The organism is Ideonella alba (assembly GCF_018069875.1).
Lineage (GTDB): Bacteria > Pseudomonadota > Gammaproteobacteria > Burkholderiales > Burkholderiaceae_C > Ideonella > Ideonella alba.
In genome coordinates this window covers 56585-169513 of the sequence record NZ_JAGQDF010000008.1, presented here as the reverse complement: position 1 = coordinate 169513, position 112929 = coordinate 56585, and the positions used below count along the sequence as shown (strand labels likewise).

The following is a 112929-nucleotide window of genomic DNA, read 5'->3' as shown; positions in this document are numbered from 1 at the left end:
CCGCGCAGGCGCTGGTCGGCCGAGTCCAGCATCAGTGCATGCAGCACCGCCGCGCCGAACAGGCCATAAGAGGTCAGGCCCAGCACCCAGTGCAGCGGGGCCCAGCGCGAGTGGGCCACGGCGCGCACCTCGCCCGGAAACAGCCAGGCCAGCGCCACGGCGGCCACACCACCCCAGGCCAGCAGGCGACGCAACTGACCCACCGGCATCAGCCGGCTCTCGATGCCATGCACCAGCAGCACCAGCCACAGCGTGAACGACAGCACCGGCGCAAAGCCCAGCCGCAGGCCGCCATGGCTGCCCTGGAAGTCCGCCCCGGCCAGCAGCATCAGGCCGTGCAGCAGCCAGGCCGCCATCAGGGCCTGGGCCGGCCAGCGCTGGCCCTCGGCCGCGGGCAGGCTGGCGACCACGTAGGCCAGCACGGCGGGCAGCGCCAGCCAGGTCGCGGAGGCGGCAGATAAAATCATGGGCAGAGTGTACCGGCGCCCCCGCACGCCCGACGCACGGTCTGTCACCTTCGCGGAGCGCTTGCTGCCCATGGCTTCCACCCTCACCGATCGCCTGTCGCACCTGGTCAAGACCATGCGCGGCCAGGCCCGCATCACCGAATCCAACGTGCAGGACATGCTGCGCGAGGTGCGCATGGCCCTGCTCGAGGCCGACGTCGCGCTCCCGGTGGTGCGCGACTTCATCGCCCGCGTCAAGGACAAGGCCCTCGGCCAGGAGGTGGTGGGCTCGCTCAACCCCGGCCAGGTGCTGGTGTCCATCGTCCAGAAGGAACTCGCCGCGACGATGGGCGAGGGCATCTCGGACATCAACCTCGCCGCCCAGCCCCCCGCGGTGATCCTGATGGCCGGTCTGCAAGGCGCCGGCAAGACCACCACCACCGCCAAGCTGGCCAAGCACCTGATCGAGCGGCGCAAGAAGAAGGTGCTGACTGTCTCGGCCGACGTCTACCGCCCCGCCGCCATCGAGCAGCTCAAGACGGTGACCAAGCAGGCGGGCGCCGAGTGGTTCCCGTCCGCCCCCGATCAGAAGCCGCGTGACATCGCGCTGGCCGCGCTGGACCACGCCAAGCGCCACTACTTCGATGTGCTGCTGGTCGACACCGCCGGCCGGCTGGCGATCGACGAGGCGCTGATGGCCGAGATCCGCGAGCTGCACGCGACGATCCACCCGGTCGAGACACTGTTCGTGGTCGATGCGATGCAGGGCCAGGACGCGGTCAACACCGCCCGCGCCTTCAAGGAGGCGCTGCCGCTGACCGGCGTGGTGCTGACCAAGCTCGATGGCGATTCACGCGGCGGCGCGGCGCTGTCGGTGCGCCAGGTCACCGGCGCGCCGATCAAGTTCGCCGGCGTGTCCGAGAAGATCGACGGCCTGGAGGTCTTCGACGCCGAACGCCACGCCGGCCGCGTGCTGGGCATGGGCGACATCGTCGCGCTGGTCGAGGAGGTGACCAAGGGCGTCGACATCGCCGCCGCCCAGAAGCTGGCCGAGAAGGTCAAGTCCGGCAGTGGCTTCGACCTGAACGACTTCCTGGCCCAGATCAGCCAGATGAAGAAGATGGGCGGCCTGGGCAACCTGATGGACAAGCTGCCCACCCAGATGGCCGCCAAGGCCGGTCAGGCCGACCTGGACCGCGCCGAGCGCGACATGAAGCGCATGGAAGGCATCCTCAACGCGATGACCGCCAAGGAGCGCCGCCAGCCTGCGCTGCTGATGGACGGCAAGTCCAAGGCCAGCCGCAAGCGCCGGATCGCCGCCGGTGCCGGCGTGCAGATCCAGGAGGTCAACCGCCTGCTCAACCAGTTCGACCAGATGCAGGGGATGATGAAGAAGATGAAGGGCGGCGGCCTGATGAAGATGATGAAGAAGCTCGGAGGCATGAAGGGCATGATGCCGCCGGGGTTCCCGGGCGCCTGACGCGTTCTTGGAGGTCGGCTGAATGCCCTGACCGGCCGTTGGGTCCACTGCTGCGGTGCGGCGCGGCGGCCGAGGGGGAGTTCGCTTGTCCTCATGTCCCCCGGCCTGCGGCCTCCTCCTTGACTTCGGCCAAGCGAACTCCCCCTCACCCGCTGCCAACGTTTCCGCGCCGCTCGCGCGAGCAGTCCCAAAACGCTGCCTAGCGAGGTGGGGGAAAGGGGTCGAACGAAGTCAAGGAGGAGGCCGCAGGCCGGGGGACATGAGAGAGACCCCTTGCCCCCACCTCGCCCACGCCACCTCCGCGGGCAATGAATGCCGTGGGCAGTGAGAGGTCGGCAACGGGAGCGCGCTCAGCCCCGCTTCTTCAGCAGCAGGTGCAGCAGGATCGCCCCGAAGGTGGCGGTACCGATGCCACCCAGCGCGAAGCCGCCGAACTTCAGCGTGTAGTCGCCGGTGCCCAGCACCAGCGTGACGGCGGCGACGATCAGGTTGGCGTTGTCGGAGAAGTCGACCTTGTTGTCGACCCAGATCTTGGCGCCGGCCACGGCGATCAGGCCGAAGACGACGATCGACACGCCGCCCATCACCGCCAGCGGGATGGCCTGGATCAGCGCGCCGAACTTGGGGCTGAAGCCCAGCACGATGGCGATCAGCGCGGCCACCACGAACATCGCGGTGGAGTAGATCTTGGTGGCGGCCATCACGCCGATGTTCTCGGCATAGGTGGTCACGCCGGTGCCCCCGGCGCTGCCCGAGACCATGGTGGCGATGCCATCGCCCAGGAAGGCGCGGCCCATGTAGCGGTCCAGGTCCTGGCCGGTCATGGCGCTGACCGCCTTCACGTGGCCCAGGTTCTCGGCGACCAGGATGATCGCCACCGGGGCGATCAGCAGCATCGCACCGGCGTCGAAGACCGGCGCGGCAAAAGCCGGGGCGCCAAACCAGGCGGCGCTGGCGACGGCGCTGAAGTCCATCGGCTTGCCCAGGCCCAGGCCGTTGGTCAGGACCGCGTAGATCACGCTGGCGATGATCAGGCCCACCAGGATCAGCAGGCGCTGCAGCATGCCGCTGGTGCGCACCGCCACCAGGCCCACGCACAGGAAGGTGATGGCCTGCATCCACTTGTCGAAGTCGGTGGGCGCCATGTTCTTGATCGGCACGCCTGCCAGGTTCAGGCCGATCACCGCCACCACCGCACCGGTCACCACCGGCGGCATCAGTGACTCGATCCACCGGGTGCCGATCACCTGCACCAGCAGGCCAATCAATGCGTAGACCGCGCCGCAGGCGATGATGCCGCCCAGCGCCACGCCGATGTTGGCGTTGGCGCCCGAGCCGCCGTAGCCGCTGGCGGCAATCACCACGCCGATGAAGGCGAAGCTCGAGCCCAGGTAGCTGGGCACCCGGCCGCCCACCACGGCGAAGAAGATCAGCGTGCCGATGCCCGACATCAGGATCGCCACGTTCGGGTTGAAGCCCATCAGCAGCGGCGCCAGCACCGTGGCACCGAACATCGCGATCACGTGCTGCACGCCCATCGCGGCGGTGGCTGGCCAGGGCAGGCGTTCATCGGGGGCGACGACGCGACCGGCTTCGGCCGGCACTTCGCGCCAGGTGGGGATCAGGCTCATCGGGACTCCTCGGGTAGGGATGTTCTGTGGGCACCGTCCGCGCCAGGGGTGTGCGGCCGGACGGGCCGCCGCAGTGTAGTGCCGTGCGCGCACACCCCTGATTCGAGGCTGTGCGGATGCGCCACCGTGTGCGACCATCGCGGCCTCATGACCAAGCGCCCGCAGGATTCCGGGGCGACAGCGGCTCCGGTCAACACCACTGCGCTGTTCGAGCGTCTGTCGCGTCCGCAGACCGATCTGCTGGGCGTGCGGGTGCTGCGCAGCGTGCTGCTGACGATCGCGCTGGTGGTGGGCGTGGGCGTGCTGCTGACGCTGGTCCTGGGCAATCCCTTCGGCCTGGCGGTGCCGCGGCTGGCGATGTCGCTGGTCCTGCTGGCCTTCGTCGGCGTGTCCGAGTGGCTCAGCCGGCGCCAGCACCAGCGGGCGGCCGCCTGGGTGCTGGCCCTGGGCGCCACGCTGGCCCTGGAGGGCGCCGGCTTCGGCACCCGCCTGGGGCTGAATGCCGTGGCGGTGTCCGGCATGGCGCTGCTGATCACGCTGATCGGCGCCGTGCTGACGCTGCGCAGCGCGCTGGTGCTGGCGGGGATCCATCTGGTCTCGCTGGGCACCATGGCCTGGATGCACAGCCACGGCATCTGGCTGCTCGACCTGGGGCCGCGCGCGCCCTCGGACGTGCTGCTGTCGCACCTGCTGCTGACCGGCGCCAGCGTGGCCGGCGCCGCCATCGCGTCGAAGCTGGTGGCAGGCACACTGGGCCGTGCGCTCTCCGAGAACCGCCGCACCGCGGAGCTGCTGCGCATCAGCTCCGACTGGACCTATGTGCTCAATGCCAAGGGCCGGCTGGTCGACATCTCGCCCTCCTTCGAGTCGCACACCGGGCTGCGGGTGGATGACTTCCTGAATCTGGACGAGCCGGGCCGCCCGCGCCTGCGCGACGATGTCGGTGCCCGGCAGCTGCGCGAGGCGCTGCAGGCCCAGCGGGCGTTTCGCAACCAGCGCCTCATCTTCGACCTGCCGGGCGGCGGCTGGCTGGCGGTGCAGGGCAATGGCGAGCCGCTGTATGACGAAGACGGCCGCTTCCTGGGCTGGTGGGGCGCGTCGCGCAACGTGACCGCGCAGGTCGAGGTGGAACTCGCCCTGGCCGAGGCGCGCAGCCGCGCCGAAGCGGCCAACGAGGCCAAGAGCGCCTTCCTGGCGACGATGAGCCACGAGATCCGCACGCCGATCAACGGCGTGCTGGGCCTGGCCCGCCTGGTGCGCCGCCTGCCTGCCGACCAGACCGAGCGCCGCGAGGAACTGCTGGACCTGCTGTCGGGCGCCGCCACCGAGCTGTCCGACCTGGTCAACGACGTGCTGGACCTTTCACGGCTGGAAGCCGGCAAGCTCAGCCTGCGCCCGGCCACGATTGACCTGCACCGCCTGGCCGAGTCCTGCCTGCGCGCGCCGGCCACGCTGGGCCGCGAGCGCGGTCTGACGCTGACGCTGCAGATCGCACCCGACGTGCCCCGCCATGTGGTCACCGACCCGCTGCGCCTGCGCCAGATCCTGGACAACCTGCTGGGCAACGCGCTGAAGTTCACCGACCGCGGCGAGATCGTGCTGGCGCTGCGGCTGGCCGCGCCGGACCGCCTGGCGATGGAGGTGCGCGACAGCGGCATCGGCGTCGCCCCCGAGATGCGTGCCCGGCTGTTCCAGCCCTTCGAGCAGGCCGATGCCACCCGCCGCCGGCGCCACGGCGGCAGCGGCCTGGGCCTGTCGATCTGCGCCGAGATCGCACGGCTGATGGGCGGGCGCATCGAACACCAGGATGCCGACGGCGGCGGCAGCCGCTTCATCGTCGAGCTGCCGCTGGAGCTGCCGGCGCAGCTGCCCGCGGTGCCGGCCGAGCCCGCCCCGCACGAGCCTCTGCGCGGCCTGCGCGTGCTGCTGGTCGAGGACAACACCGTCAACATGATGGTCGCCTCGGCGCTGCTGGCCGAGCAGGGTGCCGAGGTGCTGGAGGCGGCCGACGGCGAACAGGCGCTGGCGCTGGCGCGCCAGCACGGCGCGGCGATTCATGCAGTGCTGATGGACCTGCACATGCCCGGCATGGACGGCTTCGAGACCACCGACGCGCTGCGAGCGCTGCCCGGCGCACCGGCCTGGCCGGTGCTGGCGCTGTCGGCCAGCGTGCTCAGCGCCGAGCGCGAGCGCGCCCGCGCGCACGGCATGGCCGACTTCCTGGTCAAGCCGATCGAGACCGAGGAATTGGTGCGCGCACTCAAGCGCTACGCCGTCTGAGCGCTCCAGCCCCGGGGCACCGCGCCGATCAGCCGGCGCGTGTAGTCCTCGCGCGGGGCGTGCAGGATCTGCTCCACGCGGTCGTGCTCGACCACGCGGCCGTCCTTCATCACCATCACCTCGTCGCTGATGAAGCGCACCACCGCCAGGTCGTGGCTGATGAAGACATAGGCCAGGCCCAGCTCGTCCTGCAGGTCGCGCAGCAGGTTCAGCACCTGGGCCTGCACCGACACATCCAGCGCGCTGACCGCCTCGTCGAGCACCAGCACCTCGGGATCGAGCGTCAGGCAGCGGGCGATCGCGATGCGCTGGCGCTGGCCGCCCGAAAACTCGTGCGGGTACTTGCCGAAGGCCTCGGCGCCCAGCCCCACCTTGGTCAGCAGCGCCAGCGCGCGGGCTTCGCGCTCGGTGGCGTCGGCGCCGATGCCGTGCAGGGCCATCGGTTCGACCAGCGCCTGACCCACGGTGAAGCGCGGGTTCAGTGACGCATACGGGTTCTGGAAGACGATCTGGATGCGCCGGCGCATCGCCAGGCGCTCGGCATCGCCCAGGGTCAGCAGGTTGCGGCCGTCGAAGATCACCTCGCCGGCGGTGGGCTCGTGCAGCCGCAGCAGGGTCAGGCCCATCGTCGTCTTGCCCGAGCCCGACTCGCCCACCACGCCCAGCGTGTGGCCGCGGCGCAGACGGAAGTTGACGTCCTGCACCGCCTTGAACTCGCGCTGGCCGAACAGGCCCTGGCGCAGGAAGAAGCTCTTGGCCAGCGCCTTGACCTCCAGCACCACCGGCGCTGTCGGGTCCTTGGGTGCGGCGCTCTGGCGCGGCAGCCGGCCGGCGATGTGGTCGTCGATCACCGGCAGGCGCGCGGCGTTGTCCTCCAGGCTGGGCCGGCAGGCCAGCAGGGCGCGGGTGTACGGGTCCCGGGGCTGGCCGAACAACTCGGCTGCCGAGCCGCGCTCGCGCACCGTGCCGTGGCGCATCACCACCACCTCGTCGGCAATCTCGCCGACCAGGCCCAGGTCGTGGCTGATGAACAGCATCGCCAGACCGTGCTGGGCTTTCAGCCGGGCCAGCAACTCGATGATCTGGCGCTGCACCGTCACGTCCAGCGCGGTGGTCGGCTCGTCGGCGATCAGCAGGCGCGGCTCGCAGGCCAGCGCCATGGCGATCATCACGCGCTGCTGCTGGCCGCCCGAGAGCTCATGCGGGTAGGCCGACAGGCGTCGCCGCGGCTCGGGGATGCCCACCTCGGCCAGCAGCTCCTCGGCGCGCGCCAGTGCCGCGCGGGCCGACAGGCCCAGGTGCAGGCGCAGCGGTTCGACCAGCTGGTCGCCGATCGTGAAGACCGGGTTCAGCGAGCTCATCGGGTCCTGGAAGACGCAGGCCACCTCGCGGCCGCGCAGCGCACGCAGGCGTGCCGGCGGCGCCTGCAGCAGGTCCTCGCCCTGCCACAGGATGCGGCCGCTGCACTCGGCGTTGTCGGGCAGCAGGCGCACGATGGACATGGCCGTGACGCTCTTGCCCGAGCCCGACTCGCCCACCAGCGCCACCGTGCGGTGGGCCGGCACGTCGAAGCTCACCGTCTGACCGTCGCGCCCCACGGCCTGGGCATGGCGCTGCACGCCAGCCTCGCGGCCCATGCGAAAGCGCACCGCCAGGTCCTGCACGCTCAGCAGCAGGTCACTCATTCCAGTCCCCTCAGCTTCGGATCCAGCGCGTCGCGCCAGGCGTCGGCCATCAGCGAGAAGGCGGTGACGAAGACCGCCATGAAGGCGGTGGCCGCCGCCAGTTGCCACCAGTAGCCCAGGATCAGCTCGCTCTGCGCATCGGCCAGCATCGTGCCCCAGCTGACCTGGTCCACCGGCACGCCCAGGCCCAGGTAGCTCAGGATCACCTCGCTCTTGATGAAGCCCACGACCAGCAGGCTCATGCGCACCAGCACCACATGGCTGACGTTGGGCAGGATGTGGCGGAACATGCGCACGCCGTGGCCGGCGCCGATGGCCTCGGCGGCGCGCACGTACTCGCGGCTGCGGTGCTTCATGAACTCGGCGCGCACCTGGCGGTACAGCCCGGTCCAGCCCACCAGGCCCAGGATCAGCACCACCGTGCCGATGCCGCGCCCGAACACCGCCGCGAAGGCGAAGATCAGCAGGATGTCGGGGATGGCGGTGAAGACGTTGTAGACCCACTCCAGGAAGTCGCCGATCTTGCCGCCGAAGTAGCCCGACAGCGCGCCCAGCAGCGTGCCGATCAGCGTGGCCAGCAGCGCCGCCAGCACCCCCACGAAGACCGAGATCTCGGTGCCCTTGATCGCCTTGGACAGCACGTCGCGGCCCAGGCGATCACCCCCCAGCGGCAGGGTCTCGGCGCGCGGCGTCTCGGTGCTGCGGTAGCGCTTGGCGGCCTCGGCCCATTCGGCGTAGCGCGGCGCCAGCGGGTCGATGTCGCTCAAGTCGACATTGGGTCCCTTGGGCTGCTCGACGGCCCCCGTGGCCTGCGCCGCACGTGGCCCCAGGAAGCCGGGCGGCGCATTGGGCACGCCCACCTCGGTCTGCCAGTCGGCGGCCACCAGGCGCAGCGCCGCCGCGGCGATCAGCGCCAGGAAGGCCAGCACCACCACCATCGAGACCAGGCCCACCCGGTCGGCCTTGAAACGCCGCCAGCCGGCCTGCCAGACGCCTTCGGAGTGCGCGCTCATTTCAGCACCACCCGCGGATCCACCGCCTTGTAGAGCAGGTCGGTGGCCAGGTTGATCAGCATCGTCAGCATCGCCAGGTAGACGGTGGCCGCCTGGATCACCGGGTAATCGCTGCGGTTGACGGCCAGCAGCACCTCGCGGCCCAGGCCGGGAATGGAGAAGAAGACCTCGATCAGGAAGGAGCCCACGAAGATGCCCGGCAGCGCCAGGCCCACGTTGGTGAGGATCGGGATCATCGCGTTGCGCAGCACATGCTTGAACAGCACGCGGCGCTCGCCCAGGCCCTTGGCGCGCGCGGTGCGCACATAGTCCTGGCCCAGCTCATCCAGGAAGAAGCTGCGGTACAGCCGGGTCTGCGGCGCCACACCCACCATCACCGCCAGCAGCACCGGCAGCGGCGCGTAGCGCAGCAGGTTGGTCAGCGTGGAGTCGCTCCAGCCCTGCACCGGGAACCAGCCCAGCTGGAAGGCGAAGACGTACTGGCCAACGATCACGTAGACCAGGAAGGAGATCGACAGCGCCACCGTGGTGATCACCATCAGCGCGCGGTCGGTCAGCGAGCCGCGCACATAGGCCACGCCCAGCGCGATCGGCACAGCCAGCAGGGTGTCGAGCAGCAGGATCGGGCCCATCACCGTCAGCGTGGCCGGCAGCCGCGTGGCGAACAGGTGCGCCACCGATTCCTGCGTGGCCCAGCTGCGCCCCCAGTCGAAGGTGGCGATCTGCTTCAGGAAGATGCCCAGCTGCACCCACCAGGGCTGGTTCAGGCCCAGCTGCTCGCGGATCGCCTCGACCTGCTCCGGCGTGGCGTTCAGGCCGCCCAGGATCTCGGCCGGGTCGCCGCCGAAGAACTTGAACAGCACGAAGACCAGGGTCACCACGCCCAGCAGCGTGGGCACCATCTGCCACAGTCGTCTCAACAGGTAGGCGGCCATGAACTCCTCTTGCGCCAGCCGGGGAATCGGCGCAGTGTAGTGGCGCCCAGGCCGTCGCCAAGGCCATGGCTAACCCGACCGGACGCGCCGCGCGGGCATCGGCACAATCGGGCCCGATGCTGCGCCTGCTCGCCCTCTTCCCGCTTGTGCTGCTGGCCGCGCTGGCCGGCCCGGCCCGGGCCGCCGAGCCGGCGCGCGTGCTGCACTACGCCTTCCCGATTGCCGAGACCGGCTTCGACCCGGCGCAGGTCTCCGACCTGTACTCGCGCACCGTGGTGGCCAACATCGTCGAGTCGCCGCTGACCTACGACTTCCTGGCCCGGCCAGCCCGGCTGAAGCCGCAGACCGCCGAGGCCCTGCCGGTGCCCAGCGACAACTTCCGCACCTGGACGCTGCGCATCCGCCCGGGCATCTACTTCGCCGACGACCCGGCGTTCAAGGGCCAGCGGCGCGAGCTGGTGGCCCAGGACTATGTCTACACCATCAAGCGGCTGTACGACCCGGCGCTGAAGAGCCCGGTGGTCTCGCAGCTCGAGAACGCCCGGCTGCTGGGCCTGTCCGAGCTGAAGCGCCAGGCGCTGAAGGACAAGACGCCCTTCCCCTACGACCAGGAGGTCGAGGGTGTGCGCGCGCTCGACCGCTACACGCTGCAGTTCCGCCTGGCCGCGCCGGCGCCGCGCTTTGCCTATGTGCTGGCCGACGGCGCGATGCTGGGCGCGGTGGCGCGCGAGGTGGTCGAGCACTACGGTGACCAGATCATGGCCCACCCGGTGGGCACCGGGCCCTTCCGCCTGGCCGCCTGGAAGCGCTCCTCGAAGATCGTGCTCGAGCGCAACCCCGGCTTTCGCGAGCAGCACTATGACGAACAGGCCAGCCCCGGCGACGCCGAGGGCGAGGCCATGGCCCGCCGCCTGGCCGGCCGGCGGCTGCCGATGCTCGACCGGGTGGAGATCTCGATCGTCGAGGAATCGCAGCCGCGGCTGCTGGGCTTCCTGAACGCCGAGCACGACTTCCTGGACCGTCTGCCGCCCGAGCTCTCGCCGATGGCCGCCCCCGGCGGACAGCTGGCGCCGCACCTGGCGAAGAAAGGCGTGCAGCTGCAGCGCATGCTGGGGGCCGACATCGGCTACAGCTACTTCGGCATGGAGAACCCGGTGGTGGGCGGCTATGCGCCGGCCCAGGTGGCGCTGCGCCGGGCGATCGCGCTGGCCTACGACACCCAGGCCGAGAACGTCCAGGTGCGCAAGGGCCAGGCGGTGGCCGCGCAGTCCATCGTGCCGCCGCACACCACCAGCTACGACCCCGCCTTCAAGAGCGAGATGAGCGACCAGGACCTGGCCCGCGCCCAGGCCCTGCTGGATCTGCACGGCTGGATCGACCGCAACGGCGATGGCTGGCGCGACCGCCCCGATGGCCAGCCGCTGACGATCGAGTACGCCACCCAGCCCGACCAGGCCTCGCGCGTGCTCACCGAGATCTGGCAGCGGGCCTTTGATGCACTGCGCATCCGCGTGCAGTTCAAGCCGGCCAAATGGCCCGAGAACTTGAAGGCCTCGCGCGCCGGCAAGCTGATGATGTGGGGCGTGGCCTGGAGCGCCACCACCCCCGACGCCAGCTACATGCTCGACCTGATGTACGGCCCCAGCAAGGGCCAGGCCAACCATGCGCGCTTCAACCTGCCCGAGGTCAACCAGCTGTTCGAACGCCAGGCGGTGCTGCCCGACGGGCCCGAGCGCCAGGCGCTGATCGACCGCATCAAGCGCCTGGGCGTGGCCTACATGCCCTACAAGATCAACCACCACCGGCTGCACACCGACCTGCTGCAGCCCTGGGTGGACGGCTACCGGCGCCACCCGTTCATGCGCGAGTTCTGGCGCTACCTGGATGTCGACCCGGCGCGCCAGGCGGCCCGTCACTGAGGAGAGCGGATGCGATCACGCCGTGAACTGCTGCAGGCCGGGGCCGCGCTGGGCCTGCTGCCCTCGGCCACCCGGGCCGCCACGGCCCCGACGGCGGAGCGGGTGCTGCGCTACGCGTTCCGGGTCGCCGAGACCGGCATGGACCCGGTGCGGGTCAACGACATCTACTCGCGCACCCTCACCGCCCACCTCTTCGAGGGCCTCTACGCCTACGACCACCTGGCCCGGCCGGCGAAGTTCCGCCCGCTGACCGCGGCGGCCATGCCCGAGGTGGCCGACGATTTCCGCCGCTGGACGGTGCGGCTGCGTCCGGGGATCCTGTTCGCCGACGATCCCGCCTTCGGCGGCCGTCCCCGCGAGCTGGTGGCCGAGGACTATGTCTACTCGATCAAGCGCTACGCCGATCCGCAGCTCAAGAGCCCCAACTGGGGCTATGTCGACAGCTACCAGCTGCTGGGCCTGGCCGCGCTGCGCCAGCGCGCCCAGGGCGGCCAGGCCTTCGACTACGACACCCCGATCGAGGGCCTGCGCGCGCTGGACCGCTACACGCTGCAGTTCCGCCTGGCCGAGCCGCGGCCGCGCTTCATCGAGTTCCTGGCCGTCAGCGACCTGATGGGGGCGCTGGCCCGCGAGGTGGTCGAGCGCTACGGCGAGCGCCTGCCCGAGCACCCGGTGGGCACCGGCCCCTTCGTGCTGCAGCAGTGGCGCCGCGCCTCGCGCGTGGTGCTGGTGCGCAACCCGCAGTACCGTGAGCGCGTCTACGACGCCGAGCCCGCCCCGGACGATGCCGAAGGCCAGGCCCTGCTGGCGCGCTTCAAGGGGCGCCGGTTGCCGATGATCGACCGGGTCGAGGTGTCGATCGTCGAGGAGTCGCAGCCGCGCTGGCTGGCCTTTCTCAATGGCCAGCACAACTTCATCGAGCAGGTGCCGGCGGACTTCGTCGAGCAGGCCCTGCCCGGCGGCCGGCTGGCGCCCTACCTGGCGCAGCAGGGCGTGAAGGCCTGGCGCAACCTGCGCGCCGACATGAGCATGGTCTTCTTCAACCTGGAGGACCCGGTGGTCGGCGGCTACACGCCCGAGCGGGTGGCCCTGCGGCGGGCCATCGGGCTGGGGCTGGATGTCGGGCGCGAGATCCGCGTCGTGCACCGCGGCCAGGCCCGGGTGGCGCACGCCCCGATCGCGCCGCACACCGGCGCCTTCGACCCGGCCCTCAGCACCGAGATGGGCCAGTACGACCCGGCGCGTGCGCGCGCGCTGCTGGACCTCTACGGCTGGACCGACCGCAATGGCGACGGCTGGCGCGAGCGGCCCGACGGCAGCCCGCTGACCCTGGTCTGGAGCATCGAGGACAACCAGCGCGCGCGCCAGCTCTCCGAGCTGTGGCTGCGTGACCTGAAGTCGCTGGGCCTGCGCGTGGAGTTCAAGATCGGCAAGTGGCCCGAGCTGCTGAAGGCGGCGCGTGCCGGCAGCTTCCAGATGTGGCATGTCGGCAGCATGTCGGCCGCGCCCGACAGCCAGGGCGCGCTGCAGCGCTACGACGGCAGCCAGGTCGGCGGCCAGAACATGGCGCGCTTCAAGCGCCCCGAGTTCGACGCGATCTACCAGCGCCTGTCGGCCCTGCCCGACGGCCCCGAGCGCGACGCGCTGTTCCGCGAAGCGGTGCGCCTGACCGTGGCCTGGATGCCCTACAAGGTGCGCTGGCATTCGTACATCACCGACCTGGCCCACGCACCGGTGCATGGCTACCGCCGGCCGCTGTTCTGGCAGGAGTGGTGGCACATGGTCGATGTCGACCCCACGCCCGCCGGCACCTGAGCTGGCGATGGGCGGCCCCCGCACCGACCGCCGACACTGGCTGCAGACCGCGGCCGGCCTGGCGCTGGCGCCGGCCTGGGCGGCGCGCGCCCAGGCCGCGCCAGGCGAGAAGGTGCTGCGCATCGCCTTCGCCAATGCCGAGACGGGCTTCGACCCCACGCAGGTCAACGACATCTACTCGCGCGGCGTCACCTCGCACATCTTCGAGGCGCTCTACGCCTTCGACCACCTGGCCCGGCCGGCGCGCATCAAGCCATTGACCGCGGCGGGCATGCCCGAGGTGTCCGACGACTTCCGCACCTGGACCTTCCGCGTGCGCCCGGGCATCTTCTTCGCCGACGACCCGGCCTTCGGCGGGCGGCGGCGAGAGCTGGTGGCCGAGGACTACGTCTTCGCGATCAAGCGCTACGCCGACCCGAAGCTGAAGAGCCCGCTGTGGGGCTACACCGACAGCTACGGCCTGCTGGGCCTGGCCGAGGCGCGCCAGCGCGCGATCGATGGCAAGCGGCCCTTTGACTACGACACGCCGATCGAGGGCCTGCGCGCGCTGGACCGCAGCACGCTGCAGATCCGCCTGCGCGAGCCGCGGCCGCGTTTCCTCGACTTCCTGGCGGCCTCCGACCTGTACGGCGCGGTGGCGCGCGAGGTGGTGGAGCACTACGGCGACACCGTCACCGAACACCCGGTGGGCACCGGCCCCTTCATGCTGGCACAGTGGCGCCGCGCCTCGCGCATCGTGCTGGTGCGCAACCCGCAGTACCGCGAGCGCGTCTACGACGCCGAGCCCGCCGCCGCCGATGCCGAAGGCCAGGCCCTGCTGGCGCGCTTCAAGGGCCGGCGGCTGCCGATGGTCGACCGCGTCGAGATCGACATCGTCGAGGAGGCGCAGCCGCGCTGGCTGGCCTTCCTGAACGGCGAGCACGACCTGATCGACCGCGTGCCGGCCGAGTTCATCAGCCAGGCGGTGGTGGGCAGCGAGCTGGCGCCGCATCTGCGCAAGCGCGGCCTGCAAGGCCGGCGCACCCTCAGCGCCGACTACTTCGCCACCTTCTTCAACATGGAGGATCCGCTGGTGGGCGGTTATTCGCCCGACAAGGTGGCACTGCGCCGGGCGATCGCGCTGGGCATGGACATCGAGCGCGAGATCCGCATCGTCCACCGCGGCCAGGGCCTGGCCTGCCAGTCGCCCTACTGCCCCCACAGCACCGCCTGGCGCCCCGACTACAAGAGCGAGATGGGTGACTTCGACCCCGCCCGCGCCCAGGCCCTGCTCGACCTGTACGGCTACGTCGACCGCGACGGCGACGGCTGGCGCGAGCAGCCCGACGGCAGCCCGCTGCGCATGGTCTGGTCGATCGAGTCCAACCAGCGCGCGCGGCAGATCTCGGAGCAGTACCTGCGCGACATGACGCGCCTGGGCCTGCGCCTGGAGTTCAAGGTGGGCAAGTGGCCCGAGCTGGTCAAGGCCGCCCGGGCCGGCCAGTTCCAGGTCTGGCACATCGGCAACCAGGCGGCCACGCCCGACAGCCTGGGCCAGCTCACCCGCTACGACAGCCGGCAGCTGGGCTCGCAGAATTTCGCCCGCTTCAAGCGCCCCGAGATGGACGCGCTGTTCGACCGCCTGGCGCGCCAGCCCGATGGCCCCGAGCGACTGGCCGGCTTTGCCGAAGCCGCCCGCATCGCCGCGGTGTGGATGCCCTACCGGGTGCGCTTCCACACCCTCCAGACCTGGCTGGCGCACGCGCCGGTGATCGGCTACCGCCCGCCACCCTTCTGGCAGGAGTGGTGGCACATGGTGGACGTGGTGCGCTGAACGCTCAGGGCGCCGCCGGGCCGGCCAGCCACTGGCGCAGGAACTGCACCGCCACCCGCACCTTGGCCGATTGCGCCGGCCGCTGCGGCGTCACCGCCCACACCGCCGCCGGCTGCTGCCAGGCGGGCAGCAGCGTCTGCAGGCGCCCGGCGCGCAGGTCCTCGGCCACGTCCCATTGCGAGCGCAGCACCACGCCGCGGCCCTCCAACGCCCACTGCAGCGCCACCTCGCCGTGGTTGGTCGACAGCGGACCGGTGACCTTGACGCTGGCGGTGGCGCCACCCGGTCCCTGCAGGCGCCAGACCCCGAAGGGATGGTCGCGCTCCTTGATCACCAGGCAGTCGTGCTGCGCCAGGTCCTGCGGCGTGCGCGGCTGGCCGGCGCGGGCCAGGTAGGCGGGCGCGGCACACAGCAGGCGGTGGTTGTCCTGCAGGCGGTGGGCCACCAGGTGCGGCGCGATCTCGTCGCCGATGCGCACATCCAGATCGAAACCCTCGGCGGCCGGGTCGACCAGGCGGTCCAGCACCTCGAAGCGCACCGATAGGCCGGGATGCTGCTGCACCAGTGCCGACAGCGCCGGCGCCACCACGCGCCGGCCAAAGCCCAGGCTCGAGCACACCCGCAACAGGCCGCGCGGCTCGCGCCGGCTGCTGCCGGCGGCCTGCACCAGCTGGTCCATCGCCTCCAGCACTTGCAGTGCGTGGCGGTAGACGTCCTCGCCCGCCTCGGTGACGGTCACGCGCCGCGTGGTGCGCGTCAGCAGCGGCGTGCCCAGCGCCTGCTCCAGCAACCGGATGCGCTTGCTGACATAGGCGGGCGAAACGCCCAGCTCGTGCGCGGCGGCGCTGAAACTGGCGCGGCGCGCGACCACGGTGAAGACGCGCAGGTCCTCGGTGGCTGGGGACGGAAGCGGCAGGTTCATGTGATTCGCACTATGCACGAATCATGAATTATCAATCCACAGTAAATCTATTGAAGTCCATTCGTGTATGACGACAATCACCTCCATCCCCACGCTCGGACCTGACCATGACCCGCACCCACCGCATCGCCGTGATCCCCGGAGACGGCATCGGCCAGGAAGTGATGCCCGAAGCGCTGCGCACGCTGCGCAGCGCCGCCCAGCGCTTCGGCTTTGCGCTTGATCTGCGGGAGATCCCCTGGGCCAGCTGCGACTGGTACCAGGCCCATGGCGAGATGATGCCCGCCGACTGGAAAGCGCAGTTGCAGGGGGTGGACGCGATCCTCTTCGGCGCCGTGGGCTGGCCGGCCACGGTGCCCGACCACATCTCGCTGTGGGGCTCGCTGCTCAAGTTCCGCCGCGAGTTCGACCAGTACATCAACCTGCGCCCGGCGCGCTTGTTCGAGGGCGTGCCCTGCCCGCTGGCCAACCGCCAGCCCGGCGACATCGACATGCTGATCGTGCGCGAGAACACCGAGGGCGAGTACACCAAGCTCGGCGGCATCATGTTCGAGGGCACCGAGCGCGAGATCGTGATCCAGGAATCGGTGTTCAGCCGCGTGGGCTCCGAGCGCGTGCTGCGCTATGCCTTCGAGCAGGCCATGCGCCGGCCCCGTCGCCACCTGACCGTGGCCACCAAGAGCAATGGCATCGCGATCAGCATGCCGTGGTGGGATGCGCTGGCCGAGCGCATTGGCGCCGAGTACCCGCAGGTCTCGGTGGACAAGCAGCACATCGACATCCTCAGCGCCCGCTTCGTGCTGCAACCGCAGCGCTTCGACGTGGTGGTGGCCACCAACCTGTTCGGCGACATCCTCTCCGACCTGGGCCCGGCCTGCACCGGCACGATCGGCCTGGCGCCGTCGGCCAACCTGAACCCCGAGCGGCGTTTTCCCAGCCTGTTCGAGCCGGTGCACGGATCGGCGCCGGACATCTTCGGCCGCAACATCGCCAACCCGATCGCGATGGTCTGGTCGGCGGCGCTGATGCTGGATTTCCTGGGCGAGCGCGCCGCCCATGACGCCATCGTGGCGGCGATCGAGGCGGTGCTGCGCAACGGGCCGCGCACACCCGACCTGGGCGGCGCGGCCAGCACCACGGCGCTGGGCGAGGCGATCGCCGCAGCGCTGTGAGACTTACTCCTGCGAGCCGCCGAAGCCGAACAGGCTCAGCAGGCTGGTGAACAGGTTGAACAGCGAGACGTACAGGCCCACCGTGGCCATCACGTAGTTGGTCTCGCCGCCATGCACGATGCGGCTGGTCTCGACCAGGATCAGGCCGGCCGACAGCAGCGCCACCATCGCCGACACCGCCAGGGCCAGCGCCGGGATCTGCAGGAAGAACGCCGCCAGACCGGCCAGCAGCGCGATCACCATGCCGGCGAACAGGAAGCCGCCCATCGCGCTGAAATCACGCTTGCTGCTCAGCGCCCAGGCCGACATCGCCAGGAAGGTGATGCCGGTCGCACCCAGCGCCAGCATCACGGTCTGGGCACCACCGGGCAGCGACAGCGAGCGCGCCAGCAAGGGGCCCAGCGTGTAGCCCATGAAGCCGGTCAGCGCGAACACCGCCGGCAGCGCCCAGCCGCTGTTGCGCAGCTTGTAGACCGCGAACAGCAGGCCGAAGTAGCCCGCCAGCGTCAGCAGCACGCCCGGAGCGGGCCACTGGAAGGCCACGCCCATCCCCGCCACCGCGGCGCTGAACAGCAGCGTCATCGACAACAGGGCATAGGTGTTGCGCAGCACGCGGCGACGCTCGGCAGGCAGGCCGGCGGCACCCGCACCGGCCATTGGCAGGCGGGAGGTGGTGGCGGAACTCATCGAGTCCATGGTGTCGGCTCCTTGGGGGGTGGGGTGGATCACAGGGAAGCTTCGGCGGCGGCGCGCGGCAGGCGGCGTGGTGCCGCACCGCGGTTGCGCAGCCGCAGCAGGAATCGGGCGGCGCGGGCCAGGGCCAGGTCCAGCGCGGTGCGCCAGTCCTGGGCGACCGAGGTCACCACCACCGGGCCCTGGCCGTCGGTGCGCAGCTCGATCTGGCAGCGCTTGTCGACGCCGCCGCGCGGGCCGTTGAGGTCGGACAGCTGCACGTCAGCGCGCGGCACCAGCCAGGACAGGCGGCGCAGCACGAAGCGGACCCGGCGCTCGGCCAGCTCGCGCAGCGCCTGGGCCTGGGGGTGACGGGTTCTGAACAGCACTTGCATGGCAGGTCTCCTTGAGGTGGACCCAGTCTGATGCCGGGTCATGGTCTGAAAAAGCAGCAGCAGCGTGAATGAAGCTTCGAGAAAACCGAAGCGGGAAGCCGCCTCAGTCCGGCGATCGGGGCGGGTCGTCGCCGTACTGGCGACGCAGGCGCGCCAGTCCCTGGCGGAAGGCCTCGGCGTCGCCGTGCTCGAAGAAGCGCGGGTAGCGCTCATGGGCCGCGCGGATGCGGCGGGCATGCTTGATCGGGCACCAGTACTGCTCGGTGCGCGCCGCCACCTCGCGGGTGTAGGCGGCCACGCCGTTGCCGTACGAGCAGTAGAAGCAGTTGAACTTCTCGATCGCGTTCAGGTAGGGCAGGTCCTCACGGTCGAAGACCAGGTAGTCCGAGCGGCGCACCTTGGGGATGCGGTAGACCGGAAAGCAGATCGCCTGGTAGACGGTGACGAACAGGTCCATCAGCAGGAAGGGGATCCAGCCCAGGTAGATCACCGGCGCGGTCAGGATGGCCAGCAGGCTGGAGCGGCGCAGGAAGCGCCACAGGCCCACCTTGTAGCGGCGCTGCTGGGACGCCCACTCGCCGGCCAGCTGGGCGCGCCGGGCCTGCCAGTCCTCGCGCTGCTGGCGGTATTCCTCCTCCACATCCTCCTGCAGCGCACGGATGCGGTCCAGCAGGTCGTCGAGGTGCTTGCTCATGTCGTCGGCTCCCGGTGGTGAACAGTCAGTGGCGGGGCAGATCAGTGCCGGCTGGCGGATTTCAAGCGCCGCCTCCGGGTCAGCCATGATTCGGTTTTCTCTGAATGAAAGTCTGCAAAACAATGCTTTGACCGATGGGTGTCACCCCCCACATTGCCCTTCATCGCGGTGAGCGCTCTGCGGCCCATCCCGGGCCGGACGCCCACCGCGACCCTTCTGGAGTGACACCATGCGCAGCTACCCCCGCAACAGCCCCGAAGCCGCCGCGCGTATCGTCGCGCTGGTCCTGATCGCCGACGGCCACGTCTGCCGCTCCGAGATCGACACCCTGCAGCGCCTGCAGATCGAGCCCACGCTGGGCCTGGCGCCGGGTCAGTTCGCGCAGGTGGTGCACACGATGTGCGAGGACCTGCTGGCCGGCGCCTACGCCGGTGGCTCGATGATGTGCAGCGTGGATGAGCCCACGCTGGCGTCGCTGCTGGCCGAGGTGGACGATCCGACACTGCAGTCCGCCACCTTGCACCTGGCCGCCGCAGCGGCCGAGGCCGACCAGCACCTGGCCGACGCCGAAGCCATGCTGGTGTCCGCCGCGCGGCGCCAGTGGCGGCTGTCGGAGCAGCCGGTGCCGCTGCTGATGGCGGCCTGAGCCGCCGCCGGCCTCAGCGCGCCCGCGCCGCCGCCAGGACCTTCTGCACCAGCGGATGGTGCTGGCCGCGGCGCGAGCGGATCGCGTGGATCTCTTCCTTCACGCCTTCGCTGCGCCCCAGCAGGCGCAGGCCGCGCATCAGGCCGATGTCATCGGCGCCCAGGCGGCTCACCGGGAACACGCCCAGGCCGCGCGCGGCGAACACCGCCAGCAGCGCGCTGTCCTCGAACTCGCCGACCACGGTGGGCCGCAGGCCCAGGGTGTCGAACCACAGCTCCAGGGTCAGGCGCAGCGCGGAGTGGCTGGTCGGCAGCAGCACCGGCAGATCGGCCAGGCACTGCGGGAAGTGCTCGCGCTGGCTGCGCCCCACCCACTGGGCCGGACCGTACCACTCCACCGGCGCGTCGACCAGCAGCTCGCTGCTGAGGCGCAGATTGGGGTTGCGCGGCGCGGCCTGGCCGGCCAGCACCAGGTCCAGGTGGTGCAGCGCGAGCTCGCCCAGCAGCTGTTCCACCTCGCCCTCATGGCAGACCAGGCGCAGGCGCGGCGTATCCAGCACGGGTTCAAGCAGCGCGTGCGCAGCCAGCTTGGACAGCCCGTCCGACAGCCCCACCGACAGCCGCGCGACCGGCCCGGCCACCGCCTCGCGCACCTCGTCGGGCAGCTGCTGGCCGAGCTGGAAGATCTCCTCCGCCCGCGCGAACGCCGCCTGGCCCGCCTCGGTCAGCGCAACGCCGCGGCCCGAGGGCTTGAGCAGCTGGTGCCCCAGGGATTTCTCCAGCTCGCGCACCTGGGCGCTGATGGTCTGCACCGCCATGTCCAGGCGCGCGGCCGCGCGCGCAAAGCCGCCCTCCTTGGCGACGACCCAGAAATAGTGGAGGTGGCGGTAGTTGAGCATGAGGGTCCCCCTTCGAGAAAACCGATGTTGCGGGCGGAATGACCACGGCCGCTTCGAAAGGTTCCTGGCGTCAGACGGTGGCAGACCGCCCGCCACCCCCAGGCAGGCACGCCCGACAGGCGGCGATCACCGCCCTTTTCGCCCTTGCGTTCGCCAGCCAGCGCGCTAGGCTGACGCCATGCCGAGCCACCGCCCTGGCCCCGCCCTGACCCGCCGCCACTGGCGGGCGCAGCTCGCCGCGTGGCTGCTCGCCAGTCTGGCCTGGACCCTGTCCGCCGGCGCGGCCCGCGCCCAGGAGGCACCCCCCCTGCAGGTGCTGGTGCTGCTGTCCTACCACGCCCAGCTGCCCTGGACGCGCGCCGTGCTGAACGGCCTGCTCGACGAGGCCGCCGGCCAGCCCGTGTCGCTGGATCTGCAACTGCTGGACCAGCAGCGCGCCGATTCGCCCGCACTGAACGCCGACCGTGCGCGCCTGATCCTGGCGCGCTACCAGGCGCGCCGGCCCGATGTCATCATCGCCGAGTCCCTGCCCGCGGTGCAGTTCCAGCAGCGCCACCTGGCCGCCGCCCTGGACGGCGTGCCGGTGGTGGCCATGCTCGAGGGCCAGGGCCGGCCGCTGGATACCCAGCTGGCGGCCGAGGTCACGGTCGAGACCCGGCTGGCCGAGACGATCGACCTGGCCCTGCGCCTGCACCAGCCGACACGGGTCTACCTGATCGGCGGCCCCGCGCCGGAATCGCAGTCCACGCTGGACGCCATGCAGGCGCTGCTGCACACGCGGCCCGGCCTGCAGGTCGAACGCCTGGACAGTCCGGGCCTGACCCCCATCGCTCACCGCCTGGCCGCGGTACCGGCGCAGGAGCGGGCCGTGGCCTTCTATGGCCTGGTGTTCAGCGATGACAAGGGCGAGCCGCTGCCGCCGGCCTTGGCGCTGTCCCGGATCGCCCAGACCAGTCAGGTGCCGATCTACTCGTTCTGGGACCCGATGATCGGACGCGGCGCCTTGGGCGGCTATGTCACCGTGCCGCAAGGGGTGGGCCGGCAATTGCTGCAGGAGGCGGTGCGTGCCGCCCGGCCACCGTCCTCGGTGGCCTCGGCTGCGCCGTCGCCTCGCCAGCAGACGGCTCAGGCCACGCTGGCCTTTGACGCGCGCCAGCTGGCCCGCTGGGGGCTGAGCGCTGAGCGCCTGCCAGCCGACGCCGACCTGCGCTTCCAGGCGTTCTCGGTGTGGCGCGAACACCGGCTCGAGATCATCGGCGCGCTGCTGCTGCTGGTCCTGCAGGCGGTGCTGATCGGCGGCCTGCTGGTGAACCGGCGTGGCCGCCTGCGAGCGATGCAGGCGCTGGCCCGCGAGCGCAGCAGCCTCGAGGACCGCGTGGTGGAGCGCACCCGCCAGCTGGCCGAGACCGAACTGCGGTACCGCACCGTGGCCGACCACAACGCCAACTGGGAGACCTGGAACGATCCGCAGGGCCGCTGGCTGTACTGCTCGCCGTCGTGCCAGCGCATCACCGGCCGCGATGCCCAGGACTTCATCCATGACGGCGGGCTGTTCACGCGCATCGTCCACCCCGAGGACCGGGCCCGCGTCGAGCAGCACATGGCCTCGACCGCGCGGGCCGACGGGGATTTCGCCGCCTTCGACTTTCGCATCCGCCATGCCGAGGGCCACGACCTGTGGCTCTCGCATGTCTGCCAGCCGGTGTTTGACGCCGAGGGGGGCTTCCTGGGTCACCGCGCGTCGAACATCGACATCACCGCCCGCAAGGTGGCCGAGTTGGCGCTGCGGGCCAGCGAGGCCCGGCTGCGGCAGGCCAACGAGGTGGCCGAGACGGCGGCACGCGCCAAGTCGCAGTTCCTCTCCAACATGAGCCATGAGCTGCGCACGCCGCTCAACGGGATCCTGGGCATGGGCGCCCTGGCCCGGATGAAGACCACCGAGCCCGAGGTGGCCCGCCTGCTGGGCATGCTCGAGGTCTCGTCGAAACGCCTGGCCGACCTGATCGCCAGCCTGCTGGACGCCACCGCGCTGCAGAACGACCAGCTGACCCTGGACCGGCGCCGCTTCCGCCTGGGCGAGGTGCTGTCCGACGTGCTGGAGCAGGCCGCGGCCGCCGCGGCCGACAAGCACCTGAGCTTTTCGGTCGACACCGACGCCGGCCTGCTCGACACCCCGGTGGTCGGCGACGGCCCTCGCCTGGCGCAGGTGCTGGGCAACCTGGCCGGCAACGCCGTCAAGTTCACCGACCAGGGGGGCGTCTCGGTGCGCCTGGGCCTGCGCGACGACGGCCCGGCGGCCCTGCAGTTGCGCTGCGACGTGGTCGATTCCGGCCCCGGCATCGACGAGGCCACCCAGCGCCGCCTGTTCGTCGCCTTCGTGCAGGCCGACGGCAGCTCGACCCGGCCGCACCAGGGCGCTGGCCTGGGCCTGGCTGTCAGCAAGCGCCTGGTCGAGGCGATGGGCGGCCGCATGGGGCTGGACAGCCGGCCGGGCCAGGGCTCGACCTTCTGGTTCACGGTGCGCCTGACGCGAGCCGGTTGAACGGCGGCGCCAGGCCGGTCGCCGAAAGCTTCCGGTTCAGTGCAGCGCGGACAGGAACTGCTTCAGCTCGGCGGTCTGCGGCTGGCCGAACAGCTGCTCGGGCGGGCCCATCTCGTGGATGCGGCCGGCGTGCATGAAGACCACGCGGTCGGCCACCTTGCGGGCGAAGTTCATCTCGTGCGTGACCATCAGCAGCGTCATGCCCTCGTCGGCGAGTGACTCCACCACGCGCAGCACCTCGCCCACCAGTTCGGGGTCGAGCGCCGAGGTGATCTCGTCGCACAGCATCACGCTGGGCGCCATCGCCAGCGCGCGGGCGATGGCCACGCGCTGCTGCTGGCCGCCCGAGAGCTGGTCGGGCCAGGCGTCGAACTTCTCGGCCAGGCCCACGCGGGCCAGCAGCGCGCGCGCCTGCTGGGCGGCGGCGGCGGCGTCGGTCTGCTTGACCAGGGTGGGCGCCAGCATCACGTTGCGGCCCACGCTGAGGTGCGGGAAGAGGTTGAAGTTCTGGAAGATCATGCCCACGTGCTGGCGCAAGGCGCGCATGGCCTGCGCATCGCCATGGCGCAGCGGCAGGCCGTCGACCAGCAGGCTGCCCTGCTGGAACACCTCCAGCCCGTTGATGCAACGCAGCAGGGTGCTCTTGCCCGAGCCACTCTTGCCGATGATGGCGATCACCTCGCCGGGCTGCACCTGCAGGTCGATGCCCTTGAGCACCTCGTGGCTGCCAAAGCTCTTGCGCAGCGCCTCGATGCGGACGATGGGCTCAGTGGGCATGCTTGAAACTCCTCTCCAGACGGCGGCTGGCGGCCGAGACTGGCCAGCACAGCGCGAAATACAGCAGCGCCACGCAGGCGTAGACGGTGAAGGGGCGGAAGGTGGCGTTGGTGATCATCGTGCCGGCCTTGGTCAGCTCGATGAAGCCGATCACCGAGGCCAGCGCCGTGCCCTTGATCACCTGCACCAGAAAGCCCACGGTGGGCGGCACCGCGATGCGCAGCGCCTGCGGGCCGATGACGTGGCGCATCTTCTCGCCGAAGCTCAGCGCCAGGCTGTCGGCCGCCTCCCACTGGCCCTTGGGCACGGCGTTGACGCAGCCGCGCCAGATCTCGGTCAGGAAGGCGCTGGTGTAGAGCGTCAGCGCCAGGCTGGCCGCCACCCAGGCCGACACGTTCAGCCCCACCAGCGCCAGCCCGAAGTAGGCCAGGAAGAGCTGCATCAGCAGCGGCGTGCCCTGGAACAGCTGCACGTACACGGCCACCGCGCGCGGCGCGCCCGGCCACTGCGCCAGCCGCGCCAGCAGCAGCGCCAGCGCCACCAGGCCGCCGCCGACGAAGGCCACCAGCGACAGCCCCACGGTCCAGCGGGCCGCCAGCAGCAGGTTGCGAAAGATGTCCCACAAGGAAAAGTCGATCATCGGGTGGCTCCTTCAGCGCGCAGCGCCATGCCCGGCGGGCAGGCGACCGAAGATCAGCCGCGGGCCCAGCCAGTTCAGCAGCTGCCGCACACCCACCGACAGGCCCAGGTAGATGGCGGTGGCGACGATGTAGGCCTCGAAGGCGCGGAAGTTGCGGCTCTGGATCAGGTTGGCGGTGTAGCTCAGCTCCTGCGCCGAGATCTGGCCGCACACCGCCGAGCCCAGCATCACGATGACGATCTGGCTGGTCAGCGCCGGCCACACCCGGCCCAGCGCTGGCGGCAGCACCACGCGGGTGAAGACCTGCCACTCGGTCAGCGCCAGGCTGCGTGCCGCCTCGATCTGGCCGCGCGGCGTGGTGTCGATGCCGGCACGCACGATCTCGGCCGCGTAGGCGCCCAGGTTGATCACCATCGCCAGGATGCTGGCCCATTCCGGGCTGAGCTTGACGCCCAGGCTGGGCAGGCCGAAGAAGATGAAGAACAGCTGCACGATGAAGGGCGTGTTGCGGATCAGCTCCACATAGGCCGACACCAGCAGCGCCCCGGCGCGCGGCCCCTGGCTGCGCACCCAGCCGCAGGCCACGCCCAGGGCCACGCCCAGCACCGCAGCCACCGCGCTCAGGCCCAGCGTGAAGGCGGCGCCGCGCAGCAGCGCCGGCCACTGCGACAGCACGGCCATGAAGTCGAGCTGGATCATCGCGTCCGCCCCGTTGCTCGCCGCCAGGCGCTCATTGCGGCAGCTCGCCGGCCGGGCGGCCCAGCCACTTGACGGCCATCTTGTCGAGCTCGCCGCTGGCCTTGGCGGCGGCGATGATCTCGTTGACCTTCAGGCGCAGCTTGTCCTCGCCCTTGGACACGCCGATGAAGTTCGGCGAGTCCTTCAGCACGAACTTGAACTCGGTGGCCAGCTCGGGGTGGCGGGCGATCAGCGCGCCAGCCACCGAGGCGCCGGTGGCAATCACCTGCACCTGACCCGAGACGAAGGCCGACACCGTGGTGTTGTTGTCCTCGAAGCGCTTGATGTCGGCGCTGGCCGGGGCGATCTTGGTCAGCTCCATGTCCTCGATCGCGCCGCGGGTGACGGCCACGGTCTTGCCGGCCAGGTCGGCCGCGCCCTTGATGCTGACGCTCTTGGCCGCGAACACCGCCTGGAAGAAGGGCGAGTAGGCGACCGTGAAGTCGATCACCGCGGCGCGCTCGGGGTTCTTGCCCAGCGTGCTGATCACCAGGTCGGCCTTGCGCGTCTGCAGGTAGGGAATGCGGTTGGCGCTGGTCACCGGCACCAGCTCCACCTTGACCCCCAGCCTGGCGCCGATCAGGTTGGCCATGTCGATGTCCAGGCCCTGCGGCTTCAGGTCGGTGCCGACCATGCCGTAGGGCGGGAAGTCGGTGGGCACGGCGATGTTGATCTGTTTGCGCGCGAGGATGTCGTCGAGCGTGTCGGCCTGTGCGCTCAGCGGCAGCGTAGTGGCCAGGGTGGAGGCCAGGGCGGTGGCCAGGGCGATCAGGGTGTGGCGGCGTTGCATGGTGTCAGGACTCCGGACGGGGTGGGACGGGGGGAACAAGATCGGTGAACAGGGCGCGGCGGCGGCGCGGGCGCGCAGGCGGCGGCGGTGTGTCAGGCTGCAGGGCCAGCGCGGTGCGCAGCGGCGCCAGCGGGTCGTCGGTGGCGGCGTCCTGCCCCAGGTGGCGGGCCACGCTGCCGATGTGGGCGCGCAGCAGCGCGATCGCGCCGGGCAGGTCGCCGGCCTCCAGCGCCGCCACGATCTGCGCATGCTCGGCGCAGCTCTCGCTGGCGGCGTGGGTGCTCTGGTAGAGCGTGGCAATCAGCGTGGTGCGGGCGGTCAGGTCCTTGACGATGTCGGCCAGCAGGCCATTGCCGGCACACTCGGCCAGGCAGACATGGAAGTCGCCCAGCAGCCAGCTGCGCTCGCCGGGGTCGCCGGCACGGATGGCCGCCCGCTCGCGCGCCACGTGGTCCTTCAGCTGGCGCAGCGCGGTCTTGGGCAGCGGACCCTCCAGGCCGTGCAGCAGGCCGGTCTCCAGCGCCAGGCGGGCACCGAAGGCCTCGCGCGCCTCGTCCAGGCTGGGCTGCACGACGAACCAGCCGCGCCGCGCATTGACCTCGACCATGCCGCGCGCCGACAGCCGCGCCATGGCCTCGCGCACCAGCGTGCGGCTGCAGCCGAACAGGTCAGCCAGCGCCTGCTCGCCCAAGCGCTGGCCCGGTGCCAGGCGGCCGGCCAGGATGGCGTCGACGATGCGGTCGGCGATGGCATCTGGGCGGCTGGCGTCCGGGCGGCTGGCCTCGGCGCTGGCAACCGGGGCCGCTGGCGCGGCGGCGCGTGCCGGTCGGCGCGCTTCAGCGCCCTGTCGCGGTGCCATGGTGGGGTTCCTGGTGCATGGTGGGGCGCTGGTGCGGGTGGAATGCCGGGTGTTGGTGCATGCGAGTGATGTTCACACTGCTTGTATGCAAGCATGGTGCCAAGCACCCGGCCTGACCATCCGGGATGACGCGCAGTCCGGGGCGCCAGGCACCCGGGGCCGATCACAGGGCCTTGGCCAGGAACCTCACCAGGCCGATGCGGCCCGGCCGGGCCGGCGCGCACTCGGTGTAGCCGGCCAGCGCGTAGGCCCGTCGCCCCGCGGCGTTGCCGTCGTCCACACTCAGCGCGACCTGGGCCACCTGCGGCCAGTGCTGGCGCAGCCAGTCGTCCACCGCCGCCAGCGCAGCGCGGCCCAGCCCCTGGCCCTGGCGGTGGCGATCGATGCGCATCGCCGACACCGCCGCCGCGCCCTCTGGCGCCCACTCCGGTTGCCGACTGGCGCGCTGCAGCACGACAAAGCCGACGACCGTGCCACCGTGCTCGATCACCAGCCCGACGATGTCCTCGGGCGGACCTTTGGCGCAGGAGGCCAGCGCGCGTTCCAGCGTGCCAGCGAACTCGACCTGGGCCGGGTCGATCTGCAGCGCGTGCAAGGCAGCCAGGCCGGCGTCGTCCAGAGCCTGCCAATCCCGCAGCGTCAGGCTCATCGATCGCTCCGCTGCGCCAGCGCCAGCGCCAGCAGCTTGCCCACCGTGGCCCAGTTGCGCGTGGTCACAGCCGCACCGGCGCGGCCCAGCAGCGCTTCGGCCGCGCGGCTTTGCAGCAGGCCGCCGGCACAGTGCAGGTAGGCGGCCTGCGCGCCGATGTGCCAGGCCTCGTCCGGCGCGACCAGCGGGTCGACCGCGTGCAGCGCGGCCAGGTCGGCCTGATCGGCCGTGAACACCACCACCAGGCGCGCGGGATCGGGCGGCTCGGGCCAGGGCATGCCGGCGGCGATGGCTTGGCCCTCGGCCAGCGTCTTCACCACCACGGGCACGTCGAAGCCGAAGCGCTGCCGCAGCGCCGCCGAGATCCGCGGCGCCAGCGTGCCCGGCCGGGCGCGGGGCCAGTCGGCCACCGCGTTGCCGCTGTTGAGCAGCGTGGCCACCCGCTCGCCGCCCAGTTCGCCCAGCAGCGTGCGCAGCTCGGCCATCGGCACCCGCTTGGCGGGGCCGACATTCACGCCGCGCAGCAGCACCAGGCAGGTGGTCATGGACCGAGTGTCGCACTGGCGACGCGTGCTCGCCCCAATGGCGGCTTGCTGGCCGCGGCCCTAGCCTGAGGGGATGACGAGCGCCCAACTCACCCGCTTCCAGCACTGGCTGCAAACCACGCGCGGCCTGGCGTTTCCCAGCTACGACGCGCTGTGGCAGTGGTCGGTCGACGACCTGCCCGGCTTCTGGCAGGCGATCTGGGCGTACTTCGACATCCAGTCGCCCACACCGCACACCGCGGTGCTGGCCGACGCCCGCATGCCCGGTGCGCGCTGGTTTCCGGGGGCGCAGGTCAACTACGCGCAGCAGGCGCTGCGCCGTGCCGATGCCGCCCACGCCGCCGGTCACCCGGCGATCGTCTGGACCGACGAAGCCGGGCTGGCGGCAGGCGCGGTGCACACGCTGTCCTGGCCCGAGCTGCGCCGCCAGGTGGGCACGGTGGCCGCGTCGCTGACGCGTCTGGGCGTGGGCCCGGGCGACCGGGTCGTGGCCTACCTGCCCAACCGGCCCGAGACCGCCATCGCCTTCCTGGCCTGCGCCAGCATCGGCGCGATCTGGTCGGTCTGCTCGCCCGACATGGGCCCGGTGGCGGTGCTCGACCGCTTCCGGCAGATCGAGCCGGCGGTGCTGATCGCCACCGACGGCTACACCTTCGGCGGCGTCACCCATGACCGCCGTGCGGTGGTGGCCGAGCTGGTGGCGGCGCTGCCCACGCTGCGCCAGGTGGTGCAGGTGCCGCTGCTGGGCCAGGCGCTGGCGATGCCCGACGGCAGCGCGGCCACGCTGCACGACTGGGCTGCGCTGACCAGCAGCACCGAGACCCTGGCGCCCGCCTGGCTGCCCTTCGACCACCCGCTGTGGGTGGTGTATTCCAGCGGCACCACCGGCCTGCCCAAGCCCATCGTGCACGGCCACGGCGGCATCGTGCTGGAGGCGCTGAAGCTGGGCGTGCTGCACAACGACATCGGCCCGAGCGCCGACACCGGTGACCGCTTCCACTGGTACAGCTCCACCGGCTGGATCATGTGGAACTGCCAGGTGGCCGGCCTGCTGGGCGGCACCACGATCTGCCTGTTCGATGGTTCGCCCGGCGGGCCGCAGGGCGCGCCCGACTGGTCCACGCTGTGGCGCTTCGCGGCACTGGCGCGCTGCAGCTTCTTCGGCGCCGGCGCGGCCTTCTACGCCAGCTGCGCCAAGGCCGGCGTGCAGCCGCAGCAGCAGGCCGACCTGTCGGCGCTGCGCGCGGTGGGCTCGACCGGCTCACCGCTGTCGGAAGACGGCTACCGCTGGATCTGGCAGGCGCTGCCGCAGGTGGACGGGCGCGACATCTGGATCGCCTGCATCAGCGGCGGCACCGATTTCGCCGGCGCCTTCATCGCCGGCGCGCCGACGCTGCCGGTCACCGCCGGCGAGATGCAGTGCCGCTGCCTGGGCGCCCGCGTGGAAGCCTGGAGCGAACCCGGCCCCGATGGCCGCGGCCGCGCGCTGGTCGACGAGGTGGGCGAGCTGGTCTGCACCGCGCCGATGCCCTCAATGCCGCTGCGGCTGTGGAACGACCCCGACGGCCAGCGCCTGCACGACAGCTACTTCGACATGTACCCCGGCGTCTGGCGCCACGGCGACTGGATCCGCCTGGTGCCGCATCCGCAGGCCGGGGCCACCGGCGCCATCATCTACGGCCGCAGCGACGCCACCATCAACCGCCACGGCGTGCGCATGGGCACGGCCGAGCTCTACCGCGCGGTGGAAGCCCTGCCCGAGGTGCTCGACAGCCTGGTGGTCGACCTGGAGTACCTGGGCCGCGAATCGTTCATGCCCCTCTTCGTGGTGCTGCGCGACGGCGCGGTGCTGGACGACGCGTTGCAGGCCCGCCTGAAGGCCACGATCCGCGAGGCGCTGTCGCCGCGCCACGTGCCCAATGTGGTGCTGCAGGTGCCGGCCATCCCGCGCACGCTGTCGGGCAAGAAGATGGAGCTGCCGGTCAAGAAGCTGCTGCTGGGCGCCGACCCGGCGAAGGTGATGAACCGCGACGCGATGGCCAATGCCGCCGCGGTGGACTGGTTCGTCGACTACGCCGCGCGCCGCAGCGCAGGCTGATCAGCCGCCCGCCACCACCCGCACCGACGCGGGCTCGGGGATGGGCTCCGAATCAAAGCGCTCGGCGCCGCAATAGCACAGGAAGTGCTTGTTGGCAGCGCGGCCGAACAGGGTCATGCCCAGGCGCGTGGCCAGCTCGTGACCCATGTGGGTGACGCCGTTGCGCGACACCACGATGGGCACGCCCATGTGCGCGGCCTTCATGACCATCTCGCTGGTCAGGCGGCCGGTGGTGTAGAACACCTTGTCGGCGCCGTCCACGCCATGCAGCCACATCCAGCCGGCGATGGTGTCGATCGCGTTGTGTCGGCCCACGTCCTCGACGAAGCACAGCAGTTCAGTGCCGCGGAACAGCGCACAGCCGTGCACCGAGCCCGCCTTGCGGTGGATGCTGTCCTGCTGGCGGATGACCTCCAGCAGGCCGGCCAGCGTGCCCTGGCGGATGCGGGCCAGCTCGGGCCCGGGCAGGCGCAGCGCGCCCACCTGGTCCATCAGGTCGCCGAAGACCGTGCCCTGGCCGCAGCCGGTGGTCACCACTCGGCGCGCGGTGCGCTGCTCAAGGTCGGCGATGCCCTCGCGGGTGCGCACGGCGGCGGCGCCCACGTCCCAATCCACGGTGATCGACTCCACCGCCGCCAGGTCGGGCACCAGGCGCTGGTTGCGCAGGTAGCCCAGCACCAGCATCTCGGGCGAAGCGCCCAGCGTCATCAGCGTGACCAGCTCGCGCTTGTCGACGAACACCGTCAGCGGCCGCTCGGCCGGGATGTGGATGCGCCGACGCGCGCCGTACTCGTCGAGGATCTCGATCTCGCGCAGCATCGGCGCGCGCGCATCGGTCATGCGCGGCGACAGGGCCGGGTCGGTGATCGGTCGGACGGACGGAGGCATGGCCGTCAATGGTAGCGAAGCGGCGATCAGCCCTTCTTCGCCGGGGCCGAAGCCGGGGCGGGCGCGGCCACCGCAGTGGACGCCGCCCCCGAGGCCGGGGCGGGCGGCGTGTAGACAAAGGGGCCGGGGTCGGCGCAGGCCGGCGTCTCGACCACGGTGCCGGCGTCCTTGCCGTTCTTCTTGGCCGCAGCGCGGTAGCCGGCGGCCACCTTGTCCTGCGACTTGCACAGCAGGTAGGCGTCGACCTTGCCGGTCCAGGCGGTCTTGGCGGCAGCCTCGGCGGCCTTGGCCTTGGCCTCGTCGCTGGGCGGCGGCAGCTTGGCGATCGCGGTGGTGGCCAGCAGCAGCGTGGCGGCCAGGGCAGTCAGGGTGTGGGTTCTCATGGGATCGGTCTCCTGCCGCTCAGGACTGGGTGCGCGGGGCGCCGGGAAGGGGTTGGGCCGAACGCTGCGCCGGGATCTTGCCGGCCTTGACGTCGTCGTACCAGAGCTCGTGGTGCTCCTTGGCCCAGCCTTCGTCCACGTAGCCGGTCTTCATCGCATCCAGCGCGCCCTTGACGCCCACCGTGCCCATGTAGATATGGCCGGCGATCAGCGCCATCATGCCGATCGCGGCGACGGCATGGATCATGTGCGCGATCTGCATCTGGCCGCGCACCTCGCCGAAGCCGGGCACCAGCTTATCGAGCACCAGGCCCGAGGCCACCACCACCAGGCCGGGGACGGTCACGCCCCACCAGAACATGCCCTTCTCGCCGGCGTTGAAGCGGTGCGAGGGCACTTCCTTGTCGCCCAGCATGCCGCCCAGGCGCGACAGCCAGACGAAGTCGGACGCGCTGGCAATGTTGTCCTTGATGAAGGTGACGATGACGATGACCAGCGACACCGCGAACAGCGGGCCGACGAAGTTGTGCAGCGTCTTGAGCAGCCAGGTCAGGTAGCCGAACAGCGCCGAGCCGATCACCGGCATCAGCACGAACTTGCCGAAGGCCATCGTCAGGCCGGAGATGGCCAGCACCACGAAGGCGCCGGCATTGGTCCAGTGCGCGGCGCGCTCCAGCGGCGTGAAGCGCTCGATCTTGCGGCCGGTGTCGGGCACATGGCCGCCCAGCGCGCCCTTGCGCCAGTAGAAGATGCCCAGCGCCAGCGCGACGATCAGCAGCAGCGAGCCGCCGTAGGGGATGATCCAGCGGTTGCGCACCTCGCGCCAGGCCTCGCCGGCGTTGCCCTGGGCGACGATGTAGTCGGCCTGGGGCTGGATCAGCACCCCCTTCTCGGCACCGGGCAGCGTGCTCAGGCCGCCCTGGTCCTTGACGGTGCGCCACATCGGCGCGTTGTTGCCGGGCTGCACCTGGGCGCGGCGGGCATTGCTGTCGTCGGGCTGCGGGGTGCCGGCCACGGCAGGCGCCGACGCCGCCGGGGCCTGCGCCTGCGCGGCACCGGCCGCCAGCAGCGCGCCCAGCAGCAGGGCTCTCAGCAGCGCGGTCATGGCGTCTTGGGCGCTGCCGGCGAGCGCGTGTACTCGTTCTGACCCTGCTGGGCGCGGGCGCGGAGCTGGTTGTTCCAGCCGGTCTCGTCGCCCTTGGTCCAGCCCGCGGCGGCGTAGCCGTTGTCGGTGCCGGTGGCGGCCTTGGTGTCGGCCTTCTTGCGCGGGCCTTCACCGGTCTGCGGGCGTTCGCCGCAGGCCGAGACCAGCAGGGCCAGCGCGCTCAGCGCGATCAGGCGGGTGGCGCGCATCTCAGGCTCCTTCCTTCTTGGCCGCCTGGCCGGGCTGGCCGTAGGCGGTGGTCCAGCCCCAGACCTCGGCGCCCTTGCCGCGCACCAGCACGCGCTGGCGGAAGATGTCGGCCACCACGTCGCCGTCGCCGGCGAGCAGGGCCTTGGTCGAGCACATCTCGGCGCAGGCCGGCAGCTTGCCTTCGGCCAGGCGGTTGCGGCCGTACTTCTCGAACTCGGCCTGGCTGCCGTTGTCCTCGGGACCGCCGGCGCAGAAGGTGCACTTGTCCATCTTGCCGCGCAGGCCGAAGGTGCCGTTGCTGGGGAACTGCGGCGCGCCGAAGGGGCAGGCGTAGCTGCAGTAGCCGCAGCCGATGCAGACGTCCTTGTCGTGCAGCACCACGCCCTCGTCGGTGCGGTAGAAGCAGTCGACCGGGCAGACGGCCATGCAGGGCGCGTCGGAGCAGTGCATGCAGGCGACCGAGATGGTCCGCTCGCCGGGCACGCCGTCATTGAGCGTGACCACGCGGCGGCGGTTCACGCCCCAGGGGATGTCGTGTTCCGCCTTGCAGGCGGTTGCGCACCCGTTGCACTCGATGCAACGCTCGGTGTCGCAGATGAACTTCATGCGGGCCATGGTGTGCCTTTCCGTGTGTTCTTAGGCGACGCGCTCGACCTGGCAGACCGTGGTCTTGGTCTCTTGCATCATCGTCACGCTGTCGTAACCGTAGGTGGTGGCGGTGTTGATGGCTTCGCCGCGGATCACCGGCATCGCGCCCTCGGGGTAGTACGGCGCCATGTCGACACCGCCCCAGCGGCCGGAGAAGTGGAAGGGCAGCCAGACGGTCTCGGCGTCCACCCGCTCGGTCACCAGCGCGCGCACCTTCAGGCCGGGGAAGTTGGCCACCGCAGCCATCGGCGGGGTCTTCAGCCAGACCAGGTCGCCGTTGCGGATGCCGCGGTCGTTGGCCGCCTTCGGGTTGATCTCGACGAACATCTCCTGCTGCAGTTCGGCCAGCCAGGGGTTGGAGCGGGTTTCCTCGCCGCCACCCTCGTACTCGACCAGGCGGCCGCTGGACATGATCAGCGGGAACTGCTTGCCGATGTCCTTGTTCTTCTCCTGCACCGTCTTGTAGAGCGTGGGCAGGCGCCAGAAGGCCTTCTTGTCGTCGTGCGTGGGGTACTTCGCAACCAGGTCGGGCCGGGTGCTGTAGAGCGGCTCGCGGTGCTTGGGCACCGGGTCGGGGAAGTTCCAGACCACGGCGCGGGCCTTGGCGTTGCCGAACGGGTGGCAGCCGTGGTTCTTCATGGCCACGCGGATGATGCCGCCCGACGAATCGGTCTTCCAGTTCTTGCCCTCGGCGGCCTTCTGCTCGGCCTCGGAGAGCTCGCCCCACCAGCCCAGCTTCTTCAGCAGCACGTGGTCGAACTCGGGGTAGCCGGTGGTCAGGTCGCAGCCCACGCTGTGCGAGCCGTCGGCGGCCAGCAGCGAGGTGCCGTCACGCTCGACACCGAAGTTCGCGCGGAAGTTGCCGCCGCCCTCCATCACGTGCTTGGAGGTGTCGTACAGGTTGGGCGAGCCCGGGTGCTTCAGCTCGGGCGTGCCGTAGCAGGGCCAGGGCAGACCGAAGTAGTCGCCGTCCAGGCTGTAGCCGCTTTCCTTGTCGACGCCACCCTTGGCCTTGAGCGTCTTGACGTCGAACACATGCATGTTGCGCATGTGGGCCTTCAGGCGCTCGGGCGACTGGCCGGTGTAGCCAATCGTCCAGACGCACTTGTTGATCTCGCGCAGGATGGACTCGGTCTCGGGCTCCTTGCCGCCCTTGCCGTCGACCATCTTGTAGTTCTTGACCAGCTCGGCACCGAAGCCCAGCTTCTCGGCCAGCTGGTACATGATCATGTGGTCGGTGCGCGATTCCCACAGCGGATCGATCACCTTCTCGCGCCACTGGATCGAGCGGTTTGACGCGGTGCAGGAGCCGCTGGTCTCGAACTGCGTGGTGGTGGGCAGCAGGTAGACCTCGCGCTTGGGGTTGAGGTCCTCGGCCGCGCCGGGCATGGCCGCCATCGCCGCGGTGGCGCTGGGGAAGGGATCGACCACGACCAGCAGGTCGAGCTTGTCCATCGCCTTCTTCATTTCCAGGCCGCGGGTCTGCGAGTTCGGCGCATGGCCCCAGAAGAACAGGCCGCGCAGGTTGCTGTCCTGGTCGATCAGCTCGTTCTTCTCGAGCACGCCGTCCACCCAGCGCGAGACCGTCATGCCCGACTTGGTCATCATCGCCGGCGAGGCGTACTGCTTCTTGATCCACTCGAAATCGACGCCCCAGGCCTTGGCGAAGTGCTTCCAGGAGCCTTCGGCCAGGCCGTAGTAGCCGGGCAGCGAGTCGGGGTTGGGGCCCACGTCGGTGGCGCCCTGCACGTTGTCGTGGCCGCGGAAGATGTTGGTGCCGCCGCCGCTCTTGCCCACATTGCCCAGCGCCAGCTGCAGCAGGCACGAGGCGCGCACGATCGCGTTGCCGATGGTGTGCTGGGTCTGGCCCATGCACCAGACGATGGTGCTGGGGCGGTTCTCGGCCATGGTCTTGGCCACCTGGTAGCAGGTGGCCTCATCGACACCGCAGGCCTCCTGGACCTTGTCCGGGGTCCAGACCTTCAGCGCCTCTTCCTTGACCTTGTCCATGCCCCAGACGCGGTCCTCGATGTACTTCTTGTCTTCCCAGCCGTTCTTGAAGATGTGGTGCATCACACCGAACAGGAAGGGGATGTCCGAACCCGAGCGGATGCGCACGAACTGGTCGGCGCGCGCCGCGGTGCGGGTGAAGCGCGGGTCGACGACGATGACCTTGCAGCCGTTCTCCTTGGCATGCAGCAGGTGCAGCATCGACACCGGGTGCGCCTCGGCGGCGTTGGAGCCGATGTAGAGCGCCGCCTTGGCGTTCTGCATGTCGTTGTAGGAGTTGGTCATCGCACCATACCCCCACGTGTTGGCCACGCCGGCCACGGTGGTGGAGTGGCAGATGCGGGCCTGGTGGTCACAGTTGTTGGTGCCCCAGAAGCTGACCCACTTGCGCAGCAGGTAGGCCTGCTCGTTGTTGTGCTTGGACGAACCCACGACGAAGATCGAGTCCGGGCCGCTGGCCTGGCGCAGCTCCTTCATCTTCTTGGCGATGCCGTCCAGCGCCTCGTCCCAGCTGATGCGCTTGTACTTGCCGTCGACCAGCTTCATCGGGTACTTGAGCCGGTACTCGCCGTGGCCGTGCTCGCGCAGCGCGGCGCCCTTGGCGCAGTGGGCGCCCAGGTTGATCGGCGAGTCGAACACCGGCTCCTGGCGCACCCAGACGCCGTTCTCGACCACCGCGTCCACCGCGCAGCCCACCGAGCAGTGGCCGCAGACGGTGCGCTTGACCTCGATCTTCTTGCCGCCCTCAGCGGCGGCGCCGCCGGCCGCTTCGGCGCGTTGCACCAGGGTCAGCTGGCTGGCCGCCAGGCCGGCGCCCACGCCCAGGCCCGAGCGGCGCAGGAAGCCTCGGCGGTCCATCGTGGGAATGGCGCGGGAAATACCGCGGGCCAGGCTGGACACCAGCGACGACGCGGAGGCGGTCGTGCCGGCGGATTCGGATCTGCGGGTGAGCAGCATGTCGTGTCCTCGAACGCGATGGAAGCCGCACGCCGCCGGCCGGGCCGGGGCGCGCAGGCGGGAGAGCTTCAGACCCGGGTGGTCTGGTAGTAGCGGCGCACGTGCTCGCTGAGGCGGTAACCTTCGCCCTCGGGCTCGGCCGGTTTGGCGGCCACCGGGGTGGCTTCAGGTCGGGCCAGCGGCAGCGCCGCGGCCGCGGCGGCCAGCGCACCGGCGGTGCCGGCGCCTGCAAACAGCGTCCGGCGCGACACCGCGGCCGGCTTGGTCTTGTCCTTGTCCATGATGGTCCCTTCGACGCTTGGCGCTATGCACAGAGTTGCATGGGTGTACCACATGAGAACTCAGTGCTAACCCTTTGAACATCCGCAGCAGCCCGGATGTGATCGGCCATTTTGGCGCGCCCCTTGCGACAACTTGTCGCAGCCGGCGCGCACAGGGTCTGCTTGTACCCCGGCACACGACCGGGTCCGGCGCCGGCTCCTAGAATCCGCCCGCCGTGATCGCTGCCACACCGACTCCTGCCGACGAACGTTGGCCGCTCGCCACCGTGCTGGTGGTCGACGACGAGCCTGGCATGCGCAGCTTCCTGCAGAAGACGCTGGCGCCGCGCGTCGGCCAGGTGCTGGTGGCCGCCAACGCCGACGAGGCCGACGAGCTCACCCGCCGCCACCGCATCGACCTGGTGGTGCTGGACATCGCCATGCCCGGGCGCGACGGCATCAGCTGGCTGCGCAGCCTGCGCGCCGAGGGCAACAGCTGCGAGGCGGTGCTGATCACCGCCTTCGCCGACCTGGACACCGCGATCGAGGCGCTGCGCGCCGGCGCCAGCGACTTCATCCTCAAGCCCTTCCGGGTCACCCAGATCCTCAACGCGCTGCGCCAGGGCCTGGAGCGGGCCGAGCTGCGGCGGCAGAACTTCGTGCTGCGTCGCAGCCTGTCGCAGCGCACGCCGGCCGCCGGCGGCCTGGTGGGCCAGTCGATCGCCATCCGCGGCCTGCAGGCCGCGATCCAGCGTGTGGCGGGGGTGGACAGCACGGTGCTGCTGACCGGCGAATCGGGCACCGGCAAGGAGCTGGCCGCGCTGGCGCTGCACCACCACAGCCCGCGCGCCACCGGCCCCTTCGTGCCGGTCAACTGCGCCACGCTGTCGCCCGAGCTGATCGAGAGCGAACTCTTCGGCCACGCCTGGCGCAGCAGCGACGGCACGCGCCAGCTGCACGACGGCCTGTTCGTCTACGCCCAGGGCGGCACGCTGTTCCTGGACGAGGTGGGCGAGCTGCCGACGGCGCTGCAGGCCACGCTGCTGCGCGCGCTGGAAGAGCGCCGCATCCGCCCCGTGGGCAGCGAGCAGGAGGTGCCGGTGGACGTGCGCATCATCGCCGCCACCCACCGGCCGCTGGCGCGCGAGGTCGAGGCCGGGCGCTTCCGCCCCGACCTGTACTACCGGCTGCAGGTGGTCGAGATCAACCTGCCGCCGCTGCGCAAGCACAAGGAGGACATCCCGGCGCTGGTCGAGCACTTCATCGGCACGCTGGCGCCGCAGCTGGGCCTGCCGCCGATCGAGGTCAGCCCCGACGAGCTGGCCTTCCTGGCGCAGTACGACTGGCCCGGCAACGTGCGCGAGCTGCGCAACCTGATCGAGCGCTCGCTGATCCTGGGCGCGCTCAATGTGTCGGCGCTGTACCAGGGCCTGGCGCGCAGCGAGGCCCGCACGCCGCCGCCGCCCGCGCCGGTGGCGCCGCTGACCACCGACCTGCAGACGCTGGAGAAGAACCACATCCTGGCGGTGCTGGCCTCGGTGGGCGGCGACAAGACCCGCGCCGCGCAGTCGCTGGGCATCTCGCGGCGCACGCTGGAGCGCCGCGTGGCCGAGTGGGGCGGATGAGGTGAGGACCGCGCTGCAGGCCTGGCCGGTGCGGCGCAAGCTGCTGGCGCTGGTGCTGCTGCCGCTGTGGGCGGTGCTGCCGCTGCTGGGGCTGGCGCTGCTGGTCTGGGGCAACGAGGCGCTGGACCGCCTGCTGGTGGCCAAGGTGCGCTCCGACCTGGCGGTGGCCGACGGCTACTTCGAGCGCATGCTGGCCGAGGTGGGCGCCAGCACCAACGCGCTGGCCGAGTCGCGCGTGCTGGCCGAGGGCCTGGCGCGGCGCGATGACACCGCGCTGGTGAAACTGCTTGGCCAGCTGCAGCGGCGCGAGCGCCTGGACCTGCTGGTCTGGCGCGACGCCAGCGGCCGCAGCCCGCAGCCCGGCGCCGACACCCTGCCGCGGCTGCCGCTGCCCGCCGCCGGCCGCCCGCGCGCCAGTGTCGAGCGCCTGGCGCCCGAGGCCCAGGCCGCCCTGCCCGCCGCGCTGCGCGAGCGCATCCCGGTGCCGCTGCTGCCCACCCAGAACGCCGCGCCCACCGACCGCCGCACCGAAGACCGCGCGCTGATGGCCATGGCCGTGGCCGAGGTGCGCGCCGCCGACGGCCGGCTGCTGGGCCAGCTGCAATCGGGGGTGCTGCTCAACCGCAACCTGGCCTTCATCGACCAGCTCAACGAGGTGGTCTACCCCGCCGGCTCGCTGCCCTGGGGCAGCCAGGGCACGGCCACGCTGTTCCTGGACGACGTGCGCATCAGCACCAATGTGCGGCTGTTTGGCGGCGAGGCGCACGAGCGGGCGATCGGCACCCGCGTGTCGGGCTCGGTGCGCGAGCGCGTGCTGGGCCAGGGCGAGACCTGGCTGGACCGCGCCTTCGTCGTCAGCGACTGGTATGTGTCGGGCTACCAGCCGCTGCGCGACCATGCCGGCCAGCGCGTGGGCATGCTCTACGTGGGCTTTCTGGAGCGGCCCTTCGGCTGGCTGAAGTACGCCGCGCTGGCGATGATCGGCTCGATCTGCTTTGGCGTGATGATCCCGGCCGGCCTGCTGGCCTGGCGCTGGGCGCGCGGCGTGGTGGCGCCGCTGGAACGCATGAGCGCCACCATGCAGCGCCAGGAGGGGGGCGACAGCGCCGCCCGCGTCGGCCCGGTGGACCGCGCCGACGAGATCGGCCAGCTCGCCGCCCACTTCGACCACCTGCTCGACACCCTGGCCGGCCAGACCCAGGCACTGCAGCGCTGGAACGCCGAGCTGGATGCCAAGGTGGCCGAGCGCGGCCGCGAGCTGGAAGCCGCCCAGGCCCAGCTGCTGCGCGCCGAGAAGCTGGCCGCGGTGGGCCAGCTCACCGCCAGCATCGCCCACGAGGTGAACAACCCGATCGCGGTGATCCAGGGCAACCTGGACCTGATGCGCGAGCTGCTGGGCCCGGCCGCCGCGCCGGTGCGCGAGGAGCTGGCGCTGATCGACAGCCAGATCGAGCGCATGCGCCTGATCGTCACCCAGCTGCTGCAGTTCGCCCGCCCGGGCGAGTACGCCGGCTACGTGGAGAAGCTCGATCCGCGGCGCGTGCTCGACGACTGCCTGGTGCTGGTGGCCCACCTGCTGGCGCGCCAGCACATCCGCATCGAGCGCGAGGACCGCGCCACCGGCCTGGCCGCGATCAACCGCCAGGAGCTGCAGCAGGTGCTGGTCAACCTGCTGGTCAACGCCGTGCAGGCCATGCCCGAAGGCGGCACGCTGACCCTGCGCACCGACGACTGGCCCGAGGGCCCCGGCGTGGTGATCAGCGTGGCCGACACCGGCGAGGGCCTGCCGCCCGACATGCTCACGCGCCTGTTCCAGCCCTTCGTCACCCGCAAGCCCGACGGCACCGGCCTGGGCCTGTGGATCAGCCGCAGCCTGGTGGAACGCTACGGCGGCGAGCTGCGCGCGGCCAACGTGCCCGGCCCCAGTGCCGAACTGAGCGGCGGCGCCGAGTTCAGCGTCTGGCTGCGCAGCGAACTCAAAGAGGCCTGAAGCGCGGCTGCGTCACGCCGTCCACCGTGATGTCCTCGAAGAACATCGCGTGCGGCCGCACCCACCAGCCGGTGGCGTTGTACAGCGGGCGGTAGACCACCAGCGGCTGCAGTGTCTCGGAGTGGCGGGCCACCCCGATCACCTCGTATTCGCCGCCCTTGTAGTGGCGGTAGCGGCCCAGCGGGGTGGCGGGCAGCGGGGGCAGGTCGTCGTCCATGGCGGGTGGGTCGCAAAGCCGCGCATCGTACGCGGACTCTGCGCCGGCGCAATATACCCACCGTGGTATTTGATAAGCTCAGGGTTATCGCTGAATCCTGAGGATCCCCCATGGCCGCCATGCCCGACTACACCCAGCTCACCGCCGCCGTGGCGTCGAACCTGCAGCCACTGCGCAAGGACATCGCGCCGGTGATGAAGGCCTTCTCCGAGATCGGCAAGGCCGCGCTCGCGCCCGGCGCGCTGGACGAGAAGACCAAGGAGCTGATCGCGCTGGGCATCTCGGTGGCGGCACGCTGTGACGACTGCATCGGTTTCCATGTGCGCACCCTGGCCCGCCTGGGCGCCAGCACCGCCGAGATCGAGGAAACCCTGGGCGTGGCCATCTACATGGGCGGCGGCCCGTCGGCCATGTACGCGGCCCATGTGATGGCCGCCTGGCAGCAGTTCAGCACGCCGACCTGAGGACCCCCAGGCTGGCCGCTGCGCGGCAGCTCTGACCGTCTTGGACGGCCCGGCGACGGTCAGACGCCGAGGACTTACCCGCAGGCGCCGTCGCCCCTTGACCCTGGCGACAGTTTGTCGGGGCCCGGGCAGCTAGACTGCCCCGCCATGTCCGACACCCCGCCGCCCGAGATCGCCCGCACGCTGACGCTGCGCGTCGCCGTGACGATGCGCCGCGAGCGTGCGCCCAACGCCTGGGAAGACTGGCGACACACGCCGCACGACGTGGCGCTGGACGACGGCACGCTGGGCCACACCCCGCGCCTGCTGCGCGACGACGGCCGCGAGCGGCTGACCTTGCACCCGGGCCTGTCGCTGCTGCTGCACGCCGACGAGGGCGAGGGCTACCACCTCAACCTCAGCAGCGGCGCGCCGGTGTGGTTTGTCATGTGGCGCGGCGCCGAGGACGACCCGTCCGAGGCTGCGCCCGAATTCGTCACCCTGTCCTACAACGAGGCCGGCCGCCTGCTCGATGCGCAGGAGCGCGTGGACAACGTGCCGCTGCCCGCCGAGCTGGTGCAGATGCTGCAGGCCTTCACCAGCGCGCACTACCGCCCCGAGCCCAAGCAGCGCCGCCGCCCGGCGTCGTTCCAGCGCCCGGGCGACCGGCGCTGACACGCCATGGCCAGCAACGACGACGGCTTCCTGTCGCGCTGGTCGCGCCGCAAGGCGCTGGCCCGCGAGGGCGTGGCGCTGCCCGAGCCGCCACCCCCCGCCCCACCGCCGCCGCCCGCCCCGGCACCGCTGACCCCGGTCGTGGCCGCACCACCGGCCGACGAGCCGCCCGCAGAACCCGCCCCGCCGCCCCCGCCCACGCTGGACGACGTGGCCACCCTCACCCCCGAGGCCGACTTCAGCCGCTTCGTCGCCCCCGAAGTCACGCCCGAGGTGCGCAACGCCGCGCTGAAAAAACTCTTCGCCGACCCGCACTACAACGTGATGGACGGCCTGGACATCTACATCGACGACTACGGTCGCCCCGACCCGCTGCCCGCCGGCATGCTGCGCCAGATGGTGCAGTCGGCCGCGCTGGGCCTGTTCGCCGACGAGCCGGCCGACCCGCCGCCGCCCGCCGCCCCTTCCCCGACCGCGCCGGCGGCCTCCCCCGCCGCGCCCCCCGACCATGAAGACCCTGATCTGCGACTGCAACCGGACGATGCCGCTGGACGCCCCGGCCCTGAGCCGGGCGCTGCAGACGAGCCCGACCGCCCGCACTGACGGCCTGGAGACGCTGCACCACACGCTGTGCCGCCGCGAGGCCGGCGCCTTCCAGCGCGCCGCGCGCGACGAGGGCGAGACCCTCATCGTGGCCTGCACGCAGGAGCAGCGCCTGTTCGCCGAGCTGGCCGACGCCACCGAGGGCGCGCGCCCGCTGGCCGAGCGGCCGATCCGCTTCGTCAACCTGCGCGAGCGCGGCGGCTGGTCGAAGGACGCGGCCCAGGCCACGCCCAAGCTGGCCGCGCTGCTGGCGCTGGCCCAGCTGCCCGACCCGGCGCCGGTGCCGCAGGTCACCTACCGCAGCGCCGGCCGCACGCTGGTGATCGGCCCGGCCGAGGCCGCGGTGGCCGCCGCCGAGGTGCTGGCCGCGTCGCTGGACGTGACGGTGCTGGTCAGCGGGCCCGGCGCGCTGCCGCAGAGCCGCGCCTTTGCCACCCACGCCGGCCGCCTGACGCGCCTGAGCGGCTGGCTGGGCGCCTTCCAGGCCGAGTGGGTGCAGGACAACCCGATCGACCTGGAGCTGTGCACCCGCTGCAATGCCTGCATCGCCGCCTGCCCCGAGGGCGCGATCGATTTCTCGTACCAGGTGGACCTGTCGCGCTGCACCAGCCACCGCGACTGCGTGCGCGCCTGCGAGGCCGCCGGCGCGATCGACTTCCAGCGCGACCCGCTCACCGTCAGCGAGCGCTTCGACCTGGTGCTGGACCTGCGCGCCACGCCCGCCTTCAGCCAGCACCAGCCGCCGCAGGGCTATGTGCATGCCGGCCCCGACGAGCGCCGCCTGAGCCGCGCGCTGCGCGAGCTGCCCACGCTGGTGGGCACCTTCGACAAGCCCACCTTCTTCCGCTACCAGCAGCGCCTGTGCGCCCACACCCGCAACGAGCGCACCGGCTGCAGCGCCTGCATCGATGTGTGCTCCACCTCGGCCATCCGCAGTGATGCGTCGCTCAAGGGCAAGGCGCCGGGGCAGACCGGCGGCATCATCGTCGAGCCGCACCTGTGCGCCGGCTGCGGCGCCTGCACCACCGTCTGCCCCAGCGGCGCGCTGAGCTTCCAGACCCCCGGCCCTGCCGACCAGGGCCAGCGCCTGCGCACCCTGCTGGGCACCTACGCCAGCGCCGGCGGCCGCGACGCCGCGCTGCTGCTGCACAGCGAAGGCGCCGGCGCGCGCTGGCTGGACGAGCTGGGCCGCGCCGCCCGCGTGGACCCGCAGATCCACGGCCTGCCCGCGCGCGTGCTGCCGCTGCCGCTGTGGCACAGCGCCAGCACCGGCGTGGACCTGTGGCTGTCGGCCATCGCCCACGGCGCCAGCCAGGTCTGGGTGCTGCTGACCGACGAGGAAGCGCCCGAGTACCGCAGCGCATTGCAGGAACAGATGGCCGTGGCGCAGGCCGTGCTGAACGGCCTGGGCTACGCCGGCACCCACCTGGGCCTGCTGCAGGTGCGCGACGCCCGCGATCTGGCCGCGCTGGACACCGCGGTGCAGGCCCCGCCCGCGCAGACCGTGCGCGAGCGCGCCCGCTTCGGCCTGATGGCCGACAAGCGCACCACGCTGGACGCCGCGCTGGACCACCTGCTGGCCCAGGCCCCCGCCGCCGTGCCCGAGGCCATCGCCTTGCCCGCCGCCGGCAGCCCCTGGGGCACGCTGGCGGTGGACAGCCAGCGCTGCACGCTGTGCCTGGCCTGCGTGGGCGCCTGCCCGTCGGGCGCGCTGAAGGACAACGCCGACGCGCCGCAGCTGCGCTTCACCGAATCGGCCTGCGTGCAGTGCGGCCTGTGCGCCGGCACCTGCCCCGAGCAGGCCATCACGCTGCAGCCGCGCCTGTGGCTGGCCGATGCCGGCCGCGCCCGCCGCCAGACGCGCGTGCTCAACCAGGCCCAGCCCTTCGCCTGCGTGCGCTGCGGCAAGCCCTTCGGCACGCTGCAGGCGATTGAAGCCATGATCACCCGCCTGGGCGCCCACCCGGCCTTCCAGGGCGCCGCCGCCGAGCGCCTGAAAATGTGCGGCGACTGCCGCGTCATCGACCTGCACAGCAACCCGAACGAACAACGGATCACCGACCGATGAGCCCCACCGACCAGCCGATCGCCATCGCCGGCAGCCCCGACGCCGAAGAGGTGGCGCGCGCCGAGCTCTACGGCCTGCTGGCCCGCCTGTGGCTGGCGCCGCCCGATGAGGCCCTGCTGCGCGAATTCGCCGTGGCCGTGACCGAGGCACCGCAGGAAGGCGGCTTCCTGGAGAGCCCCTGGCAGGACCTGGTGGGCGCGCTGCGCAGCGTGAACGTGGCGCAGGCCACCGAGACCTTCGACGCGCTGTTCGGCGGCGTGGGCAAGCCCGAGGTCTTCGTCTACGGCAGCTTCTACCAGGCCGGCTTCCTGAACGAGACCCCGCTGGTGCGCCTGCGCGAGGACCTGGCCCGCCTGGGCCTGACCCGCACCACCGACACCACCGAGACCGAGGACCACATCGCCTACGGCTTCGAGGTGATGCGCTACCTGATCGGCGGCGACGATGCCGCGGTGTGCAACCTCGAGCAGCAGCGCCGGTTCTTTCGCGCCCACCTGCAGCCCTGGGTGGCACAGCTGTGCGACACCGTGCAGGCCCACCCCGGCGCCGGCTGGCTGGCCGCGCTGGCCGGCATGACCCGCGCCTTCATCGAGGTCGAGACCCAGGCCTTCGACATGGTGGAGTGAGGACATGAGCAGCATTGCCCCCGAGGACATCACCGGCCTGATCCTGGCCGGCGGCCGAGGCAGCCGCATGGGCGGCGTCGACAAGGGCCTGCAGAACCACCGCGGCCTGCCGCTGGCCATGCACGCGCTGCTGCGCCTGCAGCCACAAGTGGGCGCAGTGCTGATCAACGCCAACCGCAACCTGTCGGCCTATGAATCCATGGGTGCCGAGGTCTGGCCCGACGCCGTGCCCGACTACCCCGGCCCGCTGGCCGGCTTCCTGGCCGGCCTGGAGCACTGCGACACGCCCTGGCTGCTGACCGTGCCCTGCGACACGCCCCACTTCCCCACCGACCTGGCCGCCCGCCTGGCCCAGGCCGCCCACGCCGCCAACGCCGACGTGGCCATGGCCGCCACCCGCGACCCCGACGGCACCCTGCAGCGCCAACCCGTCTTCTGTCTGCTGCGCGCCAGCCTGCTGGAAAGCCTGGTGCAGTTCATCCAGAGCGGCCAGCGCAAGATCGACCGCTGGACCGACCAGCACCGACATGTGGAGGTGGTGTTCGAGGACGCCGCGGCGTTTGACAACGCCAACACGCCGGAGGAACTGCGGCGGCTGCAGGGCTGACCCGCCGGCCGCGCGATCAGCCCCGCCGGCCCAGGTCCTCCAGGTTCCTGGACCGCTCGCGATCCAGCTCATCGGACAGCGCATCCCAGCTGCCGCGGTGCAGCGCGCCCTTCAGCACACTGCCCCCCAGCGCCCAGCACAGCGCCCACACCGCCAGCAGCACGCCCCACGAGATCAGCGTGCCCAACGGCCGGTAGTCGCCCCCCTGCCAGGCCAGCTCACCCCGCCGCCACAGCCACCCGCCCAGTACCGCCGGCGCCACCAGCAGCACGCCGGCCAGCGCCTTGCCCCAGGCCGGATACAGCTTGCCCAGCGGCGCCAGCACCGTGGGCAGCATGATCGCCAGGAACAGGAAAAAGCCCTCAGCCGGCATCACGAACCACAGCACCAGCAGCAGCACCGCGGCACCGGCCGCGACCATCAGCAGCTCGTTGCGCGGTGAGCGGCTGCGGCCCGCCTGGGTGGCCACCGCGGCAGACTGGCGCGCCTGTTCGCGCCGCTGCAGTTCCGCCTGCGCCACCTCGCGCGCCTGCGGCAGCAGGTCGGGGTCACTGAGGCGGCGTTGCAGTTGGGCGGTGGAGGCTTGGCGGTAGAGGGCTTCGAGTTGGGTTTGGCGGGGGTCTGGGGGTGGGGGCATGGGGGGACGCTAGCACCGATGGCGGAGGTAGGGCTGGGGTGGTTCAGGCGCGGTGTGGCTCGGTGTGCTCGGCGCCGCGGAGATGTTGGTGGCGCGTTGAACAGCCGCTTCAGACTGCGTGCAGCCGGTCGCTGAGGGCGGACGCATCCAGCTGCGTTCGAACTTGCAGTCCTACGAATTCGCGCCCAGCCTGCCCAATAGCGGCCGCTCGAAGCTGAAGCCGAGTACCCAGATGAAGGAGATAGGTTCGCAGCACACTCGTGCGCCTGTGGCTACCTTCCTGACGACGAACGAACCAACGCGGAACGAAACCCCTCGTCAGCGGCGAGATTTCGCAGGCTAGCGCCAAAGGCGTTGATGGCGAGGGTGTCGAAACCACCTGCTACGGTCTCTTGTGCCTCGAACGCCCCCTGAGTGGTCGCACTGAAGACAACGCGGCGTTCCGTGTTGCTGAACACCTCCCACTTGACCTCCACAAAGACGGATCCCTTGGCCACAGTCGGGTCGCCCACCTTCAGACTCGGGTGACCAACGAAGGGAAAGCACACGTTCGAGTGCACCTTCAGAACAGACGCGCCAAGCGTGTAATCCGGCTGTTCTTCCGTGAACACAGACTCTGGTGCCTTCTGAAGGCGATAACGAAGAGGTTCTAGCACCCCAGTAAAGCTACGCACGAGATTCAATCGCGAGAAGGGCAATACATCCGTAGCCAGTTGGCGCGGAGGAGCCTCTTTACACCACCAACCGTACTGCACGTTCGCAATGGAATCGGCTTGCTGCATCTTCGGTACCACTGGCCCGAGAGCAAGCACCCCAGTTTCAGTACCGACCGGAACGGCCAAGGGAACAAGAATCGCAGGGCGTTGAACCGGGGGGACAGCGCAGCCGACAAGGCTGAGAGCCAACAGGACGATCTGACCGAGTTTCATGATTGCCTTGACGAGCCTGACTTGAGTGTATGGGGATCCCATGACGACTTCTCTTGAGCATTTGAGCATGTGTCCGGGCCGCGAACAGGGTTGGCAATGCCTGGGACCAGATACGCGTCAACGGCCGCTCTGATCGCGACCGCGGGCCTATCGCGCCGCCACGCTGACTGGCTCGGCAATGCTTGGTCGGCGCTATTCGACCCATCTGCGACATTCGCTGTCGTGATCGCAGCGTCCGAGAGCGGACGGCCGACCGGCCGTCGTCTAACACCACCGCTCAGTCGTACGCATCAGCGCTACCGCCCACCTCAGCGATCAGGTCCTCCCAGGGCCACTTCACAGTGGCAAAGCGCCGATAGAGCAGGAGTTGTCGGTCGACAAGGCTGATCTTCTCGTTCTGCCCGTCGTAGGCCAGTACAAGCGAACGACCATCTTGGTCAACCTGGAGCGCTGCAAACTTCGCCAGCACTGAGCGCAGATTGGGAAGCTGCACTCGCGGCTCTGCGGCGTGCGCCTTGCGGTAGATATCTTTGGCTGGAATGCCGGCAAGTAGCTCTCCGTCGGTCGCTTCCATGATCACCTTCAGCGCGTGCGCATAAATGCCAGTAGCATTTTTTCGCTGCCGCACGCCTTCGCAGACCCTCTTAGCGAAGCTCTGATAGAGCTGGTTTAGCTGTTCAGCAGTATGCATGGCCGCGTCGGAAATCTTGTCGACGTTGTCCAATTCGATTTCCATACCGCTCGGGGCAGCATCATAGATTTTCAGCTCGTCGAGATACCGCAGGGCCAGCTTCTGAAGCAAGCCCACGCTTTGGTAGGCGATCTCAGCAAGTTGGGTCGAGACGGCGTCCGTAGGGCGAATGCTGAGGGCGGCACATCCCTTCGTGAACACCTGCTTGAGTTCAGCTTCACTCCAGGTGACGGGCAGTTCCTCAATCCGATCGGCCAAGTCCGAGTTCAGAGTGATCAGCATGTTGTCGTCGATCCACACGCCGACCACAACTACCAGGGTCTTGTAGTCCCACAGGGTCTTCAAGTCGAACGCAAACTTCTGCTGCTCAGTGATCGGCAGGTAGTGGAAGTCCTCGATGACCAGCTTTCGCCCAGACTCCCGAATCGTGTCCGATATGAACCTAAGGTCGGTAACATTGCGACCGACCACTGCCTCCTTCGTCGAAGTGTCGTTGCCGTACGTGCCCTCGGTCGACGCAGAGGCCTTCGCAAAGAGCGCGAAACCGCCCTCAACGGAGCCGCCAACTTTGCCACCCAGTTTGCTCGTGACCGTGCGGTCAACCTCCAAGCGGACGCCGAGGGCAGCCAGTGCGTCTCGGTATACGTCAGTTGTTGTGTACGACAAACGGCACTGCACTACGATGGGGTTGTCGAGCACCTTCTTGCGGAGCCATGACTTGCCGCACTTGGATGCACCACGAATCGCGATGTGCATCTGCCCACGATCGACGAGAGTTCGGAACTCCGAGTCGAGCGCGCCGCGGTCGATATACGAAGCGTCAACCACGTCCGACTGAATACCAAATACTTGGTGCGTTTTCATTGGCAGGATCCTATCGAAGTCCGTATGGTATTGCGGGCATGCATCCGGACATCAGTCGTTCGCGACCTGCCGCTACTGGCGGTCAGCAGCCAGCCCAATTGAGCGCGCGACAGTCGGCAACCGCTGCAGAGCCGCCCGTTGATCCCGCCGTGTCCTCGGCCACCCACAACCGGCCAACCCCAGCCGTACTAGGCAGCCACTGCGACCCCGTCTGCCCTCTCCCCATCCATCCTCCCCACCGCCCTCCTGAACGCATCCCTCAACCACACCAACCCCGGATCCTGCGTCTTGTACTTGTGCCACTGCATCGCCTGCTGCATGCCCTCGATGGGCAGCGGGGGTTGGCGGATGGCCAGGGGCCAGGTGGTGGCGAAGCAGTGGGCCAGGCGGGCGTGCACGGTGGCGACCAGGTCGGTGCCGCAGACCAGGGCGGGCATGGCGGCGAAGCCGTAGGACATGACGGCCACGCGGCGGGTGATGCCGTAGCGCTTGACGAACCACGATTCGAACGAGTCGCCGGTGCCGCCGGGGGGCTGCATGATGATGTGGCCGGCGGCCAGGTAGCGCTCGAAGGTGAACTCGCCCTGGGCCAGCGGACTGTGGGCCCACAGCAGGCAGACGAAGTGCTCCTCCACCAGCAGTTCCTCGGGGTGGTCGGGTGACATGAAGCCGCGGGGGATGACCAGCAGGTCGGCCTCGCCGCGCTCCAGGGTGCGCTGCGGGTTCATCACCTGCGGCAGGAACTCGAAGCGCACGCTGCAGCGCTCCTGCGCGCACAGCGCCAGCAGGTGCGGCGCGATCACCATCTGCGTGTAGTCGGACAGGCAGATGCGGAACAGCCGGTCCGACGCGGTGGGGTCGAAGCGCGGGCGGCTGGCAATGGTGCTGTCGATGCGCACCAGCACGTCGCGCACGGCGTCGTGCAGCGCCTCGGCGCGCGGCGTGGGCTCCATCTTGCGGCCCACCTGCACCAGCAACTCATCTTCAAAGTAATCACGCAGCCGCGACAGCGCGCTGCTCAGCGCCGATGGCGTGAGGTGCAGCCGCTCGGCGGCGCGCGTGATGCTGCGCTCGGTCAGCAGCGCATCCAGCGCCACCAGCAGGTTCAGGTCCAGTCGGTTCAAGCGCATGGCGTGCCGGGATAACCCTTGATCGTTAGATGCCGTTGAAACGTCGCTTGCATCGAAGTCATTTTTCATGATGGTCGCCAGTCCCTAACCTCTCGCTTACCCGCTTTCCTACAACGACTGGAGACAACGAATGGCCCTGGGCCAGGCGATGGGCGAACTCGCGCCCACAAACACCAACGCACTGCGGCGCAGGGCCTGAGACCATGGCCACGCTGCGTCGCATCGGCATTGCGGGCGCCGGCCTGTCGGGCCTGGCAGCGGCCCTGGCCGCGGCCCGCGCCGGGGCGCAGGTCGAGGTGTTCGAGGCCGCTGCGCGGCTGGCCGCACCGCCGGCCTCGATCGACGTGGTGCCGAACATGCTGCGTGACCTGGCGGCGCTGGGCGTGGCCGAGGCCTGCGTGCGCAAGGGCTTTGCGTACACCTCGATGGTCTGCGTCGATGCCGCCGGCCGCACCCAGTTCGAGATCCCGGCGCCGTCGCTGGCCGGTGCGGCCTGCCCGGCGGCCATGGGCATGGGCTACGCCGACCTGCTGGCCACGCTGCACGAGGCCTGCGTGGCGCAGGGCGTGCGCCTGCACTGGGGCGCCCGGGTCGAGCGCAGCAGCACCCACGCCGGCCAGGCCCGGCTGTCCGGTGCGGCGGGGCTGCTGTGGCAGTGCGACCTGGCCATCGTGGCCGGCGCCGCGTCGATGCTGCAGTCCGAGCCCCCGCTGGGCGCCACCAGCCAGCGCTTGCCGCAGCGCTGGGACCATGTGCTGGTGGCGCGCCCGCGCGGCATCGACCGCCTGACCTGGTGCGTGGGCACCAGCGGCCTGAAGGTGCTGGTGGTGCCCACCGGCGTGGCCCAGGCCGGCCTGGCGGTGCTGTGCGACGACACGCCCGGCGCCCGCCCCGCCGCCACGCCGGCCGCGCTGCGCCAGCGCCTGCAGCAGATGGGCGGCGCGCCCGCGGCCATGGCCGCGCTGGTGCGTGACGACGCCACCGTCATCAGCCGCCCGGTGCAGACCGGCCTGCTGAGCGGCCCCTGGCACCGCGGCGCGGTGCTGCGCATTGGCGCCAGCGCGCACCTGCTGCCGCCGCACTTTGGCCAGGCGGCGGCGCAGTCCATTGAAGACGCGGCCGTGCTGGGCAGCCTGCTGCCCACCGCCCCCGACCGGCGCCGTCTGCTGGCGCAGTTCCATGCGCGCCGCACGGCACGGGCCGCGCAGGTCCACGCCATCACCACCCAGGCCGCGCTGTGGGACCTGCACCCCGAGCCGGCCACTGATTTCCCGGCGCTGGCCCAGCAGCTGGCGCCCATCGTCGAGCACGCGGCCTGACCGCCCCCACCACACCGCCACCGAGGAGACCATGAAGAAGACCCTTTCACACCCCCCGACGCTGCGGCTCGGAACCCTGGCGCTGGCCGCGGCCCTGGCCACGCAGGCCCACGCCATCGAGATCGACACCGGCGACGCCGACTGGTCGGTCCGCTGGGACAACACGCTGCGCCTGAGCACCAAGCTGCGCACCGGCGCGGCCGACCCGGCGCTGACCGAGTCCTTCCGCCAGATCCCCACCGGCGCGCCGCCGCCGGCACCGGCCACCTTCAGCTTTCCGCAGGCGCTGAACTTCAACGCCGGCGACCAGAACTTCCAGAAACGCGGCCTGGTGTCGGCGCGGCTGGATGTGCTGTCGGAGTTCGACGCGATCTGGCGCCGTGATTTTGGTGTGCGCCTCAGCGCCGCCGGCTGGTACGACGATCGCCTGCACCGCGCCACGCAGGCCGACAACGACCCCACGCTGGGCCAGACGCCGCCCAACGCCTTCCCCGCGCGCACCCGCCGCATCGCCGGGGGCGATGGCGAACTGCTGGATGCCTTCGTCTTCGGCGGCTGGACGCTGGACAACGGCATGAAGCTCACCGCCCGCCTGGGCCAGCATGCGCTGCAGTACGGCGAGAGCCTGTTCTTTGGCGACAACGGCATCGCGCGGGCCCAGGGGCCGGTGGACATCGACAAGCTGCTGGCCTCGCCGAACGCGCAGTTCAAGGAGATCGTGCGGCCGGTGCCGCAGCTCTCGGCCCAGCTGCAGCTATCGCCCGCGATGACGCTGGGCGCCTATGTCCAGTTCCGCTGGGACTCTGACCGCGTGCCGCCGGCTGGCAGCTACTTCTCCACCGCCAACATCCCCTGGGGCTCGCAGCAGCCGGAGTTCGTCAACATCCCCAACGTGGGCAACTTCGTGCTGACCCCGGGCACCGACACCCAGCCCGGCCATGGCGGCCAGTTCGGCCTGCAGCTCAAGTGGCGCCTGGACGAGACCGACCTGGGCTTCTACGCCGCCCGGTTCCACGACAAGAGCGGCCAGCTCTACGGCAACATCAACCCGGCCGGCACGCCCAGTCCCTTCGGCACGCTGCCGGGCACCTGGTTCTACGCCTTCCCGAAGAACGTCAAGACGGTGGGTGCCAGCTTCTCGCGCACCGTGGGCGACTTCAACCTGGCGGGCGAGGCGTCGCTGCGCGACGACATGCCGCTGTGGAGCCAGAACATGATCTACGCCGGTGGCGTGGGCCAGCCGCAGCCGCGGCCGGCGCTGGGCCGCACCGCGCACCTGAACCTGTCCACGCTGGCCAGCTTCGGCCCCAACGCGCTGGCCCAGGAGTCGACCTTCGTGGCCGAGCTGGCCTGGAACCGCGTGCTGTCCAAGACCGACCCCGACCATTCGCTGGACGAGGGCCGCACGCGTGACGCCACCGCGCTGCAGTTCATCTACACGCCCAGCTACCGCCAGGTGCTGCCGGGTCTGGACCTGAACCTGCCGCTGGGCCTGCGCTATGTGGTGGACGGGAACTCGGCCGTCACCGGCGCCGGCTGGGGCGCCCGGGGCACCGGCAACGCCACCGTGGGCCTGGAGGGCACCTACCTGGGCCTGTGGCAGTTCGCGCTGAACTACACGCACTTCATCGGCCCGGCCGTGCCTTTTGTGGATCTCTCGCCGCTGCTGAGCGGTGGCCATGCGATCTACGGCCTGGGCAACCCGCTGGCCGACCGCCACTTCGTCGCGCTGTCCGTGCGCCGCACCTTCTGATCCAACGGAGCCTTTGCATGAAGTTCCACCACATCGCCCTGGCTGCCGTGCTGGCTGGCCACGCCGGCCTGACGCTGGCCGCCGCCACGCCTGACGAGGCCGCCAAGCTCAAGACCACGCTGACCCCCTTGGGCGCCGAGCGCGCCGGCAACGCCGACGGCAGCATCCCCGCCTGGAGCGGCGGCTACACCACGCCGGTGGCCGGCTTCAAGAACGGCGGCCGCCGCGGCGACCCCTTCGCCGCCGAGAAGCCGCTGTACTCGATCACCGCCGACAACCTGGCCCAGCACGCCGCCAAGCTCAGCGATGGCACGCAGGCGCTGCTCAAGAAGTACCCCAAGACCTTCCGCGTCGATGTCTACAAGACCCACCGCACCGCGGCCGCGCCGCAGTGGGTCTATGACGCCACGTTCAAGAACGCCACCAGCGCCAAGCTGGACGGCGAGGTGGTCAAGGGCGCCTATGGCGGCATTCCCTTCCCCATCCCGAAGAGCGCCAAGGAGATCGTCGCCAACAACGAACTGCACTGGCGCGGCGAGGCCTGGCAGTCCGACTTCCGCGGCTACCTGACCACCGCCAGCGGGCAGCGCGTGCTGTCGGTCGAAGGTGTGGGCGACTTCCAGATGCCCTACTACGCCCAAGGCCAGGAGGACAAGTTCGGCGGCGACTACTGGCTGATCCGCCTGGTCAACAGCGGCCCGCCGGTGCGCGCCGGCGAGGCCATCACCGGCCGCCAGAACCTGGACCAGGACAAGACCCAGGTCTGGGTCTACCTGACCGGCCAGCGCCGCGTGCGCAAGCTGCCCAACGCCTGCTGCGACACGCCCACGCCGGCCACCAGCGGCGTGGCCAGCTTCGACGAGGTGGATGTGCTCTCGGGCCGCACCGACCGCTTCGACTGGAAGATCGTCGGCAAGCAGGAGATGCTGATCCCCTACAACAGCAACCGCCTGCACACGGCCGCCAAGGACAGCGACGTGCTGCTGGCCAACCACCTGAACCCTGACCATGTGCGCTGGGAGCTGCACCGGGTGTGGGTGATCGAGTCGACGCTGAAGCCGGGCCAGCGCCACCAGGCGCCCAAGAGCCGCTACTACGTGGACGAGGACACCTGGGTGGCCGTGCTGGGCGACCGCTGGGACGCCAACGGCCAGCTGTGGAAGACGCTGTGGTCGCACCCGGTGGTGATGCCCGACCTGCCCGCCACCACGCCGCAGCAGCAGTGGGGCTTCAACGACCTGGTCTCGGGCGCCTGGTACGCCAGCGGCGTGGTCAACGAGAAGCCCGTGCACTACAAGGCCGTGCCGCGCAAGCCCGACAGCTACTTCACCGGCGACGCGCTCGCGGGCGAAGGCGTGCGCTGAAAGGCCGGTCGTGAAGCTGCTGCTGCATGTGCTGGTGGCGCTGGCGCTGACGCCGGCTGCCCTGGCTGCCCCGGCACCGGTGGGCGAGGCGCTGCAACGCCCCGCGCTGACGGTGCGCCAGCCCGAGCGGGCGGTGCTGCTGTCGGTGGCCCGCGCCGGTGAGCGCCTGGTGGCCGTGGGTGAGCGCGGCATCGTCGTGCTCAGCGACGACGCCGGCGCCCGCTGGCGCCAGGTGCCCTGCCCGGTCAGCGTGACGCTGACCATGGTGCGCTTTGCCGATGCCCGCCACGGCGTGGCCGTGGGCCACGGCGGCGCGGTGCTGACCACCGCCGACGGCGGCGACAGCTGGCAGCTGCGCCTGGACGGCCGGCGCGCCGCGCAGATCGCGCTGCAGGCCGCCACCACGCCCGAGGCCCGGCGCGACGCCGAGCGCCTGCTGGCCGACGGCCCCGACAAGCCCTTCCTCGATGTGCTGCTGTGGGATGCGCGCCGCCTGCTGGCGGTGGGCGCCTACGGCCTGGCCTTCCACAGCGCCGATGGCGGCCAGACCTGGCAGCCCTGGATGGCGCGCGTGCCCAACCCCAAGGGCCTGCACTGGTACGTGGCGCGGCGCCAGGGCGACACGCTGCTGCTGGCCGGCGAGCAGGGGCAGATCGTGCGCTCCGACGACGGCGGTGCCAGCTTCCAGCCACTGGCCTCGCCCTACAAGGGCAGCTGGTTCGCCGGCGAGTTGCTGCCCGATGGCCGCGCGCTGCTGGCCGGCCTGCGCGGCAATGTCTGGCGCCAGACCGACGGCGGCGCGGGCTGGCAGGCCATCGCCAACCCGGTTCCGGCCTCGATCACCGCGATCACCGCCAGCGGCCCCGACTGGCTGCTGGCCAGCCAGGCCGGTGCCGTGCTGCGCCTGCAGGGCGACGCGCTGGTGCCGCTGGACACCGCGCCGCTGACCCTGCCCGCCGCGCTGCTGGCCGCTGGCCCGGGTCGCGTGATCGCCGCCGGCGTGACCGGCATCCAGCCTCTGACGACTCCTGGCGCCACCACCCCGGCGAAATGACCATGTCCGCAGTCTCCCCCCCGACCAGCGCGCCGTCGCTGGCCGCGTTCGACCCGCAGTCGGGCTCGCTCGTCGAGCGCCTGCTGTTCAACAACCGCCGGCTGATCGTGCTGCTGTGCGTGCTGCTGACCGGCCTGCTGGGCTGGCAGGCCACCCAGCTGCAGCTGCAGGCCAGCTTCGAGAAGACCATCCCCGCCAGCCACCCGTTCATCCAGAACTTCCTGCAGTACCAGGGCGAGCTCAGCGGCCTGGGCAATGCGGTGCGCATCGGCGTGGCCAGCACCCAGGACACGATCTACGACGCCCGCTACCTGGACACGCTGCGCCGCCTGTCGGACGAGGTGTTCCTGATGCCCGGCGTGGACCGGGCGCGGATGAAGTCGCTGTGGACGCCGTCCACCCGCTGGGTGGGCGTGACCGAGGACGGCCTGGAAGGCGGCCCGGTGATTCCCGACGGCTACGACGGCTCGCCCGCCAGCCTGCAGCAGCTGGGCGCCAACATCGCCCGCTCCGGCGAGATCGGCCAGCTGGTGGCGCGCGACCTGCGCTCCAGCGTGATCGTCGTGCCGCTGCTGGCCAAGGACGCGCAGGGCCAGGCGCTGGACTACGCGCAGCTGTCCGCGCGGCTGGAGGCACTGCGCCTGAAGTACGAGGCCGAGGGCGTGCGCCTGCACATCACCGGCTTCGCCAAGATCGTCGGCGACCTGATCGACGGCGTGCGCGCGGTGCTGGTGTTCTTTGGCGTGGCGGTGCTGATCGCCGCGGCCATGGTGTTCTGGTACACGCGCTGCGCGCGCTCCACGCTGCTGGTGGTGCTGGCCTCGCTGGTGGCGGTGGTGTGGCAGCTGGGGCTGCTGCCCACGCTGGGCTATGCGCTGGACCCGTACTCGATCCTGGTGCCCTTCCTGGTGTTTGCGATCGGCATGAGCCACGGCGCGCAGAAGATGAACGGCATCATGCAGGACGTGGGCCGCGGCATGCACAAGCTGGTGGCCGCGCGCTTCACCTTCCGGCGCCTGTTCCTGGCCGGCCTGACCGCGCTGCTGGCCGATGCGGTGGGCTTTGCGGTGCTGCTGGTGATCGACATCCAGGTGATCCGCGAGCTGGCGGTGGCGGCGTCGATCGGCGTGGGCGTGCTGATCTTCACCAACCTGATCCTGCTGCCCATCCTGCTGAGCTACACCGGCGTCAGCCAGGCCGCCGCCGAGCGCAGCCTGCGCGCCGAGCAGGCCGACGCCGCGGGCGCGCGCAAGCACCCGCTGTGGGCCTTCCTGGACCGCTTCACCCAGCGTCGCTGGGCGGCCATCGCGGTGGGGCTGGCGCTGCTGCTGGGCCTGGCCGGCTATGCGGCCAGCACCCGGCTGCAGATCGGCGACCTGGACCCGGGCGCGCCCGAGCTGCGCGCCGACAGCCGCTACAACCGCGACGTGGCCTTCATGAACCAGGCCTATGGCGCGTCGAGTGACGTGCTGGCGGTGCTGGTGCGCACGGCCGACGGCCAGTGCTCGAAGCTCGACACGCTCAACAAGATCGACGCACTGGAGTGGCAGCTGCGGCAGCTGGACGGTGTGGAGTCGACCAACACCCTGGCGCTGCTGAACCGCCGCGTGCTGTCGGGCCTGAACGAGGGCCAGCCGCGCTGGTACGAGTTCCTGCCCAACCAGGACATGCTCAACACTGTCACCGCCGGGGCGCCGCGCGGCCTGTACAACGACGCCTGCGGCCTGCTGACGGTCTACGTCTACCTGCGTGACCACAAGGCCGACACGCTTTCGCGCGTGGTGGCCCATGTGCAGGCCTTCGCGCAGGCCAACGACAGCCCGGACGCGCAGTTCCTGCTGGCCGCCGGCTCGGCGGGCATCGAGGCGGCCACCAACATCGTCGTCAAGGACGCCTGGCGGCTGATGCTGCTGCTGGTCTACGGTGCGGTGGTGGGGCTGTGCTTCGTCACCTTCCGCTCGTGGCGGGCGGTGGTGGTGGCGGTGCTGCCGCTGGTGCTGACCTCCTTCCTGGCCGAGGCGCTGATGGTGGCGCTGGGCATGGGCGTGAAGGTGGCCACGCTGCCGGTGATCGCGCTGGGCGTGGGCATCGGCGTGGACTATGCGCTGTACGTGCTGTCGGTCACGCTGGCGCAACTGCGCGAGGGCAAGAGCCTGTCGGAGAGCTACTACCGCGCGCTGCTGTTCACCGGCAAGGTGGTGATGCTCACCGGCGTGACGCTGGCCGTGGGCGTGGTCACCTGGGTGCTCAGCCCCATCAAGTTCCAGGCCGACATGGGCCTGCTGCTGGCCTTCATGTTCCTGTGGAACATGCTGGGCGCGCTGGTGCTGGTGCCCGCCCTGGGTCATTTCCTGCTGAAACGGCAGGCCCACCCGGCCGAGGATTCGGCCGCCTTCATGGGTCGCCTGCGCGCGACACACGCCTGATGAACAGACTCTCCCTGCTGGGCGCATTCGCCCTGGTGGCCCTCGGGCCGACCGCGCACGCCGCCGATGGCCCCGACGCGGTGTTCGACCGCTACGTGGCCGCGGTCCATGCCGGCGACATGGCCGCGGTGCGCGCACTGATCGCGCCCGATGTCGAGCGCTCGGACTTCGTGGGCTGCCGCCCCGAGATGAGCCACCCCGACTGCCTGGCCCACTACATCGAGGCCACGGTGGTGCGGCCAAAGGCGCGCCTGAGCGTGCTGCGCCGGCAGACCGAGGGCGACACCGTCAGCGTGACCGTGGAGGTGCGCAGCCCGCTGTACACGCAGGCCGGCGTGGAGCGCATCGTCGGCCGCGACATCGTGCGCGCCCAGGGCGGCCTGATCCGCGCCTTCCGCTTCGTGCCCGATTTCTCAGACGAGGCCACCGCGGTCTTCTTCGGCACGCTGGGCATCGGCCCGCGCGCCGCCAAGCCCGCCCAACCGTCCTGAACACCCTCACCATGTTCAAGTACTTCCCCACCAACTACGTCTGGAACCTGTCGGTCGATCTGGCGATCGAGATGGGCGCGCGCATCGGCGAGATCGAGGCCATGTGCGCCCCGCTGCAGGAAGCCGCCAAGGCCCCGGATGCCGCCGGCACGCAGGCCTTTCGCGAGACCTGGGTGCGCATGGCCGACCGCCTGTGCGAACTGGCCGACGAGGACCAGGCGCGCGGCCGTCTGCTCTCGGCCGGCGAGAAGATCAGCCGCGCGGCCAGCTACCTGATCACCGCCGAGCGCCTGCAGGCCCATGACGCCCCCGGCCGGCTGGACCTGTACCGCCGCCACCTGGACCTGTTCGCCGAGGGCGCGCGCCTGTCGGGTGAGCGCGTGCAGCGCGTCGAGATCCCCTACGAGGGCACGCACCTGGCGGCGCTGTATGTGCCGGCCGAGGGCGTGAGCGGCCCGGCGCCGCTGCTGGTGCAGGTCAACGGCCTGGACTCGACCAAGGAGATGAAGCAGCGCGTGGGCCTGCCGGCCTGGCTGGCCAAGCGCGGTGTGGCCTCATTGGTCGTCGACCAGCCCGGCACCGGCGAGGCGCTGCGCCTGCAGGGCCTGACCGCCCGCCATGACAGCGAGCACTGGGCCAGCCGCGTGGTCGACTGGCTGCAGACGCGGCCGGAGGTCGATGCGCAGCGCATCGGCCTGGAGGGCGTGTCGCTGGGCGGCTACTACTGCCCGCGCGCGGTGGCCTTCGAGCCGCGTTTCGCCTGCGGCGTGGTCTGGGGCGCCAACCACGACTGGCGCGACGTGCAGAAGCGCCGTCTGGCGCGCGAAGGCAACCTGCCGGTGCCGCACTACTGGGCCCATGTGTGCTGGGTGTGGGGCGCGAAGGACATCGCCGACTTCATGCGCATCGCCGAGAACGTGCACCTGGACGGCGTGGTCGAGCGCATCCGCGTGCCCTTCCTGGTCACCCACGGCCAGCAGGACTCTCAGATCCCGCTGAAGTGGGCCGAGCGCACCTACGAGCAGCTGGTGAACAGCCCGAAGCGCGAACTCAAGGTCTTCACCGAGCGTGAAGGCGGCGTGCAGCACTCCAGCTTCGACAACTCGATCAACGCCGGCCACTACATCGCCGACTGGGTGGCCGAGACCCTGGGCGGGCGCCTCGCCTGAGCGCCGCCTCGACACCCCTTCCGCTGACACAGGACCCCACCATGAACATCCTCGGCATCGACGCCCTGCTCTTCGGCGTCGACGACCTCCGCGCCTGCAGCGCCTACCTGCGGGACTACGGCCTGACCGAGGCCGCCCCTGGCCGCTTCGAGGCGCTGGACGGCACCGCGGTGCTGATCGCCCCGGCCGGCGACCCCACGCTGCCCCCGCCCCCCGCCCCGGGCTGCCAGCTGCGCAAGACGGTCTTCGGCGTCGCCGACGCCGCCACGCTGGACGCGATCGCCAACGAGCTGGGCCGCGACCGCGCGGTGCGCCGGCTGGCCGACGGCTCGATCGAGTCGGTGGACGACGACGGCTTCGTGCTGGGCTTTCAGGTGTCGGTGCGCCGGCCGGTGGCCACGCTGGGCGAATTCGCCAACGCGCCGGGCGCGCCGATCCAGCGCGCCGTCAACACGCTGGGCGTGCAGGCCCAGGCGCCGCAGATCCGTCCGCGCACGCTGTCGCACATCGTCTATTTCGTGCCCGATGCGGCGCGGGCCGAGGCCTTCTATGTGCAGCGGCTGGGCTTCCGCTGCACCGACCGCTTCGTCGGCGTGGGGCCCTTCCTGCAACCCGCGGGCACGCTGGACCACCACACGCATTTCCTGATCCAGGCGCCGGCCTTCATGAAGGGGGTGGAGCACTTCACCTTCCACTTCAGCGGCCCGACCGAGGTGATGCAGAACGGCTACCGCTTCATCGAGAAGGGCTACCAGCCCTTCTGGGGCCCGGGGCGGCACCAGCTGGGCTCGAACTGGTTCTGGTACTTCAACAGCCCCTTCGGCTGCCACATGGAGATGGACGCCGACATGGACCTGCACGACGCCAGCTGGCAGCCGCGCCAGGCCGAGCTGAGTGCCGACAGCTCGCAGGCCTTCCTGCTGGGCTACCGCCGCAAGTGGGCGCCGGGGCCGGACACGTCGGAGAGGGGCGACTATGCCTGATGCCACGATCGCCGCTGGCCCGCTGTGGCTGTGCCAGGCGGACGAGCTGGCAGCCATCCCCGAAGGCCGCGCGCGCGGCTTCGACCCGTGCCAGACCGGGCAGGACAGCGTCTTCGTGGTGCGCCACGCTGGCCGCCTGCATGCCTGGCGCAACGCCTGCCCGCACATCGACGGCGCACCCATGGCCTGGCGCAAGGACGCCTACACCAACGCGGCCGGCACCCACATCGTCTGCTCGGCGCACGGCGCGCAGTTCGAGCCGGCCACCGGGCGCTGCGTGCAAGGGCCCTGCCTGGGGCAGGCGCTCAGCGCGATCGAGATGGACATCCGCAGCGACGGCAGCGTCTGGCTGCGCGCGCACTGACACACCACAAGGACGAGACATGGCAGCAGTGAACAAGGTACTGGTGATCGGCGGGGGCTTCTCCGGCATGGCAGCGGCCATCCAGATGCAGCGCGCCGGCATCGCGGTGGACCTGGTCGAGATCGACCCCGGCTGGTGCCCGCTGGGCGCGGGCATCACGATCAACGGCGCCACGCTGCGGGCGCTGCAGACGCTGGGCGTCTACCCCGGGTTTGTCGATCAGGGCTGGGTGTCGGACGGTCTGGACCTCTACTCGGCCGCCGGTCAGAAGCTGGCCGAGCTGCCCACGCCCCGGCCGGTGGGCTCGGACGTCAGCGGCGGCGGCGCGATCATGCGGCCGGCACTGGCGCGCCTGCTGTCCGACGCCACCCGCGCCAGCGGCGTGGCGGTGCGCACCGGCTGCAGCTTCACGACGATCGAGCAGGACAGCGACGCGGTGACCGTGGCCTTCACCGACGGCACCCAGGGCCGCTACGACCTGGTGGTGGGCGCCGATGGCGTGCACTCGCGGCTGCGCGGCCTGCTGTTTCCCGAGGTGCCGCCGCTGGGCTACCTTGGCCAGGGCGTGTGGCGCGCGGTGATGCCGCGGCCGGCCGAGGTGGTGCGCCCGCGCATGTGGTTCGCGCAGCACCTGAAGCTGGGCGTGAACCCGGTGTCGGCCAGCCACATGTACATGTTCATCACCGAGGACCGGCCGACCAAGGCGCACATCGATCCCGCCACCTGGCCGGCGGTGTTCCACGGCCTGATGCAGCCCTTTGCCGACCCGCTGGTGCAGTCGCTGCAGCCCCATGCGCTGCTGCCCGAAGCCGCGATCGACTACCGCCCGCTGGCCAACCTGCTGGTGCCCACGCCCTGGAACCGCGGCCGCGTGGTGATGATCGGCGACACCGTGGCGGCCACCACGCCGCACCTGGCCTCGGGCGCCGGCATCGGCATCGAGAGCGGCATCGTGCTGGCCGAGGAACTGGCCCGCCACGACACGCTGCCGCCGGCGCTGGACGCCTTCCATGCGCGCCGCTTCCCGCGCTGCGAGATGGTGGTGCGCAACTCCGAGCGCCTGTGCCGCATCGAGGTGGAGGGCGGCGACAAGGCCGAGCACGCGCGCATCATGCGCGAGTCGATGGCCGCGCTGGCCCAGCCCATCTGACCGGAGCCGACGCATGACCCGCACATCGTCGATCCCGGGCGTGGCCGCGCTGATGGTGGCCCACTGCGCCGGCATGGTGGACCTGGTGGCCCTGCCGGTCTGGGTGGGCACGCTGATCGGCCGCTACGGACTGGACCCGCAGCAGGCCGGCCTGCTGGCCACGCTGTTCCTGGCCGGCGCCGTGGTGGCCAGCAGCGCGCTGGCGCCGGTGTTCCACCGCGTGTCCTGGCGCCTGGTGGCCACGGCCGGGTTTGCGGTGGCCGCCGGCAGCTTCTGGTGGGCCTCGGGTAGTGCTGCCTTCAGCACGCTGGCACTGTGCCATGCGCTGGCGGGCATGGCCACCGGTGCGGCGCTCAGCGTGACGCACGGCACCATCGCGCGCAGCGCCCACCCGCACCGGCTGTTTGCCGGGGTGGGGGCGGCGCTGGGCGTGTTCGCGGTGGTCTTCCTGGGCGCCACGCCGCCGCTGGTGGAGCGCCTGGGCGGACCGGTGCTGTTCGTGGTGTTTGCCGGCGTGATGGCGGTGGCGGCGGTGGTCTCGCTGCTGGCCTTTCCGGTGCCGGACCGCGCGCTGGGCCCGGCGCACGAGGACGCCGCACCGGCGCCGATGCCGCGGGCGGTGTGGTTCGGCATCGCCGGCATCGCGGGCATGGGCCTGGTGCAGTCGATGACCTTCAGCTTCCTGGAACGCGTGGGCACCGAGCGTGGCTTCGGCCTGGCGGCGATCACCGGCGTGCTGGTGGCGCTGGGCGTGGTCAACCTGTTCCCGGCCGCGCTGGCCGGCGCACTGGAGCGCCGCTGGCCCGCACGCCGCGTGCTGCTGGCCGGCCCGGTGCTGCAGGCGCTGCTGGTGGTGGTGATCATGAACAGCGCCCGCTTCGAGCCCTATGCGGCGGCGGCGTCGGTGTTCGCGGCGGTGATGATCTTCACCCACACCTTCGCCTTCGGCCTGCTGGCGCAACTGGACCGCAGCGGCCGCGCGCTGGCCGCCACGCCGGCGATGCTGATGACCGGCGCGGCGATCGGGCCGATCCTGGGCGGCACCCTGGTCAAGGGCTTCGGCTATGGCGCGCTGGGCGTTGCCGCGCTGCTCATCGGCGCCTGCGCGCTGGCCAGTTTCCTGCGGCTGCCGGCGCCTGCCGCGCCGCGTCAACCACAAGGACAAGCATGAGCCTTCCCCCCATCCACCGTGTCGTCACCGGCCACCGGGCCGACGGCCGGGCCGTGGTGGTCCAGAGCGGACCGCTGCCCCGGGTCGAGGAGATCGCCGCGATCCCCGGCACCGTCTTCCACGAGGTCTGGAGCACCGCCGGCACCCCCGCGCCGGTGGACAACGGCCCCGACCCCACGCTGGGCCCGCTGATGCTGCCGCCGCCACCTTTGGGCACGCGCATGCGCTTCGTCGACATCCCGCCCGACACCGCCGAGTTCCTGGCCCAGGGCGCGGCGCGCATGAAGGCGGCCTTCAGCCAGATCGGCGACGAGGCGGCTTCCACCGTGCAGGCGCAGTCGCCGCACCCGCTGATGCACCGCACCGAGTCGGTGGACTACGGCATCGTCATCGACGGCGAGATGACCCTGGTGCTGGACGAGGGCGAGGTGCTGCTCAGGCCGGGCAGCGTGGTGGTGCAGCGCGGCACCAACCACGCCTGGGCCAACCGCTCGGGGCGCCCCTGCCGGATGCTGTTCATCCTGGTGGATGGCCGCTACGACCCGGCGATCGCCGCGGCGCTGGCGGCCCACGGCGCCGCATGAGCCCGGCCACGCTCTTCGACCTGCACGGACAGACCGCGCTGGTCACCGGCGCCACCCAGGGCCTGGGCTGGGCGATCGCGCAGGCGCTGGCCGCGCATGGCGCGCGCCTGCTGGTGTCCGACCGGGACGCGGGCGCCTGCGCGCGCGCCGCGGCGGCGCTGCAGGACCGGGGCCACACCGCCGTGCCACTGCCCGCCGACCTGGCGAATGCGGCCCAGGTTACGGCGCTGTGCGCACAGGCCGGCGCGGTGGACGTGCTGGTCTGCAATGCTGGCATCCAGGGGCCGGCCGGGCCGCTGGCCGCGGCCACCGATACCGACTGGCAGCAGGTGCTGGACATCAACCTGCGCGCCGCCGCGCGCCTGAGCAGCGGCCTGATCCCGGCGATGGCCGCGCGCGGGCGCGGCAGCGTGGTGTTGATGTCCAGCATCGCCGGGCTGCGGGGCAACGGCGCGATCGGCCTGTACGGGTTATCCAAGGCCGCCATTGCCCAACTGGCGCGCAACCTGGCGGTGGAGTGGGGCCCCAGCGGCGTGCGCGTGAATGCGGTGTCGCCGGGGCTGGTCCGCACGCCGCTGGCGGCAGGGTTGCTGGCCGACGAAGACTTCATGCAGCGGCGCCTGCAAGCCACACCGCTGCGGCGGGTGGGCGAGCCCGACGAGATCGCCGGCGTGGTGGTGATGCTGGCCAGCGCCGCCGGCGGCTTCACCACCGGGCAGAACCTGGTGGTGGACGGTGGCACCACGATCAGTGATGGGAGTTGAGATGAGCCTTGCGCAAGTGCCCCATCGCGCGCACGATCGCGTGCGCGCCTGCGGAGGGGCTTGACCATGCGCGTGCTGGTCACTGGCGCCCAGGGCTTCATCGGCCGCCATTTGTTGCAGCGCCTGCTGCGGCAGGGCCTGGGCGGGCGGGCGGTGGGCACGCTGCTCGTGTCCGACCTGCGGCTGGACGAGCTTCCGCACGACCAGCGCCTGCTGGCTGTGCCCGGCTCGATCGCCGACACGGGCGTGCTGGAGCGCGCGCTGGCGGCGCCGGTGGATGCGGTGTTCCACCTGGCCAGCGTGCCGGGTGGCGCTGCGGAGCGCGACCCGCAGCTGGGCCAGCGCGTGAACCTGGACGCCACGCTGCGCCTGGTCGACCTGCTGCGCGGGCACGGCAACGGCCCGCGGCTGGTCTTTGCCAGCACGGTGGCGGTGTACGGCGACCCGCTGCCCGCGGTGGTCGACGAAGCCACGCCCGCCTGCCCGGTGCTGAGCTACGGCGCCCAAAAGCTGGCCGCCGAGATCCTGCTGGCCGACGCCGCGCGCCGCGGCTGGGTGCAGGCCTGCTCGCTGCGCCTGCCCGGCGTGGTGGCCCGGCCCGGCAGCGGCGAGGGACTGATCTCGGCCTTCATGAGCCAGCTGTTCTGGCGCCTGCGCGACGGCCAGCCCTGCGAGCTGCCGGTGAGCGCCGATGGCACCGCGTGGTGGATCTCGGCCCCGGCCTGCGTCGACAACCTGGTGCATGCCGCGACGATCGACCCGGCGCGGCTGCCGCCCGGCCGCGTGGTGCAGATGCCGGCGTTGCAGCTGTCGATGGCCGAGGTGGTCGAGGCCCTGGTGCAGGCCCACGGCGAGGACCGCCGCGCGCTGGTCAGCCACCGCCCGCAGGCGATGGTGCAGCGGCTGTTCGCTTCGCAGCCGCCGCTGCACACGCCGCGGGCGCTGGGCCTGGGCTTTCGCCACGACGGCTCGGCGGCCGAGCTGGTGCGCCAGGCCACCGTGTTGGCCTGACGCAGCAGGCTCAGCCCGGGCTGGCCGGGTGGCAGGCGCAGGGCTGCTGCTCGGCCGCGGCGGCAAAGGCCTGCAGGATGGCGCAGGGGTGCGAGGCATCGCCATCGCAGCTGCGCCGCAGATCCACCAGCTGGCGCTCCAGCGCGCGCAGCGCCTGCATGCGCTGGCGCACCAGCGCGATGTGGCCGTCGAGCAGCTCGTTGACCTGGGCGCAGGCGCCCTCGGGCTCGGCCGCGTAGCGCAGCAGCTGGCGCACCTCCTGCAGCGGGATGTCCAGCGTGCGCAGGTGGCGCACGAAGTTCAGCTGGGTGAGGTGGCGTTCGGCATAGCAGCGGTAGCCCGAGGCCTCGCGCGGCGGCGCCTCCAGCAGGCCTTCGCGTTCATAGAAGCGCACCGTCTGCACATCGCAGCCGGCGCGCGTGGCAAGTTCACCGATCTTCATGGCCGTGGCGCTTGACTCTATAGTGGCTACAGGGTTTTCAATCCTCGCACAGCCTTGAGAAACCCTTCACCACCATGTCCGCCCACTGCTGCCACGACACCGCCTGCACCGCCCCCGCCACCGACCCGCGCTGGCGCCGCGCGCTGTGGATCGCGCTGGTGCTCAACGCCGCGATGTTCGTCATCGAACTGGGCGCGTCGTGGTCCTCGGGCTCGGTGTCGCTGCTGGCTGATTCGATCGACTTCTTCGGCGACGCCGGCAACTACGCCCTCAGCCTGGCGGTGCTGGGCCTGGGCGCCGCCGCCCGCTCGCGCGCCGCGCTGTTCAAGGCCGCCTGCATGGGCCTGTTCGGCGTGGGCGTGCTGACCCGCGCCGCCTGGATGCTGGGCAGCGGCGCCGTGCCCGAGCCCGCCACGATGGGCGGCGTGGGCCTGCTGGCCCTGGCCGTGAACGCCGGCGTGGCCGTGCTGCTCTACCGCTTCCGCAGCGGCGACGCCAACATGCGCTCGGTCTGGCTGTGCTCGCGCAACGACGCGCTGGGCAACCTCGCCGTGATGCTGGCCGCGCTGGGCGTGCTGGGCACCGGCTCCGCCTGGCCCGACCTGGTGGTGGCGGGCGTGATGGGCGGCCTGGCCTTGAGCGGGGCGTGGAGCGTGGGGCGGCAGGCCCAGGCCGAACTGCAGGGGCGACCGAGGCCGGCGCACTGAACCCATCGGTCCGTGCGGCCCCGGGGAAAAGGCAGGCCATCGGCGGCGATTGACAAGCCAATATGATGGACGTAATATGACGACCATCATGTCCATGTCCGCCAGCCGCAAGGAACTCACCCACGACCGCATCCTGGACGTCGCCGCTCGCGCCATCCGGCGCGCGGGCTACGACGGCGTCGGACTGGCCACCATCATGAAGGAGGCCGGTCTGACCCACGGCGGCTTCTATGCCCACTTCGCCTCCCGCGACGCCCTGCTGGCCGAGGCCACGCAGCGCGCCGGCCGCGACACCGGCGCCGTGCTCGCCGAGCGGCTGCGCCAGGCGCAGGCCGCTGGCGTGAGCGCGTTCTCCGCGCTGGTGAACACCTACCTGGGCGACGCCCAGCTCGAGAACATCGAGTGCGGTTGCATCGTCGCCGCCCTGGCGGCCGAGATCCCGCGCCAGGCGGACGAGGTGGCAAGTGCCGCCCGCGCCCGCGTGCTGGGCCTGGTCGATCTGGTGCGCCGCTGCCTGCCCGCCGGCGTCGACCCGGCGCAGGCCCAGGTGGTGACCGCCACCATGGTGGGTGCCTTGCAGCTGGCCCGCACGCTGCAAGGTCAGGCCGGCAGGGCCTGGCTGGCCAATGTGCGGAACAGCCTGATCCAGCAGTACGACGCCTGAAGCGTCGGCAGGAAGCCGCCGGCGCCTGCATGTTCGCCGGCAAATATGATGCTCATCATCTAAAGGAAAGTCATGAAACTCGACAACGCCACCGTCCTCATCACCGGCGCCAACCGCGGCATCGGGCTGGCCTTTGCCAAGGCCGCCCTGGCGCGTGGCGCGCGCAAGGTCTACGCCGGCGCGCGCGACCCGGCCAGCGTCTCGCTGCCCGGTGTCACGCCGCTGCGGCTGGACGTGAACGCGCCCGGCGACATCGCCGCCGCCGTGGCACAGGCCAGCGACGTGAACCTGGTCATCAACAACGCCGGCATCGCGCAGTTCGGTGGCTTCCTCGACACCGATGCCGAGGCCCGTCTGCGCCGCCAGCTGGAGACCAATGTCTTCGGCGTGATGCGCGTGAGCCAGGCGTTCGCGCCGGTGCTGGCGGCCAACGGCGGCGGCGCACTGCTGAACGTGGCCTCCATCGCCAGCTGGATCACCAGCCCGGCGCTGGCCGGCTACGCGCTCACGAAATCCGCGGCGTGGAGCCTGAGCAATGGCCTGCGCCATGAGCTGCGGGGCCAGAAGACGCAGGTGCTGACGCTGCACATGGCCTTTGTCGACACCGACATGACGCAGGGCATCGACGCACCCAAGTCGACGCCGGAGCAGATCGTCGCCCGGGCCCTGGACGCGCTCGAAGCCGGCGCCGAGGAGGTGCTGGCCGACGAGCTGACCCAGCAGGTCAAGCTCGGCCTGTCGGCGCATCCCGGCGTGTACCTGCAGGCTCGGGAGTGAGCGTGGGCGGCGCCGTCGACACCCCTCGCCCGCCCGCCGGGGCCGCGGCATCGCCGTGGCCCGTGTTCTGGGTCGCCAGCCTCGCCACCTTCCTGGTGTCGCTCGACACGACGATGCTGTTCGCGGCCTTCGATCCGCTGCGGCACGCCTTTGCCGACGCCACCCCGGCCGAGCTGTCGTGGGTGCTGAACGCCTACACGGTGGTCTACGCGACGATGCTGATCCCCGCGGGCGGCCTGGCCGACACGCATGGCCGCAAGCGCGTCTTCCTGATCGGCGTGACGCTCTTCCTGGCCGCTTCGGCCGCCTGCGGGCTGGCCGCCAGCGTGGGCTGGTTGATCGCGGCGCGGGTGCTGCAGGCTGTCGGCGCGGCGCTGCTGACGCCGGCGTCGCTGTCCATCGTGCTGGCGGCGTTTCCGCAGAGCCGGCGCGCGGTGGTGGTGAGCCTGTGGGGCGCCGTCGGCGGGCTGGCCGCCGCGGTGGGGCCGAGTGCCGGGAGTGTCGTCATCGACCACTTCGGCTGGCCCTGGGCGTTCTACATCAACCTGCCGCTGGGTGGCCTGGCGCTGTGGCGTGGTGCGTCGATGCTGCAGGAATCGCCAACGTCCGGCGTTCAACGGCGCGTGGACGGCGTGGGCATGGCGCTGCTGATGCTGTCGGTGGGGGCTGTCACCCTGGCGATCGTCGAATCCAGCGCGCCGGCATGGACCCGCATGGAACTCCTGGTCCTGGCGGCCACCGGGGGCGTGGCCGCTGGCGCCTTCGTGGCCTGGGCCCGCCACGCCCGCGCGCCGCTGGTGGACCTGGCGCTGTTCCACCACCGAACCTACCGCTATGTGAACCTCGCGACGCTGGTCTTCGGCACGGCGTTCTCGATGATGTTCCTGACCTTCTTCTTCTTCATGATGAACGTCTGGCAGCTCAGCCTGCCGCAGGCCGGGCTGGCGGTCACGCCCGGACCGCTGCTGGTGATGCCCACCGCCATCCTCACCGGCCGACTGGCGACGCGGCTGGGCCACCGCCGCTTCCTGGTCGGCGGCTCACTGCTGTATGCCTGCAGCAGCCTGTGGTTCCTGCTGGTGCCCGGCACCGAGCCGCACTACCTGTCGCACTGGCTGCCCGGGCTGGTGATGAGCGGCATCGCCGTCGGCCTCGTGTTGCCATCGCTGTCCGCCGCGGCCGTGAACCGCCTGCCGGTGGCGCACTACGCGGTGGGCAGCGCGGTCAACCAGGCCACGCGCCAGATCGGCTCGGTGCTCGGCGTGGCACTGACCGTGGCCCTGCTCGGCCATGCGGCGCTGCAACGCGCCGACTTCAATGCCTTGTATCTCGTGCACGGCACCCTGGCGCTGCTCACGGGCCTGCTGTGCCTGCCCGTGGACACCAGGCCGCGCGCGGCGCAGCCGTGAACACCCTTCCCCACCATCGATGGAGAGTCACATGACCAAGGAGACAGGAACGCAGGCCACGCTGGATGCCTGGCAGGCCCAACTGGAGCAGGTGCGTCAACGCCGGCGTGAGCGCGGCGGCGGACAGGCCGGACTGGCCCAGCCGCACCAGGTTCAGGGCATGACTGGCCTGCAGGTGATGACCGCCTTGCTGGAAGGAGAGCTGCCCCATCCGTACATGGCGGACACCTTCGACTGCGAACTGGTCGAGGTGGGTGAGGGGCACGCGGTCTTCCAGGCGACGCCGCAGCTGAAGCACTACAACCCGCTGGGGTCGGTGCATGGTGGCTGGTATGCGACCTTGCTGGACTTTGCGCTGGGGTGCGCCGTGCAGACCATGCTGCCCGCCGGACGCGGCTACACGACCAGCCAGATCAACCTGCACATCGTCCGCGCCGCCCACACGAAGACGGGGCCGCTGCGATGCGTGGGCACCGCGCTGCACGTCGGTCGCCAGGTGGGTACGTCCGAAGCGCGCATCGTCGGCCCCGACGGCAAGCTCTACGCCCACGCCACCACCACCTGCGCCATCTTCGAGTCGCCCCGGGCGGCGGCTTGACCCGGCTGCGGGCGTGCCGCGCCGCGCGCCCCGGCATCGCCGGTGATGGTGCTTGACGCGCGGGGCCTTCGCGCCCAGAGTCACCCATCGGCCGACCTGCGAGTCCCCTCCGCGCCGATCCACAGGAGCGCGCATGAGCCAGGGCCCGGACCTCTCTCTGATGTACTTCGTGCTGGGCATCCCCGCGCTGGTGGGCCTGGCTGCGGTGGTGACGCGGCGGCTGGTGGTGCGGCGGGTGCGCCAGCTGATGATGGCCTCGTCGGGCCAGGGTGCCGCTGCGGCGCCGGGCGCGCCTGACGCAGCGCTGGCGCTGCCGCCGGCGCCGCCAGGGTGGCGCCTGGTCGATGCCCACAGCCGCCCGCCCGACGCCATCGCCTCGCGCGAGTTGCTGACCGCGCGCGCCCGGGCGGACTTCGGCACCGCCTTCAGGCACGAGTTGGCCATTGCCGCGGCCTATGTGCTGTTCCCGCTGGCGGTGTACAACTGGCCGGGCGAGGGCACGCCGGATGTGTCGGTGCTGGCCTTCATCGTCAGCCTGATGGCGATGCTGTCGCTGCCCTTCCTGGCCATGGTGCGCTACGCAGGCTTTCGCAGCCAGTTCCGCGCCCATGTGCCGGGCCTGGCTGGTGTGCTGCGGCCGTTCGCCACCCACGGGCTGGCAATCGCCCAGCCGCCCTGGCGGGCGCCGATATGGGGCCTGTTCCTTTTGCTAGCCGGGGTGCTGGTGCTCTCGGCCCTGCTGCAGGACAGCCCCGCGTGGCGCACCGCCCTGGGCTATGGGCTGGCAATGGCCGCCCATGTCGCCCTGGTCTGGCGGCTGATGGACCGGGCGCGGCGCACCCCGAACGCAAAGCTGCTGGTGCTGCGGGTCTTCGGCATCGACGAGGCCGCGCTGTTCACCTTCGAGGGCCTGCTGCAGTACTGGCGCCACTTCGGGACCTTCTTCACCGTCGTCGACCCCAGCTTCATCCACAGCCAGCACCGGCAGGGCAGCGGGATGTTCCTGGCGGTCATCGGGTCGGCGGCGGTCACCCTCATGATCGCGGCCAATGTGCCGCAGCCGGCCCTGTGGTGCGGGCTCTTGCTGGCGGCCGTGGTGGTGGCCGCGGCGGCGCATCTGTGCTGGCGCCTGCAACAGGTCGAGCGCCAGTTCCTGCGCAGCCCGGACGATGTGGCGGCCCGCCTGCAGCGCCTGGAGGCCTGGCCGCGCCAGCTGGACCTGAGCTTCCGCAGCCTGCCGATGATGTGCCACGACGACGTCTGGCAGACGGCGGTGCACCAGACCGCCCTGGTCAGCTCGGCGGTGCTGATGGATCTGCGCGGCTACTCGGCCGATCGCCAGGGCTGCCGCTACGAGGTGGCTTTCCTGCTGGACACGGTGCCGCTGGCGCAGATCGTCTTCCTGGCAGACCCGCCGGATGTCGAACGCATCCAGGCGCTGATCCTGGAATGCTGGCGCACGCTGGGCGCCGCGTCGCCCAACCGCGCGGCAGCGGCGCCGCAGGTCACGGTCTACCTGGCTTCGGCCCAGGATGACCGGGACATCCAGGGCATCCTCGACCAGCTGCTGCTGGCCTCGCAGCAAGACGACCAGACCCCGGCCGCGGCCGCGGCTTAGCCTGGGGCGGTGTCAGCCGCTCAGCGCCCGAAGATGCCCTTGAGCAGGTCCTTGGCATTGGGCAGCTTGTTGCCCTCCTCCTGCGGCGTCGGCGCCTGCTCGGCGGGCATGCCGCGCGTGGGCATGCCGCCTTCCATGCCCAGCATCGCGGTGCTCTGGCTCTTCACGCGCAGCTTGACGGCCCATTGCGGCTCCCAGGCCTGCCTGGGGTCGGTGGGGCGTGGCGGGTGGGCCAGGTTGAGTTCGCTGCCGTAGGCGATGGCGCGCAGCATGCCGCCTTCGCCGCTGAACACGCCCTTGGGCACGGTGCACTGGCTGGTGGTGGGCGACAGCAGCACCTTCTCCTTGAGCCAGCGGTCGACCGCGGCGTTGGTCTGATAGTCGAACAGGCCGAAGCCGGTCTCGGGCACCTCGGCGCTGGTCCACAGCACCATCTCGTTCTTGCCGCGCGCGCCCATGCCGGCCAGGAACTGGGCGCGGGCGGTGGGCGGCGGGGTCCAGGTCAGGGCCCAGGCGCCGTCGGCATTGCGCTGGGCCAGCTCGATCGCCGGCATCAGGTCCTGCTGGGCGCCCACCTGGAACCGGAAGGCCTCGGGCACGCCCTGGCCGCTGAAGGCGTGCTCGCCCACCAGGCTGGCCTGTGGCGGCACCATGCGGCTGTCGGCGGGGCTGGGCCAGACCGGGCGGCCGGTGGCCTGGTGGGTGCCGCGCTGGGTGGCGCTGCGCACCTGGAAGAACTTCGCCAGGTCGGCCGGCGTGGCGGTGGCCATGTCCAGCACCTTGGGCTGGCCGGCGCGCACCGTGTCGCCACAGCCCCAGTAGAGGTAGATCCGGCCCTCGGGCTTCTCGTAGCGGGGCTCCTCGTTGCGGTCCTCGCCGTGCTCAGGCGGCAGCGTGCCCTTGGTCTCGCGCGGGGCCTGCAGCTTCAGCGCCGGGCTCAGGAAGCCGGCAGGCACGGCCTGCTGGGCCTCCTGCAGCTGCGGGTTGGCGCGCGTCATCAGCGTCACATCCACCCAGCGGCCCGCCTGGCCGACCTGGGTGTTGCCGAAGCTGTTCTTGCCGCCCCCGCCGCCGAACAGGCCGCCCAGCATGGCCATCGGGTTGGGCGCACCGGCCCCACCGCCCATGCCCCCCATGCCGCCCATGCCGCCGTAGGTGGCCACATCGATCCAGGCCTGCGACTGCGGCGGCTTGACCACCTGCTGCGCCAGCGCATGGCCGGCCACCATGGCGGCGGCCAGCGCGATCAGGGACGGACGGACAACACGCATCGTGAACTCCAGCGAATGAACCATGCCCTGACGCTAAGCCCGCGGCACCGGCAACGCCATCCCGAGCTTGCGCCGGCTTGCGCCAGCACAAGCTGCGTGGGGGCGGCGGCGGTTTGTCGGGGTCCCGACAGGCCTGCAGGTGCGCGCCCCCAGGGCGGGCGGCCTGGCATTGCCCGTGCTTGGCAACCGCCCTCAACCCCCACGAGACCTGCATGAACCTGTTCACCGGCGAGGCCAGCGAGGCCTTCTTCGGCAGCGAGGTGCCCGCCGCGCTGCAGCCCCTGCTGCGCGAAGCCCGCGAGGCACCGGCCGCCGAGCGCGCCAGCCGGCTGTGGGCGGCGCAGGCCTGTGCGCCGCAGGCGCTGGCCGTGTACTACCTGCTCTACAAGCACCATGCCGGCCGGCGTGAATTCGCGCTGGCCGAGCGCGCCGCGCGTGCCGGCCTGGCCGAGGCCGCGCGCCAGGCCGCGCTGCCGCCCGACTGGCGCGATGTGCAGGCGCTGGACGGCCCGGCCGACCACGGCCCGCGCCGCTTCTGGCTGTTCACGCTGAAGGCGCTGGCCTTCATCCGGCTGCGCAGCGGCGACACCGACGAGGCCCGCGCGCTGCTGGCCCGGCTGGCCCGGCTGGACCCGCACGGCGCGGTGGGCGGCGAGGTGGTGGCGCGGCTGCTGGAGGCCGCGCAGCGCTGATCAGGCGTGCCTCAGGCGCGCATCAGGCCTGGACGATGCGGGTGATCTGCGAGGGCGTGGGCGCCGGCCAGCCGGCCTGCTGCGCGGTGCGCACGATGGCCTCGTTGGTGTCGAAAAAGACCTGCCAGTAGTGCTCGTTGGCGCAGTAGGGGCGCACCGCGATCACGCAGCCGTTGAGGTTCATGTCCAGCAGCGAAACCTCGGGCGGCTGCTCGGTGGACACGTTGGGGATGGCGGCCACCGCGGCCTTCAGGCGGGCGACGGCGTCCAGCGGGTCCACGCCCACCGCCAGCTGCGCGGTGCGCTCGACGCGGCGCACCGGCAGCGCGCTGAAGTTCTGCAGCGTGTCGCCGAAGATCTTGCCGTTGCCCACCAGGGTCATCACGTTGTCGGGCGTGACGATGGTGGTGGCGAACAGGCCCAGTTCGCGCACCGTGCCCAGCACGCCGCCCACGCTGACGAAGTCGCCCACCTTGAAGGGCCGCAGCACCAGCATGAAGGCGCCGGCAGCGAAGTTGCCCAGCATGCCGCTCCAGGCCGCGCCGATGGCCACGCCGGCGCCGGCCAGCAGCGCCGCGAAGGAGGTGGTCTGGATGCCGAAGTAGCCCAGGATGCCCAGCACCAGGGCGATGTTCAGCGCCACCGCGACGATGTTGCCCAGGTACTTGGTCAGCGTGGGGTCGACGTGGTTGCGGCCCATCGCCGCCTGGATCATGCCGACCACGCGGCCGATCAGCCAGCGGCCGATGACCCAGAAGGCCAGCGAGGCCAGCACCTTGATCGCCAGTTCGGCGACGGTGGTGCTGAGGAATTGGTGAAGGCTGCTGAAGTCCATGCGGGGCTCCTTGGGGAGAAGGCCCGCATCGTCGGCCCTGCGCGGTGTCACGGCGATGACGAGCGGTGGCATCGCGCCACCTTGTCATGCCGCTGTGGCGCGCGCACCGCGCCCGGCGCTCGGATTGCGCGCGGGGCGATCGTCGCGAAACGGGACAACCAGGCACTAGGGTTGGCACGGGTTGGTGCGACGAGGCCCGGCCGCCCTACCCTGGCGCCCATTGCCCAGGCCAGGAGACCCCCGATGCAAGCCACCCGAACCCCGATCGCCGCCGCCCTGATCGCAGCGCTGATCGCCCTGTCCGCCGCCCCGGCGACAGCGCAGACCCTGGCCGACCTGCGCCAGGACGCCGCCACGCCGGCCGACGTCAGCACCTACGGCATGGGCTGGGGCCAGCAGCGCCACAGCACGCTGGCGCAGGTCACGCCGGCCAACGTGGGCCGGCTGGTGCCGGTCTGGAACCTCAGCCTGGACAACTCGGCCAACGCCTCCAGCCAGCCGCTGCTGATCAATGGCGTGATGTACCTCGCCACGCATTCCCACACCCTGGCGCTGGACCCGATCACCGGCCGCCAGAAGTGGAAGACGCCGATCGAGCTGCCGGCCGACATCAACGGCTACCTGTGCTGCGGCATCCAGTCGCGCGGCCTGGCGGCCCTCAACGGCGTGCTCTACCGCACCACGCTGGACGCCCATGTGGTGGCCATCAACATGGCCGACGGCAAGCAGCTCTGGAAGGTCAAGGCGGCCGACTACAAGCAGGGCTACAGCATGACCCATGCGCCGCTGATTGCCGGCGACACGCTGATCACCGGCATCTCGGGCGGCGAGTACGGCACGCGCGGCTTCCTGGACGGCTGGGACCTGAAGACGGGCGCACGCAAGTGGCACCGCTGGACCACCGCCGCCGGCAGCGACAAGGGGGCCGAGACCTGGGCCCCCGGCATGGCCGAAACCGGCGGCGGCCCCACCTGGCTGACCGGCACCTACGACCCCGACCTGGACCTGGTCTACTGGGGCGTGGGCAATGGCGCGCCCTGGAACGCTGCGATGCGCGGCGGCGACAGCCTCTACACCGGCTCGGTGCTGGCGCTGCGCCCGTCCACCGGCGAGATCGCCTGGCACTACCAGTTCTCGCCCGCCGACCCCTTCGACTACGACGGCGCCAATGAGCTGGTGCTGGCCGAGCTGCCCATCAATGGGCAGGCCACCAAGGTCCTGATGCAGGCCAACCGCAACGGCTTCTTCTACGTGCTGGACCGCCGCAACGGCCAGCTGCTGAAGGCCGACCCGTTCGCCCGCACCATCAACTGGGCCAGCGGCGTGGACATGAAAACCGGCCGCCCGGTGCCCACCGCGATGACCGAGTCGGTGCGCAGGAACCCCGAGATGGCCGAGGCGGTCGAGGTGTGGCCCAGCGCCTATGGGGGCAAGAACTGGATGCCGATGAGCTTCGACCCGAAGCGCCAGCTGGCCTTCTTCAACACCGTGGACCTGGGCATGAAGGTCCGCTACACCAGGCAGGAGCGCCCGGGCGGCCCGAACTGGTGGCTGGGCCTGGAGCTGCAAGGCTTCGTCGCGCCGGCCGACGGCCACCGCGGCGCGCTGGTGGCCTGGAACCCCATCACCGGCAAGAAGGCCTGGGAGGTGCTGCTGAAGTCGCCCAACTGGGCCGGCGTGCTGACCACCGCACCGGGCCTGGTCTTCACCGGCACGCAGACCGGCCAGTTCAAGGCCTATGACGCGGCGAACGGCCGGGAGCTGTGGAGCTTCCAGACCGGCTCGGGCATCTCGGGCCTGCCCATCACCTGGGAGAAGGACGGCCGCCAGTACATCACGGTGACCAGCGGTGCGGCCACGGTGTATGGCGCGCTGTCGGGCGATGCCGAGCTGGCCAACGTGCCGGCCGGCAGCTCGCTGTGGACCTTTGCGCTGCCCCGATGACGCGTGCGCTGATCCTGGCTGCCGCACTGACGGCGGCCGCCCCGCTGCAAGCGCAGGAGGCCGCCTCGGCGGTGCCTGCGGCGTCCGCCGCGCCGGCCGTGCCGAGCGCCGAGGCCGGCCGCCGCGCCTACACCAGCACCTGCGCCCGCTGCCACGGCATCAACCTGGCCGTCACCAGCAGCGCCTACTTCGACCTGCGGACCTTTCCGAAGGACGAGAAGGAGCGCTTCATCCAGTCGGTGACGAACGGCAAGCGCCAGATGCCCGCCTGGGGCGGCATCGTCAAGCCAGAGACGATGGAGTCGATCTGGCTGTACATCGGCAGCGTCAATGGCTGGTGAGGTCGCCGCCGGAGGGCAGGCGGCGGTAAACCCAGCCGCGTGACACGCCCAGCACCCGGGCGGCCTCGGAGAGGTTGCCGCCGCAGGCCTGCAGGGTGCGCTGCAGCAGCTCGCCCTGGGCATCGCGCACCGTGGCCCTGGCCGTGGCGGTTGGCGCCTGCGCCTCAGCGGGTGCGGCCGCCTCGGCCGGGGCCGGGGTTTGTTCCGCGGGCGGCGCCGACCAGGCCAGGTTGACCCAGCCGCGTGGGCGGGTCTCGCCGCGCCCCTCGCTGCGCGCCCACAGCACCAGACCACTGGGCAGCGGCAGGGGGCTGGCCACGTGGCTGGGCAGCGCGGTCAGCGCGTCCAGCGTCTGGCCCAGCACCGACTCGGCCTGCAGCGGCTCGGACTGCGGCGCACGCTCGGGCTGCCCCAGCAGGCGCGCCGCCTGGCCATTGAGCCAGGCCACACGGCCCTGGCTGTCGATGCCCAGCAGACCGGCGGCCGACGACTCCAGCAGCGGCAGCGCCACCTGCAGGCGCAGCACCAGGTGCTCGCCGGCCTGGGCCAGCAGCAGGCGGTTCTCGATCGCGCCGGCGAGGTGGCCGACCACGGTCGCCGCGTCGAAGCCGAAGGCGATCGCCTCGCTGGAGATGTCGAGCACGCCAGCCAGCCGGCCCTGGGTATCGCGGATCGGCACCGCGGCGCAGTGCATCTGACGCACGCCGTCGAAGAAATGCTCGGCGCCGATCACGCTGACCGGCGCGCCGGTGCGCACCACCACGCCGGGCGCGGTGGTGCCCACCGCCTCCTCGGACAGGTCGACACCCAGGCGGGCGGCCACCGGGATCAGGTGCTCGTGCGGACGGCCGGCGCAGGTGGCACCGATCATCACGCCGCTGCCGTCGGTCAGCATGGCGGCGCAGCTGGTGGTGCCCAGCAGGCGCTGCAGCTGCGGCAGCTCGGCCTGCCAGGCGTCATGCAGGTGGCGGTTGCGCTGCAGGGCCAGGCGGGTGCGGCTTTCGGTCACCGGCTGGAACTCGACGGCGCGGTGCGGGCCGTCATGCAGGCGCTGGCAGCGTGCCCAGGACTGGAACACCGCCTCGCTGACGACGCCCGCCGGCGACACCCCATCCTCGAAGTAGCGCCGCCGCGCCAGCTCGACGATCTGCAGGCGGTCGGCAAAGAAGGGGCGGTCGGGGGCGTTCCTCATCGTCGGCGGGCTCGGGATGCAGCCGAATGTACCGCCGCCCCGACGGCGATTCCAGCCCGGAAAACGCCGGGGCGAGCCGCCCTCAGCGCTGGTAGGGCGGCAGCGTGGCGCCGCAGTCGCGGCAGAAGCGCGCGGTGGCCAGGTGGCCCTCGCTGAGGCACTCGGGGCAGGTGCGGGTGGTGGGCTCCAGGCGCTGGGCGGTGAACTCGGCGCTGACGATGCCGGTGGGCACCGCCAGCGTGCCCCAGCCCAGCAGCATCATCACCGAGGCGATCAGCCGGCCCAGGTCGGTCTTGGGCGTGATGTCGCCGAAGCCCACGGTGGTCATCGTGGTGATCGCCCAGTACACGCCGGTGGGCACGCTGGTGAAGCCATTGGCCGGCCCCTCCACCACGTACATCAGCGTGCCCATCACCAGCACCACCATCAGCACGAAGGACAGGAAGACGAGGATCTTGCGCCGCGACAGCCACAGCGCCCGGCCCAGCGCGCCGTACTCGGCCACGTAGGCGCCCAGCTTGAAGATCCGGAACACCCGCAGCAGGCGCAGCACCCGCACGTCCAGCAGCGCATGCAACCCCGGAAAGAAGAAGGCCAGGTAGGTGGGCAGCACCGCCAGCAGGTCGATGATGCCGAAGGCGCTGCGCGCATACACCCACGGGTGGCGCACGCAGGCCAGGCGGGCCAGGTACTCCAGCGTGAAGACCAGCGTGAAGCTCCACTCCAGCACCGTGAAGACGGCGGCGTAGCGCTGGTGGATGGACTCGACGCTGTCGAGCACCACCACCGCCACGCTGAGCAGGATCAGGGCGATCAGCGCGATGTCGAAGGCGCGGCCGGCGCGGGTGTCGGCCTCGAAGATGATGGTGTACAGGCGCAGGCGCCAGCCGGTGTCGGGGCGGCCGGGCTCGCGTGCGGGGGTGGGAGCGGGCATCCCGCCAGCATAGCGCCGCAGGTCAGGGGCCGGGATGCCCGCGGGCTGGAGCTCGGGCCGGGGCGCGACCCAGGAGGCCGCTCAGATCTGCACCCGCGTACCCAGCTCCACCACGGCGTTGTCCGGCAGGCGGAAGTAGCTGGCGGCGCTGCCGGCGTTGCGGCTCATCCAGGCGAAGAGCTTCTCGCGCCAGCGCGCCATGCCGGCGCCGTCGGTGGGCACCACCGTCTCGCGGCTGAGGAAGAAGCTGGTCTCGAACACCGGCACCGGCAGGCCCTGGGCGGCGCAGCACTGCAGGGCCGCGGGCACGTCGGGCGTCTCCATGAAGCCGAAGCGCAGCGTCACGCGCCAGAAGCCCGGCACCAGCGGCTCCACCTCGGCGCGCTGCGCGTCCGCCACCACCGGCGTGTCGGTGAAGCGCACGGTCAGGATCAGGTTGCGCTCGTGCAGCACCTGGTTGTGCTTCAGGTTGTGCAGCAGCGCCTGCGGCACGGTGGCCGGGTCGGCCACCGCGTAGACCGCGGTGCGGCTGGCACGCGGCACCGCGCCGGTGTCGAGGTGGCGCAGGAAGTCGTCCAGCGCCAGGCCGTCGGCGCGGATGCTGCGCACCATCAGCGCGCGGCCGCGGGCCCAGGTGCTCATCAGCAGGAACAGCGCGCCGCCCATGGCCAGCGGGAACCAGCCGCCGTCGAACAGCTTGACCGCACAGCCGGCCACCAGCAGCGCGTCCACCGCCAGGAAGAAGGCGGTGGCGCCCCAGGCCAGCGGCGCCGGCAGCCGCCAGGCGTGGCGCACGACGAAGAAGGTCATCAGCGTGGTGATCAGCATGGTCAGCGTCACCGCGATGCCGTAGGCCGAGGCCAGCGCCGACGAGCTGCCGAAGTGCAGCACCGCCGCCAGCACGCCCAGCAGCAGCAGCCAGTTCACACCCGGCAGGTAGATCTGGCCCGAGGTGGCGGCCGAGGTGTGGTGGATGCGCATGCGCGGCAGGTAGCCCAGCTGGATGGCCTGGCGCGTCATCGAGTAGGCGCCCGAGATCACCGCCTGCGAGGCGATGATGGCCGCCAGCGTGGCCAGCACCAGCGCCGGCAGCAGCAGCGGTTCCGGGAAGAGGCGGAAGAAGGGGTTCTCCAGCGCGCCGGGGTCACGCATCAGCAGCGCGCCCTGGCCCAGGTAGTTCAGCGCCAGCGCCGGCAGCACCAGCGCGCTCCAGGCCAGCTGGATCGGGCGGCGGCCGAAGTGGCCCATGTCGGCGTACAGCGCCTCGGCGCCGGTCAGCGCCAGCACGATCGCGCCCACCGCCAGCAGCACGCCGGGGCCGCGGTCGATCAGGAAGCTGGCGGCCTGGCGCGGGTCCAGCGCGGCCAGGATGGCGGGCTGCTGCAGCACCTGGTGCAGGCCGCTGACGGCCAGCACCAGGAACCACAGCACGATCACCGGGCCGAAAGCGCGGCCGACCACCGCGGTGCCGAAGCGTTGCACCGCGAACAGGGCCACCAGCACCAGCAGGCTCAGCGGCACGATCCAGTCGTGCAGCGAGGGCGCCAGCACCTCCAGGCCCTCCATCGCACCCAGCACCGAGATCGCCGGGGTGATGATGCTGTCGCCGTAGAACAGCGTGGCGCCGAACAGGCCCAGCACCAGCAGGCCGGCGCGCAGCCCCGCGCGGCCTTCCACCGCATGGGCGGCCAGCGCGGTCAGCGCCATCACGCCGCCCTCGCCGCGGTTGTCGGCGCGCAGGATCAGCACCACGTACTTCAGCGTCACCACCAGCATCAGCGACCACAGGATGGCCGACACCGCGCCCACCAGGTGGGCGTGGTCCAGCGGCACGCCGCCGGGGCCGAAGATCTCCTTGACGGTGTAGAGCGGGCTGGTGCCGATGTCGCCGAAGACGACACCGATCGCGGCCAGGGTCAGGGCGCCCAGGGGTTGGGGCGCGTGGGCATCGTGGGTCTTGTCCATGGCCCGCATGGTGCGGGCGGGCGCATCAGGAGCGCATAAGGAACGCCTCAGCCGGCCGGTGGCATCAGCCGGTAGCCGACGCCGGGCTCGGTCAGCAGGCGGCGCGGCGCGGCGGGCTCGTCCTCGAGCTTGGCGCGCAGCTGCCCCATGTACAGGCGCAGGTAGTGGGTGTGCTCGGTGAACTCGGCGCCCCAGACATCGGCCAGCAGCTGGCGGTGGGTGACCACCTGGCCGGCGTTGCGCACCAGGCGCGCCAGCAGATTGAACTCGGTGGGCGTGAGGTGCACGTCGGCCCAGTCACCGCCCTGCCGGCGCTGCACGCGGTGTGCGGCCAGGTCGACGCGCAGGCCGTCCTGCTCGTAGCGCGTGACCACCGGCGTCGCGGCGTGGCCGCGGTGGCGCCAGGCCACGCGCATGCGCGCCAGCAGCTCGCCCAGCGCGAAGGGCTTGACCAGGTAGTCATCGGCGCCGCCGTCGAGCAGGCCGATCTTGCCGGCGTCGTCCTGCCGCGCCGAGATCACGATGACCGCGAAGGCGTGGCGCCGCCGCACCTCGGCCAGCAGCGCGGCGCCATCGCCGTCGGGCAGGCCCAGGTCGAGCAGCAGCATGTCGGGCAGGCTGTCATGCGCCAGCAGCGCGCGCGCCTCGGCCACGCTGGCGGCGTGGCGCACCTGGTGGCCCTCCACCTCCAGCGCGTCGCGCAGCGTGGCGCCCAGCGCGCGGTCATCCTCGACCAGCAGAACCTTCATCGGGCAGCACCAGGGGTTCGGGATCGGGGCCGACAGGGGCCTCGTGCAGCGGCAGCAGGCATTCGAAGGCGCTGCCGCCGTGGCCGCGCCGGCGCAGCTTCATGCTGCCGCCATGGGCCTCGGCGATGGCGCGGCAGACCGCCAGGCCGACACCGGCGCCGCGCGCCGCGCGGGCCGACTCGGGGCCACGGCGGTAGACCTCGAAGACCTGCTCGCGCTCGGCCGGCGGCAGGCCGGGGCCGCGGTCGCGCACCGCCAGCAGCAGCTGCTCGCCCTGGCGCCGCGCCAGCAGCTCGATGGGGCTGTCGCCCGGGGCATAGGCCAGCGCGTTGTCGACCAGGTTGTCCAGCAGCTGGGCCAGCAGCACCGCGTCGCAGCGCAGCAGCGGCAGACCGGGCTCGGTGCGCGCATGCAGCCGGGTGGTGCTGCCGCGGGCGCGCCACTGGCCTTCGGCCTCGCGCTGGCGCGCACGGTGCAGCGCGGCGCCGACGATCTCCTCCGGCGACTCCCAGTCCAGCCGAAGCGTCACGCCCGGCGCATCCAGGCGCGCCAGCTGCAGCGTGTTGTCGGTCAGGCGGGCCAACTGCGTGGCCTGGTCGCGGATGGTCTGGGCCAGCGCGCGGCGCTGCTCGGCCGAGCGCTGCGCGCCCTGGTCGATCAGCGAATCGGCGGCGCCCAGGATGGTGGCCAGCGGCGTTCGGTAGTCGTGCGACACCGCCGCCAGCAGCGCGTTGCGGGCCTGCTGGGTGCGGGCCTCGGCGCGGGCCAGGTCTTCGGCCTCGCGCGACTGGCGGCGCTCCAGCGCCTGGCCCAGCTGGTCGCACAGCGCCTGGGCATGGCGGCGGGCGTCGTCGTCGATGCGGCGCACCGCCTCGCCGCGCAGCAGGGCCGCACCCAGCACCGCGGCGCGGCCGCGCAGCGGCAGGTACCACTGCGGCAGGTGCTGGTGGCGGCCGGTGCCGGGGCCCATGGCCTCGCGCTGGCGCAGGCAATGGGCCAGGCCGGCGGTTTCCTCGGCATCGGTGGCGCCCAGCGCGAACAGGCGCGGGTCGGCGGCGTCGGCGGGCGAGGGCTCGCCGGGGCGCAGCCCGGCGCCGCGCAGCACCCACAGCGCGGCCGGGCCGCCGGCCAGGTCGGACAGCATCTGCTGCAGCTGGGCCGCCTCGGTGACGGGCTCGTCGCAATCGCGCGTGGCCTCGCCCCACTGGCGCAGCTGCTCGGCGCGGCGGGCCCAGCGCCGGGCCTCGGCCAACTGGCGGCGCAGCGCAGCGCTGAGCGCCGCCACCACCCAGGTCACGACGGCCATGCCGACGAGCAGCCAGACATGCTCGCTGCCGTCCACCGTGAAGCTGCCGCGCGGCGGCACGAAGGCCCAGTTGAAGCCCAGCACCGACGCGGCACTGACCAGCAGCGACCAGCCCACCGGCAGCCAGGGCGTGGCCAGCGCCGAGCCGGCCACCAGCAGCAGCGACATCGTGGCCAGGTCCAGCCGGCCATCGAGCAGCAGCAGGCCGAGCCAGGTGACGGCCCAAACCAGCAGGCCCGGCAGCAGTCGGGTGGCGGCAGGGGGCTCGGAATGCATGGGCATGGGGGCAGCTTGGCGGTCGGCGCGTCAGGAAAGCATATGTCTGGCTATGATCCTGCCATGCACCTCGCCGCCCTGCAGCACAACGGTACGCTGGACATGGATGCCCTGCTGGCCGACACCGCCGCGCGCGCCCAGGCCGAGGGCCTGCGGGTGCGCGGCCTGATGATGACCTGGCCCGATGGCGCCGCCGCCTGTGGCGCGATGGTGCTGAAGGACGTGCAGACCGGCGAGTCCTTCCTGGTCTCGCAGGACCTGGGCCCGGGCGCCACCGGCTGCCGCGTCGACACCCAGGGCTTCGCGCGCGCCAGCGTGGTGCTGCGCCGCGCGCTGGACGAGCAGCCGCCGCCCGACCTGGTGGTGATCAACCGCTTTGGCGGCCTGGAGGCCGAGGGCGAGGGCCTGGCCGATGAGCTGATGGCCCTGCTGGCCGCCGGCGTGCCGGTGCTGACCGCCGTGGCCGACAAGCATGCCCAGGCCTGGGCGCGCTTCAGCGGCGGCTGGCCGCTGCTGGACCCGCAGGAGCTGCCGGACTGGCTGGCGGCGTTGCCGGGCCGCTGACAGGGCCGCTGAAGGGGCCGCTGACAGGACCGGGCCACCGGGCCGGGCCACCGCCCGGCGTGCGATCAATCAGAAGGTGGCCCAGTCGCCGTCGTCAGCACTGGCGGTGGCCGCCACCGGCGCCGGGGCGGCCGGGCGTGCTGCGGCGGCCGGGGTGCTGCGCTTGGGTGCCGCAGGGGCCGCCGGTGCCGCGCGAGGGGCCGGTGCCGGGCTGGGCGCCAGCGTCACGGCACCGATGCGAAAGCCGGCCACCACGCCGCTGAGGCGGCCCGCCTGCTCGCGCAGGCTTTCGGCGGCGGCGGCACTCTGCTCCACCAGCGCGGCGTTCTGCTGCGTCATCTGGTCCAGCTCGGTGATGGCGCGGTTGACGTCGCCAATGCCCTGGCTCTGCTCGGCGGCGGCCGAGCTGATCTCGCCGACCACGTCGGTGACGCGCTGCACCGAGGCGACGATCTCGTCCATCGTGCGGCCGGCGTCGCCCACCAGGCGGGCGCCGGACTCGACCTTCTCGACCGAGGTGCCGATCAGGGTCTTGATCTCCTTGGCGGCCGAGGCCGAGCGCTGCGCCAGGCTGCGCACCTCGCCGGCCACCACCGCGAAGCCGCGGCCCTGCTCGCCGGCGCGCGCGGCTTCCACCGCGGCGTTCAGCGCCAGGATGTTGGTCTGGAAGGCGATGCCGTCGATGACGCCGATGATGTCGGCGATGCGCTGGCTGGACTGGTTGATCTCGCCCATCGTCGAGACCACCTGCGAGACCACCTCGCCGCCCCGGCGGGCGGTGTCGGCGGCCGAGGTGGCCAGCTGGTTGGCGGTGCGGGCCGAATCGGCGCTCTGGCGCACGGTGGCGGTCAGCTGCTCCATCGCCGAGGCGGTCTTCTCCAGGTTGGAGGCGGTCTGCTCGGTGCGCTGGCTGAGGTCGGCGTTGCCGCTGGCGATCTCGCCCGAGGCGGTGCCGATCGAGTCGGTGGCCTGGCGGACCTGGCCCACCATCTGGCGCAGGCCGGCCAGCATCTGCGACAGGCCGTCGAACAGGCTGCCGGCCGGGGCCGCGGGGATCGGCACGTCCAGCCGGCCCTGGGCCACCTCGGCCACGATGGCCCGGGCCGCGGCGGGGTCGCCGCCCAGCGTCAGGCGCACGCTGCGCGCCAGCGTCCAGGCCAGCGCCACCAGCAGCGAGGTGGTCAGCAGCACCGCCACGGCGCCGCGGATCACCGTGGCGCGCACCTCGGCGAAGACGTCGTCCATGTACAGGCCCGAGCCGACCATCCAGTCCCAGCCGGGGACCTTGACCACGTACTGCAGCTTGGGCACCGGGGTGTCGGAGCCGGGGCGCGGGAACCAGGTGTCCACGAAGGCGCGGCCGTCGGCGCTGTTACGGAGGCCTTGCTGGAGCAGGCCCAGCACGTCGCCGCCGCGGCCGTCCTTGATCTTGCCCACCATGTTCTGGCCGTTCCACTCGGGCTTGATCGGGTGCATCACGCCGGTGCCGTCGAGCGCCCAGATGTAGAAGTAGTCGCTCTTGCCGTCGGCACCACCGTAGCGGGCGCGCTTGACGGCCTCGGCCGCCGCCGCCTGGGCGTCGGCCTGCGAGAGCTTGCCGGCCGCCGCCTGGTCCTGGTAGGACTGCACCAGGCTGGCCAGCGACTGCACCGCGGTCACCAGCTGGGCCCGACGGCCCTGCTCGATGTGGCGGGCGTCCATCCAGACGGCCAGGCTGGCCGTGCCCAGCACGGCGACCAGGGCCACCGCCAGCAGCAGGCGGACCTTGTGTTGGAAAGAGAGGTTGGCGAACATCGGCCCATGTCTCCGGCAGCCTGGACGTGCCGCTGGGCGGCCTTCTCGCGGCCGCACCGGCGCTGCTCCCGCCACGGCCGCGGCCAGCCGCCCTTGGGGGCAGCTGACACACCAAGCGTTACTGTGCCGTGCGCCGGGCCCGGACAAAGCCGGCAAAAGCGCCCGCGCAGGCCGGCAAATCGGCCGCCGCGCCGCTCAGAGGAAGCGTTCGAGCAGCTTCTTCGAATGCCGGTCCAGCGCCAGCAGGTCGGGCACCTCGAAGACCACGCCGTGGCCGCTGGTGATCAGCAGCCGGCCGCGCTCGGGCAGGCGGCGGATGTCTTCCTCCACCTTCAGCACCAGCGTGGCCGGGCCGCGGTCGGTCTCGACGGTCCAGGTGCTGGGCGTGGAGAAGGTGGACACGGCGACGATGCGCTGGATGCGCGGCACGAACTCGCGCGCGGCCAGCTCGTCCTCGATCAGCCGGCGCGGCGCGTCTGGCAGGGCCGAGAGCCGCTCGATCCAGACCAGCTCATGGCCGGCGGGGCCGACCAGCGAGACGCCCTCGTCAGGCGCGGCGATCGGGAAGGCACGCACGGGCAGCACACCGACGTGCTCGCTGCCGTCGGCCAGCGTGCAGACCAGGCGGCCCAGCGGGTTGCGGGTGAGGGTGAAGGCGGGGGTGCTCATCGTCGATCAGGCGCCGGTGTGGGCCGAAGGTTGCGGCTGGCGAGCCAGCAGCACGGCGTCGTGGTCGGAGCCCTCGTCGTCCTCGGCCTCGGCCTTGCGGGCCTGGGCTTCGTAGAGGCGCCAGTAGTGGCCCTGGCGCGCCATCAGCTCGTCGTGCGGGCCGACCTCGACGATCTCGCCGCGGTCCATCACCACCAGCCGGTCGGCCTTGCGCAGCGTGGACAGGCGGTGGGCGATGGCGATCGTGGTGCGGCCCTGCACAAGGTTGTCCAGCGCCTTCTGGATCTCCTTCTCGGTCTCGGTGTCCACGGCCGAGGTGGCTTCGTCCAGGATCAGGAACTTCGGGTCGATCAGCAGCGCGCGGGCGATGCTGATGCGCTGGCGCTCGCCGCCGGAGAGGCCCTGGCCGCGCTCGCCCACCAGCGAGTCGTAGCCCTGCGGCAGGCGCAGGATGAAGTCGTGCGCATGGGCGGCCCGCGCGGCGGCCACGATCTGCTCGCGCGTGGCATCGGGCCGGCCGTAGGCGATGTTCTCGGCTACGGTGCCGAAGAACAGGAAGGGCTCCTGCAGCACCAGACCGATGTGGCTGCGGAAATCGGCCACGGCGATGCGGCGCAGGTCGATGCCGTCCACCTTGATCGAGCCGTCCGTCACGTCGTAGAAGCGGCAGATCAGGTTGACCAGGGTGCTCTTGCCCGAGCCGCTGTGGCCGACCAGGCCGATCATCTCGCCGGGCCGGATCTCCAGGTTCAGGCCGCGGATCACCGAGCGGTTGCCGTAGCGGAACGAGATGTTCTCCATCGTCACGCCGCCGCTCAGCCCGCCCGGCGGCAGCTTGGCCGGATCGGCCGGGTCGGGCACGTTGGAGACGTGGTCCAGGATGTCGAAGATGCGCTTGGCGCCCGCCGCCGCCTTCTGGGTGACCGAGACGATGCGGCTCATCGAATCGAGCCGGCCGTAGAAGCGGCCGATGTAGGCCAGGAAGGCGCTGAGCACGCCCACCGTGATCTGGCCCTGGCTGACCTGCCAGATGCCGAAGCCCCAGACCACCAGCAGGCCGATGTCGGTCAGCAGCGCCACGGTGGGCGTGAACAGGCTCCAGACCTTGTTCAGGCGGTCGTTGACCTGCAGGTTGGCCTGGTTGGCGGCACGGAAGCGGTTGGCCTCGCGGCGCTCGGCGGCGAAGGCCTTGACCACGCGGATGCCGGGGATGGTGTCGGCCAGCACGTTGGTGACGTCACCCCAGGCGCGGTCGATCTTCTCGAAGCCGGTGCGCAGGCGGTCGCGCACGGTGTGGATCATCCAGGCGATGAAGGGCAGCGGCACCAGCGTGACCAGGGCCAGCCAGGGGTTGACCGAGAACAGGATGATCGAGGTCATGCCCAGCATCAGCACGTCGGTGGCGAAATCCAGCGCGTGCAGCGACAGGAAGACCGAGATGCGGTCGGTCTCGCTGCCGATGCGGGCCATCAGGTCGCCGGTGCGCTTGGCGCCGAAGTAGTCCAGCGACAGGCCCAGCAGGTGTTCAAAGGCCGTCGTGCGCAGGTCGGCGGCGATGCGCTCGGAGACCAGCGCCAGGATCCAGGTGCGCGCCCAGCCCAGGCCCCAGGCCATCAGGCCCGAGCCCAGCAGGCCGGCGAGCAGCCACATCACGTAGGTGGGATCGATCTTCTGGCCGTTCTGGAACGGGATCAGCACCTCGTCCATCAGCGGGATGGTCAGGTAGGGCGGCACCATGTGCGCGGCGGTGGAGGCCAGCGTCAGCAGGAAGCCGGCCAGCAGCTGGCCGCGGTAGGGGCGGGCGAAGCGCCACAGGCGCAGCAGCACCCAGGTGCTGGGCGGGGTGTTGAGCTCCCGGGTGCAGATCGGGCACTCGTCGGAGTCGTCGGGCAGGGTGTTGCGGCAGGAGGGGCAGCGGGTCGGGTCGTCGCCCTCGGGCGCATGGCCGTGGGCGCGCGCCTCCTGCAGCTGCTCGAAGCGCTTGACCAGGCGCAGCGCCTGGACGTTGGCGCCCAGCGTGAAGCGCCAGCGCTGCTGCAGCATCTCGCCCTGCACCAGCTCCAGCGTGCCGACGCCGGCATGGTCGGCGTGGCGCAGGGTCTGGCCGTCGGCCAGCGGGATCGCCTGCCAGGGGCCGTCGCCGCTGCGGCTGAGCAGCTGGCGCTCGGTCAGCAGCAGCCAGCCGCCGGCAAAGCGCAGGTCCTCGTCCAGGTCAACCGCGAGCTGGGCGAGCACGTTGTCCCGCTCATCGAGCGGTGCTCCCAGGGGCACGGTCGGTCGGGGGGTCTGGGCGTCGGAATGGGCGTGGGGCATCGGGGCTGGCGGGCGGGAAGACCGCCTCTGGCGCTGATTTTCCGCGATTTGCGACACCCGGGCCCGCCCGGAGACCATGCCTGCCGCCTCGGTTCACAATCGGGGCGAGGCCCCGACGGGTCCACCCCCCACCTGAAGCCACCCATCACCCCATGACAGCGCGTCCCCGAGAGATCCAGCTTCAACGCATCACCTACCTGCGCGGCCCCAACATCTGGACCTACCGCTCCGTGCTGGAGGTCTGGCTGGACCTGGGTGAGCTGGAAGACTGGCCCTCGAACAAGCTGCCCGGCTTCAATGCCCGCCTGCTGGCCCTGCTGCCGGCGCTGGCCGAGCACCACTGCGGCGTGGGCGAGCGCGGCGGCTTCCTGCAGCGCCTGGACGAAGGCACCTGGGCCGGCCACATCCTCGAGCATTGCGTGATCGAGCTGCTGAACCTGGCCGGCATGCCCACCGGCTTCGGCCAGACCCGCAGCACCAGCCAGCACGGCGTCTACCGCATGGTCTTCCGGGCCCGCGACGAGCAGGTGGCCCGGGTGGCGCTGGCCCAGGGCCATGCGCTGCTGCATGCGGCCATCCGCGACGAGGCCTTCGACGTGGACGCCGCGGTGGCCGCGGTGCGCGACGCGATCGACGACTCCTTCCTCGGCCCCTCCACCGCCTGCATCGTCTCGGCGGCCACCGACCGCCGCATCCCGCACATCCGCCTGAACGACGGCAACCTGGTGCAGCTGGGCCACGGCGCCCGCCAGCGCCGCATCTGGACCGCCGAAACCGACCTGACCTGCGCCATCGCCGAGAACATCGCCGGGGACAAGGACCTGACCAAGACCATCCTGAAGGCCTGCGGCGTGCCGGTGCCCGAGGGCGTGTCGGTGTCCAGCGCCGACGAGGCCTGGGAGGCCGCGCAGGACATGGACGCCCCGGTGGTGATCAAGCCCAGCGACGGCAACCACGGCCGCGGCGTGACGCTGGACCTGACCCAGGAGGCCGACGTGCGCGCCGCCTTCGAGCTGGCAGACAAGCACGGCTCCGAGGTGCTGGTGGAGCGCTACATCCGCGGCAACGAGCACCGCCTGCTGGTGGTGGGCGGCCAGGTGGTGGCGGTGGCCCGCGGCGAGAGCGCCTGGATCACCGGCGACGGCCGCAGCACCGTGACCGAGCTGATCGACAGCCAGATCAACTCCGACCCCCGCCGCGGCACCACCGAGGCCCATCCGCTGAACCGCCTGGACATCACCGAGGACGAGGTCATCGTGCTCGACCTGCAGCGCCAGGGCCTGACCGGCGCGTCGGTGGTGCCGGCCGGCAAGCGCGTGCTGGTGCAGCGCAACGGCAACGTGGCGATCGACTGCACCGACGAGATCCACCCCGACGTGGCGCACCACGTGTCGCTGGCGGTGCGCGCGGTGGGCCTGGACATCGCCGGCGTCGACCTGGTCTGCGAGGACATCGGCCAGCCGCTGGAAGCGCAGGGCGGGGCGATCGTCGAGGTCAATGCCGGCCCCGGCCTGCTGATGCACCTGAAGCCCGCGGTGGGCCAGCCCCGCCCGGTGGGTCAGGCCATCGTCGACCACCTGTTCCCGCCCGAGGACGACGCCGCCCACCCGGGCCGCATCCCCATCGTCGGCGTGGCCGGCAGCCGCCATGGCGCGCTGATCGCCCGCGCGGTGGCCTGGCTGATCCACCTGACCGGCACGCCCACCGCGCTGGCCTGCCGCGACGGCCTGTTCCTGGGCAGCCGCCGCATCGAGCGCGCCGGCAAGCAGTTCTGGGACGCCAGCCACCGCCTGCTGATGAACCGAGAGGCGCGCGCCGCGGTGTTCGAGAACGACGCCGGCCTGGTCCTCGGCGACGGCCTGCCCTACGACCGCTGCCAGGTGGGCGTGGTCACCGACACCGACGGCTGGCAGGGCCTGGCCCACCACGATGTGTTCGACGCCGACGCGATGTTCAAGGTGCTGCGCACCCAGATCGACGTGGTGCTGGCCGACGGTGTGGGCGTGCTCAACGCCGCCGACCCGCGCATCGCCGGCATGGCCGAACTGTGTGACGGCGAGGTGCTGATGTACGCCGTGGACGGACCCGAGGGCCTGCCCGCCGCGCTGACCGAGCACCTGGCCGGGGGCGGCCGCGCGGCGGTGCTGCAGGCCGGCCGGGTGACGCTGCGCTCGCCCCAGGGTGACCTGAACGGCCCCGACCTGCACGGCGTGCTGGGCCGCAAGGGCCGCGGCGGCGACGCCGGCCTGGCCGAGGCCCTGCTGGCCGCCGTGGCCGCCGCCTGGGGCTATGGCATCACCCCCGAACTGATCGCCGCCGGCCTCGAGACCTTCGAGCTCAACGCCGCCGCCTGACACCACACGACCCGCCCCACAAGAAGTCGAACCATGGACATCTCCCGCATCCGGGCCCTGCGCGGCCCGAACCTCTGGAGCCGCCACACCGCCGTCGAGGCCATCGTCGCCTGCTCGTCCGAGGAGCGCGCGCTGACCACGCTGCCGGGCTTCGAGGACCGCCTGCGCGCGCTCTTCCCCGGCCTGGGCGGCCTGCGCCGCCAGCCGGACCAGGTGTCGCTGGCCCATGTGCTGGAAGCCGCCACGCTGGCGCTGCAGTCGCAGGCCGGCTGCCCGGTGACCTTCAGCCGCACCACCGCCACCGTCGAGGACGGCATCTACCAGGTGGTGGTCGAGTACACCGAGGAGGAGGTCGGCCGCCGCGCGCTGGCCGCCGCCGAGGCGCTGATCCAGGCCGCGCTGGCGCCGCAAGGCAGCTTTGACGCCGCCGCCGCGATCGCCGCGCTGCGCGAGCTGGACGAGGACGTCCGCCTGGGCCCGTCCACCGGCTCGATCGTCAACGCCGGCCTGGCCCGCGGCATCCCCTACCGCCGCCTGACCCAGGGCAGCCTGGTGCAGTTCGGCTGGGGCAGCAAGCAGCGCCGCATCTGGGCCGCCGAGGTCGACTCCACCAGCGCGGTCAGCGAATCCATCGCCCAGGACAAGGACCTGACCAAGACCCTGCTGCGCGCCGCTGGCGTGCCGGTGCCGCTGGGCCGCCCGGTCGACTCGGTCGACGAGGCCTGGGAGGTGGCCGAGGAGATCGGCCTGCCGGTGGTGGTCAAGCCGCAGGACGGCAACCAGGGCAAGGGCGTGACCGTCAACATCACCAGCCGCGAGCACCTGGAGCTGGCCTACAAGGCGGCCGAGGAGATCGGCCAGCCGATGGTCGAGAAGTTCCTGCCCGGCAGCGACTACCGCCTGCTGGTGGTGGGCCACAAGCTGGTGGCCGCGGCCCGGCGCGACCCGCCGCTGGTGATCGGCGACGGCGAGCACACGGTGCGCCAGCTGGTCGAGCAGGTCAATGCCGACCCGCGCCGCGGCGACGGCCACGCCACCTCGCTGACCAAGATCCGCTTCGACGACATCGCGGTGGCGAGGCTGGAGATCCAGGGCCTGACGCCCGAATCGGTGCCGGCCAAGGGCCAGCGCGTGATCCTGCGCAACAACGCCAACCTGTCCACCGGCGGCACAGCCACCGATGTGACCGACGACGTCCACCCCGAGGTGGCGGCGCGCGCGGTGGCGGCGGCGCAAATGATCGGCCTGGACATCTGCGGCGTCGATGTGGTGTGCGAGAGCGTGATCCGCCCGCTGGAAGAGCAAAGCGGCGGCATCGTCGAGGTGAACGCCGCGCCGGGCCTGCGCATGCACCTGTCGCCGTCCTTCGGCAAGGGCCGCGCGGTGGGCGAGGCGATCATCAACCACCTCTACCCGCCCGGCGAGGACGGCCGCATCCCGGTGGTGGCCGTCACCGGCACCAACGGCAAGACCACCACCGCGCGCCTGATCGCCCACCTCTTCGCCGCCAGCGGCCTGCGCGTGGGGATGACCAACACCGATGGCGTGCACGTCAACGGCCGCCAGATCGACTCGGGCGACTGCTCGGGCCCGAAGAGCGCGCGCAACGTGCTGATGCACCCGGATGTGGACGCCGCGGTGTTCGAGACCGCCCGCGGCGGCGTGCTGCGCGAGGGCCTGGGCTTCGACCGCTGCCAGGTGGCGGTGGTCACCAACATCGGCGCCGGCGACCACCTGGGGCTGAACTACATCACCACGGTGGAAGACCTGGCGGTGCTCAAGCGCGTCATCGTGCAGAACGTGGCGGCCAGCGGCTTCGCGGTGCTCAACGCCACCGACCCGCACTGCGTGGCGATGGCGCCCGAGTGCCCGGGCGGCGTCATCTACTTCTCGGCCGACCGCCACCACCCGGTGCTGGCCACGCACCGCGCCCAGGGCCAGCGCTGCGTCTACATCGACGACGGCCACCTGGTGGCCGCCGAGGGCAGCGCACGCGAGGCGATCGCGCTGCGCGACATCCCGCTGACCCGCCACGGCACGATCGGCTTCCAGGTCGAGAACGCGATGGCCGCCACCGCCGCGGCCTGGGGCGCCGGCCTGCATTGGGACGCGATCCGCGCCGGGCTGTCGAGCTTCGTCAACGATGTCGATGGCGCGCCCGGCCGCTTCAACGTGATGGACTACCGTGGCGCCACGCTGATTGCCGACTACGGCCACAACCCCGATGCGATGCGCGCGCTGGTTTCGGCGGTCGAGGCGATGCCGGCCAAGCGCCGCTCGGTGGTGATCAGCGGGGCGGGTGATCGCCGCGACGAGGACATCCGCGAGCAGACCCAGATCCTGGGCGCTGCCTTCGACGAGGTCATCCTGTACCAGGACGCCTGCCAGCGCGGCCGCGAGGACGGCGAGGTCCTGGGCCTGTTGCGTCAGGGCCTGGAAGGCGCCGCGCGCACCCGCCAGGTGGATGAGATCCGTGGCGAGTTCGTGGCCATCGACACCGCGCTGGCGCGGCTGCAGCCGGGCGACCTGTGCCTGGTGCTGGTCGACCAGGTCGAAGAGGCGCTGGCCCACCTGGCCAAGCGCTGCGCTGAGGGCTGATGCCGGGCTGAAACGCGCGCGGCGCCCTCAGGCGCCGCGCAGCAGGAGCGGGGCTGCTGACCCCGCGCCGGTCATCACTTCTTCAGCAGCCGGACTTCGGTGTTGAAGTTGTGCAGGGCGCTCGCGACGCTGGTGTAGACGTGCGTGGTCACGGTGTGCGTACCGGTGGTCACCGACACGCCACCGCGGTGGCTGAAGCTGGTGAAGCCGGTCGTCGGGACGCGGGTCAGGAACGGGCAGTTGTCGGTGCTGACGCCGTCCACGCGCAGGCAGATCGCGCTCGAGGCCTCGCTGGCCGTCGGCGCAACCTGTGCCTCGGCCACGACCATCACATAGCAGCCGGCGGTGGCGGTGCAGTTGACGGTCTGGGTGCTGCCGTACTGGGTGATGGTGGCCGCCGGGATGGCCGTGCCGCCGGCATTGCCGACCTCGTGGTAGACCTTGAGCAGCTTCAGGGGCGTCGAGAAGGCCTCGGGCTGGGCCTTGGCCTTGTCGGCGCCAGAGCCGGCCATCGCCAGCGAGGACAGGGTCAGCAGCGCGGTGGCGGCGAGGGTGAGGATCGGGGTCTTCGAGCGGATCATGGTGGACTCCTGTGTAGGCGGTGGAAGCCGGTCCCTGCGCCCTCCCCGTCTTTCGGGGCCCTCCGGCCTCGGGATCTGCCAACGCCAGTGTCGGAAATGCCACCAGTGCAAACAATGCCCTGGACATGGGGGGCGTGTTGTGGAAGCCAGGCCGTGGGGACCTCAAACAGGGGGGATGGTGGCCGCGCGGGCCGATCCGGCTGCTGGCGCTTCCCCTGTCGCGAAGACCGATCGCACCTGTTAGCGTTCCGCGCTGACAAGGAGTTGCAAGCATGTCCCCTTTCTCGAAGCCCCTGGCCGCCCTGCTCGCCCCGCTGCTGTGGCTGGCCAGCCACGCGACAGCAGCCGAGCGCCCCTGGGTGCAGGGCCAGCGGACCGTGCCCTACTTCGCCAACGCGATCAAGGAAACGGTGCTGGTCGATACGGGCTTCGACCGCGACAACAACGGCGTGGTGGACACCATCCGGGTCGAGATCACCCGGCCCGAGACCGCGCCGGGCGTGCGCCTGCCACTGATCATCCACGCCTCGCCCTACTACTTCAAGCGCAGCCGCGGCGCCTGGGAGCCGGCCTTCTTCTCCACCCGCGGCTATGCAGTGGCCACGGTGGCCTTGCCGGGCACCGACTTCTCCACCGGCTGCGATGACGTCGGTGGCGACTTCGAGGTCAAGGGCACCAAGGCAGTGATCGACTGGGCCAATGGCCGGGCCGTGGGCCGCTACCTTGATGGCAGCACGGCCGACGCCACGCAGTGGACCAACGGCCAGTCCGGCATGATCGGTGTGTCCTGGGATGGCACCATCGCCAATGCGGTGGCCTCGACGGGAGTCAAGGGTCTGAAGACCATCGTGCCGGTGGCGGCCATTTCCAGCTGGTACGACTACACCCGCAGCCACGGCATCCCCTACTACACCGAGCATGTCAGGTTCCTGCACGAGTACGTCAGCAATTTCGACAGCAGCACCTGCAGCAACCTGACGCCTGAGCTGCAGGCCCGGTCGGATGACCTGAGCGGCAGCTACAACCGGTGGTGGTCGGTGCGCGACTTCCGGCTGGATGCCTCGAAGATCACCGCCAGTGTCTTCGTGGTGCATGGCCTGACCGACGAGAACGTCAAGACCGGCCAGTTCGGGCTGTGGTGGGACGAGCTGGCCCGCCACGGCGTGGCGCGCCGCCTGTTCCTGCACCAGGGCCAGCATGTTGAGCCCTACAGCTCGTTCGGCAGCACCTACACGACACCGCTGCTGGCCTGGTTCGACCACTACCTGCAGGGCCTGGACAACGGCATCCCCACCGCGCCGCAGGCCATCATCCAGCGCGAGAACGGCACCTGGTCGACGGACGCCACCTGGCCGCCCGAAGGCACGACGATGCACACGCTCAAGCTCAGCGCGCCGCTGGCCCGACGGGCACCGGCGCTGAGCACCGCATCGGCCACGGTGGGTACGGCCGAGCGCTACCTCAGCTTCACCCAGTCCTCGGCCTATTCGACCGACAGCATCGTCAGCAACCCCACGCAGGCGCGCAGCGACCGTCTGGTGTTCCTGTCCAATGCGCTGGCGGCGCCGCTGCGCCTGGCGGGCACCACCACGGTCACGCTGCGGGTGCAGGTCAACCAGCCCACGGCCGGCCTGCAGGCGCGGGTGGTCGACTACAACGGCAGCTCGGCCTATGTGGTCACGCGCACCATGGCCGACGTGGGCCACCACAGGTCGCTGTCGATCAAGAAGACGCTGGTGCCGGGCGAGTGGTACACGATCAGCTGGACACTGAACACCGATGACCGCATCTTCGCCACCGCCCACAACCTGGGCATCGTGATCAGCGCCGAGCAGGCCAATCCGCTGATCGCCTACCAGCCGGTGACGGTGACGGTGGACACGCAGCGCTCCTCGGTCACGATGCCGCTGCTGGGCGACCTGGGCAGCCTGGCGTCTGTCAAGGCGGTGGGCCCGATCTCGGCGGCGACGATCGAGTCGCCGATGCGCCAGCTGGACCGCGAGGAATTCATCCGCGAGTTTGTCGAGGGCAGCCGCTGATCGGTCCGAACCCCTGAAACAGACACGGCGCCCCGCGGGGCGCCGTGTTCCTGTCCGGGTGTGTGTCAGGCTGCGTGTTCACGCAGCCGGGACACTCACTTGTACAGCTTGACCTCGGTGTTGTAGCGGTGCAGCGTGGTCGGGTTCGACACATAGACCTCCATGGTCACCGTGTGGCTGCCGGTGGCCACCGCAATGCCGGTCTGGTAGGTCATCACGGTGAAGCTGGTGGTCGACACCGGGGTGTTGAAGGGCGCGTTGATCGTCGCGCCGTCCACCTTGATCACGATGGCCGAGGGGTTGACGGTGGCCACACCGGCCACCTGGGCGTTGGCGTTGACCATGATGAAGCAGCCGGCCGTGGCAGTGCAGTTGACGGTCTGCGTGCTGCCATAGGGGTTGAAGCCGGAGACCAGCGCGGTGCCATTGGCATTGTTGGTCTCGAAGTAGGTCTTCAGCAGCTTCAGGCCGGCCGTGAAGGCCTGGGGCTGCACATTGGCCTTGGCGCTGGACACATCGGAGCCGGCCCAGGCGGACAGGCTCAGCAGGGCGGTGGCAGCCACCAGGGCGGGGGTGAAGGTCTTCATGAGGGTACTCCTGGAAACATCGTGGGTAGGGCTCGCCGCCGCGCTGAAAGCCGCAGCGGACGGTCGCAGTCTGTGCCGGCAGAGTGGCGGCGCCAAGGCCACAGTCGTGGGGGGGCGGATGGTCGCGGCCTTCCGTCTCCCTGGGAACCGGGCCTGGCGATCTGGCTTCGATCTAGGGGGGCGTGAGCCGCTGGGGTGACGGATCCGGCGTGAACCGGACACAAGGAGTCCACCATGCGCACCACCCGCTCTTCCTGGCAGTTCGACGCCAACGGCCTGTTCGGCGCCGCCGATGTCGGTCCCATGGACAACATCGTCGGCACCGAGGACGACAACTTCCTGGGCGACACCTCGGGCAACGACGTCATCTGGGGGCTGGGCGGCAACGACACCCTGCTGTCCACCCAGGGCTTCGACGTGCTGCTGGGCGGCAGTGGCGACGATCAGTACCTGACCAGCTCGGCCAGCTACACGCTGATCCAGGACGAGTCGGGTGACGATCTGGCCGGACTGGCGCTGGCCAACTCCGACACCGGCTTCACCCGGCTGGTGGTGCGCGACGGCGCGGGCGACCAGATCGCCGACCTGACCTGGCAGTCCGACCGCGCCACGATCGAGGCGGCCGACGCGGCCGGCGTGCGCTTCGACTTCATGCGCTGGAGCGGTGGCTCCTGGAACATCCAGCACCAGGTCGAAGGCGTCGAGCACTTCCAAGTCACCGGCAGCGACTCGAATGACCTGCTGCTGGCCCGCGGCAGCAAGGGGGTGGCCTTCGACGGCCGTGGTGGCTTCGACACCTTCGTGGCCAACTGGTCCAGCGCGACGGACGACATCAGCTGGGTCAACACGCCCACGCTGACCCAGACGGTCAACGGCATCCAGGTCGCCGGCGTGGAACGGCTGATCCTGCGCACCGGCAGCGGCAATGACACGATCGACAACCGGGGCAACGGCTCCAGCGCCGACGACCTGATCACCGGCGCCGGCAACGACTGGGTGGCGATCGACCAGGGCACGGTCGACACCGGCAGCGGCGACGACACGATCACCCAGGCCTGGGGCAGTGTGGATGGCGGGGACGACAGCGACACGCTGCACATGGGCGGCATCTACAACTCCGACACTGGCGTCACCCGCCTGCTGGCCTACGACGCCAGCAACACCCTGGTGGGTGATCTGAGCACCAACAGCAGCCGCGCCGACATCGAGAACGCGCTGGCCAGCGCCACCCAGTTCGACTTCACCAGCTGGTGGAGCGGCGGCTGGCGCACCCAGCTGCACACCGCCAACATCGAGCACTGGACGGTCAACGGCAGCAACACCGCCGACCTGATCGTCGCCCGGGGCGACGGCGACAGCTACGCCGGCAATGGCGGTTTTGACAGCTTCTACGCCGACTGGTCCGGTGCCAGCAGCGACATCAGCTGGGTCAACACGCCCGCCAGCGCGCAAACGGTCAACGGCATCAGCGTCTCGGGCTTCGAGCGCCTGATCCTGCGCACCGGCAGCGGCAATGACACGATCGACAACCGGGGCAACGGCTCCAGCGCCGACGACCTGGTCACCGGTGCGGGCAACGACTGGGTGGCCATCGACCAAGGCACGGTCGACACCGGCAGCGGTGACGACACGATCACCCAGGCCTGGGGCAGCGTGGATGGCGGCGACGACAGCGACACGCTGCACATGGGCGGCATCTACAACTCCGACACCGGCATCACCCGCCTGCTGGCCTATGACGCCAGCAACACCCTGGTGGGCGATCTGAGCACCAACAGCAGCCGCGCCGACATCGAAAACGCGCTGGCCAGCGCCACCCAGTTCGACTTCACCAGCTGGTGGAGCGGCGGCTGGCGCACCCAGTTGCACACCGCCAACATCGAGCACTGGACGGTCAACGGCAGCAACACCGCCGACCTGATCATCGCCCGTGGCGACGGCGACAGCTACGCCGGCAGCGGCGGCTTCGATACCTTCTATGCCAACTGGTCTGGCGCCAGCAGCGACATCAGCTGGGTCAACACGCCCGCCAGCGCGCAGACCGTCAACGGCATCAGTGTCTCGGGCTTCGAGCGCCTGATCCTGCGCACCGGCAGCGGCAACGACACGATCGACAACCGGGGCCATGGCTCCAGCACCGACGACCTGGTCACCGGCGCCGGCAACGACTGGGTGGCCGTGGGCCAGGGCACGGTGGACACCGGCGATGGTGACGACACCATCAGCCAGGCCTGGGGCAGCGTGGATGGCGGCGCCGACAGCGACACGCTCGCCATGGGCGGCGTCTACAACTCCGACACCGGCTACACCCGACTGATCGCCTACGATGCCAGCAACACCCTGGTGGGTGATCTGAACTACACCAGCAGCCGCGCCAGCATCGAGAACGCGCTGGCCAGCGCCACCCAGTTCGACTTCACCAGCTGGTGGAGCAGCGGCTGGCGCACCCAGCTGCACGCCGCCAACATCGAACACTGGACCGTCAACGGCAGCAACACCGCCGACCTGATCGTCGCCCGTGGAGACGGTGACAGCTACGCCGGCAACGGCGGCTTTGACAGCTTCTACGCGGACTGGTCCGGCGCCAGCAGCGCCATCAGCTGGGTCAACACGCCCGCCAGCACGCAGACCGTCAACGGCATCAGCGTGTCGGGCTTCGAGCGCCTGATCCTGCGCACCGGCAGCGGCAACGACACGATCGACAACCGGGGCAACGGCTCATCCACCGACGACCTGGTCACCGGCGCCGGCAACGACTGGGTGGCCGTGGACCAGGGCACGGTGGACACCGGCAGCGGTGACGACACGATCACCCAGTCCTGGGGCAGTGTGGATGGCGGTGACGACAGCGACACGCTGACGATTGGCAGCCTGTACAACTCGGACACCGGCTACACCCGGCTGCTCGCCTACGACGCTGGCGGTGCGCTGCTGGGCGACCTGAACTACGGCAGCAGCCGCGGCGACATCGAGAACGCGCTGGCCAGCGCCACCCAGTTCGATTTCGTCCGCTGGAGCAGCGGCTGGCAGACCCAGCTGCATGCGGCCAACATCGAGCAGTGGAGCATCACCGGCAGCGCCACCAACGACCTGATCGTCGCGCGCGGTCAGGGCGGCAGCTACGCCGGCAACGGCGGTTTTGACAGCTTCTACGCCGACTGGTCCGGCGCCAGCAGTGGCATCAGCTGGGTCAACACGCCCGCCACCACGCAAACGGTCAACGGCACCAGCGTCTCGGGCTTCGAGCGCCTGATCCTGCGCACCGGCAGCGGCAACGACACGATCGACAACCGGGGCAACGGCTCATCCACCGACGACCTGGTCACCGGCGCCGGCAACGACTGGGTGGCGGTGGACCAGGGCACGGTCGACACCGGCAGCGGCAACGACACGATCACCCAGGCCTGGGGCAGCGTGGACGGCGGCGCCGACACCGACACGCTGACGATCGGCAGCCTCGCCAACTCGGACACCGGCTACACCCGCCTGCTCGCCTACGACGCTGGCGGTGCGCTGCTGGGCGACCTGAACTACGGCAGCAGCCGCGCCGCCATCGCGGCCGCGCTGGCCGGCGCCACCCAGTTCGACTTCGTCCGCTGGAGCAGCGGCTGGCAGACCCAGCTGCATGTGGCCAACGTCGAGCAGTGGAGCATCACCGGCAGCGCCACCAACGACCTGATCGTCGCGCGCGGTCAGGGCGGCAGCTACCACGGCGGCGGCGGCATCGACACCTTCTATGCCGACTGGTCGACCAGCACGAGCGCCGTGATCCTGGGCAGCACCGAGCTGCCCAACAGCGTGCAATGGAGCGGCTTCGAGCGCAGCCTGATCACCGGCAGCGTGTGGCGCGACCAGCTGGACCTGTCGGCCAACAGCGGCAGCGACGACGTGATGGCCGGTGCCGGCAACGACACGATCAGCGGCATCGGCGCGGGCGACACCGTGACCGGCGGCACCGGCAGCGACGTCTACCAGGTCACCGCCAGCGGGGCGGTGCTGGTGGAGGACGCGGGTGGCGGCATCGACGAGGTCTGGAGCACGGTCAACTTCACGCTGGGCGACAACTTCGAATCACTGCGCCTGCAGGGCAGCGCCGCGCTGGAAGGCACCGGCAATGCCCGCGCCAACGAGATCAGCGGCAACGTGGGCGACAACCTGCTGCGCGGCATGGCCGGCAACGACCTGCTGCTGGGCAACGCCGGGCTGGACCAGCTCAACGGCGGCGCGGGCGCCGACACCCTGCGCGGCGGCGCCGACAACGACCGGCTGGTCGGCGGCGCGGGGGTCGATCAGTTCGTGCTGGAAGCCAGCGCGGCGGCCAACGGCCTGGACAAGGTGCTGGACCTGCAGGCCGGCATCGGTGGCGATGTGGTCGACCTGAGCGCCTTCTTCGGGCCGGCCGGCGCCACCGCGCTGGACGGCAACCCCGGCGGCGGCACCAGCCTGGATGCGCTGGCGCCCCCGCTGACGCTCAGCGGCCAGCACCTGTTCGCCGTGGCCGGTGATTTCGGTGCCGATGGCCCCAGCGCCAAGGAGCTGGCCACGCTGCTGCAGGGCACGCGGGTCGACGACGGCAGCCACCAGGTCATCCTGGTGCAGGACCTGCTGAGCGGCCAGGGCCACCTGTTCTTCGTCGAGGAGCGCACCGGCGACGGCAACAACCGGCTGCAGGCGAGCGAACTGCACGAGGTGGCCCAGCTGACGCTGGAGGGCGGCCTGCCCAGCAGCGCGCTGTGGGCCGAGAACTTCCTGCTCCCCGCCATCGGCGGCTGAGCATCGGCCGGGCTCAGGCCGCGGCCGGCGTGCGGATCAGGTGGTCGAAGGCCGACAGCGCGGCCTTCGCGCCCTCGCCGGTGGCGATGATGATCTGCTTGTAGGGCACGGTCGTCGCGTCGCCGGCGGCGAAGATGCCGGGCACGCTGGTGTGGCCCTTGGCATCGACGACGATCTCGCCGAAGCGGCTCAGCTCGATCGTGCCCTTGAGGAACTCGGTGTTGGGCACCAGGCCGATCTGCACGAAGACGCCGGCCAGCGCGGGCGCATGCTCCTCGCCGCTGACGCGGTCCTTCCACTTCAGGCCGGTCATCTTCTGGCCGTCGCCGGTGACCTCGGTGGTCTGGGCGTTGAGGTGCACCGTCACATTCGGCAGCGAGCGCAGCTTGTCGACCAGCACCTGGTCGGCCTTGAGCTGATCGGCGAACTCCAGCAGGGTGACGCTGCGCACCACGCCGGCCAGGTCGATCGCGGCCTCGACACCCGAGTTGCCGCCGCCGATCACCGCCACGTCCTTGCCCTTGAACAGCGGGCCGTCGCAGTGCGGGCAGTAGGCCACGCCCTTGGTGCGGTACTCGGCCTCGCCGGGCACGTTCATGTTGCGCCAGCGCGCGCCGGTGGCCAGGATCAGGCTGCGGCCCTTGAGCGTGGCGCCGTTGTCCAGCGTCACCGTAGCGTAGCCGCCAGGCTGCGGGGCGGGGTCGATGCGCGCCACGCGCTGCAGCGTCATCACGTCCACACCGTACTGGCGCACATGCGCTTCCAGCGCAGCGGCGAACTTCGGGCCGTCGGTCTCCTGCACCGAGATGAAGTTCTCGATCGCCAGCGTGTCCATGGTCTGGCCGCCGAAACGCTCGGCGACGATGCCGGTGCGGATGCCCTTGCGCGCCGCATACACCGCGGCCGCGGCGCCGGCCGGGCCGCCGCCGATGATCAGCACCTCGTAGGGGGCCCTTTCGCTGAGCTTGGCGGCCTCACGCTTGGCGGCGCCGGTGTCGATCTTGGCCAGGATCTCGGCCACTTCCATGCGGCCATTGCCGAAGGGCTGGTCGTTGAGGAAGACGCTGGGCACGGCCATGATCTGGCGCTGCTCGACCTCGGCCTGGAACAGGCCGCCGTCGATCGCCACCGCACGGATGCGCGGGTTGAACACCGCCATCAGGTTCATCGCCTGCACCACGTCCGGGCAGTTGTGGCAGGTCAGGCTCATGAAGGTGTCGAAGGCGAAGTCGCCATCGATCGCGCGGATCTGCTCCAGCACCTCGGGCTCGACCTTGGGCGGGTGGCCGCCGGCCCACAGCAGCGCCAGCACCAGCGAGGTGAACTCGTGGCCCATCGGCACGGCGGCGAAGTGCACGCCCATGTCGTGGCCGACGCGGGTGATCTGGAAGCTGGGACGGCGCGCGAACTGGCCGTCGAAGCGGGCGCGGATCTTGTCCGGCGCGATGGCGGCGATCTCGGTGATCAGCTCGCGGATCTGCTGAGCGCCTTCGGAGTCATCGAGGCTGGCGATCAGCTCGATCGGCTGGCTGATGCGCTCGAAGTAGGCGGCGAGTTGGCCGGTGGTGGTGTCGTCCAGCATGGGGGCGCTCCTGGTGTGCGAGATGTCAGGGTGAGGTCGTCCGGACCCCGTTGACAACCCCCGCCCGGGCGTCCTGCCGGGGAGGCTGTCAACGGGGCCTGATCCGGGGATCGGGCCGGGGGGAAGAAGCGGGCCGCCGGCCCGCTTCGTCTGGTCGCATCAGGGGGTCAGATCTTGCCGACCAGGTCCAGCGACGGGGCCAGGGTCTTGGCGCCTTCCTTCCACTTGGCCGGGCAGACCTGGCCGGGGTTGGCCGCGGTGTACTGGGCGGCCTTGAGCTTGCGCAGGGTCTCCGACACGTCGCGGGCGATCTCGTTGGAATGCACTTCCATGGTCTTGATCACGCCGTCCGGGTTGACGATGAAGGTGCCGCGCAGCGCCAGGCCTTCCTCGGCGATGTGCACGCCGAAGGCGTTGGTCAGCGTGTGGGTGGGGTCGCCCACCAGCGGGAACTTGGCCTTGCCGACGGCCGGCGAGGTCTCGTGCCACACCTTGTGCGAGAAGTGGGTGTCGGTGGTGACGATGTAGACCTCGGCGCCGGCGGCCTGGAAGGCGGCGTAGTTGTCGGCGGCGTCCTCGATCTCGGTCGGGCAGTTGAAGGTGAAGGCGGCCGGCATGAAGATCAGGACCGACCACTTGCCCTTCAGGCTCTCGTCGGAGACGGTGATGAACTCGCCCTTGCCGGCGCGGTTGACGAAAGCCTGGGTCTTGAACGGCTGGACGGTGGTGTTGATCAGCGACATGGTGTTCCTCGTGGTTTCGGAATGTGCAGTGGTTTTCTGCGACGGGATGAATCTTAGTTGCGCCGCAGCATTCTGTGGATTGATTGATCGAATCTGGGCAATAGCAGTCGCCTATTGCCCGGTGCGTGCCACACTGGCGCCATGCTGCCCCCTGTCGTGCCCCCGCTGTCCACCGACCGCTGCCCGCGCTGCGGCGGCGGCTTCCATTGCGGGGCCCAGGACCCCGGCCCCTGCGCCTGCACCCGCCTGCAACTGACCCCCGAGGTGCTGCAAGCGATGCGCGCACGCTGGACCCGCTGCCTGTGCCTGGCCTGCCTGCAGGCCTTGTCCGAGGGGGCTCCGACCGATCCGCAGACGGCATCACGACCGACCCAGGGAGACTGAATGAGACGATTCGCGCGCTGGCTGGCAGGCCCCTGCCTGGCCCTGTGCATGGCCGGCAGCGCCCCGGCCCTGGCCCAGAACGCCCCGGCCAAGCCGGGGGTGGCGGCCAAGACCATCAAGGACGCCCGCAGCGGCTTCAGCTACCGGATCGAACCGGTACCGGCCTGGGTCGTGCCGGCGGTGGAACGCAGCGGCGTGACGGTGGCGCCGGCGGCCATGCACTACCGCGTGCTCGACGAGCAACTGCGCATCGACGAGCGCAGCCAGGAGGAGTCGGTGCACGTGGTGCGGGTGGTCAACGAGGCGGCGGGGCTGCAGGCCGCCTCACAGATCGAACTGGAGTTCGATCCCGGCTACCAGACCCTGGCCCTGCACCATGTGGACGTGATCCGCGCCGGCCAGCGCAGCACCCGGCTGAATCCGCAGCGCATCCAGCTGCTGCAGCGCGAAACGCAATTGGAGCGGCGCATGATCGATGGCCGCGTCACGCTGACGCTGCAGATCGAGGACCTGCGCAGCGGTGACCAGCTGGACTACGCCTACACCCTGCGCGGGCGCAACCCGATCTTCGGCGCCCGGGCGCTGCATGCCACCTGGATGGGCTCGTGGCGTGCGCCGGTGGCGACGATGCAGCTGCGCGTGCTGGCGCCCGCCGGGCGCCGCCTGGCCCGCAGCCCGGCACCGGCCGGCACCCAGGTCAGCGAGCAATCGTTGCGCGGCTGGCAGGAAACCCTGCTGCGGCGCGAGAACGCGCCTCAGATCAGCGTTGACGAGGGCGCCGGCTACGCCGCGGTGCTGGACCAGCAGGTGCAGCTCAGCGAGTTCGGCGGCTGGGCCGAGGTGGCCGAGTGGGGCCGCGGGCTGTTCGCCATCGACCCCCGCCAGCCGGCGCTGGAGCGCCTGGCCGAGTCGATCCGCAGCGCCCATGCCACGCCGGCCGAGCGGGCCCGCGCGGCGGTCGATTTCGTGCAGCGCGAGGTGCGCTACTTTGGCACCGAACTGGGCGTCAACAGCCACCTGCCGGCGCCGCCGGAGCAGGTGCTGGCCCAGCGCTTTGGCGACTGCAAGGACAAGACCGGCCTGCTGGTGGCGCTGCTGGGGCGGCTGGACATCCCGGCCCAGCCGGTGCTGGTGTCGCAGTCCTTGCGGCGCGACGCCGAGCGCTCGCTGCCCTCGCCGATGGCCTTCGACCACGCGATCGTGCGCGCCGAGGTCGACGGCCAGGTGCTGTGGATCGATGGCACGCGCCACCACCAGAGCGGGCCGCTGGCCAAGCGCCAGACGGTGGCCTTCCAGCGCGGCCTGGTGCTGGCGCCGGGCAGCCAGGCCCTGGCCACGCTCCCCGCGCCCTGGGACGAACTGCGCGCCCAGGTGCAGGACCTGTGGCGCGTGGAGCGCTTCGACCAGCCGCTGCAGCTGCAGGCCCGCATCACCTGGCGTGGCGAGATGGCCGACGGCTGGCGCGAGGCCCTGGCCACCCGCCAGGCCAGCGAGCTGCGCGAGGCCCTGGCCGAGCCCTACCTCAAGGCCTACCCCGGCGCCACGCTGACCGCGCCGCTGGGCATCGAGCATGCCAGCGACGACGACGCCGTGACCCTGGTGCTGAACCTGTCGGTGCCCGGCTTCTTCCGCTTTCCGGAGCAGCGCGCGATGGTCGGCGAGGTTCTGCTGTGGGCGCCGCTGCAGGCGCTGATCTGGCCCAAGGCCAGCAGCCGCCGCCAGCCGCTGATGGTGAGCCTGCCCGGGCGCTACGTGCAGGATGTGCGCATCGATTTCCCGGACGACATCGTGCGCGAGCCGGTCCAGCAGCGCTTCGAGGATGGCGTGGGCGGCGTGCGTCTGGAGACCCGGCTGCAGGTCACGGCACGTCGATTCGAGATGCACGGCGAGGTGCGCCTGGGCATGGACCGGGTGGAGCCGGCCGACTGGAGCGAGCACATCACCCGGCTGGCCAAGCTGACGCCGCGGCTGGGCGGCACGGTGTCGATGCTGCCCTTCAGCCTGGCCCGGGCACAGGCCCTGCAGACCCGGATGCGGGAGCTGGAAGAGGATATGAAGCGCGGCAAGCTGCCGGTGCGGACCAAGCGCCAGGCCGAGGCCCGCTTCCTGCGCGCGGTGCACGACGCCCAGGTCGATGGCGGCCGGCTGCCGCCCGCGCTGCTGGCCCAGGCGCTGCACCAGCGGGGCATCCAGAACGACCACCTCGGCGAGATCGAGGAGGCGCGCGCCGATTTCGCCCGCGCCCTGACGCTGCAGCCCGACGATGGCGAGTTCCTCAGTGCCGCGGCCACCAACGCCCTGGCCCGCGGCCGCCCCGACGAAGCCAGCGCGCTGGCCCGTCGCGTGCTGGAGCGCCAGCCGCGCCAGCCCGGCGCCCTGATGCTGCTGGCGCGCGCCCAGTTCGCCCAGCGCGACTACGCTGCGGCCGCAGGCACGCTCGAGCCGCTGCTGCAGGACGGTCCGTCCCTGCAGCGCGGCTACAGCCTGGTCTGGTGGGCGATGGCCCAGCGCCACCTGGGCCAGGCCACCAGCGCGCTGCTGGAGAAGCAACCCAGCAGCGGCTGGCCGCAGGACTGGCCGCGCCCGCTGATCGAGCATGTCGCCGGGCAGATCGACCTGGAGGCGCTGCTGGCGGCCGCGAAGCGCCAATCCCAGCCCCCCGAGGCGCTGACCGAGGCCCACTACGTGGCCGGCGAGCTGCTGGCCGCCGCCGGGCAGCGTGACGCCGCCCGCGCCCAGTGGCGCCGCGCCACCGACCTGGGCGTGGTCGAGTACGTCGAGTACGCGGCCGCCCAGCGCCGGCTGGCCGAGTGAGCGCTCAGGGCGTCTCGCGCACGTAGAGGTCGATCGACGAGCCCGGATCGCGCGGATCCAGGTTGGTGCCGGCCGACGAGAACACCACCACGCCGGGGTTCAGGCGGGCGATCACCGGGTCCATCGAGGCGCCGTTGGCGACCGTGCCGGCGTTGTTCTGCGACACCAGGCTCAGCTGGCCGGTGACGCGGTCGCGCCGGTAGACCTGCTGCTGCGTGCCGCTGCCGGCCACCAGGTTGGTGGCGAAGGAGTCGAACACCAGGAAGCGGCCGTCGTGGCTGGCCGAGGCCAGGAAGCTCATGCCGTTGCTGCCCAGGCCATTGGCATTGACCGACTCGATCGCCAGCGCGCCGGTGCCCAGGTCGCGGCTGAACATCGCCCAGCTGCTGAACGCCACCGGCGTCAGGCTGCTGTCCCAGGAGGCGAAGAACACCGTGCGGCCATCGCCGGCCAGCACCGGCACATCCGCCTGGGTGCCCACGCGCACCGTGGTGCCGGCCGCCAGGTCGCGCACGAAGGCGTCCTGCTGGCCATTGCCGTCGCCGTCGACCAGGTCATTGGCGGCGCTGACGAAGGCGATCTTCTGGCCGTCGGCGCTGAGGCTGGGCGGGCGGGTCATCAGGTAGGGCACGCCCTGGCTTTGCGCGCCACCGGTGTGCACCGAGACGCGCTGGGTCTGGCCGCTCTGGCGGTCGAAGGCGAACAGGTCGGCCGCGCCGTTGGTGTCGCCGGCCACCAGGTTGCTGGCCTGGGACACATAGGCGATCCAGCGGCCATCAGCGCTGATGTTGGGCGCCCGGCTGTTGCCGTTGCTGCCGGTGGTGACCAGGCTGGTCGTGCCGCTGCGCAGGTCGCGCACGAAGATGTCGGCGAAGCCATTGCCGTCGCCGGCCACCAGGTCGGACGCGCCCGACTCGAAGACCACGCTGCGGCCATCGCCGCTGATCGCGCCCCACATCGACAGGCCGTTGCCCGACACCCCGGCCGGGTTGGTCGAGACCAGCGTAAAGCTGTTGTTCAGGCGGTCGTGCAGGTAGACGTCGTAGACACCATTGGTGTCGTTCGAGACCAGGGTGGCTGCGGTGGTGAAGACCACATAGCGGCCGTCGGCACTGACCGAGGGGCCGCTGCCGCCATAGGCGCGCAGCAGCACGCTGGTGCTGCTGTCCAGGGCCAGCACGCTGCGGCTGTTGCCGGCGCGGCCGGGCGCGCCGGCGCCGTCGATGGCGCGCAGCGCATAGTGGTAGGTGGTGCCGGGCACGACGCTGGTGTCGACCCAGGCGGTGGCCTTGCCCGGGAGCGTGGTGAGCTGGCCGCCCAGGCTGGCGCACTGGCCGACGTCGGGCACGGCCACCAGCGCGCGGCAGACTTCGTAGCTGGCGGCCTTGTTGACGGCCGTCCAGTTCAGCTGCACCCGGCGGGCGCCGGCCTGCAGCTCCGGCGTGACCGGCGGCAGCTGCGGGACCAGCCACAGCGACAGCAGATCGGTGCTGGTGGCGCCCTGGTTGTCGGTGGCCAGCACCTGGAACACCACTTCCTTGAGGCTCTTGACGCCCGGCACGGTGTAGCTGATGCAGGTCTGGCCATCCTGCAGCACCAGGTTCTTCAGCGTCGGGCCGCTCAGTTGCGTCCACTGGCGCGAGACGATGGTGCCGTCGTAGTCGAAGCCGCTGGCGCAGCTCTGGCCGTTGGCGTACTTGTAGACGCTGCGGTTGGCACCGATGCTCAGCAGCGGCGGCATGTTGGACGCCGTGGCCCGCACCCGGATCACCACCTCGTCCGACTGCGTGGCGCCCTGGGCATCCACCGCCTGGAAGCGAAAGCGCAGGTCGGTGTCCTGCGTCACCGACGGCGCCACAAAGGTGGGGTTGGGCACCGTGGTGCTCGACAGCGTGACGGTCGGCCCGGCCAGCTGGGTCCACTGGGTGCCGCTCATCGGCAGGTTGTGCAGGTTCAGCGCACTGCCGGTCAGGCGGGTGGTCTGGCCGATGTTGACCTGCTGATCGATGCCGGCGTCGATGACAGCCGCCTTCACGGCGGCGGGAATCAGCAGCGCCAGCGCGGTGGCGCGAAGAAAGGCTCGGGGCATGGGCAAGGGTCCTGCGGGGTGATCCGGGGCGGGGCCCCACGCCCCGCACCGTCACCCGCTAACGCCAGCGTCGCCCGCCCGGAGGCTCACGCCGCCCGCCCCTTGTTCAAGGGGGTCAGCCGCACTGCCCCACGTAGCCGCAGGCGGTGCAGAAGTCGCAGCCGTCCTTGTGGATCATCGTGGCGTTGCCGCACTCGGGGCAGGGCTTGCCGGCCATCGGGGCCACCGTGACGGCGCCATCGGCCTTGGGGCGCGGGGCCTCGAGGATGCCCATCTCACGCAGCGGGAAGCCCTGCTCATCCAGCACACCCAGCATCGCGTAGCGGTGGATCACCAGGCGGGCGATGTAGGCCACGGTGGACGGCCAGGTCTGCTGGCGCTTCTCGCCGGGCACCGGTGCCATGAAGTGGCCCAGCGGCTCGCCGACGTTGAGCAGCTTGCGCAGCTTCATGCCGATCCAGGCCGGGTCGATCACCCGCATGTCCAGCGACAGCAGGCGCGCCAGGCCGTCGTAGGCCTTGGGGTAGTTGCCCGAGAAGCCCACGGCACAGGGCCGGGTGACATAGCCGGTGCCGACATCGGGCGCCGCCAGGGCCACCTCCTTGAGCGTCATCGTGAACGACTCCTGGGTGCCGGGGTTCTCGATGTCCACCGCCCAGGCCAGCGTGCCGGCCGAGCTGGTGCGCGGCTCCTCGCGGCTGAACATGGCGTCGAGCACCGGGGTCGGGCCGCCTTCTTCCAGCGCGCCGAGCTGTTCGCAGCGCCAGCGGATCACGCTGCCGGTGGCCGCCACCACGCCGGGGAACAGGCGCTTCTCGCCATGCGGCGGGAAGGCCATCTCGAAGCTGCGCTCCTCGGCCACGGTGGCCAGCGCATCCAGCTTGAGCTTGAGCCAGGCCGGGTCGTTGACGCGCATGTCCATCGACAGGGTCTTGGCCAGCGCGCCCAGGCCGCGCGGCTGCTCGGCGCCGTTGACCCACACCTCGAAGGGCAGGTTCTTGCCGAACAGGCCGCCGTCGGGGCCCTCGGCCGGCAGCTCGCCCACGAACAGCGCGAAGTCGCCGTGCGGGTGCTGGATCATGTAGCTCCAGGCCGGGTTGCCGCCGCGCAGTTCCGGCCGGCCCGGCCAGCGCAGCGAGGTCAGCACCGGCTTGGGCAGCTTCTCCAGCTTCAGGCGCTGGTTGGCGTGGTCGGCCACCAGCGGCGCCGGCTGGGCGGTGGTGGCGGGCTCGACGCTCAGCACCGAGCCCAGGATGGCGTTGGGCCGGTAGGTGGCCAGGCCCTTGAGGCCGCTCTTCCAGGCGGTGGTGTAGAGGTCCTGGAAGTCGGCGTAGGGGTAGTCGGCCGGCACGTTGACGGTCTTGGAGATCGCCGTGTCGATGCACGGCGCCACCGCGGCCACCATCAGCGCATGGGCCTCGGCGCTCATCTCCAGCGCGGTGACAAAGGCCTCCGTCAGCGGCGCGTTGTCGCCCTTGAGGTGGCGGTACAGGCGCCAGGCGTGGTCCTCGACCGCGTACTCTTTGAAGCTGCCGTCGGGCATGCGCTTCTTGCGGTTGTAGGTCCAGCTGAACGCGGGCTCGATGCCATTGCTGGCGTTGTCGGCGAAGGCCAGGCTGATCGTGCCGGTGGGCGCGATGGACAGCAGGTGCGAGTTGCGCAGGCCGTGTTCGCGGATGCGCTCCTTGACCGCCGCCGGCAGGCGGGTGGCGAAGCTGGCGCCACTGAGGTACATGTCGGCGTTGAACAGCGGGAAGGCGCCGCGCTCCTGGGCCAGGTCGACACTGGCGTTGTAGGCGCCGTCGCGCATCACCTCGGAGATATGGCGCGCCATGTCGCGGGCGGCGGGCGTGTCATAGCGCAGGCCCAGCATCACCAGCGCATCGCCCAGGCCGGTGAAGCCCAGGCCGACGCGGCGCTTGTTGGCGGCCTCTTCGCGCTGGCGCTCCAGCGGCCAGACGGTGACGTCGAGCACGTTGTCCAGCATGCGGGTGGCCACCTTGACCACGTCGGTGAAGGCAGCGTCGTCGAAGCTGGCGTCGGCCTCAAACGGGTTGCGCACGTAGTGCGTCAGGTCGATCGAGCCCAGGCAGCAGCAGCCGTACGGCGGCAGCGGCTGCTCGGCGCAGGGGTTGGTGGCGCTGATGGTCTCGCAGTAGGACAGGTTGTTGTCCAGGTTGATGCGGTCCAGGAACAGCACGCCGGGCTCGGCATGGTCGTAGGTGGAGCGCATCACCTGGTCCCACAGCGTGCTGGCCGCCACCTTGCGGTAGACCCACATCCCGTCGGCGCGCTGGTAGGCGCCGGCGGCCTTCTGCTTGTCGCCGGGCTCGGCGCGGTGCACCAATTCCACATCCGAGCCGGCCTGCACCGCCTGCATGAAGGCGTCGGTCACGCCGATCGAGATGTTGAAGTTGCGCAGGTCGCCTTCGTCCTTGGCGTGGATGAAGTCCTCGATGTCCGGGTGGTCGCAGCGCAGCACGCCCATCTGGGCGCCGCGGCGGGCGCCGGCCGATTCCACCGTCTCGCAGGAGCGGTCAAACACCCGCATGTAGCTGACCGGGCCCGAGGCGCTGGACTGGGTGGAGCCGACCCAGGCGCCCTTGGGCCGGATGCGCGAAAAGTCATAGCCCACGCCGCCGCCGCGGCGCATGGTTTCGGCGGCCTCGGTCAGTGCGGTGTAGATGCCGGGGAAGCCCTCTTCCACCGAGGCGATCGAGTCGCCCACCGGCTGCACGAAGCAGTTGATCAGGGTGGCGGTCAGGTCGGTGCCGGCGGCCGAGTTGATGCGCCCGGCCGGCACGAAGCCGCGGCGCTGGGCCTCGAAGAAGCGGGCCTCCCAGTGGGCCCGGTGCTCGGGCGCCTCGACCGCCGCCAAGGCGCGGGCGACGCGAGCGCGCACTTCGTCTACCGTGCGCTCGTCGCCTTTGGCGTATTTCTCGACCAGCACCTCTTCGCTGATCGGTTGGGCGGGCAGGCTGTCGAGCAGCGAGGGCTGGCGGGGGGCGGTGCGGGTTCGGCTCATGGGCGCAGGGGGGCGGTGGTCGCAAGACTGGAGAAATTCACAGCCCCGCATCATCCTCGAATTTGCCCGCGATGCAATCGGGGTGGCAACGACCGAAGGGCCATCCCCACCTGGGCTTGACACGTCGCAAACGGGAACGATGGAGCAGATCGGGATAGACCCGGATGATCGAGCGATTGGGGCCGCCGGGCACGACGCACAGTCGGATGGGTCCCCGTCCCTGGGTCGGGGTTAAATGTTTGCGTGCACTCACTTCGAGCAATGCCACCATCCGCACTGCCCATGACTGCTCCCCAAGCCTTCGCCCTGTCTCTGGCATTCGCCCTGGCGCTGCTGGCGTTGGCCCACTTCAGCGTCTGGCGCGCGATGCGCCAGGGCTGCTGGGCCGCGTTCGCCGCCACCTGCGGGCTGGCCACGCTGTATTTCCTGCTGGATCATCGGATGCCGGTGGTCGGCGACCGACCGAACCTGGTGGGCACGGTGGCCGGTTTCCTGCTGATGATGCTGGGCTGGTTGTCGGTGGGGGCCTACCTGGGCCTGCCACGCCGCGCCCTGATCCGTCTGGGTGCGCTGCTCGTTGCCCATGGCACGGTGGTGGCGGTGGCCGTGGCCGGCGGCTGGCTGAGCCGGCTCGGGCTGTTCGCCAACTATGCGCTGATGGCCTGGCTGGTGCTGGCCGCCGCCTGGCGCACCGGTGGCGATACGCGCCGGCAGTCGCGCGGCGTGGTCGCCAGCGCGGCGCTGCTCTACCCGGCCGTGGTCAGCGCAGCGGTGCTGGGTTGGCTGGAACCCCTGCACCTGCGCTATGCGATGTCGCTGCCGATGGTCATCGTCGGCACCGCGATGCTGGTCGAGGGCACGCTGATGGCCCAGCGCCAGGCGCAGGCCGCGGTCGAAGCCACACGCGCCGCGCAGGACCGCCTGCAGGCGGTGGTGCAGGCGCTGGCCGAGGGCTCGGGCCGGGTGGCCAGCACGGGCCAGACGATGTCCGAGGGCGCCCAGATGCTGGCCATGCGGACCGACGAGCAGACCAGCCAC

Annotated in this window: 94 protein-coding genes (2 of these 94 only partly in view); 48 read left to right on the top strand and 46 right to left on the bottom strand. The window is 71.2% G+C overall.

Annotation, left to right across the window (positions count from 1 at the left end):
• Positions 1-467, bottom strand: partial view of a cytochrome C assembly family protein gene (locus tag KAK07_RS15110; protein WP_210861595.1) — the 5' portion only. It extends 331 nt beyond the left edge of the window; the window shows 467 of its 798 coding nt (coding positions 1-467); it begins with the start codon at positions 465-467; its stop codon lies off the left edge, out of view.
• 70 nt (positions 468-537) lie between these two features.
• On the opposite strand from KAK07_RS15110, the gene ffh reads away from it, so the two are divergent.
• Positions 538-1926 (top strand): signal recognition particle protein, encoded by a 1389-nt coding sequence (gene ffh / locus KAK07_RS15105; RefSeq protein WP_210856864.1) that lies wholly within the window; start codon positions 538-540, stop codon positions 1924-1926.
• A gap of 350 nt (positions 1927-2276) precedes the next feature.
• Here ffh and KAK07_RS15100 read toward each other — a convergent pair whose 3' ends face one another.
• Positions 2277-3557, bottom strand: coding sequence for a solute carrier family 23 protein (locus tag KAK07_RS15100; protein ID WP_210851796.1), 1281 nt, complete (start codon positions 3555-3557; stop codon positions 2277-2279).
• Between the two features lie 147 nt (positions 3558-3704).
• Between KAK07_RS15100 and KAK07_RS15095 the strand changes: the two genes are divergently transcribed.
• Positions 3705-5837, top strand: a complete 2133-nt coding sequence (locus tag KAK07_RS15095) for a hybrid sensor histidine kinase/response regulator (RefSeq protein ID WP_210851795.1) — start codon at positions 3705-3707, stop codon at positions 5835-5837.
• Here KAK07_RS15095 and KAK07_RS15090 read toward each other — a convergent pair.
• Genes KAK07_RS15090 through KAK07_RS15080 form a run of 3 tightly spaced genes read right to left on the bottom strand, consistent with a single transcriptional unit; the run spans position 5825 to position 9470 of the window.
• Positions 5825-7522, bottom strand: coding sequence for an ABC transporter ATP-binding protein (locus KAK07_RS15090; protein ID WP_210851794.1), 1698 nt, complete (start codon positions 7520-7522; stop codon positions 5825-5827). The genes KAK07_RS15095 and KAK07_RS15090 overlap by 13 nt on opposite strands.
• Positions 7519-8535 (bottom strand): ABC transporter permease, encoded by a 1017-nt coding sequence (locus tag KAK07_RS15085; protein WP_210851793.1) that lies wholly within the window; start codon positions 8533-8535, stop codon positions 7519-7521. The genes KAK07_RS15090 and KAK07_RS15085 overlap by 4 nt, the downstream gene beginning before the upstream one ends.
• Positions 8532-9470 carry an ABC transporter permease gene (locus KAK07_RS15080; protein ID WP_210851792.1) on the bottom strand — a complete coding sequence of 313 codons (939 nt, stop codon included), beginning with the start codon at positions 9468-9470 and terminating at the stop codon, positions 8532-8534. Before KAK07_RS15080 ends, KAK07_RS15085 begins: the two co-directional genes overlap by 4 nt.
• Before the next feature lie 116 nt (positions 9471-9586).
• On the opposite strand from KAK07_RS15080, the gene KAK07_RS15075 reads away from it, so the two are divergent.
• From KAK07_RS15075 to KAK07_RS15065, 3 genes are read left to right on the top strand one after another with little or no spacing between them, the layout of a single operon-like run.
• Positions 9587-11389, top strand: coding sequence for an ABC transporter substrate-binding protein (locus KAK07_RS15075; RefSeq protein WP_210851791.1), 1803 nt, complete (start codon positions 9587-9589; stop codon positions 11387-11389).
• A 9-nt stretch (positions 11390-11398) separates the two neighbouring features.
• Positions 11399-13204, top strand: coding sequence for an ABC transporter substrate-binding protein (locus KAK07_RS15070; RefSeq protein ID WP_210851790.1), 1806 nt, complete (start codon positions 11399-11401; stop codon positions 13202-13204).
• Entirely contained in the window at positions 13176-15017 is a 1842-nt protein-coding gene (locus KAK07_RS15065) for an ABC transporter substrate-binding protein (RefSeq protein WP_247664381.1), read from the top strand. Before KAK07_RS15070 ends, KAK07_RS15065 begins: the two co-directional genes overlap by 29 nt.
• Positions 15018-15021: 4 nt before the next feature.
• Here the strand turns inward: KAK07_RS15065 and KAK07_RS15060 are convergent, their stop codons facing one another.
• Positions 15022-15939: a LysR substrate-binding domain-containing protein gene (locus KAK07_RS15060; protein ID WP_210861587.1), complete on the bottom strand. Its 918-nt coding sequence runs from the start codon at positions 15937-15939 to the stop codon at positions 15022-15024.
• Positions 15940-16046: 107 nt separating this feature from the next.
• Between KAK07_RS15060 and KAK07_RS15055 the strand changes: the two genes are divergently transcribed.
• Positions 16047-17111 (top strand): tartrate dehydrogenase, encoded by a 1065-nt coding sequence (locus tag KAK07_RS15055; RefSeq protein ID WP_210861585.1) that lies wholly within the window; start codon positions 16047-16049, stop codon positions 17109-17111.
• Between the two features lie 3 nt (positions 17112-17114).
• Here KAK07_RS15055 and KAK07_RS15050 read toward each other — a convergent pair whose 3' ends face one another.
• The 3 genes from KAK07_RS15050 to KAK07_RS15040 form a co-directional block, all read right to left on the bottom strand.
• The gene (locus tag KAK07_RS15050) at positions 17115-17798 is read right to left on the bottom strand and encodes a Bax inhibitor-1/YccA family protein (protein ID WP_247660876.1); all 684 of its coding nucleotides are present in this window, start codon (positions 17796-17798) and stop codon (positions 17115-17117) included.
• A 38-nt stretch (positions 17799-17836) separates the two neighbouring features.
• Positions 17837-18178 (bottom strand): HPF/RaiA family ribosome-associated protein, encoded by a 342-nt coding sequence (locus tag KAK07_RS15045; RefSeq protein ID WP_210851787.1) that lies wholly within the window; start codon positions 18176-18178, stop codon positions 17837-17839.
• Positions 18179-18281: 103 nt separating this feature from the next.
• Positions 18282-18872 (bottom strand): hypothetical protein, encoded by a 591-nt coding sequence (locus tag KAK07_RS15040; protein ID WP_210851786.1) that lies wholly within the window; start codon positions 18870-18872, stop codon positions 18282-18284.
• A gap of 229 nt (positions 18873-19101) precedes the next feature.
• Between KAK07_RS15040 and KAK07_RS15035 the strand changes: the two genes are divergently transcribed.
• Positions 19102-19518 carry a TerB family tellurite resistance protein gene (locus KAK07_RS15035; RefSeq protein WP_210800243.1) on the top strand — a complete coding sequence of 139 codons (417 nt, stop codon included), beginning with the start codon at positions 19102-19104 and terminating at the stop codon, positions 19516-19518.
• Between the two features lie 13 nt (positions 19519-19531).
• On the opposite strand, the gene KAK07_RS15030 is transcribed toward KAK07_RS15035, so the two are convergent.
• Entirely contained in the window at positions 19532-20416 is an 885-nt protein-coding gene (locus KAK07_RS15030) for a LysR family transcriptional regulator (RefSeq protein WP_210861583.1), read from the bottom strand.
• Between the two features lie 178 nt (positions 20417-20594).
• On the opposite strand from KAK07_RS15030, the gene KAK07_RS15025 reads away from it, so the two are divergent.
• The gene (locus KAK07_RS15025) at positions 20595-22958 is read left to right on the top strand and encodes a sensor histidine kinase (RefSeq protein ID WP_210851784.1); all 2364 of its coding nucleotides are present in this window, start codon (positions 20595-20597) and stop codon (positions 22956-22958) included.
• A 36-nt stretch (positions 22959-22994) separates the two neighbouring features.
• Here the strand turns inward: KAK07_RS15025 and KAK07_RS15020 are convergent, their stop codons facing one another.
• The 7 genes from KAK07_RS15020 to KAK07_RS14990 form a co-directional block, all read right to left on the bottom strand.
• On the bottom strand, positions 22995-23735 hold the full coding sequence (locus tag KAK07_RS15020; protein WP_247660875.1) for an amino acid ABC transporter ATP-binding protein: 741 nt from the start codon (positions 23733-23735) through the stop codon (positions 22995-22997).
• Positions 23725-24375 carry an amino acid ABC transporter permease gene (locus tag KAK07_RS15015; protein WP_210851783.1) on the bottom strand — a complete coding sequence of 217 codons (651 nt, stop codon included), beginning with the start codon at positions 24373-24375 and terminating at the stop codon, positions 23725-23727. Before KAK07_RS15015 ends, KAK07_RS15020 begins: the two co-directional genes overlap by 11 nt.
• 12 nt (positions 24376-24387) lie before the next feature.
• The gene (locus KAK07_RS15010) at positions 24388-25074 is read right to left on the bottom strand and encodes an amino acid ABC transporter permease (protein ID WP_210800240.1); all 687 of its coding nucleotides are present in this window, start codon (positions 25072-25074) and stop codon (positions 24388-24390) included.
• Between the two features lie 31 nt (positions 25075-25105).
• Positions 25106-25903 carry a transporter substrate-binding domain-containing protein gene (locus tag KAK07_RS15005; RefSeq protein ID WP_210851782.1) on the bottom strand — a complete coding sequence of 266 codons (798 nt, stop codon included), beginning with the start codon at positions 25901-25903 and terminating at the stop codon, positions 25106-25108.
• 4 nt (positions 25904-25907) lie between these two features.
• Positions 25908-26762 carry a GntR family transcriptional regulator gene (locus KAK07_RS15000; RefSeq protein WP_210851781.1) on the bottom strand — a complete coding sequence of 285 codons (855 nt, stop codon included), beginning with the start codon at positions 26760-26762 and terminating at the stop codon, positions 25908-25910.
• 163 nt (positions 26763-26925) lie between these two features.
• The gene (locus KAK07_RS14995) at positions 26926-27411 is read right to left on the bottom strand and encodes a GNAT family N-acetyltransferase (RefSeq protein ID WP_210851780.1); all 486 of its coding nucleotides are present in this window, start codon (positions 27409-27411) and stop codon (positions 26926-26928) included.
• Positions 27408-27956, bottom strand: coding sequence for a DUF1697 domain-containing protein (locus KAK07_RS14990; protein ID WP_210851779.1), 549 nt, complete (start codon positions 27954-27956; stop codon positions 27408-27410). The genes KAK07_RS14995 and KAK07_RS14990 overlap by 4 nt, the downstream gene beginning before the upstream one ends.
• Positions 27957-28029: 73 nt before the next feature.
• Between KAK07_RS14990 and KAK07_RS14985 the strand changes: the two genes are divergently transcribed.
• A complete protein-coding gene (locus tag KAK07_RS14985; protein ID WP_210851778.1) occupies positions 28030-30054 on the top strand; it encodes an acetoacetate--CoA ligase in 2025 nt (674 codons plus the stop codon).
• On the opposite strand, the gene KAK07_RS14980 is transcribed toward KAK07_RS14985, so the two are convergent.
• The 7 genes from KAK07_RS14980 to KAK07_RS14950 all read right to left on the bottom strand — a co-directional run bounded on the left by KAK07_RS14980 (position 30055) and on the right by KAK07_RS14950 (position 36575).
• Positions 30055-30942, bottom strand: coding sequence for a formate dehydrogenase accessory sulfurtransferase FdhD (locus KAK07_RS14980; protein WP_210851777.1), 888 nt, complete (start codon positions 30940-30942; stop codon positions 30055-30057). It abuts the gene before it with no gap.
• A gap of 26 nt (positions 30943-30968) precedes the next feature.
• Positions 30969-31325: a hypothetical protein gene (locus KAK07_RS14975; protein ID WP_210851776.1), complete on the bottom strand. Its 357-nt coding sequence runs from the start codon at positions 31323-31325 to the stop codon at positions 30969-30971.
• Positions 31326-31344: 19 nt separating this feature from the next.
• Positions 31345-32430 (bottom strand): formate dehydrogenase subunit gamma, encoded by a 1086-nt coding sequence (locus tag KAK07_RS14970; protein ID WP_210851775.1) that lies wholly within the window; start codon positions 32428-32430, stop codon positions 31345-31347.
• On the bottom strand, positions 32427-32678 hold the full coding sequence (locus KAK07_RS14965) for a hypothetical protein (RefSeq protein WP_210851774.1): 252 nt from the start codon (positions 32676-32678) through the stop codon (positions 32427-32429). The genes KAK07_RS14970 and KAK07_RS14965 overlap by 4 nt, the downstream gene beginning before the upstream one ends.
• Before the next feature lies 1 nt (position 32679).
• Positions 32680-33294 carry a formate dehydrogenase FDH3 subunit beta gene (gene fdh3B / locus KAK07_RS14960; RefSeq protein ID WP_210851773.1) on the bottom strand — a complete coding sequence of 205 codons (615 nt, stop codon included), beginning with the start codon at positions 33292-33294 and terminating at the stop codon, positions 32680-32682.
• A 21-nt stretch (positions 33295-33315) separates the two neighbouring features.
• Entirely contained in the window at positions 33316-36294 is a 2979-nt protein-coding gene (locus KAK07_RS14955; protein WP_210851772.1) for a formate dehydrogenase subunit alpha, read from the bottom strand.
• 68 nt (positions 36295-36362) lie between these two features.
• Positions 36363-36575 (bottom strand): formate dehydrogenase, encoded by a 213-nt coding sequence (locus KAK07_RS14950; protein ID WP_210851771.1) that lies wholly within the window; start codon positions 36573-36575, stop codon positions 36363-36365.
• Between the two features lie 215 nt (positions 36576-36790).
• Here KAK07_RS14950 and KAK07_RS14945 point away from each other — a divergent pair, with 215 nt between their 5' ends.
• Entirely contained in the window at positions 36791-38179 is a 1389-nt protein-coding gene (locus KAK07_RS14945) for a sigma-54-dependent transcriptional regulator (RefSeq protein ID WP_310738452.1), read from the top strand.
• Position 38180: 1 nt separating this feature from the next.
• On the top strand, positions 38181-40169 hold the full coding sequence (locus KAK07_RS14940; protein WP_210851770.1) for a cache domain-containing protein: 1989 nt from the start codon (positions 38181-38183) through the stop codon (positions 40167-40169).
• On the opposite strand, the gene KAK07_RS14935 is transcribed toward KAK07_RS14940, so the two are convergent.
• Positions 40156-40386 (bottom strand): DUF1653 domain-containing protein, encoded by a 231-nt coding sequence (locus KAK07_RS14935; RefSeq protein WP_210851769.1) that lies wholly within the window; start codon positions 40384-40386, stop codon positions 40156-40158. The two genes, KAK07_RS14940 and KAK07_RS14935, sit on opposite strands and share 14 nt — an antisense overlap.
• Before the next feature lie 110 nt (positions 40387-40496).
• Here KAK07_RS14935 and KAK07_RS14930 point away from each other — a divergent pair, with 110 nt between their 5' ends.
• From KAK07_RS14930 to mobA, 6 genes are all read left to right on the top strand, one after another.
• A complete protein-coding gene (locus KAK07_RS14930) occupies positions 40497-40850 on the top strand; it encodes a carboxymuconolactone decarboxylase family protein (RefSeq protein ID WP_210851768.1) in 354 nt (117 codons plus the stop codon).
• A 147-nt stretch (positions 40851-40997) separates the two neighbouring features.
• Positions 40998-41504: a DUF3305 domain-containing protein gene (locus KAK07_RS14925; protein WP_210851767.1), complete on the top strand. Its 507-nt coding sequence runs from the start codon at positions 40998-41000 to the stop codon at positions 41502-41504.
• Positions 41505-41510: 6 nt separating this feature from the next.
• Positions 41511-42107 carry a DUF3306 domain-containing protein gene (locus tag KAK07_RS14920; RefSeq protein WP_210851766.1) on the top strand — a complete coding sequence of 199 codons (597 nt, stop codon included), beginning with the start codon at positions 41511-41513 and terminating at the stop codon, positions 42105-42107.
• Positions 42013-44175, top strand: coding sequence for a 4Fe-4S dicluster domain-containing protein (locus KAK07_RS14915; RefSeq protein WP_210851765.1), 2163 nt, complete (start codon positions 42013-42015; stop codon positions 44173-44175). The genes KAK07_RS14920 and KAK07_RS14915 overlap by 95 nt, the downstream gene beginning before the upstream one ends.
• Positions 44172-44801, top strand: coding sequence for a TorD/DmsD family molecular chaperone (locus KAK07_RS14910; RefSeq protein ID WP_210851764.1), 630 nt, complete (start codon positions 44172-44174; stop codon positions 44799-44801). The genes KAK07_RS14915 and KAK07_RS14910 overlap by 4 nt, the downstream gene beginning before the upstream one ends.
• A gap of 4 nt (positions 44802-44805) precedes the next feature.
• Complete coding sequence (gene mobA / locus KAK07_RS14905; protein ID WP_210851763.1) at positions 44806-45408, top strand: molybdenum cofactor guanylyltransferase MobA; 603 nt, start codon at positions 44806-44808, stop codon at positions 45406-45408.
• A 16-nt stretch (positions 45409-45424) separates the two neighbouring features.
• Here mobA and KAK07_RS14900 read toward each other — a convergent pair whose 3' ends face one another.
• The 4 genes from KAK07_RS14900 to KAK07_RS14885 all read right to left on the bottom strand — a co-directional run bounded on the left by KAK07_RS14900 (position 45425) and on the right by KAK07_RS14885 (position 49659).
• On the bottom strand, positions 45425-46045 hold the full coding sequence (locus KAK07_RS14900) for a hypothetical protein (protein ID WP_210851762.1): 621 nt from the start codon (positions 46043-46045) through the stop codon (positions 45425-45427).
• 272 nt (positions 46046-46317) lie between these two features.
• A complete protein-coding gene (locus KAK07_RS14895) occupies positions 46318-46974 on the bottom strand; it encodes a hypothetical protein (protein ID WP_210851761.1) in 657 nt (218 codons plus the stop codon).
• Positions 46975-47251: 277 nt separating this feature from the next.
• Positions 47252-48529, bottom strand: coding sequence for a hypothetical protein (locus KAK07_RS14890; RefSeq protein WP_210851760.1), 1278 nt, complete (start codon positions 48527-48529; stop codon positions 47252-47254).
• A gap of 188 nt (positions 48530-48717) precedes the next feature.
• The gene (locus tag KAK07_RS14885) at positions 48718-49659 is read right to left on the bottom strand and encodes a LysR family transcriptional regulator (protein WP_210851759.1); all 942 of its coding nucleotides are present in this window, start codon (positions 49657-49659) and stop codon (positions 48718-48720) included.
• Positions 49660-49862: 203 nt separating this feature from the next.
• Between KAK07_RS14885 and KAK07_RS14880 the strand changes: the two genes are divergently transcribed.
• From KAK07_RS14880 to KAK07_RS14815, 14 genes are all read left to right on the top strand, one after another.
• Complete coding sequence (locus KAK07_RS14880) at positions 49863-50978, top strand: FAD-dependent monooxygenase (protein WP_210861582.1); 1116 nt, start codon at positions 49863-49865, stop codon at positions 50976-50978.
• A gap of 31 nt (positions 50979-51009) precedes the next feature.
• Positions 51010-52731 (top strand): DUF1302 domain-containing protein, encoded by a 1722-nt coding sequence (locus tag KAK07_RS14875; RefSeq protein WP_210851757.1) that lies wholly within the window; start codon positions 51010-51012, stop codon positions 52729-52731.
• A gap of 17 nt (positions 52732-52748) precedes the next feature.
• Positions 52749-54095, top strand: a complete 1347-nt coding sequence (locus tag KAK07_RS14870) for a DUF1329 domain-containing protein (protein WP_210861574.1) — start codon at positions 52749-52751, stop codon at positions 54093-54095.
• Between the two features lie 10 nt (positions 54096-54105).
• Positions 54106-55149 carry a WD40/YVTN/BNR-like repeat-containing protein gene (locus KAK07_RS14865; RefSeq protein ID WP_210861572.1) on the top strand — a complete coding sequence of 348 codons (1044 nt, stop codon included), beginning with the start codon at positions 54106-54108 and terminating at the stop codon, positions 55147-55149.
• On the top strand, positions 55146-57575 hold the full coding sequence (locus KAK07_RS14860) for an efflux RND transporter permease subunit (RefSeq protein WP_375141228.1): 2430 nt from the start codon (positions 55146-55148) through the stop codon (positions 57573-57575). Before KAK07_RS14865 ends, KAK07_RS14860 begins: the two co-directional genes overlap by 4 nt.
• Positions 57575-58066, top strand: coding sequence for a nuclear transport factor 2 family protein (locus KAK07_RS14855; RefSeq protein WP_210861568.1), 492 nt, complete (start codon positions 57575-57577; stop codon positions 58064-58066). Before KAK07_RS14860 ends, KAK07_RS14855 begins: the two co-directional genes overlap by 1 nt.
• Before the next feature lie 11 nt (positions 58067-58077).
• Positions 58078-59235: an alpha/beta hydrolase family protein gene (locus tag KAK07_RS14850; protein WP_210861566.1), complete on the top strand. Its 1158-nt coding sequence runs from the start codon at positions 58078-58080 to the stop codon at positions 59233-59235.
• Positions 59236-59276: 41 nt separating this feature from the next.
• Complete coding sequence (locus KAK07_RS14845; protein WP_210861564.1) at positions 59277-60218, top strand: VOC family protein; 942 nt, start codon at positions 59277-59279, stop codon at positions 60216-60218.
• Positions 60211-60582 carry a Rieske (2Fe-2S) protein gene (locus KAK07_RS14840; protein WP_210851750.1) on the top strand — a complete coding sequence of 124 codons (372 nt, stop codon included), beginning with the start codon at positions 60211-60213 and terminating at the stop codon, positions 60580-60582. Before KAK07_RS14845 ends, KAK07_RS14840 begins: the two co-directional genes overlap by 8 nt.
• Before the next feature lie 19 nt (positions 60583-60601).
• On the top strand, positions 60602-61732 hold the full coding sequence (locus KAK07_RS14835) for an FAD-dependent oxidoreductase (protein ID WP_210851749.1): 1131 nt from the start codon (positions 60602-60604) through the stop codon (positions 61730-61732).
• A gap of 13 nt (positions 61733-61745) precedes the next feature.
• Positions 61746-62903 (top strand): MFS transporter, encoded by a 1158-nt coding sequence (locus KAK07_RS14830; RefSeq protein WP_210861562.1) that lies wholly within the window; start codon positions 61746-61748, stop codon positions 62901-62903.
• Entirely contained in the window at positions 62900-63487 is a 588-nt protein-coding gene (locus KAK07_RS14825) for a cupin domain-containing protein (RefSeq protein ID WP_210861560.1), read from the top strand. Before KAK07_RS14830 ends, KAK07_RS14825 begins: the two co-directional genes overlap by 4 nt.
• Complete coding sequence (locus tag KAK07_RS14820; RefSeq protein WP_210861559.1) at positions 63484-64251, top strand: SDR family NAD(P)-dependent oxidoreductase; 768 nt, start codon at positions 63484-63486, stop codon at positions 64249-64251. Before KAK07_RS14825 ends, KAK07_RS14820 begins: the two co-directional genes overlap by 4 nt.
• A gap of 66 nt (positions 64252-64317) precedes the next feature.
• Entirely contained in the window at positions 64318-65262 is a 945-nt protein-coding gene (locus tag KAK07_RS14815; protein WP_210861557.1) for an NAD-dependent epimerase/dehydratase family protein, read from the top strand.
• Positions 65263-65272: 10 nt separating this feature from the next.
• Here the strand turns inward: KAK07_RS14815 and KAK07_RS14810 are convergent, their stop codons facing one another.
• The gene (locus KAK07_RS14810; RefSeq protein ID WP_210861555.1) at positions 65273-65704 is read right to left on the bottom strand and encodes a Cd(II)/Pb(II)-responsive transcriptional regulator; all 432 of its coding nucleotides are present in this window, start codon (positions 65702-65704) and stop codon (positions 65273-65275) included.
• Between the two features lie 74 nt (positions 65705-65778).
• Between KAK07_RS14810 and KAK07_RS14805 the strand changes: the two genes are divergently transcribed.
• The 6 genes from KAK07_RS14805 to KAK07_RS14780 all read left to right on the top strand — a co-directional run bounded on the left by KAK07_RS14805 (position 65779) and on the right by KAK07_RS14780 (position 71477).
• Complete coding sequence (locus KAK07_RS14805; RefSeq protein ID WP_210861553.1) at positions 65779-66411, top strand: cation efflux transmembrane domain-containing protein; 633 nt, start codon at positions 65779-65781, stop codon at positions 66409-66411.
• Positions 66412-66505: 94 nt separating this feature from the next.
• The gene (locus KAK07_RS14800; protein WP_310740740.1) at positions 66506-67075 is read left to right on the top strand and encodes a TetR/AcrR family transcriptional regulator; all 570 of its coding nucleotides are present in this window, start codon (positions 66506-66508) and stop codon (positions 67073-67075) included.
• A gap of 72 nt (positions 67076-67147) precedes the next feature.
• Positions 67148-67852 (top strand): SDR family oxidoreductase, encoded by a 705-nt coding sequence (locus KAK07_RS14795; protein WP_210851741.1) that lies wholly within the window; start codon positions 67148-67150, stop codon positions 67850-67852.
• The gene (locus KAK07_RS14790) at positions 67849-69261 is read left to right on the top strand and encodes an MFS transporter (RefSeq protein ID WP_310740739.1); all 1413 of its coding nucleotides are present in this window, start codon (positions 67849-67851) and stop codon (positions 69259-69261) included. Before KAK07_RS14795 ends, KAK07_RS14790 begins: the two co-directional genes overlap by 4 nt.
• 31 nt (positions 69262-69292) lie before the next feature.
• Positions 69293-69859 (top strand): PaaI family thioesterase, encoded by a 567-nt coding sequence (locus KAK07_RS14785; RefSeq protein ID WP_210851740.1) that lies wholly within the window; start codon positions 69293-69295, stop codon positions 69857-69859.
• A 133-nt stretch (positions 69860-69992) separates the two neighbouring features.
• Positions 69993-71477 carry a hypothetical protein gene (locus tag KAK07_RS14780; protein WP_210861550.1) on the top strand — a complete coding sequence of 495 codons (1485 nt, stop codon included), beginning with the start codon at positions 69993-69995 and terminating at the stop codon, positions 71475-71477.
• Between the two features lie 20 nt (positions 71478-71497).
• On the opposite strand, the gene KAK07_RS14775 is transcribed toward KAK07_RS14780, so the two are convergent.
• Positions 71498-72772, bottom strand: a complete 1275-nt coding sequence (locus KAK07_RS14775; protein WP_210861548.1) for a hypothetical protein — start codon at positions 72770-72772, stop codon at positions 71498-71500.
• Between the two features lie 188 nt (positions 72773-72960).
• On the opposite strand from KAK07_RS14775, the gene KAK07_RS14770 reads away from it, so the two are divergent.
• Positions 72961-73440: a hypothetical protein gene (locus KAK07_RS14770; protein ID WP_210851737.1), complete on the top strand. Its 480-nt coding sequence runs from the start codon at positions 72961-72963 to the stop codon at positions 73438-73440.
• Positions 73441-73462: 22 nt separating this feature from the next.
• Here the strand turns inward: KAK07_RS14770 and KAK07_RS14765 are convergent, their stop codons facing one another.
• A complete protein-coding gene (locus KAK07_RS14765) occupies positions 73463-74275 on the bottom strand; it encodes a mechanosensitive ion channel family protein (RefSeq protein WP_210851736.1) in 813 nt (270 codons plus the stop codon).
• A 243-nt stretch (positions 74276-74518) separates the two neighbouring features.
• Between KAK07_RS14765 and KAK07_RS14760 the strand changes: the two genes are divergently transcribed.
• A complete protein-coding gene (locus KAK07_RS14760; RefSeq protein ID WP_210861546.1) occupies positions 74519-76219 on the top strand; it encodes a PQQ-dependent dehydrogenase, methanol/ethanol family in 1701 nt (566 codons plus the stop codon).
• On the top strand, positions 76216-76560 hold the full coding sequence (locus KAK07_RS14755; RefSeq protein WP_210861544.1) for a c-type cytochrome: 345 nt from the start codon (positions 76216-76218) through the stop codon (positions 76558-76560). Before KAK07_RS14760 ends, KAK07_RS14755 begins: the two co-directional genes overlap by 4 nt.
• Here KAK07_RS14755 and KAK07_RS14750 read toward each other — a convergent pair.
• From KAK07_RS14750 to KAK07_RS14730, 5 genes are all read right to left on the bottom strand, one after another.
• Positions 76547-77752, bottom strand: a complete 1206-nt coding sequence (locus KAK07_RS14750) for a helix-turn-helix domain-containing protein (RefSeq protein WP_210861542.1) — start codon at positions 77750-77752, stop codon at positions 76547-76549. The two genes, KAK07_RS14755 and KAK07_RS14750, sit on opposite strands and share 14 nt — an antisense overlap.
• Positions 77753-77834: 82 nt before the next feature.
• Positions 77835-78686 (bottom strand): ion transporter, encoded by an 852-nt coding sequence (locus tag KAK07_RS14745; RefSeq protein WP_210851732.1) that lies wholly within the window; start codon positions 78684-78686, stop codon positions 77835-77837.
• A gap of 81 nt (positions 78687-78767) precedes the next feature.
• Positions 78768-80651, bottom strand: a complete 1884-nt coding sequence (locus KAK07_RS14740; RefSeq protein ID WP_210851731.1) for a potassium transporter Kup — start codon at positions 80649-80651, stop codon at positions 78768-78770.
• 47 nt (positions 80652-80698) lie between these two features.
• Positions 80699-81400: a winged helix-turn-helix domain-containing protein gene (locus KAK07_RS14735; protein WP_210851730.1), complete on the bottom strand. Its 702-nt coding sequence runs from the start codon at positions 81398-81400 to the stop codon at positions 80699-80701.
• A complete protein-coding gene (locus tag KAK07_RS14730) occupies positions 81375-82988 on the bottom strand; it encodes a sensor histidine kinase (protein ID WP_210861540.1) in 1614 nt (537 codons plus the stop codon). Before KAK07_RS14730 ends, KAK07_RS14735 begins: the two co-directional genes overlap by 26 nt.
• A gap of 57 nt (positions 82989-83045) precedes the next feature.
• Here KAK07_RS14730 and KAK07_RS14725 point away from each other — a divergent pair, with 57 nt between their 5' ends.
• Positions 83046-83546 (top strand): DUF2478 domain-containing protein, encoded by a 501-nt coding sequence (locus tag KAK07_RS14725; protein ID WP_210851728.1) that lies wholly within the window; start codon positions 83046-83048, stop codon positions 83544-83546.
• Positions 83547-83615: 69 nt separating this feature from the next.
• Here the strand turns inward: KAK07_RS14725 and KAK07_RS14720 are convergent, their stop codons facing one another.
• From KAK07_RS14720 to KAK07_RS14710, 3 genes are all read right to left on the bottom strand, one after another.
• Positions 83616-85340: a methyl-accepting chemotaxis protein gene (locus tag KAK07_RS14720; RefSeq protein WP_210851727.1), complete on the bottom strand. Its 1725-nt coding sequence runs from the start codon at positions 85338-85340 to the stop codon at positions 83616-83618.
• 195 nt (positions 85341-85535) lie between these two features.
• Complete coding sequence (locus KAK07_RS14715; RefSeq protein WP_210851726.1) at positions 85536-86009, bottom strand: cyanophycin metabolism-associated DUF1854 family protein; 474 nt, start codon at positions 86007-86009, stop codon at positions 85536-85538.
• A 6-nt stretch (positions 86010-86015) separates the two neighbouring features.
• Positions 86016-88322, bottom strand: coding sequence for a cyanophycin metabolism-associated ABC transporter (locus KAK07_RS14710; protein ID WP_210861538.1), 2307 nt, complete (start codon positions 88320-88322; stop codon positions 86016-86018).
• Positions 88323-88474: 152 nt separating this feature from the next.
• Here KAK07_RS14710 and KAK07_RS14705 point away from each other — a divergent pair, with 152 nt between their 5' ends.
• Positions 88475-90676: a cyanophycin synthetase gene (locus KAK07_RS14705; protein ID WP_210861536.1), complete on the top strand. Its 2202-nt coding sequence runs from the start codon at positions 88475-88477 to the stop codon at positions 90674-90676.
• Between the two features lie 33 nt (positions 90677-90709).
• A complete protein-coding gene (cphA, locus tag KAK07_RS14700) occupies positions 90710-93274 on the top strand; it encodes a cyanophycin synthetase (RefSeq protein WP_210851723.1) in 2565 nt (854 codons plus the stop codon).
• Positions 93275-93348: 74 nt separating this feature from the next.
• Here the strand turns inward: cphA and KAK07_RS14695 are convergent, their stop codons facing one another.
• Positions 93349-93855: a hypothetical protein gene (locus KAK07_RS14695; protein WP_210851722.1), complete on the bottom strand. Its 507-nt coding sequence runs from the start codon at positions 93853-93855 to the stop codon at positions 93349-93351.
• A 272-nt stretch (positions 93856-94127) separates the two neighbouring features.
• Here KAK07_RS14695 and KAK07_RS14690 point away from each other — a divergent pair, with 272 nt between their 5' ends.
• Positions 94128-95894 carry a CocE/NonD family hydrolase gene (locus KAK07_RS14690; protein WP_210861534.1) on the top strand — a complete coding sequence of 589 codons (1767 nt, stop codon included), beginning with the start codon at positions 94128-94130 and terminating at the stop codon, positions 95892-95894.
• Positions 95895-95989: 95 nt separating this feature from the next.
• On the opposite strand, the gene KAK07_RS14685 is transcribed toward KAK07_RS14690, so the two are convergent.
• Positions 95990-96481, bottom strand: coding sequence for a hypothetical protein (locus KAK07_RS14685; RefSeq protein ID WP_210861532.1), 492 nt, complete (start codon positions 96479-96481; stop codon positions 95990-95992).
• Positions 96482-96715: 234 nt separating this feature from the next.
• Between KAK07_RS14685 and KAK07_RS14680 the strand changes: the two genes are divergently transcribed.
• Positions 96716-101254, top strand: coding sequence for a beta strand repeat-containing protein (locus tag KAK07_RS14680; protein WP_210861530.1), 4539 nt, complete (start codon positions 96716-96718; stop codon positions 101252-101254).
• Between the two features lie 13 nt (positions 101255-101267).
• Here KAK07_RS14680 and ahpF read toward each other — a convergent pair whose 3' ends face one another.
• Both ahpF and ahpC read right to left on the bottom strand, forming a co-directional pair.
• The gene (gene ahpF / locus KAK07_RS14675; protein ID WP_210851718.1) at positions 101268-102836 is read right to left on the bottom strand and encodes an alkyl hydroperoxide reductase subunit F; all 1569 of its coding nucleotides are present in this window, start codon (positions 102834-102836) and stop codon (positions 101268-101270) included.
• A 167-nt stretch (positions 102837-103003) separates the two neighbouring features.
• On the bottom strand, positions 103004-103579 hold the full coding sequence (ahpC, locus tag KAK07_RS14670) for an alkyl hydroperoxide reductase subunit C (protein WP_210851717.1): 576 nt from the start codon (positions 103577-103579) through the stop codon (positions 103004-103006).
• Positions 103580-103720: 141 nt separating this feature from the next.
• Here ahpC and KAK07_RS14665 point away from each other — a divergent pair, with 141 nt between their 5' ends.
• Together KAK07_RS14665 and KAK07_RS14660 are read left to right on the top strand one after the other, a co-directional pair.
• On the top strand, positions 103721-103963 hold the full coding sequence (locus KAK07_RS14665) for a cysteine-rich CWC family protein (RefSeq protein WP_210851716.1): 243 nt from the start codon (positions 103721-103723) through the stop codon (positions 103961-103963).
• Positions 103964-106777, top strand: a complete 2814-nt coding sequence (locus KAK07_RS14660; RefSeq protein ID WP_210851715.1) for a DUF3857 domain-containing transglutaminase family protein — start codon at positions 103964-103966, stop codon at positions 106775-106777. It abuts the gene before it with no gap.
• A 4-nt stretch (positions 106778-106781) separates the two neighbouring features.
• On the opposite strand, the gene KAK07_RS14655 is transcribed toward KAK07_RS14660, so the two are convergent.
• Together KAK07_RS14655 and KAK07_RS14650 are read right to left on the bottom strand one after the other, a co-directional pair.
• The gene (locus KAK07_RS14655; RefSeq protein ID WP_210851714.1) at positions 106782-108866 is read right to left on the bottom strand and encodes a PKD domain-containing protein; all 2085 of its coding nucleotides are present in this window, start codon (positions 108864-108866) and stop codon (positions 106782-106784) included.
• Between the two features lie 115 nt (positions 108867-108981).
• Positions 108982-111891: an adenosylcobalamin-dependent ribonucleoside-diphosphate reductase gene (locus KAK07_RS14650; RefSeq protein WP_210851713.1), complete on the bottom strand. Its 2910-nt coding sequence runs from the start codon at positions 111889-111891 to the stop codon at positions 108982-108984.
• Positions 111892-112173: 282 nt separating this feature from the next.
• Here KAK07_RS14650 and KAK07_RS14645 point away from each other — a divergent pair, with 282 nt between their 5' ends.
• Positions 112174-112929, top strand: the 5' portion of a protein-coding gene (locus KAK07_RS14645) for a methyl-accepting chemotaxis protein (protein WP_210851712.1). The gene runs 720 nt beyond the window's last position; only the first 756 of its 1476 coding nucleotides appear in the window; its start codon is at positions 112174-112176; its stop codon lies off the right edge, out of view.

What these genes read in the sequence shown, in the direction of transcription:
- ffh (WP_210856864.1), top strand. Translation starts at nt 538, where the DNA reads ATGGCTTCCACCCTCACCGATCGCCTGTCGCACCTGGTCAAGACCATG.
- KAK07_RS15100 (WP_210851796.1), bottom strand. Translation starts at nt 3,557, where the DNA reads ATGAGCCTGATCCCCACCTGGCGCGAAGTGCCGGCCGAAGCCGGTCGC.
- KAK07_RS15095 (WP_210851795.1), top strand. Translation starts at nt 3,705, where the DNA reads ATGACCAAGCGCCCGCAGGATTCCGGGGCGACAGCGGCTCCGGTCAAC.
- KAK07_RS15090 (WP_210851794.1), bottom strand. Translation starts at nt 7,522, where the DNA reads ATGAGTGACCTGCTGCTGAGCGTGCAGGACCTGGCGGTGCGCTTTCGC.
- KAK07_RS15085 (WP_210851793.1), bottom strand. Translation starts at nt 8,535, where the DNA reads ATGAGCGCGCACTCCGAAGGCGTCTGGCAGGCCGGCTGGCGGCGTTTC.
- KAK07_RS15080 (WP_210851792.1), bottom strand. Translation starts at nt 9,470, where the DNA reads ATGGCCGCCTACCTGTTGAGACGACTGTGGCAGATGGTGCCCACGCTG.
- KAK07_RS15075 (WP_210851791.1), top strand. Translation starts at nt 9,587, where the DNA reads ATGCTGCGCCTGCTCGCCCTCTTCCCGCTTGTGCTGCTGGCCGCGCTG.
- KAK07_RS15070 (WP_210851790.1), top strand. Translation starts at nt 11,399, where the DNA reads ATGCGATCACGCCGTGAACTGCTGCAGGCCGGGGCCGCGCTGGGCCTG.
- KAK07_RS15065 (WP_247664381.1), top strand. Translation starts at nt 13,176, where the DNA reads ATGTCGACCCCACGCCCGCCGGCACCTGAGCTGGCGATGGGCGGCCCC.
- KAK07_RS15060 (WP_210861587.1), bottom strand. Translation starts at nt 15,939, where the DNA reads ATGAACCTGCCGCTTCCGTCCCCAGCCACCGAGGACCTGCGCGTCTTC.
- KAK07_RS15055 (WP_210861585.1), top strand. Translation starts at nt 16,047, where the DNA reads ATGACCCGCACCCACCGCATCGCCGTGATCCCCGGAGACGGCATCGGC.
- KAK07_RS15050 (WP_247660876.1), bottom strand. Translation starts at nt 17,798, where the DNA reads ATGAGTTCCGCCACCACCTCCCGCCTGCCAATGGCCGGTGCGGGTGCC.
- KAK07_RS15045 (WP_210851787.1), bottom strand. Translation starts at nt 18,178, where the DNA reads ATGCAAGTGCTGTTCAGAACCCGTCACCCCCAGGCCCAGGCGCTGCGC.
- KAK07_RS15040 (WP_210851786.1), bottom strand. Translation starts at nt 18,872, where the DNA reads ATGAGCAAGCACCTCGACGACCTGCTGGACCGCATCCGTGCGCTGCAG.
- KAK07_RS15035 (WP_210800243.1), top strand. Translation starts at nt 19,102, where the DNA reads ATGCGCAGCTACCCCCGCAACAGCCCCGAAGCCGCCGCGCGTATCGTC.
- KAK07_RS15030 (WP_210861583.1), bottom strand. Translation starts at nt 20,416, where the DNA reads ATGCTCAACTACCGCCACCTCCACTATTTCTGGGTCGTCGCCAAGGAG.
- KAK07_RS15025 (WP_210851784.1), top strand. Translation starts at nt 20,595, where the DNA reads ATGCCGAGCCACCGCCCTGGCCCCGCCCTGACCCGCCGCCACTGGCGG.
- KAK07_RS15020 (WP_247660875.1), bottom strand. Translation starts at nt 23,735, where the DNA reads ATGCCCACTGAGCCCATCGTCCGCATCGAGGCGCTGCGCAAGAGCTTT.
- KAK07_RS15015 (WP_210851783.1), bottom strand. Translation starts at nt 24,375, where the DNA reads ATGATCGACTTTTCCTTGTGGGACATCTTTCGCAACCTGCTGCTGGCG.
- KAK07_RS15010 (WP_210800240.1), bottom strand. Translation starts at nt 25,074, where the DNA reads ATGATCCAGCTCGACTTCATGGCCGTGCTGTCGCAGTGGCCGGCGCTG.
- KAK07_RS15005 (WP_210851782.1), bottom strand. Translation starts at nt 25,903, where the DNA reads ATGCAACGCCGCCACACCCTGATCGCCCTGGCCACCGCCCTGGCCTCC.
- KAK07_RS15000 (WP_210851781.1), bottom strand. Translation starts at nt 26,762, where the DNA reads ATGGCACCGCGACAGGGCGCTGAAGCGCGCCGACCGGCACGCGCCGCC.
- KAK07_RS14995 (WP_210851780.1), bottom strand. Translation starts at nt 27,411, where the DNA reads ATGAGCCTGACGCTGCGGGATTGGCAGGCTCTGGACGACGCCGGCCTG.
- KAK07_RS14990 (WP_210851779.1), bottom strand. Translation starts at nt 27,956, where the DNA reads ATGACCACCTGCCTGGTGCTGCTGCGCGGCGTGAATGTCGGCCCCGCC.
- KAK07_RS14985 (WP_210851778.1), top strand. Translation starts at nt 28,030, where the DNA reads ATGACGAGCGCCCAACTCACCCGCTTCCAGCACTGGCTGCAAACCACG.
- KAK07_RS14980 (WP_210851777.1), bottom strand. Translation starts at nt 30,942, where the DNA reads ATGCCTCCGTCCGTCCGACCGATCACCGACCCGGCCCTGTCGCCGCGC.
- KAK07_RS14975 (WP_210851776.1), bottom strand. Translation starts at nt 31,325, where the DNA reads ATGAGAACCCACACCCTGACTGCCCTGGCCGCCACGCTGCTGCTGGCC.
- KAK07_RS14970 (WP_210851775.1), bottom strand. Translation starts at nt 32,430, where the DNA reads ATGACCGCGCTGCTGAGAGCCCTGCTGCTGGGCGCGCTGCTGGCGGCC.
- KAK07_RS14965 (WP_210851774.1), bottom strand. Translation starts at nt 32,678, where the DNA reads ATGCGCGCCACCCGCCTGATCGCGCTGAGCGCGCTGGCCCTGCTGGTC.
- fdh3B (WP_210851773.1), bottom strand. Translation starts at nt 33,294, where the DNA reads ATGGCCCGCATGAAGTTCATCTGCGACACCGAGCGTTGCATCGAGTGC.
- KAK07_RS14955 (WP_210851772.1), bottom strand. Translation starts at nt 36,294, where the DNA reads ATGCTGCTCACCCGCAGATCCGAATCCGCCGGCACGACCGCCTCCGCG.
- KAK07_RS14950 (WP_210851771.1), bottom strand. Translation starts at nt 36,575, where the DNA reads ATGGACAAGGACAAGACCAAGCCGGCCGCGGTGTCGCGCCGGACGCTG.
- KAK07_RS14935 (WP_210851769.1), bottom strand. Translation starts at nt 40,386, where the DNA reads ATGGACGACGACCTGCCCCCGCTGCCCGCCACCCCGCTGGGCCGCTAC.
- KAK07_RS14930 (WP_210851768.1), top strand. Translation starts at nt 40,497, where the DNA reads ATGGCCGCCATGCCCGACTACACCCAGCTCACCGCCGCCGTGGCGTCG.
- KAK07_RS14925 (WP_210851767.1), top strand. Translation starts at nt 40,998, where the DNA reads ATGTCCGACACCCCGCCGCCCGAGATCGCCCGCACGCTGACGCTGCGC.
- KAK07_RS14920 (WP_210851766.1), top strand. Translation starts at nt 41,511, where the DNA reads ATGGCCAGCAACGACGACGGCTTCCTGTCGCGCTGGTCGCGCCGCAAG.
- KAK07_RS14915 (WP_210851765.1), top strand. Translation starts at nt 42,013, where the DNA reads ATGAAGACCCTGATCTGCGACTGCAACCGGACGATGCCGCTGGACGCC.
- KAK07_RS14910 (WP_210851764.1), top strand. Translation starts at nt 44,172, where the DNA reads ATGAGCCCCACCGACCAGCCGATCGCCATCGCCGGCAGCCCCGACGCC.
- mobA (WP_210851763.1), top strand. Translation starts at nt 44,806, where the DNA reads ATGAGCAGCATTGCCCCCGAGGACATCACCGGCCTGATCCTGGCCGGC.
- KAK07_RS14900 (WP_210851762.1), bottom strand. Translation starts at nt 46,045, where the DNA reads ATGCCCCCACCCCCAGACCCCCGCCAAACCCAACTCGAAGCCCTCTAC.
- KAK07_RS14895 (WP_210851761.1), bottom strand. Translation starts at nt 46,974, where the DNA reads ATGAAACTCGGTCAGATCGTCCTGTTGGCTCTCAGCCTTGTCGGCTGC.
- KAK07_RS14890 (WP_210851760.1), bottom strand. Translation starts at nt 48,529, where the DNA reads ATGAAAACGCACCAAGTATTTGGTATTCAGTCGGACGTGGTTGACGCT.
- KAK07_RS14885 (WP_210851759.1), bottom strand. Translation starts at nt 49,659, where the DNA reads ATGCGCTTGAACCGACTGGACCTGAACCTGCTGGTGGCGCTGGATGCG.
- KAK07_RS14880 (WP_210861582.1), top strand. Translation starts at nt 49,863, where the DNA reads ATGGCCACGCTGCGTCGCATCGGCATTGCGGGCGCCGGCCTGTCGGGC.
- KAK07_RS14875 (WP_210851757.1), top strand. Translation starts at nt 51,010, where the DNA reads ATGAAGAAGACCCTTTCACACCCCCCGACGCTGCGGCTCGGAACCCTG.
- KAK07_RS14870 (WP_210861574.1), top strand. Translation starts at nt 52,749, where the DNA reads ATGAAGTTCCACCACATCGCCCTGGCTGCCGTGCTGGCTGGCCACGCC.
- KAK07_RS14860 (WP_375141228.1), top strand. Translation starts at nt 55,146, where the DNA reads ATGACCATGTCCGCAGTCTCCCCCCCGACCAGCGCGCCGTCGCTGGCC.
- KAK07_RS14855 (WP_210861568.1), top strand. Translation starts at nt 57,575, where the DNA reads ATGAACAGACTCTCCCTGCTGGGCGCATTCGCCCTGGTGGCCCTCGGG.
- KAK07_RS14850 (WP_210861566.1), top strand. Translation starts at nt 58,078, where the DNA reads ATGTTCAAGTACTTCCCCACCAACTACGTCTGGAACCTGTCGGTCGAT.
- KAK07_RS14845 (WP_210861564.1), top strand. Translation starts at nt 59,277, where the DNA reads ATGAACATCCTCGGCATCGACGCCCTGCTCTTCGGCGTCGACGACCTC.
- KAK07_RS14840 (WP_210851750.1), top strand. Translation starts at nt 60,211, where the DNA reads ATGCCTGATGCCACGATCGCCGCTGGCCCGCTGTGGCTGTGCCAGGCG.
- KAK07_RS14835 (WP_210851749.1), top strand. Translation starts at nt 60,602, where the DNA reads ATGGCAGCAGTGAACAAGGTACTGGTGATCGGCGGGGGCTTCTCCGGC.
- KAK07_RS14830 (WP_210861562.1), top strand. Translation starts at nt 61,746, where the DNA reads ATGACCCGCACATCGTCGATCCCGGGCGTGGCCGCGCTGATGGTGGCC.
- KAK07_RS14825 (WP_210861560.1), top strand. Translation starts at nt 62,900, where the DNA reads ATGAGCCTTCCCCCCATCCACCGTGTCGTCACCGGCCACCGGGCCGAC.
- KAK07_RS14820 (WP_210861559.1), top strand. Translation starts at nt 63,484, where the DNA reads ATGAGCCCGGCCACGCTCTTCGACCTGCACGGACAGACCGCGCTGGTC.
- KAK07_RS14815 (WP_210861557.1), top strand. Translation starts at nt 64,318, where the DNA reads ATGCGCGTGCTGGTCACTGGCGCCCAGGGCTTCATCGGCCGCCATTTG.
- KAK07_RS14810 (WP_210861555.1), bottom strand. Translation starts at nt 65,704, where the DNA reads ATGAAGATCGGTGAACTTGCCACGCGCGCCGGCTGCGATGTGCAGACG.
- KAK07_RS14805 (WP_210861553.1), top strand. Translation starts at nt 65,779, where the DNA reads ATGTCCGCCCACTGCTGCCACGACACCGCCTGCACCGCCCCCGCCACC.
- KAK07_RS14800 (WP_310740740.1), top strand. Translation starts at nt 66,506, where the DNA reads ATGTCCGCCAGCCGCAAGGAACTCACCCACGACCGCATCCTGGACGTC.
- KAK07_RS14795 (WP_210851741.1), top strand. Translation starts at nt 67,148, where the DNA reads ATGAAACTCGACAACGCCACCGTCCTCATCACCGGCGCCAACCGCGGC.
- KAK07_RS14785 (WP_210851740.1), top strand. Translation starts at nt 69,293, where the DNA reads ATGACCAAGGAGACAGGAACGCAGGCCACGCTGGATGCCTGGCAGGCC.
- KAK07_RS14780 (WP_210861550.1), top strand. Translation starts at nt 69,993, where the DNA reads ATGAGCCAGGGCCCGGACCTCTCTCTGATGTACTTCGTGCTGGGCATC.
- KAK07_RS14775 (WP_210861548.1), bottom strand. Translation starts at nt 72,772, where the DNA reads ATGGTTCATTCGCTGGAGTTCACGATGCGTGTTGTCCGTCCGTCCCTG.
- KAK07_RS14770 (WP_210851737.1), top strand. Translation starts at nt 72,961, where the DNA reads ATGAACCTGTTCACCGGCGAGGCCAGCGAGGCCTTCTTCGGCAGCGAG.
- KAK07_RS14765 (WP_210851736.1), bottom strand. Translation starts at nt 74,275, where the DNA reads ATGGACTTCAGCAGCCTTCACCAATTCCTCAGCACCACCGTCGCCGAA.
- KAK07_RS14760 (WP_210861546.1), top strand. Translation starts at nt 74,519, where the DNA reads ATGCAAGCCACCCGAACCCCGATCGCCGCCGCCCTGATCGCAGCGCTG.
- KAK07_RS14755 (WP_210861544.1), top strand. Translation starts at nt 76,216, where the DNA reads ATGACGCGTGCGCTGATCCTGGCTGCCGCACTGACGGCGGCCGCCCCG.
- KAK07_RS14750 (WP_210861542.1), bottom strand. Translation starts at nt 77,752, where the DNA reads ATGAGGAACGCCCCCGACCGCCCCTTCTTTGCCGACCGCCTGCAGATC.
- KAK07_RS14745 (WP_210851732.1), bottom strand. Translation starts at nt 78,686, where the DNA reads ATGCCCGCTCCCACCCCCGCACGCGAGCCCGGCCGCCCCGACACCGGC.
- KAK07_RS14740 (WP_210851731.1), bottom strand. Translation starts at nt 80,651, where the DNA reads ATGGACAAGACCCACGATGCCCACGCGCCCCAACCCCTGGGCGCCCTG.
- KAK07_RS14735 (WP_210851730.1), bottom strand. Translation starts at nt 81,400, where the DNA reads ATGAAGGTTCTGCTGGTCGAGGATGACCGCGCGCTGGGCGCCACGCTG.
- KAK07_RS14730 (WP_210861540.1), bottom strand. Translation starts at nt 82,988, where the DNA reads ATGCCCATGCATTCCGAGCCCCCTGCCGCCACCCGACTGCTGCCGGGC.
- KAK07_RS14725 (WP_210851728.1), top strand. Translation starts at nt 83,046, where the DNA reads ATGCACCTCGCCGCCCTGCAGCACAACGGTACGCTGGACATGGATGCC.
- KAK07_RS14720 (WP_210851727.1), bottom strand. Translation starts at nt 85,340, where the DNA reads ATGTTCGCCAACCTCTCTTTCCAACACAAGGTCCGCCTGCTGCTGGCG.
- KAK07_RS14715 (WP_210851726.1), bottom strand. Translation starts at nt 86,009, where the DNA reads ATGAGCACCCCCGCCTTCACCCTCACCCGCAACCCGCTGGGCCGCCTG.
- KAK07_RS14710 (WP_210861538.1), bottom strand. Translation starts at nt 88,322, where the DNA reads ATGCCCCACGCCCATTCCGACGCCCAGACCCCCCGACCGACCGTGCCC.
- KAK07_RS14705 (WP_210861536.1), top strand. Translation starts at nt 88,475, where the DNA reads ATGACAGCGCGTCCCCGAGAGATCCAGCTTCAACGCATCACCTACCTG.
- cphA (WP_210851723.1), top strand. Translation starts at nt 90,710, where the DNA reads ATGGACATCTCCCGCATCCGGGCCCTGCGCGGCCCGAACCTCTGGAGC.
- KAK07_RS14695 (WP_210851722.1), bottom strand. Translation starts at nt 93,855, where the DNA reads ATGATCCGCTCGAAGACCCCGATCCTCACCCTCGCCGCCACCGCGCTG.
- KAK07_RS14690 (WP_210861534.1), top strand. Translation starts at nt 94,128, where the DNA reads ATGTCCCCTTTCTCGAAGCCCCTGGCCGCCCTGCTCGCCCCGCTGCTG.
- KAK07_RS14685 (WP_210861532.1), bottom strand. Translation starts at nt 96,481, where the DNA reads ATGAAGACCTTCACCCCCGCCCTGGTGGCTGCCACCGCCCTGCTGAGC.
- KAK07_RS14680 (WP_210861530.1), top strand. Translation starts at nt 96,716, where the DNA reads ATGCGCACCACCCGCTCTTCCTGGCAGTTCGACGCCAACGGCCTGTTC.
- ahpF (WP_210851718.1), bottom strand. Translation starts at nt 102,836, where the DNA reads ATGCTGGACGACACCACCACCGGCCAACTCGCCGCCTACTTCGAGCGC.
- ahpC (WP_210851717.1), bottom strand. Translation starts at nt 103,579, where the DNA reads ATGTCGCTGATCAACACCACCGTCCAGCCGTTCAAGACCCAGGCTTTC.
- KAK07_RS14665 (WP_210851716.1), top strand. Translation starts at nt 103,721, where the DNA reads ATGCTGCCCCCTGTCGTGCCCCCGCTGTCCACCGACCGCTGCCCGCGC.
- KAK07_RS14660 (WP_210851715.1), top strand. Translation starts at nt 103,964, where the DNA reads ATGAGACGATTCGCGCGCTGGCTGGCAGGCCCCTGCCTGGCCCTGTGC.
- KAK07_RS14655 (WP_210851714.1), bottom strand. Translation starts at nt 108,866, where the DNA reads ATGCCCCGAGCCTTTCTTCGCGCCACCGCGCTGGCGCTGCTGATTCCC.
- KAK07_RS14650 (WP_210851713.1), bottom strand. Translation starts at nt 111,891, where the DNA reads ATGAGCCGAACCCGCACCGCCCCCCGCCAGCCCTCGCTGCTCGACAGC.